Raw genomic sequence first — 109591 nt, 5'->3', positions numbered from 1 at the left:
CTGCTGGTTGCAGTGCTCAGGCCGGTCGAGGTGGACGTCGACAGGCTACCGATGTTGCTCGTCGCCGTGCTCAGGCCAGTAGACGTCGAAGTCGAGAGGCTACTGATCCCAGTGGAGGCCGAGGTCGACAGGCTGCTAACGCTGCTGGTCGCGGTGCTCAGACCCGTCGAGGTGGACGTGGACAAGCTGGCGACGCTGCTATTCGTCGTGCTCAGACCGGTGGACGTCGAAGTCGAGAGGCTGCTGATCCCAGTGGAGGCCGAGGTCGACAAGCTGCTGATGCTGCTCGTGGCGGTGCTCAAACCAGTCGAGGTAGACGTGGACAGACTGCCGACACTGCTGGTCGCTGTGCTCAGGCCGGTAGACGTCGAAGTCGACAGACTGCTGATCCCGGTGGAGGTCGACGTCGACAGGCTGCTGACGCTGCTCGTCGCGGTGCTCAGCCCGGTCGAAGTGGAAGTCGACAAGCTGCCGATGCTGCTGGTTGCCGTGCTCAGACCAGTGGACGTCGAGCTCGACAGGCTGGCAACGCTGCTGTTTGTCGTGCTCAACCCTGTGGAAAGGCTGCTGATGCCGCTCGCCGACGTGCTCAAGCCCGTCGAAAGGCTGCTGACAGTGCTGTTGGTCGTGCTCAACCCTGTCGAAAGGCTGCTGATGCTGCTCGTTGCAGTGCTCAGGCCAGTGGACGTGGAGGTTGAGAGGCTGCCGATGCTGCTTGTCGCGGTGCTCAGGCCCGTCGAGGTCGACGTCGACAGGCTACCGATACCGGTGGAAGTCGAGGTCGACAGGCTGCTGATGCTGCTGGTTGCAGTGCTCAGACCGGTCGAGGTGGACGTCGACAAGCTGCCGATGCTGCTCGTCGCGGTGCTCAAGCCAGTAGACGTCGAAGTCGACAGGCTGCTGATGCCGGTGGAAGTCGAGGTCGACAAGCTGCTGATGCTGCTGGTTGCGGTGCTCAGACCAGTCGAGGTCGAGGTGGACAGGCTACCGATGCTGCTCGTCGCCGTGCTCAGGCCGGTGGACGTCGAAGTCGACAGGCTACCGATCCCGGTGGAGGTCGAAGTCGACAGACTGCTGATGCTGCTGGTTGCAGTGCTCAGACCCGTCGAGGTGGACGTGGACAAGCTGCCGATACTGCTCGTCGCCGTGCTCAGGCCAGTGGACGTCGATGTCGACAAGCTACCGATCCCGGTGGAGGTCGAAGTCGACAGACTGCTGATGCTGCTGGTTGCAGTGCTCAGACCCGTCGAGGTGGACGTGGACAAGCTGCCGATACTGCTCGTCGCCGTGCTCAGGCCAGTGGACGTCGATGTCGACAAGCTACCGATCCCGGTGGAGGTCGAAGTCGACAGACTGCTGATGCTGCTCGTCGCCGTGCTCAGGCCGCTCGAGGTCGACGTCGACAAGCTCCTGATGCTGCTGGTCGCGGTGCTCAGGCCCGTAGACGTCGAAGTCGACAGGCTGCTGATTCCGGTGGAAGTCGAAGTCGACAGGCTGCCGATGCTGCTCGTCGCCGTGCTCAAACCGGTCGACGTCGAAGTCGACAGGCTGGTCAGATTGCTGTTCGTCGTGCTCAGGCCGGTGGACGTCGAGGTCGACAGGCTGCTGAGGCTGCTCGTCGTCGTGCTCGCCACGGAATACAGCTGACTGCCATTGATGGCGTCGGTGCTGGTGGCATTGACCTGGCCGGCCGCGACGTTCTGAATGCGGCGCTCCGCACCCGGGCCGCCCACGCTCACCACCCCTGCGGACGAACTGGCGCCTGCAAAGCCGCCGAACGTCGTGCCGCCAATGGTTGCGCTGCTGACAGACGTGGTGCCGCCAGTGGCAGCCGTGGCGGCGCCGGTGGTTGTCGCGCCCTGCCCAAGGGCAACCGATCCGGCGACGCTGGCGTTGGACCCGAGACCGATCGCGACACCCGAAGTGGCACCCGACGTGACCACGGATTGCCCGCCAATCGCGATCGCGTCGCTTGCGGCGGCCGAAGCGCCACCACTGCTGTTCGTACCGATCGCCGTAGCGCCATTGCCGGTGGCGGTTGCCGTCCGGCCCAGAGCAGAAGAAAAATCGCCGGCCGCGGTAGCTCCGGAGCCGATGGCCACCGAGCGATTTCCGTTCGCGACTGCGGCGGTCCCGAGTGCCAGGGCATTCTCTGCGCCAGCCTGCGCAGCGTAGCCAAATGCCGCGGAAGTTTTTCCTGCGGCATTGGAGAGGGTGCCGAATGCCGTAGAACCACCACCGCTGGCATTTGCAAGGTTGCCGAAGGCCGTTGAAGGCGCCAAGCCACTCGGGTCGCCAACCGCCTTTGCGTTGGTGCCAAAGGCCATGTCATTGCCGAAGGCAGCGTTGGCGTTATTGCCAAACGCTGTCGCGCCACCTCCGTTTGCACGGGCACCCGTCCCGATGGCGACGGTGTTGTCCGATGCGGCATTGGCCGCACTGCCGAGCGCTAACGCGCCATTTCCGCCACTGACCGCATTGGCGCCCAACGCCATCGCTGCATCGATCACGCTCCCGGTGCTCGACTTGACCAGTGCGCCGTTGCCGATTGCGATGGCGCGAGTCGTTGCATCGTCCGTTCTGGCGTTGCCACCGATCGCGATGGCGGCGTTCGGAGCCGCGACCCCGATCTGATCCGCGGACGCGCCGGTGCCCAGCGCAATGCTCCCCCCCCAACTGTTCGCATTGGTTCCGATCGCAACCGAGTTGACATCCGAGCTGGATCCGATGGCGGCGTTCTTGCCGATGGCAATCGAACCGTCGGCCAGAGCACGAGAGTTATTGCCCAGCGCGACCGCACTGTTGCCCGCAGCTGACGTGCTGGTTCCGATGGCGACTGCATCGTCGCCCCCCGCCGAAGCGCCCGCCGCCCCTGCGCCAATCGCTACCGCGCGCATACCGGAGCTGTAGCCCAACGTGGCCGTACTGCCGATGCGCAGGCCGCCGGAGGTCGTACCGCCCCCCAGGCCAAGACTGCCCGAGTTGACGAAAAGCTCACCGCCCAACGTCAGTGATGTGGCGCCAGCACTGTTCGACGGACCGTAAAAAAGCACGCGACCAGTCTGGGTGGCCTTGTCGGTTGGTTGGCACAGGGGGGATGTGATCGAAGTAATGCCACTGATGCCACCCGGGTCTGTAATGGCTTGGCACCCGCTGTCGGTCCCGTCATTGAAGTAACCGGCGTTCCCTGCAATAGCCGGTCCCGATAACCCGAACGCCAAGGCGATGAACGCGCTGATTACCCCCAGAGGAAACGCCGACGCGACGACCGACCCTGCCGAACGGCCACCCTTTCTCTTTGCCTTCGTCAGCTCGGATGCCGCCACCCAGGCACCCAGCGATTCGTTCCATATGGTTCTGTAAGACTTATTCATTTATTCAACTCAGTTCACGGTAGAGAACAGCCAGGTACAGACCGATAGGAAACGCGACTTCCCTGGCTCAGAATCCGTCGCGAAGGGCGCCCGCGTACGACGCCCATTTACAAGAACGGTGAAATGTACGGGGTGTTTACATTTATGGCGCAATGCAACATCTGCTGAAAATGCAGCGGATGATTTAGTTCACAGAAACGAAATAAGAGTGGGGAAACCGTCGCCGATGAGTTGCCGCCGAGCCACGAAAGAGCACCGCCACGTAGAATTCCGACGGCTTTGAAAGCGGACATTTATCACACAAATTTACCGGTAAATCTGTCTTTTCCTGCGATCTGCACCTCTTCCTCGGCGATTGGCCACGCTGGATATTGCATGCCCGATCCAATCGAAAGCACTCAAAACCGGGAAATTTCTCACAGGACTGGCGATTAACTTCTTACCCAAAGAGCTGTCGCTATTGCCTTTGTCAGAAATTAACAAATTGGAAACAAATTAAGAATGACCGCCTCCACCAAGCTCCGTATTGGCATCACCATCGGCCTGCATCACGAGGCTGAAACGTTATGGAACAACGGCATCAAGCAGAACGCCGTGTTCCTGGCGGAGGCGCTGAAGCACTGCCCGAACGTGGCGTCGGTCGTGCTGGTGAACACCACGGCCGTGCCCATCACCGCCGCCCTGCCCTGGGACCAGGCACGCTGGCCCACAGTGAACTTCGAAGCGGCCAAGGACAACGTGGACGTGCTGATCGAGCTCGGCGGCCAGATCGATCCGGTGCAGACCGACTACCTGAAGCGCCGCGGCGCGCGGCTGGTGTCGTACTGCTGCGGCTTCGAATATGTGCACGCCATGGAGTCGATGCTGTTCAGCAGGCCGCTCTGGGGGCAGAACCTGTTCATCAACCAGCGCTACGACGACATCTGGATGGTTCCGCAGGTGGCTCACATCAGCCAAGCCTATTTCGAGGTGCTGCGCCGCGCCGAAGCACGCGCCGTGCCTTTCGTGTGGAGCCCGGTGTTCCTCGACGAGCGCACCCGCGCGCTGCCCGATGCCGGCGTTTACCAGCCGCGCAGCGGGCCGCGCCGGCTCAGCGTGATGGAGCCGAACATCAACGTCGTGAAGTTCTGCCTCTATCCGATCCTGATTGCCGAGCTGTCTTACCGCGCCCGGCCCGACGCCATCGCCCTGCTGCAAGTCACCAACGCCGAGCGGCTGGCCAAGGAGAACATGGAGTTCATCACGCTGATGAACCAGCTCGACCTGATCCGCCAGCACAAGGCGGTGTTCCTGGGCCGGCACGAAACGCCGGTGTTCCTGGCGCAGAACACCGACATCGTGGTCTCGCACCAGTGGGAGAACCCGCTCAACTACTTCTACCTGGAGACCTGCTGGCAGGGCTACCCGCTGGTGCACAACGCGCACCTGTGCGCCGATCTCGGCTACTACTACCAGGACAACGACGTGGCAGCAGGCAGTGCCCGCGTGCTCGAAGCCATCGACACACACGATGCACAGGCGCTCGCCTACCGCGAGCGGCAACGCGGCCTGATCGACCGCTACCTGCCCGGCAACGCGGCCGCCACCGAGGTGTACAACACGCTGCTGCTCGGCCTGATGCAGCGACCCGCCAAATGAAACGAGCAACGCCCCATGCTTGACCCCTCCGAACTCCGCCAATTCTTTCCCGTCGTCGTCTCGCCCAGCCACGACGGCAAGTTCTTCCAGAACTACGTCCTGTCGATGCTGAACCTCACCATCGAAGCCGAGCGGGCAGGCATGCGGCTGCAGGTGCTGTTCCACCAGGGCGAGAGCCTGGTCACGCGCGCGCGAAACAACTGCGTGGCCCAGTTCCTGGCCAATCCGCACTGGACGCACCTGTTCTGGATCGACGCGGACATCGGCTTTTCTGCGCAGGCGGCCTTCCGGCTGCTGCTGTCGGGCTACGACATTGCCGCCGGCGTCTACCCGCTCAAGCGCGAGAACTGGCCCGCCGAGGGCGTGGCCGCAGGCACGACGCAGCAGCAGTTCGAAGCCACGTTCACGCGCTACACCGTCAACGCCAAGGCCTCGGAAGTCACCTCGCAGGTGGAACTCGACGTTCAGCCCGACGGCTTCATGAAGATGGACGAGGCGCCGACCGGCTTCATGGTGATCAAGCGCGCGGTGTTCGAGCGGCTGATGGCCAGCTACCCCGACCTGAGCTACGTGCCAGACAGCATCGGCGAAGCGAACCTCGGGCTGCACTACCGCTTCTTCGACGTGATGGTCGATCCGGTGACGCGCCGGTACTTGTCGGAAGACTATGGCTTCTGCCGCCTGTGGTCGGGGCTGGGCGAGTCGATCTACATCGATGCCAACTCCAACCTCTCGCACCAGGGCGCCAAGCTGTATCGCGGCGACTTCGCCAATTCGTTGTTGACCGCGTTGCCCTATGCGGTCGGCGGCCCCGCTGGTGCTGCGATGGTGCTCACGGGCCGGGAGCACCTGAAGCCGAACGCTCCACCTCCTTGAGCGCCGCGAGCCTCTTGGGGCCGCGCCCACAAAAAAGCCCCGCCGAAGCGGGGCTTTTTGATTGGGGCGATCTGAAGAAGATCAGGCCGCGACCGTGTCCGCCACACCCTTGTAGTCGTCGATCTTGTCGAAGTTCAGGTACTGGTAGATCTGCGTGCTGGCTGCATCGAGCACGCCCGATGCGGCCATGTACTCCTCGCGGGTCGGGATGCGACCGAGGCGCGAGCAGATCGCGGCCAGCTCTGCCGAGCCGAGGTACACGTTCGTGTTCTTGCCCAAGCGGTTCGGGAAGTTGCGGGTGCTGGTCGACATCACCGTGGCGCCTTCGCGCACCTGTGCCTGGTTGCCCATGCACAGCGAACAGCCTGGCATTTCGGTGCGGGCACCGGCATTGCCGAACACGCCGTAGTGGCCTTCTTCGGTCAGTTGTTGCGCATCCATCTTGGTCGGCGGCGCGATCCACAGCTTGACCGGAATGTCGCGCTTGCCTTCGAGCAGCTTCGAAGCCGCACGGAAGTGACCGATGTTGGTCATGCACGAGCCGATGAACACTTCGTCGATCGCAGCACCGGCCACGTCGCTCAGCGTCTTCACGTCGTCCGGATCGTTCGGGCAGGCCACGATGGGTTCGTGGATTTCGGCCAGGTCGATCTCGATGACGGCGGCGTAGTCGGCGTCGGCATCGCCCTTGAGCAATTGCGGGTCCTTGAGCCAGGCTTCCTGCGCGGCGATGCGGCGTGCCAGCGTGCGGGCATCTGCATAGCCTTCGGCAATCATCCACTTCATCAGCGTGATGTTGCTGTTGATGTATTCGATGATCGGTTCCTTGTTCAGGTGCACCGTGCAGCCGGCGGCCGAACGCTCGGCCGAAGCGTCGCTCAGTTCGAAGGCTTGTTCGACCTTCAGGTCGGGCAGGCCTTCGATTTCGAGGATGCGGCCCGAGAAGATGTTCTTCTTGCCTTGCTTGGCCACCGTCAGCAGACCCGACTTGATGGCGTACAGCGGAATCGCGTTGACCAGGTCACGCAACGTGACGCCAGGCTGCATCTTGCCCTTGAAGCGCACGAGCACCGATTCAGGCATGTCCAGCGGCATCACGCCAGTGGCAGCGGCGAAGGCCACGAGGCCCGAGCCTGCCGGGAAGCTGATGCCGATGGGGAAGCGGGTGTGGCTGTCGCCGCCGGTACCGACGGTGTCGGGCGTCAGCAGGCGGTTGAGCCACGAGTGGATCACGCCGTCGCCCGGACGCAGCGAAACGCCGCCGCGGTTGGCCATGAACTCGGGGAGTTCGTGGTGCATCTTGACGTCGACCTTCTTCGGGTACGCCGCCGTGTGGCAGAACGACTGCATCACGAGGTCGGCCGAGAAGCCCAGGCAAGCCAGGTCCTTCAGCTCGTCGCGGGTCATCGGGCCGGTGGTGTCCTGCGAGCCGACCGACGTCATCTTGGGTTCGCAGTACGTGCCCGGGCGAACGCCCTGGCCTTCGGGCAGGCCACAGGCGCGGCCGACCATCTTCTGCGCGAGCGAGAAGCCCTTCTTGGTGTCGACCGGGCTTTGCGGCAGGCGGAACAGCGTCGAGACGGGCAGGCCCAGCGCTTCACGCGCCTTGGCCGTCAGGCCACGGCCGATGATCAGCGGAATGCGGCCGCCGGCACGCACTTCGTCGAACAGCACGTCGCTCTTGACCTGGAACTCGGCGATGACCTTGCCGTCTTTCAGGGCCTTGCCTTCATAAGGACGCAGCTCGACCACGTCGCCCATGTTCATCTGCGTCACGTCGAGCTCGATGGGCAGTGCGCCCGAGTCTTCCATCGTGTTGTAGAAGATCGGTGCGATCTTGCCGCCGAGGCAGACGCCGCCGAAACGCTTGTTCGGCACGAAGGGAATGTCTTCACCGGTGAACCACAGCACCGAGTTGGTGGCGCTCTTGCGCGACGAACCCGTGCCGACCACATCGCCAGCGTAGGCCACGAGGTGGCCGCGCGCGCGCAGGTCTTCGATGAACTTCACCGGGCCGCGCTTGCCGTCTTCTTCGGGAACGATGCCGGGGCGTGCGTTCTTGTGCATCGCGAGCGCGTGCATCGGGATATCGGGACGCGTCGTTGCATCGGGTGCGGGCGACAGGTCGTCGGTGTTGATTTCGCCAGCCACCTTGAAGATGCTGACGGTGATGCTTGGCGGCACTTCGGGACGGCTGGTGAACCACTCGGCATCGGCCCAGCTTTGCAGCACGCCCTTGGCGTGGACGTTGCCCTTGTCGGCCTTTTCCTTGACGTCGTGGAACTGGTCGAACATCAAGAGGGTTTTCTTCAGGCCCTCGGCCGCCACGGTGCCGACTTCGGCGTCATCGAGCAGGTCGATCATGGGGCTGATGTTGTAGCCGCCGAGCATGGTGCCGAGCAGTTCGGTCGCGCGGGCACGCGAGATGAACTCGCTCTTTTCGGTGCCGTGGGCTACGGCCGCGAGATAGCTCGCCTTGACCTTGGCGGCATCGTCGACGCCGGCGGGCACGCGATAGGTGAGCAGATCGAGCAGGAAGGCGCCGTCCTTGGCATTCGCGCTCTTGAGGAGCTCGATCGCTTCGGCGGTTTGCTTCGCGCTCAAAGGCAGCGGCGGGATACCGAGCGCGGCGCGTTCGGCAACATGGTCAACGTAGGCTTGCAACATCTTCTTTTCTCCGGAAACTGGGCTGGCGGGCGTGCGGAGCGCTCATGCAAGAGCCGCGCCGCACCCCGTTTCGGTACGCTTACTTCTTGGCCGCGTCGGCACCTTCGAACAAGGCCTTTGGCGGGTTCTTCTTCATTTCTTCGGCAAATGCGACCTGGGCCGCGGTCTGGCATTCGTCAGCGATGCGCAGGCCGGCCTTCTGGTTCATCAGCATCGACTTGTTGCCGAGCTGGAGCCACATGGCGCCGGCACGCGGGTCTTCGAGGCGAATGGCGCCGGTGCGGCTTTCGACCGGGTGCATGCGGTACTTCAGACCCTTGGTGGTCACGGTGAAGAAGCCGGGCTTCTTCTCGTCGGGCGTGACGGTCACATCGGCGCCGAGTTCGCACTGGGCCTTGCCGACGGACACGCGCTGGGCCACGGCCAGGTCGGCCTCGGAGAGCGTCACGTCGGTGTCGGTGTTGATGGGCGTGACTTCTTCGACGGCCTTGGCGGCCTTGCGCGTGACCTGGTGCTTCTTGGCAGGTGCCTTGGCCGTGGTGGTCTTGGCGGCGGGCTTGGCCGCCGGCTTGGCTGCGTCCTGGGCCATTGCGGCCAGCGGGAGCGCCAGGGCAACAGCGGCGATCAGGGCAATTTTCTTCATGTGTGGGTTTCCTTGAGGCTGGGTTCAGTGAGTTTCAGGAGGCCGCGAATGCAAACCAGGCTTTCGCCTCGGGGGGCAACGCGCGCCCTGTTGCGTGGGCACGCGTCAGAACCTGCCAGAAATGGCGGTAGCTCGCGCGGTCGTGCAATGTGCCATCAATTTGTGTCGGAGCCCAATCCGCATCTGCGGCTTTTGCAATGATTTGTGTGGCAATTTGAATCTGCGCTTCGTCGGGCGCGAAGGCCTCGAGGATCGGGCGGATCTGATTCGGGTGGATGCTCCACATGCGCGTGTAGCCGAATTCGGTGGCCGCCTTGCGGGCCGCGATGCGCATGGCATCGGTGTTGTTGAATTCGGTCACCACGCAATGCGAAGGCACCTTGCCATAGGCATGCGCCGCCGAGGCGATGGCCAGCTTGGCGCGCACCACCAGCGGATGGGTGAACTGCCCGGCCGCACCCATGCCGTCGGCGGGGATGGCACCGGCGTGCGCCGACACGAAATCCATCAGGCCGAAGCTCAGCGATTGCACGCGCGGATGCGCGGCGATCTCGAAGGCGTTGTGTACCGCCAGGGGCGATTCGATCAGCACGTGCAGGGGCAGTACACCGGCGTCCGCGGCTTCAAGCGCCGCAACAGCCTGCAACACATCGGCCACCGACTCGACCTTGGGCACCATCAGGTGGCTCAGGCGCTGACCGGCACGGCCGGCAATGGTGATCACGTCGCCAGCGAAGGCCGGATGGTCGACCGGATGCACGCGCACGCCGACGCGCATGCCGGGCTTGGCGGCCAGCGCCAGCTCGGTGACGAGGGCCGCATGCTCGGCCTCGCCGCCAACCGGGGCACCGTCTTCGCAATCGAGGGTGACGTCGAACACGCAGGCGCCGAACTCTTCGGCCATTTCGGCTTGCAGCACCAGGCTTTTCTTCATGCGGGCTTCAACGCCGCTGTAGTGGTCGCACACGGGCAGGGTCACGGCCCCGGCCTGCGCGCCGAGCAGCACTTCAGCAGGGTGGACTGCGTTCGTCATGCTTTCTTCTGCGCCACGATGAACATGCGTGGAAAAGCGAGCAGGCGCTTGCCATCGGCACGGGCCGGATAGGCCGCGTCGACACGGCGCTCGTACTCGGCCAGGTAGCTTGCCTGCAGGTCCGGCGGGAGCCGATCGACGAAAGGCTTCAGCCCGGTGCCACGCACCCATTCGACGATGGCCGCGGCATTCGCCATCGGGTGCTGGTAGATCGTGTGCCAGACATCGACATGCGCGGCGCGCGGCGCCAGCAGGTCGTAGTAACCGCCCAGGCCGAACAACTGCGTGCGCAGCTTGTCGGCATCGCCGACGGGCTCGGCCCAGGGCGCTTCGGCCGCCACCGCGCGCATCAGGCGGTGGGTAGGCTCCTGGCGGTTGTCGGGCATCTGGACGGCGAGCACGCCGCCCGGGGCCAGCGCATCGAACAGGCGCGGGATCAGCGTGTCGTGATCCGGCACCCATTGCAGGGACGCGTTGGCATAAATGAGGTCGGGCGCTTCTTGCGGCGCCCAGGTCGCGATGTCGCTCAACTCGAAGCCCGCCTGCGGCAGGCGCTCGCGCGCGCTGACCAGCATGGCTTCGGAGTTGTCGGTCCCGATGACGTGCGCCTTCGGGAACCGCTGCACCAGCAGCTCGGTGGAATTGCCCGGACCGCAGCCGAGATCGACCACACGGGCCGCCTCGGTCAGCGGCACCCGCGCCAGGAGCTCCTGCGCGGGGCGGGTGCGCTCGTCCTCGTAGCGACGGTAGAGCGCGGGGTTCCAGTCGAGCATGCCAGTGGGTCTTGCTTGGCTTAGATCAGGTGAGCGACGCCGGCTTGTTCGCCTTGCAGCTCTTCCAGGGTCTTGTTGATGCGTTCCTGGCTGAATGCGTCGATCTCGAGGCCTTCGACCAGCTTGTACTCGCCGTTCTCGCAGGTGACCGGGAAGCCGAACATCACATCCTTCGGGATGCCGTACTGGCCGTCCGACGGGATGCCCATCGTGACCCACTTGCCGTTGGTGCCCAGGGCCCAGTCGCGCATGTGGTCGATGGCAGCATTGGCGGCCGAGGCGGCCGACGACAGGCCGCGGGCCTCGATGATGGCGGCGCCGCGCTTGCCGACGGTCGGCAGGAAGGTGTTGGCGTTCCATTCCTGGTCGTTGATCATCTTGGCGACGCTCTCGCCGTTGATGGTGGCGAAGCGGTAGTCGGCGTACATCGTGGGCGAGTGGTTGCCCCAGACCGTGAGCTTCTCGATGTCGGCCACGGGCTTGCCGGTCTTGGCAGCGATCTGGCTGGCAGCGCGGTTGTGGTCCAGGCGCAGCATGGCGGTGAAGTTCTTGCGCGGCAGGTCGGGCGCGCTCTTCATGGCGATGTAGGCGTTGGTGTTGGCGGGGTTGCCGACCACCAGCACCTTGACGTTGCGGCTGGCGACGGCGTTGAGGGCCTTGCCTTGTGCCGTGAAGATGGCGCCGTTGACGGCCAGCAGTTCGGCACGTTCCATGCCCGGGCCGCGGGGACGCGAGCCAACCAGCAGTGCGTAGTCGGCGTCCTTGAAGGCGGTCATCGGGTCGCCATGCGCTTCCATGCCGACCAGCAGCGGGAAGGCGCAGTCGTCGAGTTCCATCATCACGCCCTTGAGCGCCTTCTGGGCCTTCTCGTCGGGGATTTCGAGCAGTTGCAAGATGACCGGCTGGTCTTTGCCGAGCATTTCGCCAGATGCGATACGGAACAACAGGGCGTAACCGATTTGACCGGCGGCACCGGTGACGGCAACGCGGACGGGCTTTTTGCTCATGGGAAGACTCCAGAAGGTGATGAAAACGGTGTCGGCGCGCTCGTGGTGCGCCAATGGTCCAACGGGGGGATTACCTTCCCGCGGCGCGGGACCGGCCCGCATTTTAAGCCGATTCAATGAGCCTCGTCTTATGTCTTATATAAGATATCCTCTGGGGGTCCGCCAAGGCGCACCCCACCGCTGCCATGAACACCCCCACCGCCCTCGACGAGCCCGCGACGCCGTCCTTCAGTCCGCTCTACCAGCAGATCAAGACATTGATCCTGCAGAGCCTGCAGGCGGGCGAGTGGAAGCCGGGCGAACCCATCCCGAGCGAGATGGACCTGGCCGTGCGCTATCGCGTGAGCCAGGGCACGGTGCGCAAGGCCATCGACGAGCTTTCCGCCGAAAACCTCGTGGTGCGGCGCCAGGGCAAGGGCACCTTCGTCGCGACGCATGCCGAGCAGCATGTGCAGTACCGCTTTCTCAAGCTCGTGCCCGATGCGGGCAGCCCGAGCACCGAAGGACCGGCTGTGCGCACCATCGTCGACTGCAAGCGCCAGCGTGCTTCGGCCGACGTGGCACGCGCCCTCGGCCTGCGCACCGGCGACGCGGTGCTGCAGGTGCGCCGCGTACTTGCCTATGCGGGCGTACCGACCATCCTCGAAGACCTCTGGTTGCCCGGCACGCCCTTCAAGGGCCTCACGGCCGAACGCCTGCGCGCATGGCCCGGCCCGATGTACGCGCTGTTCGAAACCGAATTCGGCGTGCGCATGGTGCGCGCCGAAGAAAAAATCCGCGCCGTACTGCCCGATGCGGAGCAGGCCGGACTGCTCGACGTGACGCAGCAGATGCCCCTGTTGAGCGTGGAACGTGTCGCGCACACCTACCATGACATGCCGATGGAGTTGCGCCGCGGGCTGTACCGCACCGACACGCACCACTACAGGAATCAGTTGGGCTGAACCCGATGCGGACAGAAATCGAATTCCGGTGCGCCAACGTGCGCACACAACAGGCGCGATGCGCTACGAAGTCAATAGCATCCGACTGCAGCGGTGCGTTGACGCGAGCGTGTCCGCAGCACGATGGTGCATTGCAATAGAATTTTGCGTTGTTTGCATTTCCGCATAAGAAACAAAAGCGTTCGCTCTCAGAACAAGCCACCAAGCCACGAAAGCCCTCCCCCATGACAGAGCTTGCAACTCCCCCCCGGCCGCCACGTCGCGAATTTCGCAACATCAATGCGATCACCGATCTCACGACCTACCGGTTTCCGCCGGCCGCCCTCGTGTCGATCCTGCACCGCATCAGCGGCGTGCTGATGTTCCTGCTGCTGCCGTTCATCATCTGGATGTTCGACACGTCGCTGTCATCTGACTACTCGTTCGCCAAATTCAAGGCCGCCTTCAACAGCGGCCTTGGCTTCGTTCCGGGCTGGTTCTTCAAGCTCGTCGCACTGGCCCTGATCTGGGCCTACCTGCACCACTTCATCGCCGGCCTGCGCCATCTCTGGATGGACGTGAGCCATGCCGCGGTCACCAAGGAATTCGGACACAACTCGGCCATGGCCACGTTGGTCCTGAGCATCGTGCTCACCCTGGTGCTCGGCGCCAAGCTGTTCGGCCTGTACTGAGAAGGAGCCACCCCATGTCTGTGAATTACGGCTCCAAGCGCATCGTCGTCGGTGCACATTACGGTTTGCGCGACTGGCTCAGCCAGCGCATCACGGGCGGTCTGATGGCGCTCTTCACGATCATCCTGCTCGCACAGCTGATCTTCTCGCGCGGCCCCATCGGCTACGACCTCTGGGCGGGCATCTTCGCCGCGCAGTGGATGAAGGTGCTGACCTTCTCCGTGATCGTCGGCCTGCTCTATCACGTGTGGGTCGGCATGCGCGACGTGTGGATGGACTACGTCCAGCCCGTTGCCATTCGCCTCGCCCTGCAAATTTTCACCATCGTCTGGCTTGTCGGTTGTGCGGGTTGGGCCATTCAAGTGCTTTGGAAGATCTGAGCCCACCATGACCTACACAAAAGAAAAAATCACCAAGCGCAAGTTCGACGTCGTGATCGTCGGTGCCGGCGGCTCCGGCATGCGCGCCTCGCTGCAACTCGCACGTGCCGGCCTCAACGTGGCCGTGCTCTCCAAGGTGTTCCCGACCCGCTCGCACACCGTCGCTGCGCAAGGCGGCGTGGGTGCATCGCTCGGCAACATGAGCGAGGACAACTGGCACTACCACTTCTACGACACGATCAAGGGCTCCGACTGGCTCGGCGACCAGGACGCGATCGAGTTCATGTGCCGCGAAGCACCGAAGGTCGTGTACGAGCTCGAACACTTCGGCATGCCCTTCGACCGCAACCCCGACGGCACGATCTACCAGCGTCCGTTCGGCGGCCACACGGCCAACTACGGCGAGAAGCCCGTGCAGCGCGCCTGCGCCGCGGCCGACCGTACCGGCCACGCGATGCTGCACACGCTCTATCAGAAGAACGTCGAAGCCCGCACCCAGTTCTTCGTCGAATGGATGGCGCTCGACCTCATCCGTGACGAAGAAGGCGACGTGGTCGGCGTGACCGCACTCGAGATGGAAACCGGCGACCTGCACATCCTGCAGGCCAAGACCGTGCTGCTGGCCACCGGCGGCGCGGGCCGCATCTTCCAGGCCTCGACCAACGCCTTCATCAACACCGGCGACGGCCTCGGCATGGCCGCCCGCTCGGGCATTCCGCTGCAGGACATGGAGTTCTGGCAGTTCCACCCGACCGGCGTGGCCGGCGCGGGCGTGCTGCTCACCGAAGGCTGCCGCGGCGAAGGCGCCATCCTGCTGAACAGCAACGGCGAACGCTTCATGGAGCGCTATGCGCCCACGCTGAAGGACCTGGCACCACGCGACTTCGTCTCGCGCTCGATGGACCAGGAAATCAAGGAAGGCCGAGGCTGCGGTCCCAACAAGGACTACGTGCTGCTCAAGCTCGACCACCTGGGCGCCGAGACCATCCACAAGCGCCTGCCCTCGGTGTACGAAATCGGCGTCAACTTCGCCAACGTCGACATCACCAAGGAACCGATCCCCGTCGTGCCGACCATCCACTACCAGATGGGCGGCATCCCGACCAACATCAACGGCCAGGTCGTCATCCAGAAGGGTGAAGACAACAGCGCCGTGGTGAACGGCCTCTACGCCGTGGGCGAATGCTCCTGCGTGAGCGTGCACGGCGCCAACCGCCTGGGCACCAACTCGCTGCTCGACCTGCTGGTGTTCGGCCGTGCGGCCGGCAACCACATCGTCGAGTTCAACGACAAGCTCAAGGAACACAAGCCCCTGCCCAAGGATGCGGCCGACCGCACGCTGGAGCGCCTGAACCGCCTCGAAGCCACCACCGGCGGCGAATACGCCCAGGACGTGGCCGGCGAGATCCGCGCCGTCATGCAGCAGCACGCGGCCGTGTTCCGCAAGCAGGCCTCGATGGACGAAGGTGTGGTCAAGATCGCCGCCGTGCGCGAGCGCGTCAATTCGATCGGCCTGAAGGACAAGTCCAAGGTGTTCAACACCGCCCGCATCGAAGCACTGGAAGTCGACAACCTGATCGAAGTGGCGCAGGCCACGATGGTCTCGGCCGCCGCCCGCAAGGAATGCCGCGGTGCCCACACGGTCGAAGACTACGAACGTCCGGCGGACGACCCGGTCGCACCGCTCGGCCGCGACGACGCCAACTGGATGAAGCACACGCTCTGGTACAGCCAGGACAACCGCCTCTCGTACAAGCCGGTCAAGCTGCAGCCGCTCACCGTGGCCTCGGTTCCGCCCAAGGTCCGCACGTTCTAAGCGAACGGTCAAACGGCTCACAGTCAGCTCATACAAAGCATTCACAAGGTCACTACGATGAAGCGCACATTCCAGATCTACCGCTACGACCCGGACAAGGACGCCAAGCCCTACATGCAGACGGTCGAGATCGAACTCGACGGCCACGAACGCATGCTGCTCGACGCCCTGATGAAGCTCAAGGCACAAGACCCGACGCTGTCGTTCCGCCGCTCGTGCCGCGAAGGCGTCTGCGGCTCCGACGCCATGAACATCAACGGCAAGAACGGCCTCGCCTGCCTGACCAACATGCTCACGCTCAAGGGCACGATCGTGTTGAAGCCGCTGCCCGGCCTGCCGGTCATTCGCGACCTGATCGTCGACATGACGCAGTTCTTCAAGCAGTACAACTCGATCAAGCCGTACCTGCAGAACGACAGCGTACCGCCCGAGAAGGAGCGCCTGCAGTCGCCCGAAGAGCGTGAAGAGCTCAACGGCCTGTACGAGTGCATCCTGTGCGCCAGCTGCTCCACGAGTTGCCCGAGCTTCTGGTGGAACCCCGACAAGTTCGTCGGCCCCGCCGGCCTGCTGCAGGCCTACCGCTTCATCGCCGACAGCCGCGACGAAGCCACCGGCGAGCGCCTGGACAACCTGGAAGACCCGTACCGCCTGTTCCGCTGCCACACGATCATGAACTGCGTGGACGTGTGCCCGAAGAGCCTGAACCCCACCAAGGCCATCGGCAAGATCAAGGAACTGATGGTGCGCCGCGCCATCTGAACCTTTTCATCAAGAAGCCACCATGCAATCCGCCGCCGACTTCGACCAGCCGCTCAGCGAACGTGCGCTGAGCAAGCTGAAATGGCGCTGCCGGCGCGGCCTGCTCGAGAACGACCTGTTCATCGCCCGCTTCTTCGAGCGGCACGAATCCCGCATGACCGTGGGTCAAGCGGGAGCGATGGAGACATTGATGGACCTGTCGGACAACGACCTCCTCGACCTTTTGCTACGCAGAAAGGAGCCCGAGCCCGCATGGGCCGGGGCCGAGGTGGTCGAACTGCTGCAGTTGATGCGCACCGACGGCGCAGCACGTCAATGAAAGCGCCCTGCCACACGCAGCGCCCCGCCATCTCTCCTTCGTCCCGAATCCTCCTCTGAAAGAAAACCGAAATGAAAGCATCCGATACCAAGGCCACGCTGTCGTTCAGCAACGGCGGCGACAGCGTTGAACTGCCGATCTACAAGGGCACCGTCGGCCCCGACGTGATCGACATCCGCAAGCTGTACGCACAGACCGGCATGTTCACCTATGACCCGGGCTTCATGTCGACCGCCGCCTGCCAGTCGGCCATCACGTACATCGATGGCGACAAGGGCGAGCTGCTGTATCGCGGCTACCCCATCGAGCAACTCGCGACCAACTGCGACTTCCTCGAGACCTGCCACCTGCTGCTGTACGGAGAGCTGCCGGACACGGCCAAGAAGGCCAACTTCACCAAGCTCGTGACCAACCACACGATGGTGAACGAGCAGATGCAGTTCTTCCTGCGCGGCTTCCGCCGCGACGCGCATCCGATGGCCATCATGACCGGCCTGGTGGGCGCCCTGTCGGCCTTCTATCACGACAGCACGGACATCAACAATCCCGAGCACCGCGAGATCGCCGCGATCCGCCTGATCGCGAAGATGCCCACGCTCGTGGCCATGGCCTACAAGTACACGATCGGCCAGCCGTACATGTACCCGAAGAACGACCTGAGCTATGCGGGCAACTTCCTGCACATGATGTTCGCCACGCCGTGCGAAGAGTACAAGGTGAACCCGGTGCTCGAGCGCGCGCTCGACCGCATCTTCATCCTGCACGCAGACCACGAGCAGAACGCCTCGACCTCGACGGTGCGCCTGTGCGGCTCGTCGGGCACGAACCCCTTCGCAGCCATCGCAGCTGGTGTGGCCTGCCTCTGGGGCCCTGCCCACGGCGGCGCCAACGAAGCAGCCCTGAACATGCTGTACGACATCCAGAAGGAAGGCGGCGTCGAGAAGATCGGCGAGTTCATCAAGAAGGTCAAGGACAAGAACTCGAACGTCAAGCTCATGGGCTTCGGCCACCGCGTGTACAAGAACTACGACCCGCGCGCCAAGCTGATGCAGGAAACCTGCAACGAAGTGCTGACCGAGCTGGGCCTGGAAAACGACCCGCTGTTCAAGCTCGCCAAGGAACTGGAAAAGATCGCACTGGAAGACGAGTACTTCGTGTCGCGCAAGCTGTACCCGAACGTCGACTTCTACTCGGGCATCGTGCAGCGCGCCATCGGCATCCCGGTGCCGCTGTTCACCGCGATCTTCGCGCTGGCCCGCACGGTCGGCTGGATCGCCCAGCTGAACGAAATGATCGGCGACCCCGAGTACAAGATCGGCCGCCCGCGCCAGCTGTTCGAAGGCTCGCCCAAGCGCGACGTCAAGCCGATCACGGCCCGCTGATCGCTGCGAGAGCTTCGGCTCTCGTTGCCATCCCCTCAAAAAAGCTGCCCTCGGGCAGCTTTTTTCGTTGGAAGGCACCAAAGAAAGCGCTCTTCGCCGCCGGGCAGGAAGGCCATCGCATATCGCGATGGCCTTACACCGAAAACAAGAAGAAAATAGCCAACTCATCGCCAGACGCGATGCCCCGAGCCCCATGAGCACATCCGAACGCAACTTTGCACGCCGCATCGACCTCACGTCGTTGCAGCTGTTCGTGGCCGTGTGCGAGCTGGGCAGCATCGGCCGCGCGGCGGAGCGCGAATTCATCGCGGCATCGGCCATCAGCAAGCGGCTGTCCGACCTCGAAGCCACGCTCGGCACCACCCTGCTCTATCGCCATGCACGCGGCGTCGACCTCACGCCGGCCGGCGAAAGCCTTTTGCATCACGCGCGCTCGGTGCTCTACAGCCTGGAGAAGATGCAGGGCGAACTCAGCGAATACGCCGACGGCGTGCGCGGCCACGTGCGGGTGCACGCGAATATTTCGGCCATCGTGCAGTTCCTGCCCGAAGACCTGGGCGTGTTCACGCGGGCGCACGAAGCCATCAAGATCGACCTCGAAGAGCACCTGAGCAGCGAAGTGATCCGCGCGGTGCAGGAAGGCGCGGCCGACCTCGGCGTGTGCCATGTGGCCGGCGGCGCAGGCGAATTGCAAAGCCTGTCGTACCGACACGACCGGCTGGCGCTGATCGTTCCGACAGGCCATGCGCTGGCGCCGCAGGGCGCCATCGACTTCATCGATTCACTCGACTTCGACCACGTCGGCCTGCACACCAACAGCTCGATCTACGTGGCGATGCACGAGGCGGCGCTGAACGCCGGCCGCAGCATCAAGCTGCGCATCCACGTCACGGGCCTGGACGCCATGTGCCGGATGATCGAGAACGGCCTGGGCATCGGCGTGATGCCGCAGCGCGCCTTCGAGCTGATGCAGAACGGCATCGGCCGCGGCCTCGTGAGCGTGGCGCTCAACGACGCTTGGGCGGCTCGCGAGATTCGGCTGGTGGCACGCGACTTTTCCACGTTGCCGGTGGCGGCGCGCTCGCTGGTGAATCACCTGCACGCAGCGGCCGACACCGCCGAGCAGCTCGCCGCCTGAACCGCACGAACCGACAAGCAAACCGTCAGTCAGACAAACAGACAATCCATTTCCCCACGAAAGAAGAGACCGACATGGCACGCACGCTCTACGACAAGATCTGGGACGAACACGTCGTCCACACCGAGGAAGACGGCACCGCGATCCTCTACATCGACCGTCACCTGGTGCACGAAGTGACCAGCCCGCAAGCCTTCGAGGGCCTGCGCGAAGCCGGCCGCAAGCTGTGGCGCATCAGCTCGGTGGTGGCCACGGCCGACCACAACACGCCGACCACCGGCTGGGAACGCGGCTACGCGGGCATCGCCGATCCGACCAGCAAGGAACAGGTCACCACGCTGGACAACAACATCGCGGAATTCGGTGCTGCCGCGTTCTTTCCGTTCCTGAGCAAGCGCCAGGGCATCGTGCACGTGATCGGGCCCGAGTCGGGCGCCACGCTGCCGGGCATGACCGTGGTGTGCGGCGACTCGCACACCTCCACGCACGGCGCCTTCGGTGCACTGGCGCACGGCATCGGCACCAGCGAAGTCGAGCACGTGATGGCCACGCAGACGCTGCTGGGCAAGAAGGCCAGGAACATGCTCGTGAAGGTCGAGGGCAAGCTGCCGCTGGGCTGCACGGCCAAGGACATCGTGCTGGCGATCATCGGCAAGATCGGCACGGCCGGCGGCACGGGCTACACGATCGAATTCGCGGGCTCGGCCATTCGCGACCTGAGCATGGAAGGCCGCATGACGGTCTGCAACATGGCCATCGAAGCCGGTGCGCGCGCCGGGCTGGTGGCGGTCGACGAAAAGACCATCAGCTACGTCAAGGGCCGCCCGCTCGCGCCCACCGGCGTGGAGTGGGAGCAGGCCGTGACCTACTGGCGCACGCTGCAATCGGACCCGGGCGCGAAGTTCGACGCCGTGGTCGAGCTCGACGCCACGCAGATCCAGCCGCAGGTGACCTGGGGCACTTCACCCGAGATGGTGGTCGAGATCAACGGCCGCGTGCCCGATCCCGACAAGGAAAAAGACGCGAACAAGCGCGGCGCCATCGAGCGTGCGCTGGTCTACATGGGCCTGGAGCCCAACAAGGCCATGAACGACATCTTCATCGACAAGGTGTTCATCGGCTCGTGCACCAACAGCCGCATCGAGGACATGCGCGAAGCCGCCGCCGTGGTGAAGAAGCTCGGCCAGAAGGTAGCCAAGAACGTGAAGCTCGCGATGGTCGTGCCCGGCTCGGGCGTGGTGAAGGAACAGGCCGAGCGCGAAGGGCTCGACGTGATCTTCAAGGCCGCTGGCTTCGAATGGCGCGAACCCGGTTGCTCGATGTGCCTGGCGATGAACGCCGACCGCCTCGAACCCGGCGAGCGCTGCGCATCCACCAGCAACCGCAACTTCGAAGGCCGCCAGGGCGCCGGTGGCCGCACCCACCTCGTGAGCCCGGCCATGGCCGCCGCTGCCGCGGTGCACGGCCACTTTGTCGACGTCCGTACGTTCGCCTGATCCAAAGAGAGATTCACCATGCAGAAATTCACCGTGCACAAGGGCCTCGTGGCGCCCATGGACCGCGAGAACGTCGACACCGACGCGATCATTCCCAAGCAGTTCCTCAAGTCGATCAAGAAGACCGGCTTCGGCGTGAACCTGTTCGACGAGTGGCGCTACCTGGACGCCGGCTTTCCGGGCCAGGACCCGAAGAGCCGCAAGCCCAACCCCGACTTCGTGCTGAACCAGCCGCGCTATGCAGGCGCCTCGGTGCTGCTGGCCCGCAAGAACTTCGGCTGCGGCTCGTCGCGCGAGCACGCGCCGTGGGCACTCGACCAGTTCGGCTTTCGCGCGATCATTGCGCCGAGCTACGCCGACATCTTCTTCAACAACAGCTTCAAGAACGGCCTGCTGCCGATCGTGCTGACCGAAGCGCAGGTGGCGCAGCTGTTCGACGAGACCTTCGCCTTTCCCGGCTACACGCTGACCATCGACCTGGAGCGCCAGGTGGTGGTGAAGCCGGACGGTGGCGAGTTCGCCTTCGACGTGCAGGCCTTCCGCAAGTACTGCCTGATCAACGGGCTGGACGACATCGGCCTGACGCTGCGCCACAAGGACAAGATCAAGGCTTTCGAAGCCGAGCGCCTGGCGCAGAAGCCGTGGCTGGCGCATACGATGCTGGCCAACGCCTGAGCGCGTCCCTGATTTTTCTCTTCAACACACGACAAAAATGAAAATCGCAGTTCTCCCGGGTGACGGCATCGGCACCGAAATCGTGGCGGAAGCCGTCAAGGTGCTCAACGTGCTCGACCTGAAGTTCGAGATGGAATCGGCACTGGTCGGCGGTGCCGCCTACGAGGCCCACGGCCATCCGCTGCCCGAATCGACGCTCAAGCTGGCGAAGGAATCGGACGCGGTGCTGTTCGGTGCGGTCGGCGACTGGAAGTACGACAAGCTCGACCGGCCGCTGCGCCCCGAGCAGGCCATCCTGGGGCTGCGCAAGAACCTCGGGCTGTTCGCGAACTTCCGTCCGGCCATCTGCTACGAGCAGCTGGTGGACGCGTCGAGCCTGAAGCCCGAGCTGATCGCGGGCCTGGACATCCTCATCATTCGCGAGCTGACCGGCGACATCTACTTCGGCCAGCCGCGCGGCCGCCGCATCGCGACGGACGGGCACTTTCCGGGCGCCGAAGAGGCCTTCGACACGATGCGCTACTCGCGCCCCGAGATCGAGCGCATCGCGCGCGTGGCCTTCGAGGCCGCCCGCAAGCGCAGCAAGCGCGTGACCAGCGTGGACAAGAACAACGTGCTGGAAACCTCGCAGCTGTGGAAAGACGTGATGCTCGACGTCGCGAAGGAATATCCGGACGTCGAACTCGACCACATGCTGGTCGACAATGCGGCCATGCAGCTCGTGAAGGCGCCCAAGAAATTCGACGTGGTGGTCACCGGCAACATGTTCGGCGACATCCTCTCGGACGAGGCCGCGATGCTCACCGGCTCCATCGGCATGCTGCCCTCGGCGTCGCTCAATTCGAACAACCAGGGCCTGTACGAGCCCAGCCATGGCAGCGCCCCAGACATTGCCGGCAAAGGGGTTGCCAATCCTTTGGCTACAATCCTGTCCGCTGCCATGATGCTCCGCTTTTCACTCAACCAAGCCGAAGCTGCCGACCGTATCGAGTCGGCGGTGAAGGACGTGCTCGCCTCCGGGCTGCGCACGGGTGACATCTGGTCAGAAGGTACGAAGCGCGTCGGCACCCGCGAAATGGGCGACGCGGTCGTTGCAGCAATCACCAAAAAGACGATTACCGGCTAACCGCAGCCCGCTTCGTCACGCCCCTCCCCGGCTCGACGAGTCGGGGGCAAAAAAAGACAACTTCTTTCTTTTTTCACAAGGGCAAACTGAAATGGCGAACGCATCCCAACAACCCCTGGTCGGCCTCGTAGGCTGGCGCGGCATGGTCGGCTCGGTCCTGATGGACCGCATGCAGGCCGAAGGCGACTTCGGTCTCATCGAGCCGCTGTTCTTCTCGACCTCCAACGCCGGCGGCAAGGCCCCGGCGATGGCCAAGAACGAGACCGCGCTGAAGGATGCGAACGACATCGACGCACTGAAGAAGTGCGACATCATCATCACTTGCCAGGGCGGCGACTACACCAGCGAGGTGTTCCCCAAGCTGCGCGCCGCCGGCTGGAGCGGCCACTGGATCGATGCCGCCTCCACCCTGCGCATGCAGGACGACGCGGTCATCGTGCTGGACCCGGTCAATCTGCCGGTGATCCAGAACGCGCTCACCAATGGCGGCAAGAACTGGATCGGCGGCAACTGCACCGTGAGCTGCATGCTCATGGGCGTGGGCGCCCTCTACAAGGCCGGCCTGGTCGAGTGGATGACCAGCATGACCTACCAGGCAGCCTCGGGCGGCGGCGCGCAGCACATGCGCGAGCTGTTGACCCAGTTCGGCACGATCAACGCTGAAGTGCGTGCGCTGCTGGACGACCCGAAGTCGGCCATCCTGGAAATCGATCGCAAGGTGCTGCACAAGCAGCAGAACCTGAGCGCCGCGGAAACGGCCAACTTCGGTGCACCGCTGGGCGGTTCGCTGATCCCCTGGATCGACAAGGACCTGGGCGATGGCATGTCCAAGGAAGAGTGGAAGGCCGGCGCCGAAACCAACAAGATCCTCGGCCAGGGCGCGGGCTTCGGCACCGCCGCCGTGCCGGTCGACGGTTTCTGCGTGCGCATCGGCGCCATGCGATGCCACAGTCAGGCCCTGACCTTCAAGCTCAAGAAGGACGTGCCGCTGGCCGACATCGAAGCGATGATCGCCGCCGACAATCCCTGGTCGAGCGTGGTGCCGAACACCCGTGAAGCCACCCTCAAGGACCTGACGCCAGTCGCCGTGACGGGCACGATGAACATCCCGGTCGGCCGCATCCGCAAGCTGGCGATGGGCCCCGAATACGTCGGCGCCTTCACCATTGGCGACCAGCTGCTGTGGGGTGCCGCCGAACCGCTGCGCCGCATGCTGCGCATCTTGCTCGAAGCCTGATGCGGGCTGCTCAGGCCCATTTGAAACACAATTTGTTGCCACTGGGCAACATAAGATGTGATCGTAAGTATGCGCGCACTGGGTAGAACAGGCGCATTGCCTTGTCAGTGCCCGGTGATGATGCTAACGTCCTCTTACAAATTCTGGGCCTGAGCCGCCCCTATCAGCATGACAAGACATCTGTTGCCTGCGGCCAGCCCATCGGCCGCTCGCCCGCTTCTGCCATCGAACGGTTGGCGCCTTTCCATTCTGGGCGCGGCCGCCGCCGTGGCCCTGGGCCTTGCCAGCACCGATGCCAGCGCTTTCGCGCTGGGTCAGTTGAAGGTGCAATCGGCCCTGGGCGAACCGTTGCGTGCCGAGATCGAGGTGACCGAAATCGCCGCGACCGAAGCGGACGGCCTGAAGATCAACATCGCCACGGCCGAAGCCTTCAAGAACGCGGGTGTTCCGTACAACACGGCCCTGAGCGACGTCAAGGCGACGCTTCAGCGCCGTGCGGGCGGCCAGTACGTGGTGCGCCTGAGCGGCAATCGCCCGCTCAACGACCCGTTCATCGACCTGCTGCTGGAAGCCAACGGCGCGTCGGGTCGCATCGTGCGCGACTACACCGTGCTGCTCGATCCGCCGGCCACGCGCCAGGCGGCAGCGAGCACGCCGGCAACGCCGATTGCCCCGCAGATCAGCACGCCGGTCGAACGCCCTGCCCCTGTGGCACGCACGCCGCGCCGCGAGCGGACACCTGCAGCGGCCGCTCCTTCGGCACCTGTCGCCGCCGCACCAGCGGCAGCAGCTCCTGCACCTGCCCCCGTCGCAGCATCCGCTCCGGCACGTACCGGCGGTGGCAGTGGCGAACAGGTCACGGTGCAGCGCGGCGACACCGCCAGCAAGATCGCTGGCGCCCACAAGCCGGCCGACGTGTCCCTCGACCAGATGCTCGTGGCGCTGTTGCTCGCCAATCCGGATGCGTTCGTTGGCGGCAACGTCAATCGCATGCGGGCTGGCGCGGTCCTCGACCTGCCGAGCGCTGCCGAAGCTTCCGCCGTCACTCCGGCGGAAGCGCGTCGCACTGTCACGGCGCAAAGCCGCGACTTCGGCGCGTACCGCCAGCGTCTGGCTGAAAACGCGCCGACCCAGAACGTGGCCGCCGCGAGCCGCAAGGCCTCGGGCAAGCTGCAAGCCAACGTGGAAGACCGCAATGCGGCGGCCAGCGCTCCCGACAAGCTCACCATCTCCCAAGGCGGCGCATCGACCCGCGCAGCCGATGAAAAGCTCGCGCAGGCACGCCAGGCGCAAGACAGCAGCAACCGCGTGGCGGAGCTGTCGAAAAACATCAATGAGCTGAACAAGCTCAAGGCCGGCACGGGTGCCAGTTCGTCGGCCCCCGCGGCGGCAGCGCCTGCCGCTGCGGCTCCGGCTGCGCCGGGCATCCCCATTCCGACACCGGCAACCAGCGCCACGACGACGCCGGCCGCCGCAAGTCCCGCACCCGCACCGACGCCTGCGCCGGCACCCGCTGCTGCCGCAGTCGCACCGGCGGTGGCGCCGAGCCCGGCCGCCCCGACGCCCGAAGCAACCGCAGCAGCCCCCGCGGCCGCTGCTGCGCCTGTCGCAGCCGCCTCCGCCGCCGCTCCGGGTACGGCAGCACCGTCGGCCACCGATGCGGCCGCCCCACCCGTGGCTGCAGCAGCCAGTGCCGCGGCTGCGGCAGCACCGGCACCCGCTCCCAAGCCGGTGGTCAAGGCAGCACCTCCGCCGCCGCCCCCGCCGGAACGCAGCTTCTTCGAAGAACTGCTCGACAACCCGTTGATGCTCGCCGGCGCTGCGCTGATCGCACTACTGGTCGGCTTCCTGCTGTATCGCGTGCTGGGTCGTCGGCGCGAGGAAATGAGCGAAAGCGTGTTCCTCGAAAGCCGCATCCCCAAGGATTCGTTCTTCGGCGCTAGCGGCGGCGAATCGGTCGACACCAAGCACCGTGGCGACTCCACTGTCTCTTCGCTGTCGTACTCGCCGAGCCAGCTCGACGCGGGCGATGTCGACCCCGTGGCCGAAGCGGACGTCTACCTGGCCTATGGCCGCGACCTGCAAGCCGAGGAAATCCTGCGCGAAGCATTGCGCCTGAACCCGGATCGCACCGCCATCCACCTCAAGCTGCTCGAGATCCACGCCAAGCGCCGTGATGTGCGGGCCTACGAAAGCCTCGCCACCGAAGTGCACAAGCTGACCGGCGGCCTCGGTTCCGACTGGACCCGCGTGGTCGACATGGGCAAGGACCTCGACCCGGGCAATCCGCTGTACGAATCGGGTGCACCGCGCAGCGCGAGCGCCGCCGAAACGGCCGCTTTCGCCGGCGCGCTGGCAGCCGCCGCCAAACCGACGGCACCACCTCCCGCAGCGCCGCCAGTCGCCGCCGCACCGCCCGCGTTCGTCCCCTCGGTGGCACCGCTGGACTTCGACCTCGATCTGAGCCAACCGCCAGCCCCCGCGCCGGCACCTGTCCAGAACCACGCACCGGTCGGCGCCAGCCTGCCGAAGTCGGCCTATGCACCTGCCCCGACGGCTGCACGCCCCGCCGCGCCCCTGTCCAACGGCCATGCTGCAACGCCGGTCGATCTCGAAAACGACTTCGACACGGCCCCTGGCGCACTGACGCCCGACACGCGTCCCACCACGCTCAACCTGGGCGACGCGGAGCACAACACCCGCCCGGCCATGCTGCGCAACGCGCTGCCGGCCGACTCGGGCTTCATCGAATTCGACATGAGCGCACTGGCAGGCCTGCCTGCCCGTACCGCTGAAACCGCGGCAAGGCCGGCAGCGGCGGCGCATGCAGACGAAGGCGATGACAGCCCTCACGCCGTCAAGCTGTCGCTCGCACGCGAGCTGCAAGCCATTGGCGACGTCGAAGGCGCCCGCTCGCTGGTCGAGGAAGTCGAAGCCGAAAGCGCCGGCGACCTCAAGTCGCAAGCCCGGCAGCTGCTCGCCGAACTGCGCTGAGCGGCTTGTTTCGTTCCCTGAATTCGTGAGGCTGGCGCTCGGCATCCGGTACAACGGCCAGGCATACGAGGGCTGGCAAAGCCAGCGCTCGGGCCGCACGGTGCAGGACAAGCTGGAAGCCGCCCTCACGAAGTTCGCTGCACAGCCCATCGGAACGCTGTGCGCCGGCCGCACCGATGCCGGCGTGCACGCGCTGATGCAGGTGGTGCACTTCGACACCACCGTCGAGCGCGAACCCTTCTCCTGGATGCGCGGCACCAACCGCTTCCTGCCCGACGACATCGCGGTGCAGTGGGCACAGCCGGTGCCCGATGCCTTCCATTGCCGCGCCAGTGCCCTCGCGCGCCGCTATCTCTACGTGCTGTCGCAATCGCCCGTGCGGCCCAGCCTCGACACGGGCCGGGTCGGCTGGTCGATGCATCCACTGGATGGCGACGCGATGCGCGCCGCCGCCGCGCTGCTGGTCGGCACCCACGACTTCAGCTCGTTCCGTGCCTCGGCCTGCCAGGCGCGCTCGCCGGTCAAGAACCTGCGGCGCATCGAGATCACGCGAGTCGGCGAAGGCGAACGCTGCCGCTGGCATTTCGAATTCGAGGCCGATGCTTTCCTGCATCACATGATCCGCAACCTCATGGGTTGCCTCGTGCGCGTCGGCCGGGGCGATGAGCGCCCCGAATGGATTTCCGAAGTGCTGGAAGCGCGCAGCCGCAAGGTGGCGGCCCCGACCTTCTCGGCCGACGGCCTGTACTTTCTTGGCCCGTTGTACGACGCGCAGTGGGGTCTGCCGGCCGAAGCCACGCTGCAGGCCGGTGGCGCTCCTTATGATGGCCCGCCATGACAGTCGCTCCCCGCACCCGCATCAAGATCTGTGGCCTGACACGTGAGGCCGATGTGGATGCGGCGGTCGAGGCCGGCGCCGATGCCATCGGCTTCGTGCTTTACGCCAAAAGCCCTCGTGCGGTAACGGCCGAGCGGGCCGCCGAACTGGCCTCGCGCCTGCCCCCCTTCATCACGCCCGTGCTGCTGTTCGTGAACGAGGATGCTCCGAAAGTCATAGCATCGCTCGAACGCGTGAAGGGCGCCATCGCGCAATTCCACGGCGAAGAAACACCAGAGCAATGCGAAGAGGCCACCGGTCCAGGCCGCTTTCGCTACATGCGTGCCGCACGCATTCCGCTGGGGGCTGCCGGAGCGGGCTTCGACCTCGTAAAATACGCGTCCGATTACTCCCACGCCCAAGCCATCCTGCTCGACGCTCATGTCGAAGGTTATGGCGGAGGCGGCAAGGCATTCGATTGGTCACTTCTTCCACCCGCCGTCGACGCTCACCTCGTCTTGAGTGGTGGGCTCACACCTGCAAACGTGAGCGATGGCATTCGCATCCTGCGGACGCGCTGCAAAACGCTGTCCGTTGATGTGAGCTCGGGCGTCGAAATCGACGGCCCGGGGAACAAGGGCCTGAAGGACGCCGAAAAGATCCGGCAATTCGTCGCCGCAGTCAGAGCGGCAGACGCCTCGTCCTTCTCCAGTTAGCTGCCGCACCCGATCGCCATTCGGGCTGCGGCCCAACGATCGAGAACCATGCAAAGCAATTTCCAGGATTACCAGCAACCCGACGCCACCGGCCACTTCGGCAACTACGGCGGCACCTTCGCGAGCGAAACGCTCACCCACGCGATCAACGAGCTGCGCGACGCGTACGCCAAGTTCAAGGAAGACCCGGCCTTCCTCGCCGAATTTCACTACGAGCTCAAGCACTTCGTGGGCCGGCCCTCGCCGATCTATCACGCCGCGCGCACCAGCCGTGAAATGGGCGGCGCGCAGATCTACCTGAAGCGCGAAGACCTGAACCACACCGGCGCGCACAAGATCAACAACGTGATCGGCCAGGCGATGCTCGCGCGCCGCATGGGCAAGCCCCGCATCATTGCCGAGACCGGCGCTGGCCAGCACGGCGTGGCCACCGCCACCATCTGCGCGCGCTACGGCCTCGAATGCGTGGTCTACATGGGCAGCCAGGACGTGAAGCGCCAGAGCCCCAACGTCTACCGCATGAACCTGCTCGGCGCGACCGTGGTGCCCGTCGAATCGGGCAGCAAGACGCTGAAGGACGCGCTCAACGAGGCGATGCGCGACTGGGTCACCAATGTGGAAAACACCTTCTACATCATCGGCACCGTGGCCGGCCCGCACCCCTACCCTACGATGGTGCGCGACTTCCAGAGCGTGATCGGCACCGAGTGCATCGAGCAGATGCCTGCGATGCTCGCGGCGGACGGCATCACCGGCGAAGCGGAAGGCAAGCAGCCCGACGTGGTGGTCGCCTGCGTGGGCGGCGGCAGCAATGCGATGGGCATCTTCCACCCCTACATTCCGTTCGCCGGCACCCGGCTGATCGGCGTGGAAGCGGCCGGCGAAGGGCTCGACAGCGGCAAGCACTCGGCCTCGATCCTGCGCGGCAGCCCCGGCGTCTTGCACGGCAACCGCACCTACCTGCTGCAGAACGAAGACGGCCAGATCACCGAGACCCACAGCATCAGCGCCGGCCTCGACTACCCCGGCGTGGGCCCCGAGCACGCGTACCTGGCGGACATCGGCCGCGCCGAATACGTGGGCATCACCGACGCCGAGGCGCTCGACGCCTTTCACTATTTGTGTCGAACGGAGGGCATCATTCCCGCGCTCGAATCCAGCCACGCCGTGGCCCATGCGATGAAGCTCGCGAAGACCATGCGCCCCGACCAGTCGATCCTGGTCAACCTCTCGGGCCGTGGCGACAAGGACATCGGCACCGTCGCCGACCTGTCGGGCGTCGATTTCTACGACCGCCCCTCGATGCGCGGTCTGAGCGTGAAGGGAGGCAAGTGATGAGCCGCATTGCCACCACTTTCGACGCGCTGAAAAAAGACGGCCGCCGGGCCCTGATTCCCTACGTCACCGCAGGCTTCCCCTTTGCCGACATCACGCCCGAGCTGATGCACGGCATGGTCGAGGCCGGCGCCGATGTGATCGAACTCGGCGTGCCCTTCTCCGACCCGATGGCCGACGGCCCGGTGATCCAAAAGGCCGGCGAAGCCGCGCTGGCGCTGGGTATCGGCATGAAGCAGGTGCTCGCCATCGTGGCCACGTTCCGCCAGAAGGACGTGAACACGCCCGTAGTGCTGATGGGCTATGCGAATCCGGTCGAGCGCTACGACCTCGTGCATGGCAAGAAGGCCTTCATCCGCGACGCGGCAGCTGCCGGCGTCGACGGCCTGCTGGTGGTCGACTACCCGCCCGAAGAATGCGAGGACTTCGCTGCCGACCTGAAGGCAGCGAACATCGACCTGATCTTCCTGCTCGCCCCGACCAGCACCAGCGAGCGCATGGCGCAGGTCGCGCGCATCGCCAGCGGCTACGTCTACTACGTCTCGCTCAAGGGCGTGACCGGCGCGGGCCACCTCGACACCGAAGCCGTCGGCCAGATGATCCCGCGCATTCGCCAGCACGTGAGCATTCCGGTCGGCGTGGGCTTTGGCATCCGCGATGCACGTACAGCGCAGGCTGTGGGCTCCGCCGCCGATGCGGTCGTGATCGGCACGAAGATCATTCAGCTGATCGAAGACCAGCCGCGCGACAAGGTGGTGCCGGCGGTGCGTGAATTCCTCGCCGGCATCCGCCAGGCGCTGGACGCCCTGCCCGCGGCTACCCCCAAGAATGCAGCTGGCCGATAATCGGGGTTGCCCTCACCTCAAGCCCCTTCGCTGCTTGCGGCGAAGGGGAGCTAATCATCACGAAGGATCGCCCTTCGAGAGAACCCAGGATTGCCTATGAGCTGGCTTGAAAAACTGCTACCCGCCAAGATCGCACAAACCGACCCCAGCGAGCGCCGCCAGGTGCCCGAGGGCCTGTGGATCAAATGCCCTGCCTGCGAGACGGTGCTCTACAAGACCGACCTCGAGCACAACCAGAACGTCTGCCCGAGCTGCGGCCATCACCACCGCATCGGCGCCCGCGCGCGGCTCGACGCCTTCCTCGATGCCGAGGGACGCTACGAAATCGGCCAGGAAGTGCTGCCGGTCGATGCCCTCAAGTTCAAGGACAGCCGCAAGTACCCCGAGCGGCTCAAGGAAGCGCTCGAGAACACCGGCGAGACCGATGCGCTGGTCGTGCTGGGTGGCTCGGTCCACAGCATCAGCGTGGTCGTGGCCTGTTTCGAGTTCGAGTTCATGGGCGGCAGCATGGGCAGCGTGGTCGGCGAGCGCTTCGTGCGCGGCGTCGAAACCGCCATCGAGCAGAAGGTGCCCTTCATCTGCTTCACCGCCACCGGCGGCGCGCGCATGCAGGAAGGCCTGCTCTCGCTGATGCAGATGGCCAAGACCAACGCCGCGCTCACGCGCCTCGCGAAGAAGGGCCTGCCCTACATCAGCGTGCTGACCGATCCGACCATGGGTGGCGTGTCGGCGGGCTTCGCATTCGTGGGCGACGTGGTGATTGCCGAGCCCAAGGCGCTGATCGGCTTCGCCGGCCCGCGCGTGATCGAATCGACCGTGCGCGTGACCCTGCCCGAAGGCTTCCAGCGCGCCGAATTCCTGCAGACCAAGGGCGCGATCGACTTCATCAGCGACCGCCGCGAACTGCGCAAGACGATCGCCAGCACGCTGGCGATGCTGCTGCGTCAGCCGGCCGACGCGGTCAGCTGAGCCGGGCGCGACGACAAGTCGACGCAAAACAAAAAGGGCCCGGGTGCATCGCACCCGGGCCCTTTTTGTTTGTCTTGTGTCGGCTCGACTCAGAAAGCCAGTTGGTAGGCAAACACCAGCAAGTTGTTCAGCACGATCGCCAGCACCTGCAGCACGACGATCGCAGCCAGCGGCGAAAGGTCGATGCCGCCGATCAATGGAATGAAACGGCGAAACGGCCGTACCAGCGGTTCGGCCAGGCGCGAGATCAGGTCGAGCAACATCGGCGACGCGCCCGGCACCCACGACAGCACCGCATAGACCACCAGCAGCGCCGTCAGCCCCGACACCGCGAGCTGAAGCAGGCCCACCAGCGACACCAGCGGCAAGGTCGCGATGCGCCCCAGGTTGCCGATCAGCAGCCACAGCAGCAGGAACTTCACGAGCACCAGCAGCCAGGCCGCGATCAGGCTCGCCAGGTCCCAACGCTTGACCGATGGCACGATGCGGCGCAATGGCAGCACGATCCAGTCGGTGATCGCGAACACGAAGCGCCCGAGCGGATTGCCGAACGGCACCCGGTGGTACTGCATGTAAAGGCGCAGCAGGCATGCGCCGCCGAGCAGGCCGACGATCACGTCGAGAAGGAACGAGGGAATCTGATAGAGCATGGGGGCGCAGCCGTGAGCGGAATGCGATGATAGCCACGCAAGGTTCTTCGATGACGACACAACCCCTTTTGCATTCACTGCCATTGTTCCCGCTCGGTACGGTCCTGTTTCCGGGCGGGCTGTTGCCACTGCGCATCTTCGAGGTCCGCTACCTCGACATGATCGGCAAATGCCGCAAGGCCAACGCCCCCTTCGGCGTGGTCAGCCTCACCAGCGGCAGCGAGGTCCGCAAGGCCGGCGCCGACGCGGAGAGCTTCGCCGCCATCGGCACGCTCGCCACGATCCGCGAGTTCGACTCGCCCCAGAGCGGCCTGCTTCAGATCGAATGCGTCGGCACGCAGCGCTTTCGTGTTCGCGATGTCGAGTTGCAGAAGCACGGCCTGTGGGTCGCCGAAGTCGAGGCCGTGATCGATGACGTTGCGCTGGAGATTCCTGACGATCTGCAGCACACGGCCAGCGCGCTGCGGCGCCTGGTCGACACCCTCGAAGAGCGGCGCGCCGAACAAGGCGAGTCGGTGCGGCTGCCGATCGGTGCGCCCTACCGGTTCAACGATTGCGGCTGGGTGGCCAATCGATGGTGCGAGCTGGTGCCGATGCAGCTTGAACTACGGCAAAGGCTGATGGAGCTCGACAGCCCGTTGATGCGCCTCGAGTTGGTCAGCGATCTGTTGGCGCGGACGGGGATTTCGGGCTGATCTGCAACCGCGCAGTTGGCCACTTTTTCAAGAAATCGTCTGCAGGAACGATGAACCGCTACGGCAAGTTGGCTGGCAGTGCAGTTCATGCCACTCTTTGGCGCGCCCCTAGGTCCGTCGCTCCCAGTTCTGGCACTTCGTCATACCTCAAGAACTTCGAAGCGAGGCTAGCCGAACCATACCAACATTCAGCTATCGCGAACGCTCTTTGCGGCCAATTGCGAGCGCGTTCCAGACAAGAATTCAAGGCTGGATCAGACCCTGCTGGACCAGAAAAACAAACAGCGGCAACCCAAGCCGACACGGCTGCCTTGCAGCCGGAAATCCGCTTGCCTGAACTCAGATTGGCGAAGATTCAACAGGATCTGTGCATCAGGGCACCTAGAAAATTGGGATTTTTGCGCATCCGGCCCGCTAACTAGAGCGCCCTGCCCCACGTTAAGCTCGCACTCGGGTGCACGATACGCGGTTCAACAAATCGATACAACCAACACTCACCATGCCCGGGCCCGATTACTTTTTTTGCGTCGCCCACGAGCCACCCTGGTTTGAATTGCCTGACCATGTGGAGGTCATCGCCACAGGGACGTATCAAGTCGAAGGCCGCCTGAACATCCGTGACTCGCGCCACACCGTGGGCTCAGGTTGTCTGAATATCAGCAATTTCTATCCGTACCTGACCGGCACCGCAGGTTCGCTGTACATCAGCGAACTGCTTCAAAAACGCCCAACGGAGGGGCGATCGGTCTGCATTTTCCAGTACCGCAAGCTCATCTCGCTGGAGCCCATCGGCGCTGCAGCAGCCAACTACCCGTACATGCGCATATTGGGCCTGCATCTCGGCAAGGATCAGGTTGCCGAAATTCTCGCAAGCTACGCCACGGACCTTCTGATATCTCATCCCTTTCTCATGCCTGAAGGGATGCTTGCCCAATACGCCAACTACCACCACGTCGCAGACTTCCTGGTTCTGACGCGTATCGCCGTCGATCTGAAGGTACTGCAGGAAACCGAGGTCCCCACTTTCTTTGAAACACGCCTCTTCGTTCCCGGAGGAGTCGAGTTCGGCATCATTCCCTGCGACCTTTTCATCGACATCATGGAGCGCCTGCGCCCCATCCTTGGCGAGTTTCTGAGCCGGCACGTGCCGTTCGCCCCCCACAACGCGTATCAAAGGCGAGCCCTTTCCTTCTTTGCCGAGCGCCTGGGCAGCTACCTGCTGATCAAACACCTTGGCTGGCCTACGACGGGAGCCAACCCGGACGGCAGCCTCTTGCTGCTACCTGCGCAAAATGTGGGTTACATGTGCACCTTGAGTGAGAGCGGCGAGTACCGCACGTTCGGCCATGCTGGAGAGGCACCCTGATCATGAAAGCAGTCATCCTTGCAGGCGGTCTGGGTACGCGCATTTCGGAAGAAACGCACCTGAAGCCGAAGCCCATGATCGAGATCGGAGCCAAGCCGGTGCTCTGGCACATCATGAAGCTCTACTCCGCCCATGGCATCAACGACTTCGTCATTTGCTGTGGCTACAAGGGCTATGTGATCAAGGAGTACTTCGCCAACTACTTCCTTCACATGTCCGATGTGACGTTCGACATGCGCAGCAACGAGATGCACGTTCACCAACGCAAGGCAGAGCCCTGGAAAGTCACGCTTGTCGACACGGGTGAAGACACGCTGACGGGCGGCCGGCTCAAGCGCGTGGAGGAGCATCTGCAGGATGAAGAAGCGTTCTGCTTCACCTACGGCGATGGCGTGGCGGACATCGACATCGGCAAGCTGATTGCGTTTCACCGTACGCACGGCCGGCTGGCCACCGTCACGGCCGTTCAGCCCGCGGGGCGCTACGGAGCGCTGGAGCGCGACGGCGATGCCGTCCGCGGGTTCATCGAAAAACCGCGTGGCGACGGCGGCTGGGTCAACGGTGGCTTCTTCGTGCTGTCGCCCAAATGCATCGACTACATCGATGGGGATCAGGCCAGTTGGGAAGGCGAACCGCTAGCAAAGATCGCGAGCGATGATCAACTGCGCGCCTTCGAGCACGCAGGGTTCTGGCAGCCAATGGACACGCTGCGCGACAAGATGCACCTGGAGCAACTGTGGGCCACCCAGACCGCGCCCTGGAAGGTATGGCCATGAACCAAGCGTTCTGGCGAGGCAAGCGCGTCCTGCTCACCGGCCATACGGGCTTCAAGGGAAGCTGGCTGGCGCTCTGGCTGCGAAGCGCCGGCGCTGAAGTTCACGGCTATGCCCTGCCCCCTCCGACACAGACCAACCTCTTCACCGAAGCCCGCGTGGCCGATGCGTTGGCCGGACACACGCTGGGCGACCTGAGCGACTTTGCCATGCTGCAAGAGACGCTCGCAAAGGCCGCCCCGGACATCGTGCTTCACCTCGCGGCGCAATCGCTCGTGCGCGAGTCCTACCGCCAGCCGGTGCAAAGCTATGCAACCAACGTCATGGGCACAGTCCACCTGCTGGAAGCGGTGCGCGCCTGTCCCAGCGTGCGCGCGCTGGTCAGCGTGACAACCGACAAGGTCTACGAGAACCGTGAGTGGGCCTGGGGCTATCGCGAGAACGAGCCACTCGGCGGACTGGACCCTTACGCCAGCAGCAAGGCCTGCGCCGAACTGGTGACTGCCGCCTACCGGGCCTCATTTCTCGCACAAGCCGGCGTGGCGGTGGCTACGGCGCGCGCCGGCAACGTGATCGGTGGTGGCGACTGGGCCGCCGACCGCCTGGTGCCGGACTTCTTTCGCGCAGCCGATGCGGCCCAACCACTGGAGGTCCGACATGCCGGGGCGACACGCCCCTGGCAGCACGTGCTCGAACCGCTCGGCGGCTACCTGCTGCTGGCCGAACGCTTGGCCAGCGGCGACCCCGCGTTCGCGCAGGCCTGGAATTTCGGCCCCACCGACGACGACGCGGTATCGGTCCGCCAATTGCTCGATGCGCTTGTTCACAAACTGCCGGAAAGCCGCTGGCGCGAAGCGCCAGACCATGCGGTCCACGAGGCCAACTTTCTCAAGCTCGACAGCAGCAAAGCGCGCGCCGCGCTAGGCTGGCAACCACGCTGGAATCTCGATACGGCCCTCGACAAGACCGTTGAATGGCACCAAGCTTGGCGTGCAGGCAAGGACATGCGGCAAGTGTGCGAAGCACAGATACAAACCTACCAGGACGCCGGTCATGGCCAGATTCGGCATTGACGGCACGCCCTTGGCGGGCCTGCTTCGCGTCCAGCGTCAGAAGCTCGAAGATTCGCGAGGTTTTTTCAGCCGCTTCTTCTGCGCCGAAGAACTCGCCGCAACTGGCTTCGACAAGCCCATCGCGCAAATCAACCATACGCTGACCCGTCGACGCGGCTCGGTGCGGGGCCTGCACTTTCAACACCCGCCCCATGCCGAAGACAAATTGGTGAGTTGCCTGCAGGGCGAGATCTTCGACGTCGCCATTGACCTGCGCCAGGGCTCCCCAACCTTTCTTCATTGGCATGGCGAAGTGCTGAGCGCGGAGAACGCACGCAGCCTGCTCATCCCCAAGGGTTTTGCGCACGGCTTTCAGACACTCAGCGACGACGCCGAATTGCTCTACCTGCATTCCGTGCCCTACGTCGCAGCCGCCGAGGGCGCGTTGAACGCGCGCGACCCGGCGCTCGCCATCGAGTGGCCACTCGCATTCGCCGACATATCCGAACGGGATGCTCTTCATCCCTTCGTCTCCCCCGATTTCACAGGTCTTGCTGCATGAAGTGCCGCCATTGCCACGCCGAATTGAATCTGCCGTTCATCGACCTCGGCACGGCACCGCCTTCCAATGCCTACGTGCATGCCGAGCAGTTGGCGGCACCTGAAAAGTGGTACCCGCTGCGGGTCTTCACATGCACCAACTGTTGGCTGGTCCAGACCGAGGACTATGCGCATCACGCCGACCTGTTCTCGGGCGAATATGCGTACTTCAGCTCCTTCTCCACCAGTTGGCTCGCGCATTCGAGGAGCTACGTGAGCGAGATGGCACACCGCTTCGCTCTCGGGCCCGCATCGCACGTGGTCGAGATTGCGGCCAATGACGGCTACCTGCTGCAATACGTCAAGGAGGCGGATATTCCCTGCCTCGGCATCGAGCCGACCGCCAGCACCGCAAGCGCAGCGCGCGAAAAAGGGATAGAGATCGTCGAGGAATTCTTCGGTGTGGCGCTGGCTCGACAACTCGTGGCTGCCGGCAAGAGTGCCGATCTGACAGTCGCCAACAACGTACTGGCCCATGTGCCCGACATCAACGATTTCGTTGCGGGCTTTGCACAGTTGCTCAAGCCCACAGGTGTCGCGACCTTTGAATTTCCGCATCTGATGCGGATGGTGGCCGAGTGCCAGTTCGACACCATCTACCACGAGCATTTCTCCTACCTGTCGCTCACATCGGTGGTTCGACTGTTCGAAGCGAACGGGTTGCGCGTGTTCGACGTCCAGCAACTCGAAACCCACGGCGGAAGCCTGCGAGTCTTCGCGCAGCGGCAAGACACCGGCATGCACCCGGTCGAAGCAACCGTGTCACGTGTACTGGCCGCGGAAGTTGTCGCGGGTGTTGCCACCGCTGCCTACTACGAAGGCTTCCAGCAACGCGCGGACGACGTTCGCGACGGTCTGATGGCCTTCCTGATCGACGCCCGGCGAAACGGCAAGCGCGTCGGTGCTTATGGAGCCGCGGCCAAGGGCAACACGCTGCTCAACTACGCGGGCGTACGAAGCGGCCTGTTGCCCTGGGTGGTGGATCGCAATCCCGCCAAGCAGAGTCTCTTCATGCCCGGGAGCCGGATCCCCATTGTTGACGAGGCGCACCTGAGGCGCGAGCGGCCCGACTACGTGCTGGTGTTGCCCTGGAATCTCCGGACGGAGGTGATGGAGCAGCTCTCCGAGATCAGGGAATGGGGGGGGAATTTTGTCACCGCCGTACCGTCGATTGAGGTTCTATGAAAGTCGCAGTCACCGGCGCCAGCGGGTTCATCGGACGCCATGTCCTGCATGCCCTCGCGCAGGCCAAAGATGTCGAAGTGATCGCGGCAACCCGCCGGCCCGCCCGCGACGGGTTGTCCGAGGGAATACGGCACGTGGTGCTCGACCTCACCGCCCCGTCATCAGACGATTTTTTGAAACTGGGCGAGCCCGACGTTGTCATCCATCTCGCATGGCACGGACTGCCGAACTACCTGGCACGGCACCATTTCGAATCCGAGCTCGGCGTGCAGTACCGGTTCTTGCGCGGCTTGGTCGATGCAGGCCTCTCGTCGCTGCTGTGCACGGGCACCTGCTTCGAATACGGAATGCAATCCGGCGAGCTGCACGAGTCGCTGCCAACGAACCCGAGCAACCCTTACGGCTTCGCCAAGGACGCCTTGAGGCGCGAGCTTGAATTCCTGCGCGATGGCAACCGCTTCCAGCTGACCTGGGCACGGCTCTTCTACATGCATGGCGAAGGGCAGGCGCCCTCGTCGCTCTACAGCCAGTTCGTTGCGGCGGGCAGTCGCGGCGACAAGGTCTTCAAGATGTCTGGCGGCGAACAATTGCGGGACTACCTGCATGTTTCACAGGTCGCCCAGGCACTGGTGGCATTGGCTTGCAAACAGGTCGACACAGGCATCGTCAATGTCTGCGCGGGGCACCCGACATCGGTACGCGCGCTGGTGGAAGGATGGCTCGCCACCCACCCCTGGCCGATGACGCTGGCACTCGGGCACTATCCCTACCCCACGTATGAGCCTATGGCGTTCTGGGGAAGCAACGCCAGACTCACGCAACTGCTTCGGTGAAATCGCCACACCGCCCCATCATCAATTCCATCCCGTCAAGGTAGACCCACATGACTTTTGAAGCCGAAGTAGCACAACGCATCTCGAACAACGGAACAAATTCGGCGTTGAACCGGGACGCGCAGAGCCTGATGACATCGTCCATGAAGGCCGGGTACTCCTACAACTTCTCCTGGATGGGGCGCCCCATCATCCAGTACCCGCAGGACATGATTGCGATGCAGGAGATCATCTGGCGGGTGCAGCCCGACCTGATCCTTGAAACCGGCATCGCCCACGGCGGGTCGCTGATCTTCTCGGCGGCCATGCTGGAACTGAATGCCGCCTGTGGCGGGCCGGCCGATGCCATGGTGCTCGGGCTCGACATCGATATTCGCGCGCACAACCGGAAGGCCATCGAGGCGCACCCCATGTACAAGCGCATCACGATGATCGAGGGCTCCAGCGTCTCGGCCGAAGTCATCGCACAGGTGCAACAGATAGCCGCCGGAAAAAAGAGCGTTCTCGTCTGCCTCGACAGCAACCACACCCATGCCCACGTGCTGGCGGAACTGCAAGCCTATGCACCGCTCGCGACCGTGGGAAGCTATTGCGTGGTGTTCGACACCATCGTGGAACACCTGCCCAAGGAAATGTTCCCGGACCGCCCCTGGGGCCCCGGCGACAACCCCAAGACGGCTGTCCATGAATACCTCAAGACGCATCCCGAGTTTGAAATCGATCACACCATCGACAACAAGCTGTTGGTCAGTGTCGCGCCAGACGGTTACCTCCGACGTGTGAAGTGAAGTACTGCGACGTGCCGAACGCAGCAATCGCCACTTGATAGCTCGCTCTTTTTTTCATAGCACATTGCACAGAATCGGCGGGTGTTGGGCTCGGTTTCATCTGAGCTCGATCGGCTAAAATGCCGGGCCGCGCACGCTCCTGTTGCGCCTCATCTGCTCTTCATGTCCGATCAACTGCCCCCTCCCCCGCCTCCTGTCGACGACAACAAGCTCATCGCCGAACGCCGCGAAAAGCTCAAGCTGCTGCGCACCGCGCAGGCCGAGGGCAAAGGCGTTGCATTCCCCAATGACTTCAAGCCGGCCCATCGTGCCGTGGCGCTGACCGAAGCGCACGGCGCCACCGAAGCCGAAGCCCTCGAAGCGCAAGCCGTGGCCGTGAGCGTGGCTGGGCGGATGATGCTCAAGCGCGTGATGGGCAAGGCCAGCTTCGCGACATTGCAAGACGCCACCAGCCGCATCCAGCTCTACGTCACGCGCGATGCAGTCGGCGAGGAAGCCTATGCCGAATTCAAGCGCTGGGACCTGGGCGACATCCTCGGTGCCGAAGGCACGCTGATGAAAACCAAGACCGGCGAACTGTCGGTCAAGGTCACGAAGCTGCGCCTGCTCACCAAGAGCCTGCGTCCCCTGCCCGGTGACTTCTATGGCATGGCCGACCAGGAGCAGAAGTACCGCCAGCGCTATGTCGACCTGATCACCGATGAGTCGGCCCGCACGCGCTTCACCGCACGCAGCAAGGCCGTGAGCGCGCTGCGCGAGTTCATGGTTGCCAACGACTTCCTCGAAGTCGAGACGCCGATGCTGCACCCCATTCCGGGCGGTGCCAACGCCAAGCCGTTCAAGACGCACCACAACGCGCTCGACCAGGAGATGTTCCTGCGCATCGCGCCCGAGCTGTACCTCAAGCGCCTGATCGTCGGCGGCTTCGAGCGTGTGTTCGAGATCAACCGGAGCTACCGCAACGAGGGCATCTCGGTGCGGCACAACCCCGAGTTCACGATGATGGAGTTCTACGCGGCCTACTGGAACTACCGCGACCTGATGGACTTCACCGAGACGCTGATCCGCACCATCGCCGACAAGGCCGTGGGTACGCAGCAGCTCAGCTACCAGGGCAAGCCGGTCGACCTGACCCAGCCCTTCGAGCGCCTGACGATCCGCGAAGCGATCCTGAAGTACACCGAGGCCGGTGCAGGGGTGGACGACACGACCTGGCTCATCAACGCCCTGCGCAAGCTCGGCCTGAGCGAAGAAAAGGACAAGCTCTCGCAGCGCAGCCTGGCCAGCCTGCAGGTGATGTACTTCGAAGAGACCGTCGAAGAGAAGCTCTGGCAGCCGACCTTCATCATGGAGCACCCGACCGAGATCTCGCCGCTGGCGCGCGCCAACGACGAACGCCCCGAGGTCACCGAGCGCTTCGAGCTCTATATCACGGGCCGCGAATTCGGCAATGGCTTCAGCGAGCTGAACGACGCCGAGGACCAAGCTGCGCGCTTCAACGCGCAAGTAGCCGCCAAGGACAGCGGCGACGACGAGGCCATGTTCTACGACCACGACTTCGTGCGCGCGCTCGAATACGGCATGCCGCCCACCGGCGGCTGCGGCATCGGCATCGACCGGCTGATGATGCTGCTGACGGATTCGCCAAGCATTCGCGACGTGATCCTGTTCCCTGCGCTGCGCAGGGAGCTTTGACTGCGCGAGGTCCGAAGCTCACGAACACCGCGCAGGTGATTCGGGGGCTTCCGCACCAGCCTCAGCGAATCCGCTGGGACATGGCATCCATGTCCGCCATGTAGACCGAGCGGTAAGGCTCGCCGAGGCTCATGAAATGGACCAGCAGGCTGTCGCTGGTGGCCAGGCTCGGTGGCGTATTGAGGCTCAGGCAGTCGAGGATGTTGTTCTCGCTGGCCAAGCCCTCCTCGCCGATCACTTCGTTCGTATGGAACTGGTCGCCCTGGCTGCTGTACACGCTCGATTTGTCTTCGACCCCCGTGATGCGCGCCCAGATGCGCGCGAGCAGTTCTGCATTGCGCGCAGTGTTCCTGAACCCCATGACGCCGGAGTTGAAGAGCCACCCGCCAACATCCTTGGCGAAGAGAAGGTCGCGCCCCTCGAGCAGTGGCTCGAAGCGTTTTGCCTGGTTCACGAAAAGGATGTCGGCATCGACCCAGACCACCCACTGGTGCTGCGCCAGATGCCGCGCAAGCAGCCAGGCCTTGACCCACGCGCCATTGATCTCCGGGTCCAGTTCGCCCGGAATGCCCCTGTACACGTGATAGCCGTACCCGTGGCGCTCGCAGTAGCGGCGCACGTTGTGCTCGGAAACGCGCGCGTAGGTGCTGATGTGGTGCGTGTAGAGCGTCACGAAGGCGATTTGCGCATGGCCGTTGACACTCGACATGGCCTCCTCCGAAAGCGCCGGGTATGCCGGCTGCTGCAGCATCGGCAGCCCTTCCATCAACGCCGCGTTCACCTGCCGCACCAGCAGGCGCTGCAGGTTGAGGTCATGGAGCATGTCGTCGTGCACCTGCCCGTCCTGTTCCAGCTTCGGCAGGGAAGCGAGGCTCACGACGAAGACGGGCGCATTGAACCATTCGGAGATGCGCCAGCTCACGTTGACATGGCGATCGGCCACGAAGGCATTGAATCCGAGCATGCCGGCGGGACGAAACAACGCCGCTTCGTCGAGCCGCGACGTCAAGCCTCTTTGCCGGTCCGCCTCGCTGAGTCCCGACACCGAGCGGGCCACTGCCGCGCCCGCCGCCACCAGCATCTGGCTCAGCAGGGTGCGGTTGGCCTGGGTGTTGCGCAGGATCATCATGTTCGTGAGCGCCAGGCCGCTGGGGCCATCCACCACGAGCAAATCTCGCCCCTGCATCAACGGCTCCACGGCCACAGGACGGAAAACTACGGAGTCTCCGTCGAGGAACAGCAGCCAATCGCCTTCTGCCAGCGTTCGCAGGTGGCGCAGGATCTCCGAGTACTTGACCCCGTTGCGCAGGGATGCGTCCGCGACATGCGAGGACTCGACCCATTGGTGCGGGTAGCCGTAGAGCCGGCAATAGTGCGCATGGTTGCGCAGGACCTGCTCGTCGACCCGCTCGAAAAACGTCATGCACAACGGCATCGGAAACTCCCGCTATATCCACAAATCGGGGCCGCAGTCTATCTCGCACCGCGCCGACCTTTACACTCGACGCCCCCCGCTTCGGATGCAGTCGCCGCGCCGGACAGGCTCCTTCGCCCCCACCAGAACATGAAAGGCCGCGCACTTAGTCAGGCGCGCAACGCATTGATTGCATGAAGCAACGCCCCATCTCGACACTCGGCATTGACTTCGGAACCTCGAATTCAGCCATCGCCTGCGCCCCCAACGGCGAAGCCGCCCGGCTGCTGCCGGTCGAAGGCAGCGCCACCACCCTGCCGACCGCGATCTTCTTCAACGCCGAAGACCGCACGACCCATTTCGGCCGCGAGGCCATCGCCCAGTACCTGTCGGGCACCGAAGGGCGCCTGATGCGCTCGCTCAAGAGTCTGCTCGGCAGTGCGCTGATGCAGGAAAAAACAGCGATCTACGACGGCCTCGTGAGCTTCGAGGACATCATCGCGCGCTTCCTGCGCGAGTTGGCCGTGCGGGCCAGCCGCGAGCTCGGCCAGATCCCCGAGCGGGTCGTGATCGGACGCCCCGTGCACTTCGTGGACGACGATCCGAAGCGCGATGAGCGCGCCGAAGAGAGCCTGCGGCATGCGGCCCGCGCGGCCGGCTTTCGCGACATCGCGTTCGAGCTCGAACCGATCGCCGCGGCCTTCGACTACGAGCAGCGCGTCACCAAGGAATCGATCGTGCTGATCGTCGACATCGGCGGCGGCACCTCCGACTTCACCGTCGTGCGCGTCGGGCCCGACCGCGCCACACGCGATGACCGCAGCGACGACGTGCTGGCCACCAGCGGCGTGCACATCGGCGGCACCGACTTCGACCAGCGCCTGAACCTCGAACGCGTGATGCCGCAATTCGGCTTCCGCCACACCGGCCCGCAGGGGCGCGAAGTGCCGAGCAAGGTGTTCTTCGAGCTGTCGTCCTGGCACCTGATCAACTGGCTCTACGCCCCCAAGGCGGTTCGGCAGGCCAAGGAATTGCGCACGAGCTACAGCAACACCCGCCTGCACGACCGGCTGATGAACGTGCTCGAAGAGCGGCACGGCCACCGCATCGCCAGCGCTGTCGAGGCCGCCAAGATCGATGCCTCGGTGCGAGACGCGGAAACCGAGATCGACCTCTCCTGCGCCGAAGCAGGGCTGATGGCCTCGCTCTCGCCAGAGGACATGGCGCAGCAGCTCGCGACACCACTGGAGAACGTGATCGCCTGCGCCCACACCTGCGTCAAACGGGCCGGGCTGCGCAGCAACGACCTCGATGCGATCTATCTCACCGGCGGCTCTTCGGCGTTGCGGCCGTTCCAGCATGCGCTGCGCAAGAGTTTTGCCGGCGCCACCCTGGTCGAAGGCGACCTGTTCGGCGGCGTGGCGACCGGCCTGGCCTGCGTCACGCGGCCGGGGCGCGCGGCATGAAGTACCTGGCGGGCTATCCGGCACCCCTGCTGGACCAGGTCCGCCAGCTGATGGCCGAAAACAAGCTCGGGGCGCTCCTGGCCCAGCGCTACCCCGAGGGCTCGCATGGCGTCCAGACTGACCGGGCGCTCTACGACTACGTGAGTGGACTCAAGAGCGAGTTCATGCGCAAGGCCGAGCCGCTGTCCAAGGTGATGTACGACAGCAAGCTGCACGTGATCCGCAATGCGCTGGGTACCCACACCACGGTCTCGCGCGTGCAGGGCGGCAAGCTCAAGGCCAAGCGCGAGATCCGGGTGGCCAGCCTGTTCAAGGAAGTGCCGCTCGATTGGCTGCGCATGATTGTTGTGCATGAGTTGGCACACATGAAGGAGCGGGACCACGACAAGGCGTTTTACGCACTGTGCATGCACATGGAGCCGGGCTATCATCGATTCGAGTTCGACCTTCGGCTGTACCTTGAGCACCTGAACATGGGTGGAAAGCGCCTCTGGTCCGGCACGGCGGAGACACCCGTGCCGGGCGGCGACTAGCCCTCCTCCTTTACGCCAGTCACCCCACATGCCCGCGCCGTTACCCCCATGACGACGACGCTACCTCGCCTCAACTTCACATCGCTGTCTCCGCCGGAGATTTGCGGCGACATCGTCGAAGCCTTCAGGCTGGCGGCAGAACGCCTCGGCTATCCGACCCGTTTCGTCCAGAGCCACATCGAGCCGGGCGAGATCAACATCCTGTTTTTCTTCTGGGATGTGCCGTGGGAGCACATCGAACAGCACCATCCCGATTGCATCATCGTCAACTTCGAGCCGATGGTGCAAGGCACCCATGCCTGGAACGAACGCTACCTTGACGTTCTCAAGCATTGCTACCTCTGGGAATACAGCAAGTCGAATTTCCAGCGGCACCAGCAGCTGGAATACAGGAACGCGGACTACGTCGCGCTCGGATGGGAACCCGGCGCGGCCGAGATCCTTCCTCTGAGCGACATCCTGCCCGACGAGCAGCAGGACATCGACGTCGTCTTCTTCGGCTCGCTGACGCGCCGGCGCATCGACATTCTCGAAGGCCTGATGGCGCGCGGCCTGCGGGTCGAGGTCAATCGCGGGCGCTCGTGGTCGCTGGAAGAGCGCAACGGGTTCATGCGCCGCGCGAAGATCGTGCTCAACCTCCACAACTGGGAAGAGTCGCGCATCGTCGAAGTGCCGCGCCTGTCGATCCTGCTGCGCCATCGCAAGGCGGTGGTCTGCGAGCTCTATCCCGACAGCGAGATCGAGGCCTCGGCGCGCGATGCGGTGGTCGGCGCCCCGTACGAAAAGCTCATCGAGACGGTCGAGCAACTGCTCGCCGATGCACCCCGGCGCGCGATGCTCGAGCGCGAGGGCCTTGACCTGTTCAGCCGTGCATTTGCCCCTCCATTGGTCGGGCCTGCCATCCAACGCTTCCTGAGCTGGCGCGCGCAGCAGCCCGACCGGTTCGTGGAAACGCACATGCCGCGCGTGACGGTCTGCCTCACGGCCGGCGACTCGCTCGATACGCTGTCGCAAAGCCTCCACGCATGGGCCGCGCAGCGCGATGTGACACTGCACGTGGTGCTCGTCGCACAGGCAGGGGCGCCCGGCCTTGGCGCGCTGCTCTCCCAGGCGGGCATCGCCAATGCACAGCTGATTTCGCTGCCGGTCGCATGCGATCGCGCCACCGCCCGCAATCTTGCATTGGCGCAGGCGCAAGGTGACTACGTCGTCTTTTCCGATGCCGGCGACATTCCTGCACCCGAGCGCCTGCAACGCCAGGCCGCACTGCTCGAGACCTGCCCCGACATCGATATCGCAGGATGCTGGTGCGAAACGCACGAAGGGTCGTTGGAGTTCGCCGAGCGGCACCAGGACATCCTCGTGGAATACCTCGGCCCGCGTCCGTTGCTGCTGTCGGCCTGCATGGTGCGGCGCGGCTTCCTGGAACGCAGCGGCGTGCGTCACGACCCGGGCTTCACCACGCACGACGACCTGCACATGCTGTGCAAGAGCGTGGCCGCAGGCGCGCACTTTGCCGTGATCCCTCAGTTGCTGCACCGGCCCGCTACATCGCCCGCGCCCACCGATGCGACCAGGGCCACCGCGCAGGCCTTGCAAGCGCGCGCACTGGTGCTGGCGTACCTGTTGCCGAAGTCCAGCGGCGACGACGTGCGCGAGATCGCAGAGCTCTATGCGCTGTATTGGCCGTCGACACTGGACTTTGCACAGCGCCTGCTGCACACCCTGGCACGCGCCTGCTTCAGGCCGGCCGCGGCGCCGGAGCAACAGCGGGTCGAGCATGAAACGCTGACGCGCGCGCTACGGCATGAAACCTTGCGGCTGCTGCAGATCTTCTTCAACGCCGGCCTTGCCGACAAGGCATGGCTGGAAAGCCAGTTCGCGTCCCCCGAGATCGCGCAGTTCCTGGCCCCGGCGGCCAATCAGTTGCCGGTGCGGGTCTTCAGGTTGGAGCCCGATCTTGCGGCAGGCGACACGCCCCCATCGACGGGCAGCTAGCTATCGCAAGCGCTGGGAGGCAGCGTCCATCGACGCCATGTACGCCGACCGGTACGGTTCGTCCAGATTGATGAAGTGCACAAGCAGCGTTTCATCCGAGGCCAGGTGCGGTGGCGTGTTGATGCTCAGGTTGTCGACGATGGTCCGGTCATCGATCAGCCCCTCTTCGGACAGCACTTGGTTGGTGTAGTACTGGTCGCCCTGGCTGCTGTAGACCGCCGACTTGTCATTCACCTCGCCGATGCGCTGCCAGATGCGCGCGAGCAACTCGGCGTTGCGCGCCGTGTTCAAGAAACCCATCACGCCCGAATTGAAGGACCAGCCGCCCACGTCCTTCGCCAGCAGCAGCTCGCGCCCTTCGAGCATGTCGTCGATGCGGCGGCCCTGGTTGAAGAAGATGACGTCGGCGTCGACCCAGATCACCCACTTGTGATGCGCAATGTGCTGCTGCAGCAGCCAACTGCGGACCCACGACCCGCCGATGCCGGGATCGATCGCCTCGGGCACCGCGCGGTACACGTGATAGGCATAGCCGTGCCTGTCGCAGTAGCGCTTCACATTGTGTTCAGAAACCCGCGCGTAGCTGGCGACGTGGTGCGTGTAGAGCGTGACGAAGGCGATGTCCGCGCCAGTGTTGTAGCTCGACACCGCATCGTCCGACAGCGCCGGATAGGCGGCCGGCTGCAGCATGGGCTGGCTGTGGATCAGCGCGTTGTTGACCTGCCCCACCAGGAAGTCCTGCAGGTTGATGTCGTGCAGCAGCGCTTCGCGCCATTCGCCCTCGGGTGCGGCAAGGGACAGCGGCGCCAGGTTGACGACGAAGATGCGCGCCAGAAACCACTGCGGAATGCGCCACGAGACATTGACATAGATGTCGCCGACCACGGCGTTGCACCCCAGCATGCCGATCGGACGCAGCCGTGCCGCTTCATCGGTCGAACGGTTCACCAGCGCAATGACATGCCCCGCATCGCCCATCAACTCGTGCAGCGCGGCACGGTTCGCGGCGGTGTTGCGCAGCACCATCATGTTGGTCATCGCGGGGCCTGGCCTGTCGCCACTGGGTGGCCCTTCCACGACCAGCGAATCCCGCCCTTGCATCAGGGTGTCGATGGCGACGGGATGGAACACCACCGAATCGCCATCGAGGAACAGGAGCCAGTCGTTCTCGGGCAGTGCGCGCAGGTGCCGCAGGATGTGGCTGTACCGGGCACTGTCGCGCAATGCCGGATGGCGGATGCGGTCCGCTTCGATCCACTGATGCGGGTAGCCGAACAGGCGACAGTAGTGCGCATGGTTGCGCAGCGTGGCCTCGTCCTTGCGTGGAAAAAAACTGAGGCACAGGGGCATGCGCTACTCCACCAGATCGCCTTGCGAGAGGAGGCGCATGGCCCCCTGGTATGGACTCGAATCAGCGAGCGCGGACCACGACGGCGATGCCGAGCGCGGCAGCAATGCCCGGCGGCGGGCTTCGCTCGCAGCGCTGCCCGCCCACCGGCCCGCGCCCCGGGCCGCACCGAAGTCTTCGAGCAATTCGTCGAGCGGCGCACCATCGCCGATGCTCTGGTTGCACAGCAGCGCCAGGTCGCAACCTGCATCGATGGCCGCCAGTGCGGCATCGGCGTAGCTGAGCAACTGGCCGTCGATGTAGCGCCCGGCTTCCATGCTGAGGTCGTCGCTGAAGATCACGCCGTCGAACGCCAGCCGCTGCCGCAGGATGTCGTGGAGCCATCTGGCTGAAAACCCCGCCGGACGCTTGTCGACCTTCGGATAGATCACGTGTGCCGGCATCACCGCGGTGAGCGTGCCTGCCAGCCAGTCGTAGGGCCGTGCGTCGTCGGCCAGGATGGCCTTGAGGCCCCGCTTGTCGACCGGGATCTCGACATGCGAGTCGCCCGCGACGAAACCATGCCCCGGAAAATGCTTGCCGCAGTTGCGCATGTCCGCCTGCAGCATGCCGTGCATCACGCTCTTGGCGAGCAGCGCGACCACGCGTGGATCGCGATGAAAGCTGCGGCTGCCGATGACGCTGCTCCCGCCGTAGTCCAGGTCGAGCACCGGTGCAAAGCTGAAGTCGACGCCGCAAGCACGCAGCTCGGCGGCCAGCACATACCCGACGGCCGTGGCGGCCTGCGTGGCACGCATGGCGTCGCTCATCCACAGCTCGCCCAGAGCACGCATCGAGGGCAGCCGGGTGAAGCCATCGGTGCGAAAGCGCTGCACGCGCCCGCCTTCGTGGTCGACGCAGATCAGCAGGTCGGGCCGGATCGCCTTGATCTCGGCATTGAGCGCGGTCATCTGCGCGCGGTCTTGCCAGTTGCGCGCGAAATGAATCACGCCGCCCACCAGCGGATTGGCAAGGCGCCGTCGGTCGGCGTCGTTGAGTTCGGTGGCCGCGATGTCGATGATCAGCGGCGCGTGGATGCTTGTTGTTGTCGTTGTCATGCGTCGTGGGTGCCCTGGCGTTCGACCACCACGAAGCTCGCGGCGTATTCTGTTTCGTCCGTCACGGTCACGTGAGCCGTGAGACCCTTGGCCTCGAACCACGCCTTGAGTTCGCCGTGCAGCACGATCACCGGCTTGCCGCTGCGCAGGTTGGCGATCTCGCACAGCCGCCAGGTCATGGGCATGCGCATGCCCAGGCCGATCGCCTTGCTGAGAGCCTCCTTGGCCGAAAAGCGCGTCGCGAGATAGCTGATGCCGCGCTTGGGCCAGCGCGCGCTGCGGGCTTGCCAGACCGCGAACTCGGCGTCGCACAGCACCTTGCGGGCAAAGCGCTCGCCCTGGCGCTCGAAAGTCGCCGCGATGCGACGCAGGTCGCAGATGTCGGTGCCGATGCCGTAGATCATGCTGCGCAGGCGTTCACCGTGCCTCGTCGATGCAACGCAGGTAATCGCGCGTGGTGGCCGCATAGCCGAGTTCGAGCGCATCGGCGACGAAGGCATGGCCGATGGAAACCTCCTGCACACCCGGCACGGCGCGCAGGAAGGCGGTCAGGTTGTCACGGCTCAGGTCGTGGCCGGCGTTGACGCCAAGGCCTGCGGCCAGTGCGGCGCGCGCGGTCTCGGCATAGCGCGCGAGCACGGCCTGTTCGTCCGGCCGGCCCCGCGAGGCCGCATAGCCTTCGGTGTACAGCTCGACACGGTCGGCGCCCACGGCCTTGACCGCCGCCATCATCTCGGGGATCGGGTCCATGAACAGGCTGACGCGCACGCCCAGCGCCTTGGCTTCGGCGATCAGCGGGCGCAGGCGCTCGGCGTCGTCGGGGAAGGTCCAGCCGTGGTCGCTGGTCGACTGGGTTTCGCTGTCGGGCACGAAGGTGGCCTGATGCGGCTTCAGCGTGCGCACGAAGTCCATCAGGTTCTGGAAGGGGTTGCCCTCGATGTTGAACTCGATGCCGGGCCAGTCCTTGGCGAGCAACGCGGACAGGTCGCTCACGTCATGCGCGCGGATGTGGCGCGCATCGGGCCGTGGGTGCACGGTAATGCCCTGCGCGCCGGCGGCCAGGCAAGCCTGGGCGGCCTTCACCACGCTCGGAATGCCAAGGTGGCGCGTGTTGCGCACCAGGGCGACCTTGTTGAGGTTGACGGACAGCGAGGTGGTGCCGGCGTGGCCTGAAGTGCTCATAGTGCTTGCAGATCTCTCATCATTTGCCGCGTGCGCAGCGTGGACACGCCGCAATGGTAGTTGAGCAAGGCGCGCAGCTGGTTTCGCAGGGCGCTGTTGCTGCCGGTGTTCATGGTGGCGATCTCGCGCAGCGTGGCGGTGAAGGGGGCGCGATCGTCCAGCACGCCTTGCAGGGATTGCCAGTCGGCGCCAGTCAGTGCGGCTTCTTCCTTGGTGGCCTGCCGCAATCCGGCTTCCGGCACGAGGGTGTAGCGCGTTCTGGCCGCGAGCGGCTCCAGCGTGAGGGTCTGCGCATCGAGCGAAGGCAGCAGGCCCACCCCGCGCAGCAGCAGCAACTCGAAGGCGCGCAGGGCGGCCGCCTGGGTGGCAGCCTGGGCGCCGGCATGGTCGCTCGCCAGCACCTGCACCACGCCGGCATAGGCGTCGAACAGGGCTTCGTGGGCGTCGTCCCGCGCGAGCAGGCGCAGCAGCAGCTCGTTGACGTAGTAGCCCGACATCAGGGCTTCGCCGGTCGGCATCACGTGGCCGCCCATCCATTCGGCGCCCTTGAGCGTGCGGATCTCGGCGTCGCCGCCGTAGTTGAGCTGCAGGGGCTGCAGCGGCAGCAGCACCGGGCGGAAATTGGAGCTCGGGCGCTTCGCCCCCTTGGCCACGAGCGCGATGCGGCCGTGGTGGCGCGTGAAGACCTCGAGGATCAGGCTCGACTCGCTCCAGTCGTAGCGGTGGAGCACATACGCCGGTTCGTGCGAAACGCGGTGGGTAGCCATGTCAGTACGCGCTGTCGAGGAGCATCGAGGCTTGATGAAGCCGGCAGGCGCCGCGCAACCGGCCTGGCCGGGCTGCTGGCGTTACCGCCTGCAAGGGAATTGGCGGCTGCACAAAGCGAGCAAGCCCAAAGATTTGCCCGTGCTTATTCGTAGCCGAAGGAGCGCACACGCGCCTCGTCGTCGGCCCAGCCCGAGCGGACCTTGACCCAGAGCTCGAGGAACACCTTGGCGTCGGCCAGCTTTTCGAGCTCGACGCGGGTTTCCATGCCGATGCGCTTGATGCGCTCGCCCTTGTCGCCGATCACCATGGCCTTGTGGCCGTCGCGCTCGACCACGATGGTGGCGGCAATGCGCAGCAGGCGCTTCTGGCCTTTTTTCTGGGGCGGCTCTTCCTCGAACTTGTCGATGATGACGGTCGAGGTGTAGGGCAGCTCGTCGCCCGTGAGGCGGAACAGCTTCTCGCGCACCAGTTCGCCGGCCAGGAACTTCTCGCTGCGGTCGGTGAGTTCGTCCTCGTCGTAGAACCAGGGCTGCTCGGGCAGGTACTTTTCGCAGATGCCGAACAGGCGCTCGACGTCCTTGGCGTTCTTGGCCGACATCGGCACGTACTCGGCAAAGCTGTGCTTGCCCTGCATGGTCTGCAGCCAGGGCGCGATGTCGCCACGGCGGTGCACGTTGTCGAGCTTGTTCGCCAGCAGCACGGTCGGAATGCCTTTGCCGAGCAGCTTGAGCACGCGCTCGTCGGCTGGCGTGAAGCTGCCGGCCTCGACCACGAACAGGATCAGGTCCACATCGCCGACGGCGCCCTGCACGGTCTTGTTGAGCGACTTGTTCAGTGCGTTGGCGTGCAAGGTCTGGAAGCCCGGCGTATCGACGAAGACGAACTGCGTCGCGCCCAGCGTGCGCATGCCGGTGATGCGGTGCCGCGTGGTCTGCGCCTTGCGCGAGGTGATGCTGATCTTCTGGCCGACCAGCGCATTGAGCAGCGTCGACTTGCCCACATTGGGCTTGCCGACGATGGCGATAAGGCCGCAGTGCTGCGGGCCGGTAGCGCTCGAACCGCCAGCGGTGTCTTCGGGTTCCGCTACGGGATTGATAGCATCGTTCATTGTGATTTCACGCGGCGCCGCGTGCCTTGAGCCGGATCAACATGGCGGCCGCGGCAGCCTGCTCGCCGGCGCGGCGCGAGCCGCCGATGCCGCGTTCGCGAAGGCCCAACTCGGGCACCTCGCACTCGACATCGAAAGTCTGCTTGTGCGCGGCGCCCAGCGTCGCTGCCACGCGGTACACCGGCAGCTTCATTTTGTGACCCTGCAGCCATTCCTGCAATTCGGTCTTGGGGTCCTTGGCCGCCGCTTCCATGCGCGGCGTGATTTCGACCGACTCGTACAGCCGGTGCACCAGCGCCTGCGCGGCAGCAAAGCCGGCATCGAGATAGACGGCGCCAATCAGTGCCTCGAGCGCGTCAGCCAGGATCGACGGCCGGTTGGGGCCGCCCGAGCGGGCCTCGCCTTCACCGAGCCGCAGCAGCGGCGACAGTGCCAGCTCGAGCGCCAGCCGGTGCAGGGTGTCCTGCTTGACCAGGTTAGCACGCACGCGCGACAAGTCGCCCTCGGGCAGTGCCGAAAGGCGGATGTAGAGCAGATGGGAAACCGCGAGGTTCAGCACCGAGTCGCCGAGAAACTCGAGGCGCTCGTTGTGATCGGCCGAAAAACTGCGGTGCGTCAGCGCGAGCTGAAGCAGCCGGGTGTCGGAGAACTTGTGCTGGAGACGCGCCTGCAGCGCGACAAGGCTGCCGTCCACCTTTTTAAGCGCCGCGTTCAGCGGGTCTCGCCTTTGTACTTGAGCGTCAGGTAGGCTGGCCCGAACAATGGGATCTCGCGCTCGTATGCGTACGACACGACCACCTTGTCGCCGACCTTCTTGATGTCGAGGTCCTTGCCACTGACCGACTTGAAGTCGTCGATGGCCTGCGCACGATCGAAGATCGCGCGCACTTCGGGCACCGTCGTGCCTTCCTTGGCCTTGTTGGCGGCCTTGTCGATCGCCTGCCATTCGATCAGCGTCGGAATGACCTGCGCGACGACCACGCCCAGGCAGCCGAGCACCACCGCGACGAACACCAAGCCGATGAACGAGATGCCGCGCTGTTGCGCGGCCCTGCTGCGGATAGACCGGTTTGTTCTCATGCCCTCTTACCCCTCGAACAGTTTTGACTGCTTATTGAAACGGACCGATGCGCCCCAGATCGCTGAAATTCATCCAAACGAAGAAAGCCCTGCCCACGATGTTCTGGTCAGGCACGAAGCCCCAGTAGCGTGAATCCGCCGAATTATCGCGGTTGTCGCCCATCATGAAATATTGGCCGGCGGGCACCTTGCAGACCACGCCTTCGACGGAATAGCGGCAGTTTTCACGGAACGGGAAGTCACTGGCGCCGGGCACGAAAGACGGGGCCGCGTCGTCGTTGAGGATCTTGTGCTGCTTGCCGCCCAGGTTCTCGTCGAACTGCTTGAGCAGGCGCATCGATTCGCCGTCAAGGTAGTCGGCAGCCGGTTCCTTGGAAACCGGCTTGCCGTTGATCGTGAGCTTCTTGTTCAGGTACGCCACCTCGTCGCCCGGGATGCCGACCACGCGCTTGATGTAGTCCATGCTCGGCTTGGGCGGGTAGCGGAACACCACCACGTCGCCACGCGCCAGCGGCGTGCCGTCGGTGATCTTGGTGTTGATGACCGGCAGGCGCAGGCCGTAGGTGAACTTATTGACCAGGATCAGGTCGCCGGTCAGCAGCGTGGGCATCATCGAGCCCGAGGGAATCTTGAAGGGCTCGTACAGGAACGAGCGCAGCAGGAACACCACCAGGATCACGGGGAACAGGCCGGCGGTCCAGTCGAGCCACCAGGGCTGCATCAGCAGCCGGTCGCTCGCCTTGGCATCGACCGTGTCGACCTGTGTAATGCCCTGCCCGGCCAGCCGCGCGTTGCGCTCGGCCATCGAGGCCTCGAGCTTGGCGGCGGCCTGCTCGCGCTTCGGCAGGAAATAGAAGCGTTCCGCCAGCCAGTAAAGGCCGGTGACCACCGTGGCCAGGAACAGCAGCAGTGCGAAGTTGCCTTCGATCACGCCGAAATACCAGGCGCCGACATAGCCGGCAAATGCCGCGAGAACCAGGGAGGTGATGAATGCCATTTTTTGATCAGTCTTCGACTTGCAGAATCGCGAGGAAGGCCTCTTGCGGGACCTCGACAGAGCCGATCTGCTTCATTCTTTTCTTGCCCGCCTTCTGCTTCTCGAGCAGCTTCTTCTTGCGGGAAATGTCGCCGCCATAGCACTTGGCCAGCACGTTCTTGCGAAGCGCCTTGATTGTCTCACGCGCAATGATGGTGACCCCGATGGCGGCCTGGATCGCCACGTCGTACATCTGGCGCGAAATGATCTCGCGCATCTTCGACACCACCGCCCGGCCGCGGAACTGCGACTGGCTGCGGTGCACGATGATCGAGAGCGCGTCGACCTTGTCGCCGTTCAACAGGATGTCGACCTTCACCACGTCCGATGCACGGTATTCCTTGAACTCGTAGTCCATCGAGGCATAGCCCCGGCTGACCGACTTCAGCTTGTCGAAGAAGTCGAGCACGATTTCGCCGAGCGGCATCTCGTAGGTCAGCATGACCTGACGGCCGTGGTAGGCCATGTTGATCTGCACGCCACGCTTCTGGTTGGCCAGCGTCATGACCGAGCCGACGTACTCCTGAGGCATGTAGAGGTGCACGGTCACGATCGGCTCGCGGATCTCGCTCATGCGGCCGACGTCGGGCATCTTGGACGGGTTCTCGACCATGATCACTTCGCCGTCGTTCTTGACCACCTGGTAGACCACGCTGGGCGCGGTCGTGATCAGGTCCTGGTCGAACTCGCGCTCCAGCCGCTCCTGCACGATTTCCATGTGCAGCAGGCCCAGGAAGCCGCAGCGGAAGCCGAAGCCCAGCGCCTGGCTCACCTCAGGTTCGTAGCGCAGCGACGAATCGTTGAGCTTGAGCTTTTCGAGCGCATCGCGCAGCGAGTCGTACTCGCTGGCTTCGGTCGGATAGAGACCCGCAAACACCTGCGGCTGGATTTCCTTGAAGCCCGGCAGCGCTTCGGTGGCCGTGGCCGCCGCACCGCCGGTGCCCGGCTTGATCAGCGTGACGGTGTCGCCGACCTTGGCCGCCTGCAGCTCCTTGATGCCCGCGATGATGTAGCCCACCTCGCCCGCTTCGAGCGAAGGGCGCGGTTCGTTGGCGGGCGTGAACACGCCCACGCTGTCGGCGTTGTACATCGCGCCCGACGCCATCATCTTGATGCGCTCGCCCTTCACGAGCCGGCCGTCGACCACGCGCACCAGCATGACGACGCCGACGTACGGGTCGAACCAGCTGTCGACGATCATCGCGCGCAGCGGACCGTCGGGATTGCCGCGCGGTGCAGGCATCTTGTGGACGATGGCTTCGAGAATCTCGTCGATGCCCAGGCCGGTTTTGGCGGAACATGGAATCGCATCGGTCGCGTCGATGCCGATCACGTCTTCGATTTCGGTGCGTGCGTTGTCGGGATCCGCGTTCGGCAAATCCATCTTGTTGAGCACCGGCACCACTTCGACGCCGAGGTCGAGCGCGGTGTAGCAGTTGGCCACGGTCTGCGCTTCAACGCCCTGCGATGCATCGACGACGAGCAACGCGCCTTCGCATGCCGACAGCGAGCGGCTCACTTCATAAGAGAAGTCGACGTGGCCCGGCGTGTCGATCAGATTGAGGTTGTAGACCTGTCCGTCGCGTGCCTTGTAGTGCAGCGCAGCGGTCTGCGCCTTGATGGTTATCCCACGCTCTTTTTCGATGTCCATCGAGTCGAGCACCTGCGCTTCCATCTCGCGTTCTGCGAGACCACCGCAACGCTGGATCAAACGGTCTGCGAGCGTCGACTTGCCGTGATCGATGTGCGCAATGATCGAAAAATTTCTGATGTGATTCATCAACGGGAACGCTTAAGTACTTGAATTGGCTCGGCCGCAGAGTGCGACGGGCAAGAAAAAAGGGCGCGTCTTCTGGAGACGCGCCCTGAACCAACAAGCAATGGCAACTGCAGTAGTTGGAACTTCATTGTAGGCAAAAAGGGAAGCACGTACATCCGGGAACAGGGTCCAAAGGGGTCGTTGCAGGTCCACAACATCAAAGATATAAACAGCTTATCAACAGGATCGGTGGAGCACTCACTGAACAACTTGTGGGCGATCTGTGGAGCACCGGTGGACTGCTGTCTGACATCTCGCATCGTGAAGGTCATTGCACTCCTTATGCGCTGACCACCCGCCGAGGGAGCCCTATTCTACCGAAAACCGTCCTTAGCCCCGCTGTAAGTTAGTAAACACAAACAAAAATCATCGCTTTCCGGCACCCAGATTTTTTTCAAGCCCGGCGCCGGAACGTCGTAAACACCTCAAAAAAACGGCCCCAAACCCGACTGCCGGGTGGGGCCACTTGACGCCAGCGTCAGATCAGCGTGCGGGACGGATCAGGGCGTATTGGGCCCAGTCCCCCCGGCGGAACAGCACGCTGAGCGCCTTGCTCTTGTCGGCCTTCCCAATGGCAGACTCGAATTCCCGTGCGTTGGCGACCTCGATATTGCCAACGGCCAGGATGATGTCGCCCTCGCGCAGACCAGCGCGCGCAGCGGCGTCGCTGGCGGTATCGACCTTCACGCCACCCTTGAGCTTGAGCTCCTTTTTCTGTGCATCGCTGAGATCGCTCACCGCAAGGCCCAGCGACTTGGCGGCAGCGGAAGCCGACGGCTTCGGCGCCGGCTCATCCTTGTCGGCCCCACGCTTGGCAGGCTTGTCGGGCTCGATCTCGGCGATGGTCACGCTCAGGTCGCGCGAGGCACCGCGACGGAACACGGTGAGCGTGCTCTTGGTGCCCGGCTTGGTATTGCCCACGAGGCGCGGCAGATCGCTCGGCTTTTCGATGGGCTTGCCGTCGAACTTGGTGATGACGTCACCCGGCTCGACACCCGCCTTCTCGCCCGGCGATCCGGCTTCGACGCCACGCACCAGCGCGCCTTGCGCCTTGCCCAGTCCGATGGCCTCGGCCACGTCCTTGGTGACCTGATCGATCTGCACGCCGATACGGCCGCGCGAGACGCGACCCGAGGTGCGCAACTGGTCGCTGACACGGATCGCCTCATCGATCGGGATCGAGAACGAGATGCCCATGAAGCCGCCCGAGCGCGAGTAGATCTGGCTGTTGATGCCCACCACTTCGCCGCGCATGTTGATCAGCGGGCCGCCCGAGTTGCCGGGGTTGATGGCCACGTCGGTCTGGATGAACGGCAGGTATTCGCCGGTGTCGCGCTGCTTGGCGCTGACGATGCCCGCGGTGACGGTGTTCTCGAGGCCGAAGGGCGAGCCGATGGCCATCACCCATTCGCCCACGCGCAGCTTGGAGATGTCGCCCACCTTCACGGCGGGCAGGCCCGTGGCCTCGATCTTGACGACCGCGACGTCGGTGCGCTTGTCGGCGCCGACGATCTTGGCCTTGAATTCGCGCTTGTCGGGCAGCGTGACCATGACCTCCGAGGCGTCTTCCACCACGTGCGCGTTGGTCATGACATAGCCGTCGGGCGTCAGGATGAAACCAGACCCTACGCCGCGCGGGCGCTCTTCTTCCTGCGGCTGCTGCTGAGGCTTGTTCGAACGCGGCCCCTGGCGCGGCACGCCCGGAAGCGGCTGGCCGAAGAAGCGGCGGAAGAACTCCTGCATCTCCTCGTCCATCTCGCCGTTGCCACCACCGCGCTGCGCAACCTTCTCGACGGTGCGGATGTTGACCACGGAAGGGCCGACCTGATCGACCAGATCGGTGAAGTCGGGCAGCGTGCGCGTCTGCGCATGGACCGACTCGACCGGCAGGAAGGTGGCACCCGCAGTCACCGCAAGTGCAAACGCCAGCAGGCCGGAACGAAGCTTGTGTCCCTCGACTTTGAAGATCATCGGTTTTCTTTCAAAAGAACAGAGCGGCTAAAACAACAAATGCTGTGAGTCTGCGGCGCGTGCTTGGTTCAGCGCAAGGGGAGCAGCTTTCGCGTTCGCGGCCCGTCAGCGCGTGCGCGCAAGACTTTGAGCAAATGCGTTGAGTGTCTGCTGTGGCACTTCGCCGACGGCGGTCAACCACCAGTCGCTGGCCGGCTCAGGCAGGCGACGACGGATTGCGTTGGTCGCGCCGATGGTCAGCACGCCATCGCGGGGTGCGCGCACCGCGTCGTAGCGCTCGATGAAAAGCGACACCGAGGCAAGGCCATCAGAGAAGGTCCATTGAACCGTCGTAGCGTCCGGCTTGGACGACTTGCCATCGCTGGCCGGACGCCGGAAGAAGCTTCGGGGCTTGAATCCGGCCACGGGTGTACTGAGAGCCCAGCCTTCGTCCTGCGCCGTGGTGCGCTCGAGCTCCAGCTTCTCGATGCGATAACCGGACGTGTTGGCCATCATCTGCGCCAGGGCCTGCGCCTTGATAGGCACATCGAGCTGCAGCTCGGAGAACGCCGACTGCTCCACCACGCGGGATTCGCTGTCGATGGTCTGAAGCTTCACCACGAGACCCGAGCGGCGCTCGCTCCAGATGCGATAGCCGAAGCGCAGTCCGTCGTGCGGCACCAGTTGCACCACATCGGCATCGAAGCCGGCCACGCGGTCCTTGCCGATGGCCCGCACGTCGTAGAAATCGCTGATCGACGAGTCGGGCTTTTCAGGGAGATTCGGGAAGAGATCGAGGTTCTCGCGCTTCTCGACCTTGACGACCTTCACTTCGGGCAGGAAGGTCATGACGTTGCGATTGCGCCGGAAGGTCGAACGCTGCGGCCCCGACAGCGCCTCGATGCGCTCGATCTGGTGATCGCCATCGCGCACGTGCCAGATGCGTGCACTCGACAGATCACCACCCGGTGCCGACACCACGAAAGTCCCCACATAGTTGCGCTGCCGAGCACCCGCGTGCATGCGCTGCAGCCACTCGGTCACGCTCATCGCCGGCGGCTCGTCCGTCTGCGCGGTTGCCGCACTCTTCGCATTCGTCGAGCCCGAGCGGGTCTGCGCGGTGGCAGCCTGCGCCAGGCAAAAAGCTGCAAACACAAGCACGCAGGCGCGTGCGGAGATCGGCATCTGAACGGTCATTACGGGCAGCTAAGGGCGCGCACTCAGCGCGTGGGCCCCTCGAAGGTGGCGTTGCGCAGGAATCCGGAAGGCATTTGCGAAGCACCGCCAGCTTGCTGATGTGCCTCGAGCAGTTGATCGAGTCGCGGATCGCGCAGCATGACCTGCGGCGCGCCGTTACCGACGATCACCCGGGTCGGGGTCAATGTAGCACCGGCTGGCTGCTGGCCATTCGTGGTTGCGACGGCGAGAACCGAATTCACCGCCGGTTGTTGCTGCTGGGCCGACGCGATCTGCGCGCCGGTTTGCGGGATCGCTGCGCCGTTGCCGACGAGCGTCCAGCTGACGGCCACCACCGCGACCAGCGAGGCCGCGCCAGCCACTAGCTTCCAGCGGAACACCGGCTCGTTGGCCGCCTCGACCCTGCGCTGTGCAGGCACGGCTGTCGCCACCGCGACGGGCGTCAACACAGGCGCGACAGCAACCGGCTCGGCCGCCAGCCGCTGTTGAAAGCGCGCCAGAAATGCGGACGTGTCGCTGCACGGCGCATGAGAACCCGAACGCAGGACATCGCCCACCATGTGGTAGGCCTGCCAGGCGGCACGCGAGTCGCCCTCGTTGCAGACCGCATCGATCGCCTGTGCGAACGCCTCGCCCTGCAAATGACCATCCGCAAGTGCGGACACCTGTTCCCGAACCGTCATCGTCTGATTCATTTCATTCACCTGCTTGCTTACCAACGCTTGCCGGACTGGTTGTCCAGCAGCGGTTTGACCTTGGCCGAAATGGCCTCTCGCGCCCGAAAAATACGCGAACGCACCGTGCCGATAGGGCAATCCATGACCTCGGCAATCTCTTCGTAACTCATGCCCTCGATCTCGCGCAGCGTGACCGCCTGGCGCAACTCGGCCGGAAGTGCGTCCATGGCCGTCTCGACCACATTGGCGATTTCCTTCGCCGCCATGACTGATTCGGGGGTTTCGTCGCTGATTGGTTCGTTTCCAGGACGGTAAGTTTCATCGTCGTCGTCAGAAGAGGGCCGCAAGGCGCTTTCGGAGACGGTCGGATCGCGCTTCATGTCCACCAGCGCCTTCTTGGCGGTGTTGACGGCGATCCGGTAGAGCCAGGTGTAGAACTGCGCCTCGCCACGGAACTGGTGCAGCGCGCGGTAGGCCCGGATGAAGGTCTCCTGCGCGATGTCCTCGATCAGGTCGACATCGCGCACCATCCGGCCGATCAGGCGCTCGATGCGGCGCTGGTACTTGACGACCAGCAGCTCGAAGGCCTTCTGGTCGCCCGCCACCGTGCGCTGGACCAGCTGGAAATCGACCTCGCCCGGACGCGGTGCCTCGGCGGACGCGTCGGTCAGGCCGGAGTCCGGTGGCACAGGCGGCGGAGAAGTTGTCATCGAGGGAGGTTCAGGTCACGTCGGCGGGAGCCGTCGCGCGCCAGGGGTCGGCAGCAGGCGCTGCGGATGGAGCGCGCGAATATACCGCGCGACGCACATCGCGCCAGCGCTCCGGCATCGCCCTCTGCTCGATCCAGAGCCAGCGCCGGGCGCGGCCAGGCTCGGCGAGCCGGACCAGCATCAGCGACTGGAAATCGAGCGCGACTGTCGCTTGCGCCTCGTGAACGGAACGGCTCGCGTCGGCCCCCGTCAGGGACCAGCGGAGCCCGTCGAAATGCAGGACGGCCGCACCGTCGCGCCGCAAGCCGAAACCGGCAGCGACGCCCGAAAACACGACACTGAAAACCAGCAGCAGCTGCCGCCATCCAACGCTATCGAACAGATAGCAGGATGCGCCGGCGCAGATGGCACCCAGGGCCCAGAGGGCAATCAGAATCCGGGTCGCGCCACGCGAGCGCCCCACCGGATAGGTCACCGACGGTGCGCTGTGCATGAAAGAGCAATGCTCAAGCGCGCTTGAACACCAGCGTGCCGTTGGTGCCGCCGAAGCCGAAGTTGTTCTTGACCGCGACATCGATCTTCAGATCGCGCGCCTCGTTGGCGCAATAGTCGAGATCGCACTCCGGATCCTGGTTGAAGATGTTGATCGTCGGCGGACTCTTCTGGTGATGCAGCGCAAGCACGGTGAACACCGATTCGATGCCGCCCGCGCCGCCCAGCAAGTGGCCGGTCATGGACTTGGTCGAATTGACGACGAGCTTCTTCGCGTGATCGCCAAAGGCGAGCTTGACCGCGTTGGTCTCGTTGACGTCGCCGATCTGCGTCGAGGTGCCGTGCGCATTGAGGTACTGGACTTCGTCGGCATTGACGCCGGCATTGGCCAGTGCCATGGCCATCGAGCGGCGTGGGCCGTCGACGTCGGGCGCGGTCATGTGGTACGCGTCACCGGTCAGGCCGAAGCCCGAGACTTCCGCGTAGATCTTGGCGCCGCGCGCCTTGGCATGTTCGTACTCTTCGAGCACCAGCACGCCGGCGCCCTCGCCCAGCACGAAACCGTCGCGGTCCTTGTCCCACGGGCGCGAAGCCGTGGTGGGGTCGTCATTGCGGGTGCTCAGCGCGCGGGGCGCCGTGAAGCCGCCAATGCCGAGCGGCGAAATGGTCGACTCGGCACCGCCCGCGATCATCACGTCGGCATCGCCGTACTCGATCATGCGAGCCGACGTTCCGATGGCATGCAAGCCGGTGGTGCAGGCGGTGACAACAGCGATGTTCGGGCCCTTGAAGCCGTACTTGATCGACACGTGGCCCGAGATCATGTTGATGATCGATGCCGGCACGAAGAATGGCGAAATGCGGCGCGGGCCGCGGCTCGCGTATTCGCCGTGCGTCTCTTCGATCATCGGCAGGCCGCCGATGCCGGAGCCGATGTTGCAGCCGATGCGCACGGCCTCTTCATAGGACAGCGCGTCGCCGGTCGGCAGTCCGCTGTCCTGCACCGCCTGGATGGCGGCGGCGAGTCCCAGATGAATGAAGCGGTCCATGTGACGCGCTTCCTTCTCCGAGATGTATTGGGTGATGTCGAAACCCTTGACCTCACCGGCGAACTTGCAGGCGAAGGCGCTTGCATCGAACGCGGTGATGTTCGCAATGCCCGACTTCCCGGCCAACAGGTTGGCCCAGGATTCGGTTGCGGTGTTTCCGACAGGAGCGATGCAACCGAGTCCGGTCACGACGACGCGGCGTTTGGTCATGCCGGCAAACCTTTCTGGAAGCGCTGTACAACGGCCTGTCGGCGCATGCGGTTCAAAGAAAAACCGCCGGCCGCAGACGCAATGTTGTCAGCTGGCCGATCAGGCCTTTTGATTCTTGGTGGCGTAGTCGACGGCGTTTTGCACCGTGGTGATCTTCTCGGCGTCTTCGTCGGGAATCTCGATGCCGAACTCGTCTTCGAGTGCCATCACGAGTTCGACCGTGTCGAGCGAGTCGGCGCCGAGGTCGGCCACGAAGGCCTTTTCATTCGTCACTTGGGACTCTTCCACGCCGAGTTGCTCGGCGATGATTTTCTTGACACGTGCTTCGATATCGCTCATTTGGTTCCCTCTGAGGGTTTGTAAGTAATCGGTGGATTTTAGCCGGGCGCATTGTGGCATTTGCCGTGCGTCCGGTGCGGGAAAAGATTGCGCCTTGCGGCTACATGTGCATGCCGCCGTTGACGTGCAGTTCTTGCCCTGTCACGTAGGAAGCCTGGGGCGATGCGAGGTAAGCCACTGCATGCGCGATGTCTGCCGGCTTGCCCAGATGGCCGAGCGGGATCTGCTGGAGCAGCGCCTGTTGCTGGGCTTCCGGGAGGCTGGCCGTCATGTCGGTTTCGATGAAACCGGGCGCGACACAGTTGACGGTGATGTTACGGCTGCCGAGTTCACGGGCCAGCGCACGGGTCATGCCCGACACGCCGGCCTTGGCAGCCGCGTAGTTGGCCTGGCCGGCATTGCCGGAGGCGCCCACCACGCTGGTGATGCTGATGATCCGGCCATAGCGCTGCTTCATCATGGGTCGGATCACCGCGCGCGACAGGCGAAAGACGGCCTTCAGATTGGTGTCGAGCACCGCATCCCAGTCGTCGTCCTTCATGCGCATGGCGAGCGTGTCGCGCGTGATGCCGGCGTTGTTGACCAGCACGTGGATAGCGCCGTAAGCCTTCACGATCTCGTCGATCAGGGCTTCGACGGCAGCGCCGTCGTTCACGTCGAGTGCACGGCCGCGGCCGTCAAAGGCACTCAGGGCCGAGGTGATCTTTGCCGCACCTTCGTCGGTGGTGCCGGTGCCCACGACCTTCAGGCCGCGCTGGGCAAGCTCCAGGGCGATCGCCGCGCCGATGCCGCGCGATGCACCGGTGACCAGGGCGACTTGCCCTTCGAATTTGGGAATACTCATAAGAGAAAAAGTATCGGGGCCTTGCGCCGGTCAGCCGGCGAGCGATTGTCGGGTTTCCGCGAGCGTGACCGGGTCGTACACCGACGCGGCTTCGAGATCGGGGGCGATGCGCTTCACCATGCCAGCCAGCACCTTGCCAGGGCCGCACTCGATGATGGCGGCTACGCCGCGCAGTTTCAAGGCCTGGATGCTTTCGACCCAACGGACCGGGCCCGCGGCCTGACGCACCAGCGCGTCGCGGATGCGGTCCGCATCGGTTTCGATCGCCACGTCGATGTTGTTCAACACCGGGATCTGCGGTGCCGCCAGCGTCAGGCTGGCCAGCTTTTCGCGCAGCGCCTCGGCGGCCGGCTTCATCAGGCTCGAATGGAACGGCGCCGACACGGGCAGCAACAGTGCACGCTTGGCGCCGTTGGCCTTCAGCAGCTCGCAAGCCTTGTCGACCGCAGCCTTGCTGCCGGCAATCACCGTCTGCATCGGGTCATTGAAATTCACGGCCTCGACGATCTCGGCACTGCCTGGGCCGAACGTAGCCGTTGCCTCCGCACAGCCCGCCACGACCTTGCCGGACTCCATGCCGAGAACAGCCGCCATCGCGCCCACGCCCACCGGCACTGCCTGCTGCATGGCTTGCGCGCGAAAACGCACGAGCGGCGCCGCTTGAGCCAACGTCAAAACGCCGGAGGCCACCAGCGCCGAGTACTCACCCAGCGAATGCCCCGCCACCACCGAAGGCGTTGCGCCGCCTTCGGCCAGCCAGGCACGCCATGCGGCAACGCCTGCGACCAGCATCACGGGCTGGGTGTTGGTGGTAAGCGCCAAGTCTTCCTTGGGACCACTCTTGATCAGCGCGCCGACGTCTTCGCCCAGCGCATCAGAGGCTTCGCGCAGGGTTTCGACCACGGCCGGGTGATCGCCCCAGGCGTCGAGCATGCCGACAGCCTGCGAACCCTGACCCGGGAAGACAAAAGCAAAGGATTTCATTGTTTTACACGTCATATCGCATGGCGGCCCTCATCGAGGTACCGCAGCATGCTACAGATTCAATAGCACCGCACCCCAGGTGAAGCCACCGCCCACGCCTTCGAGCATGAGGGTCTCGCCCTTTTTCACCTTGCCGGAGCGCACAGCCTCGTCGAGCGCCAGCGGAATCGAGGCAGCCGACGTGTTGCCGTGCTCGTTGACCGTGACGATCAGCTTCTCGCGCGGAAGCTTCAGCTTTTTCGCCGTGCCTTCCATGATGCGGATGTTGTCCTGGTGCGTAATCAGCCAGTCGATATCGGCCTCGGTCTTGCCCGCCTTGGTCAACGTGGCGCGCGCCGCTTCTTCGAGCACGCGAACCGCAAGCTTGAACACGGCCTGGCCGTCCATGTGCAGGAGCGGCGTGCCCAGCACGTTGCCACCCGAGACATGGCCCGGCACGCAAAGAATGCCGACGTGCTTGCCGTCGGCATGCAGATCGCTGGCCAGGATGCCTGGTTCTTCGCTGGCCTCGAGCACCACGGCGCCGGCGCCATCGCCAAACAACACGCAAGTGGTGCGGTCATTGAAGTCGAGGATGCGGGAGAACACCTCGGCACCGATCACCAGTGCGCAGCGCGCCGTGCCGGTGCGGATCATCGCGTCGGCAACGGTCAGCGCGTAGACAAACCCGCTGCAGACCGCCTGGACGTCGAACGCCGGGCAGCCGGCAATGCCGAGCTTGTGCTGGAGGATGGCGGCCGACGACGGAAACACCATGTCGGGCGTCGAAGTCGCGACGATGATCAGGTCGACGTCGCTGGCCTTGCGACCGGCAGCCTCCAGGGCATGCCTGGCGGCTTCGAAACCCAGATCGCTGCTGGTGACGTCTGGTGCGGCGAAGTGGCGTGCATGGATGCCGGTGCGCTCGACGATCCATTGGTCGGAAGTCTCGATGCCGCGTGCCGCCAGATCCTTGGCGAGGTCGTCATTGGTCACGCGGCGTGGGGGCAGGTAGCTGCCGGTGCCGGTAATGCGTGAGTAAGGGGTCATCAAACGTGAAGGGCCGTCGCGTCGACCGGCGCCGCCGGTTCCTGCCGCGCGAGCAATGGCGCGGCGTGGGCGATGCGGGCCCGCACGCGATCGAGCAGGTTGTTGCGAGCGGCATCATAAGCGCGATCCAGCGCATGGCCGAAAGCCACTTCGTCAGCCGAACCATGGCTTTTGAAAACCAGGCCACGCAGCCCCAGAAGTGCCGCGCCGTTGTAGCGGCGGTGATCCACCCGGCCTTTTAAAGCTTTTAAGACCGGGTAAGCAACAATTGCCGCCAGTTTGGTAAAGATGTTTCGAGAGAACTCAGCCCGAATGAATTCCTGAATCATCGAAGCCACGCCTTCGCTGGCCTTCAGTGCCACGTTTCCAACAAAACCGTCGCAAACGATGATGTCGGTCGTGCCCTTGAAGATGTCGTTGCCTTCAACGTTACCGTAGAAATTCAAATCTTTGGAGTTGGCGGCCGTACGCAGCAATTGACTTGCTTTTTTGATCGTTTCGCTGCCCTTGATGGCCTCTTCGCCAATATTGAGCAGGCCCACCGATGGCGCCTCGTTGCCGGTCAAGGCTGAAACGAGGGCAGAGCCGAGCACGGCAAACTGAAGCAGATCTTCGGCATCGCAATCGACGTTCGCGCCAAGGTCCAGCACGGTTGTCGCCCCGCCCTTGGCGTTAGGCAGTTGCGGCGCAATGGCCGGACGATCGATGCCGTCGAGCGTCTTGAGCAGATAGCGCGCAATGGCCATCAGCGCGCCGGTGTTCCCGGCCGAGATGGCCGCCTGTGCGGCGCCATCCTTCACCTGCTGGATCGCGACACGCATCGAAGAATCCTTCTTCTTACGCAATGCGATCTCGACAGGGTCGTCCATGCCCACCACCTCGCTGGCAGCGACGATGCGGGCACGTGGATGTGCGGCGAAGCCCGCCAGCGCAGCCGGCGCACCGACCAGCAACAGCGAAGCCTCGCTGTGCCGCTCGAGAAACGCGCGGCAGGCCGCCAGCGTGACGCGCGGCCCATGGTCACCTCCCATGCAATCCACGGCGAGCGTGATTGCAGAAGGCGCAACAGCGGATTCGAAAGAAGAAGACGTAGCCATCAAAACAAAGGCCCGACGCTACGAAAGAAGTAGCTTCGGGCCTCGGCCTTGGGATGCGAGATCAGGCTTCAGACTTGTTCTTGAGCACCTGGCGGCCACGGTAGAAACCGTTGGGGCTGATGTGGTGACGCAGGTGCGTTTCACCGGTGGTCGGCTCCACGGCGATGCCGGGCACGACCAGCGCATTGTGGGAACGGTGCATGCCGCGCTTGGAAGGCGACTTCTTGTTTTGCTGGACGGCCATGATGGCTCCTGGACTGTTAGGTGAGTGATTGGATGCGGGCTCAAGCGGTGGCAATACAAAAAAACCAAAAAGGCTGGCGGCATGTATGGAATGCCTTTTTCTGTATTGCTGCTCACGGCGGCGCGCGCGAAGCCCATGATTATAGCCCAGCCTGCGGCAAAGGGCTACTTGCCCTCTTCCGGCTTGCGCGAACGCAACGCTCCGAGCACCGCAAAGGGGTTCGGCTTGGCCTCTTCGGCCGCCTGGAAGTCGTCGTCGCTGGACGAAAGCTGGATAGGGGTCGGGCACACATCGTGGACGGGTGTGACCGGAATTTCCATCAGAAGCTCGTCCTCGATCAAGGCATGGAGGTCGAAATCCCGGCTGATGACCAGCAGGTCTTCTTCGGATTCCTCGTCTTCGGCTTCGGCCGTAGCCTCGTCCGCCACGAAACGGAACCAGCGGTCGACCGACAGCAAGGTGTCGACGGGCGACAGGCAGCGTTGGCAAACCAGCGGCACCGCCGCTTCGGCGTCCAGATGCAGCCAGGCTGTCGGCTTGCCGTCCGCACCGGGGCGCTCTTCGGCGGTAGCCTCCCAATGGACCACGGCATCGGGCGCCGGCGCCGCCAGCTCGGCGACCAGGCGCGGGTAATTGGAAACCGGGTCCGCAGCCTGGATGGATGCGGTGGCCGCTGCAAAAGCGGGCACGTTGAGCCGTTCGGGGGCAAATTCTCTGTTCATCCACACCAGTCTATCGCGCCGGCCGGCTTCCCCACACCGGGCATGCGAGAGGGTTTTGGACTGCTCACGCACAATCGTCCCCATGCAACGCACTGTGATCCTCGCCTCGACCTCGCGCTACCGCCGCGAGCTGATGAACCGCCTGCGACTGCCCTTCGACGTGCAGTCGCCCGAAGTCGACGAAACACCCCTGGCCGGTGAAGCGCCGCGCGACCTGGCCATCCGTCTGGCGCTCGAAAAAGCCAATGCCGTGGCCGCCCGCTTCCCCGAAGCGGTGGTCATCGGCTCCGACCAGGTGGCCGACCTGGCCGGTGAAGCCCTCGGCAAGCCCGGCGACCACACCCGCGCGACCGCTCAATTGCGCCGCATGCGCGGCCAGACGCTGATATTCCAGACCGCCGTGGCCGTCGTCTGCCACGCGACGGGCTTCGCCCAGCGCGACATCGCGCCAGTTCGCGTGGTGTTCCGCGACCTCAGCGATGCAGCCATCGAGCAGTACCTTCTGGCCGAACAACCCTACGACTGTGCAGGCAGCGCCAAGAGCGAAGGCCTGGGCATCGCGCTGCTGAACGCCATCGACAGCGACGACCCGACCGCATTGGTCGGCCTGCCGCTGATCCGCACCTGCCTGATGCTGCGCGCCGCGGGGGTCGAACTCCTGTGACGCACGGCAAGCTCTACCTCGTCCCCGCGCCGCTCGATTTCGGCTGCGACATCCAAGCCCCGCTGCAAGACGCCCTGCCGTTAGGCACGCTGCAGGCCGCCGCGGGCATCACGCACTGGATCTGCGAGAACGCCAAGTCCGCGCGCGCCTATCTGAAACGCATCGATGCCGTCGCTCCGCTGGCCGCGCCACTGCAGGCGCAGAACATCCAGGAACTGCCGCGCGAAGTGCACAAGAAAGGCGATCACGCAGGCCAGTTCGATGCCCGCCCCTTGCTGGCCGCCGCACTCGAAGGCCACGACATCGGCCTGCTCAGCGAAGCAGGCATGCCGGCAGTGGCCGACCCGGGCTCTTCGGTGGCGCGCGCCGCGCACGACCTCGGCATCACCGTGGTTCCACTGACTGGCCCGGTCTCGCTGCTGCTGGCGCTGGCGGCCAGCGGCCTCAACGGCCAGAACTTCGCCTTCGTCGGCTACCTGCCGCAGGATGCCGGCGAGCGTCAGACCCGCATTCGCGAGCTCGAGGCGCTCGCACTCAAGAGCGGCCAGACACAGCTGTTCATCGAAACACCCTACCGCAACGCGGCGCTGCAGCAGGCCCTCGTGCAGACGCTGCAGCACAACACCCGTCTCGCCGTGGCACGCGGCCTCACGCTGGCCACCGCCCACGTGCGCAGTGAAACCGTGAAGAGCTGGCGCGCCAAGCCGCAAGCCGGCACGGACGAACGCCTGCCCGCCGTGTTCGCGATCGGTCGCTGACGATGGTGGCCGTGACCGCAGGCACGCGCTGGGCCTCGCGCGCGCAATTCTTTTCCGCCGGCTTCATCTTCGCGACCTGGGGCGTGCACGTGCCCACGGTGAAGGCGCACTACGGCATCGACGAAGCCGAGCTTGGGCTGGCCATGCTCGCAGCCGGCGCCGGTGCGATGTTCGGGCTGACCAGCGCGGGGCGCTGGATCGGGCACCACGGCCCACGCCGCATGGCCGGCATCTGCGGCTGCATCTATGCGCTGCTGCTGACCGGCCTGATCGCTGTGCCGAACTATGCAGCGCTGCTGGTGTTGCTGGCGGCCTTCGGCCTGGTCACCAGTGTGTTCGACGTGTCGATCAACACCGAGGCGGCACAGCTCGAACAGCTCGGCGGCACGCCGTTGATGAGCGGCATGCATGGCATGTTCAGCCTTGGCGGCATGGCCGGCGCTGCCAGTGGCAGCGCGGCGCTTGCCGCAGGGCTCGGCGCACAGGCGCACCTGCTGCTGGTGGCCGGCGCCATGGTGCTGGTCGTTGCCGCGGCTTCGGCATACATGCTGCCGAAACCCGCCTCCGCAGGCGACGGGGCTGCCGCCGATCACAGCTTTCGCCTGCCGCGCGGCACGCTGGCAGTGCTGGGCGTGCTTGCCGCACTGGGCCTGATCGCCGAGGGCGCGATCTACGACTGGAGCGTTCTCTATATGCAGCAGGAGATCGGTGCACCACAGCAGCAAGCGGCACTGGCTTATGCAAGTTTCTCGGCGGCCATGGCGGCGGCGCGTTTCGGGGGCGATGCGATGCGCGCCCGCTTCCAGCCGACGGCACTGCTGCTGGGCAGCGGCCTGCTTGCTGCGGCAGCCATGACGCTGGTGTTGCTCACCGACCTGCCCTGGCTGGCCCTCGTCGGCTTTGCAGGTGTGGGGGTTGGCTTTGCCAATGTGGTGCCGATCCTGTTCTCCGCCTCGGCGAAGGTGCCGGGCATCGAGCCGGCACGCGGCATTGCGTCGGTGTCCGCGGTGGCCTACCTGGGATTCATGGCAGGCCCCGCGGTGATCGGCCTGCTGGCGCGGGCGACCTCGCTGACCGCCGCGCTCTATGTGGTCGTGGTTTTCGCCATCGCGCTGGCGGCTTCGGCGCGCTACACAGCCGGCGACGAAAACCGGCCGTAGCGAAGAATCAGCGCAGCGCCGGCGTATAGCTCTGCATCAGGCGCACCGTGGTCTCAGCCATGGAGGCGCCAAACTTCTTCGCCAGCTTCTCGGCCACGTTGTCGCGGCGCGTGTAGTCGATCACCTCGTCGGCCTTGATCACTTCGCGTGCCACGTAGTCGACATTACCCAGTTGGTCGGCCAGGCCGTACTCGACGGCTTGCTCGCCGCTCCAGAACAGGCCGCTGAAGAGGCCCGGGGTGTCGAGCTTCAGGCGGTCGCCGCGGCCGGTCTTCACCACATTGATGAACTGCGCGTGGATCTGGTTCAGCATCGTCTGGGCATGGGCGCGTTGCGCATCGCTCATCGGGCTGAACGGATCGAGAAAGCCCTTGTTCTCGCCTGCGGTCAAGAGGCGGCGCTCGACGCCGACCTTTTCCATCACGCCCGTAAAGCCGAAGCCGTCCATCAGCACGCCGATGCTGCCGACGATGCTGGCCTTGTCGACATAGATCTTGTCGGTGGCGGCGGCGATGTAGTAAGCCGCCGAGGCGCAGGTCTCTTCGACCACGGCGTAGATCGGCTTCTTGTACTTGGCCTTCAGCCGCTTGATCTCGTCGTTGATGATGCCGGCCTGCACCGGGCTGCCGCCGGGTGAGTTGATCAGCAAGACCACGCCCTTGGCACCATCGTCCTCGAAGGCCGTCTTCATGGCGGCGACGACGAACTCCGCGCTCGCGTCCCCACCGGCGGCGATTTCGCCCTTGATCTCGACGACGGCCGTGTGCGCCGTGGTCTTGGCGGTGCTCGGCGTGCTGCGCGAGAGCGCGAACCACGCCAGGAAGATGAAGAAGGCAAGCCAGGACAGACGCACGAAAGTCTTCCAGCGGCGCGTGGCCTTCTGCTCGCTCAGTGCGGCGAAGGCAAGTTTCTCGAGCGTCGCGCGCTCCCAGCCGGGACGTTGGGTGGGATCTTTGGCCATGTTCTTGGGGGTGGCCGGCTCAAATGGTTCGAACCCTTCGGGTTCAGTTCGGTTCGGGTCGGTCATGTCAGAAAGTCAGGGGGTGGAGGTTCCAGTCAGTATGCCAGTGCACCACGCCGTCATGCTCGCTCAGTGCGATCTTCACGAGGCCGCCACGGCAGGGGCCGCCCGCGCATTCGCCGGTGTCGGGCTTGTAGACCGCGCCGTGCGTCGCGCACAGCAGCCACTGGCCGGAGTCGTCGAAGAAGCGGTCGGGCTGAAAATCCATCTCCATCGCGACGTGGCTGCAGCGGTTGAGATACGCATGGGGCAGCCCCTCGAAACGCACCGCGAAGGCGCGGCAGCTTTCCCCGCCGTGGACCACGTCGAAAGGCACGGCGCGGCCGCCTTCGACAAGGTCCGAGGCATTGCACAGCGGGATGCGTTCTTCGCTCATGAAGAAACTCTCAGGCGTTGTCGAGGAGCCACGCTTCCAGGCTGGCGATCGAATGGGCGACGAACAGGGGCTTGAATTGATCGAAGCTGGCGGGCTCGTGCGCGCCGTAGCTCACACCCACGCTGGGGCAGCCGGCGTTTTGCGCCAGCTGCAGGTCGTGCGTGGTGTCGCCGATCATCAGGGTGCGCTCCGGCGCCACTTCGAGCTCTTCCATCAGTTCCAGCAGCATGCGCGGATGCGGCTTGCCGAAGGTCTCGTCGGCGGTGCGCGAGGCATCGAAGCGGTCGCGCAGGGCGACCGACTTCAGCGCCTCGTTCAGCCCGCGGCGCGACTTGCCCGTGGCCACCGCCAGCTTGTGGCCGCGCGCGCGCAGCGCATCGAGCATCGGCAGCACACCGTCGAACAGCACGATGTCGTCCTGGTGCTGCAGGTAGTGGTAACGGTAGCGGGCACCGAGCTCGGCGTATTTCTCCTTGGGCACATCGGGGGCCGCGCGGGCCAATGCCTCGGCAAGGCCCAGGCCGATCACCCAGGCAGCGTCGTTCTCGCTGGGCTTGGCGCCGCCGACATCGACCACCGCGGCCTGGATGCAGCGCACGATCAGCTTGGTGGAGTCATAGAGCGTGCCGTCCCAGTCGAAGGCGATGAGGTCGAAGCGTGGAGGTCTGGCGGAATCAGTCATGGGACGTGGGAGTGGGGTGTTGGGCCATCGCGTCGAGCGCGGCGGGGGGCATCAGCGCGAGCAGCTCGGGCGGCAGGTCGGCCTGCAGCGCCACGCGTTCGCCGCTGGCCGGGTGGTTGAACTGGAGCCGCCAGGCATGCAGGAACATGCGCTTGAGACCGAGCTTCTGCAACGCACGCTGGCGCTCGAAGTCACCGTATTTGTCGTCGCCCGCAATCGCATGGCCGGCCGACGCCAGGTGAACGCGGATCTGGTGGGTTCGGCCTGTCTTGATGGTCACCGCCAGCAAGGACAGCGGCGTGGCGTCGCCCGGCAACGTGAGCCGCGCCAGCACGCGCACCAGCGTGACGGCGCGCATCGCGTCCGGATGGTCTTTTGCGACCACGCGCACGCGGCGCTCGCCGGCACCCGCTACGCCGTCAGGGCCTGGCAGCAGGTATTTGGCGAGCGGCGCGTCGAGCACCTTCTTGTTGGCAGGCCAGCTGCCCTCCACCAGCGCCAGATAGGTCTTACCGGTCTCGCGCTCGCGGAATTGGTCTTGCAGCGCGACCAGCGCGCTGCGCTTCTTGGCCACCAGCAGGATGCCCGAGGTTTCGCGGTCAAGCCGGTGGACCAGCTCCAGGAACTTGGCGCCCGGCCGTGCCGTGCGCAACTGCTCGATCACCCCGAAGCTGACGCCGCTCCCACCATGCACCGCCACGCCGGCGGGCTTGTCGATGGCCAGCACGGCGTCGTCTTCCAGCAGTACAGGGAACTCGCGTGCCGGCGCTGGCGGGGTGGCGCCCTCTTCCGCGCGCGGCGAAATCCGCACCGGCGGCAGCCGCAGCACGTCGCCGACCTCGATGCGGGTCTCGGCCTGGGCCCGCCCTTTATTAATGCGCACCTCGCCCGACCGGATGATCCGGTAGACGTGCGTCTTGGGGACACCTTTCAGATGGCGGAACAGGAAATTGTCCAGCCGCTGCCCGGCGGATTCGGCGTCGACCGTGAGGAATTTGATGGCCGAATGAGGCGCCCCGGTTTCGCCTGAGGCTTTTTGGCCTGCGGGATTTGGAGCGGTCTCGGGGCTTGGCTTCGCACCTATAATGTTTTTCACCAGCGCGGTCGTGTAAGTGCTTGATTAGACAGAAGTTTAGAGCACTGACGATCACGCTGTGAGGTCGATGCCGCTTTGGCGCCGAGCTGCAAACCCCGCGCAATTGCGCAAAGTGGCAGGCCCGGCACCCGAGTCAAGCCGACACCCACGAAACACCGATACGGAATACCCAGCCTGCAGCTTCCAAGCTGCCGGCGGATCGAAGCGAGTCCCTTGTTGTGTTGATGCTGCTGATTCAAATGTGCTTGCGCTGGCTGATGCCAGTGGCCTCAGGCATTGAATCGTCCGTAGCGCGCGCCACCCTTGCGCAACCGGCTATCAAAAAGATAGCTACTCAACACCGAATCTGGCTCGCGCCCATCCACGCGCCCCCACCCCGGCTGTCTTCTTGAGCTGACGCTCGAGAGGCCTGTTCGCGCCTGGCGCGGCAGTCACAGCATCCGGGGCCAAGCGGCAATTCCCTGGTTTCGCGGGCGTCGTCCGTGCATCGTTGGCCCTTCATGGGCCGCAGAACGATACATATAAGGACAACGCATCATGAAGCGGATGCTGATCAATGCCACGCAGGCCGAAGAACGCCGCCTGGCCATCGTCGACGGGCAAAAGCTCCTCGACTACGAAATCGAGATCGAAGGGCGCGAACAGCGCAAGGGCAACATCTACAAAGCGGTCGTGACCCGCGTCGAGCCTTCGCTCGAAGCCTGTTTCGTCGACTACGGCGAAGACCGCCACGGCTTCCTGCCGTTCAAGGAAATCTCCAAGCAGTACTTCGCCGAAGGCGTGTCGGCCAGCCAGGCCCGCATCCAGGACGCGATCCGCGAAGGCCAGGAACTCACCGTCCAGGTCGAAAAAGAAGAACGCGGCAACAAGGGCGCAGCCCTCACCACCTTCATCTCGCTGGCCGGCCGCTATGTCGTGCTGATGCCCAACAACCCCCGTGGCGGTGGCGTTTCGCGCCGCATCGAGGGCGACGACCGCGCCGAACTCAAGGAGGCGATGGACCAGCTCGAGTACCCGAAGGGCATGAGCATCATCGCGCGCACTGCCGGCATCGGCCGCTCGGCACCCGAACTCCAGTGGGACCTGAACTACCTGCTCAAGCTCTGGAGCGCCATCGACGGCGCGGCCAAGGGCGGCAAGGGCGCCTTCCTGATCTACCAGGAATCGTCGCTCGTGATCCGTGCGATCCGTGATTACTTCAATCACGACATCGGCGACATCCTGATCGACACCGACGACATCTACGACCAGGCGCAGCAGTTCATGGCGCACGTCATGCCCGAGCATGCCGCCCGCGTGAAGCGCTACCGCGACGACGCGGCCCTGTTCAGCCGCTTCCAGATCGAGCACCAGATCGAGTCGGCCTACGCCCGCACCGTGCAACTGCCTTCGGGCGGCGCCATCGTGATCGACCACACCGAAGCGCTGGTTTCGGTCGACGTCAACTCGGCCCGCGCCATCAAGGGCGGCGACATCGAAGAAACCGCCACCCGCACCAACCTCGAAGCCGCCGACGAAGTGGCCCGCCAGATGCGCCTGCGCGACCTGGGCGGCCTGATCGTCATCGACTTCATCGACATGGACGAGTCGAAGAACCGCCGCGAAGTCGAAAGCCGCCTGCGCGACGCGCTCCGGCAAGACCGCGCCCGCGTGCAGTTCGGCTCGATCAGCAAGTTCGGCCTGATGGAAATGAGCCGCCAGCGCCTGAAGCCCGCGCTGTCGGAAGGCTCCTCGATCCCCTGCCCCCGTTGCGGCGGCTCGGGCCACATCCGCGACACCGAATCGAGCGCGCTGCAGATCCTGCGCATCATTCAAGAGGAATGCCTGAAGGACAACACGGCCGCCGTGCACGTCCAGGTGCCGGTCGAAGTGGCCTCGTTCCTGCTGAACGAAAAGCGCCCCGAAATCGCCAAGATCGAGCTCAAGCAGCGCGTCACCGTGCTGATGGTGCCCAACAAGACGCTCGAAACGCCGAACTACAAGCTCGAACGCCTCAAGCACGACGATCCGCGCCTCGACCACATCGAGGCCAGCTACAAGATGGCTGACGAGATCGAAGATCCAACGGCCGTCACGCGCCGTTCGCAAGAGCCCACCAACAAGCAGACGCCCGTCATCAAAGGCGTGCTGCCCGACGCGCCCGCACCCGTGGTGCCGCCCAAGCCCGAAGCCGTGCGCGCGCCAGTCGCCGCACCCGCACCGGTCGCACCGCCCGTGGTGAGCGCGCCCGTTCCGGCGCAAAGCGGCTTCTTCGGCTGGATCAAGAACCTGTTCGGCGGCACGCCGGCCCCCGCTCCGGCGCCTGCACCCGCACCGGCCGCGAACCCGGTCGACGCACCGAAGCCCCGTCGCGATGGCCGTCCTGGCCGCGATGGCGAAGCACGCGGCGGCGCACGTGACGGTGAACAACGCCGTGGCGGCCGTGGTGGTGAAGCGCGCGGCGAGGGCCGTGGCGAAGGTGGACGCTCCGGCGGCCGCGACGGCGAACGCCGTGGTGGCCGTGGCGGCGAGCGCCGTGAAGGACGCGAAGGCCGTGAAGGTCGCAGCAGCGAACTTCGCAACGACGCCACCAATGCACCGCGTGAACAACGCGAACCGCGCGAGCAGCGTGAACCCCGCGAGCCCCGCGAAGCACGCGCGCCGCGCGACGGCGAACAACGCCGCAACGGTCGCGGCGAGCGCCGCGAAGGCGAAGGCCGCAACGCACCGGCCGAAGCACTCGAAGGCAACGTCAACCTCGAAGCCCAGCAACTGGCACAAGGCGCCGTTGCAGGCGACGAAGGCAACGCAGCAGAACGCGCACCGCGCGCCCGCGGCGAACGCCGTGAACGTGGTGAGCGCGGCGAACGTGGTGGTGACCGCAACGAGCGCGGCGAGCGCAACGGCGACGCCAACACCGCACGCGGTGACCGCAATGGCGACACGCAGTCCCGTGGCGAAGCCGCCGCCGGCGACGATGCCGCCCAAGGCGAACGCCAGCCCCGTAACGGCCGCGACGAGCAGCGCGCACCGCGCGGCGATCGCAATAATGACCGCAACGACGGCCGCCGCGAGCGCCGCAACGACGCCCCGCAAGCGGCCGGCGATGCCGACGTCCGCGTGGCCGAAGCAGCAGCAACCACCGACGCCGACCAGGGCAACGACGCCGCCGGCAACAACGAGCAGGCACCGCGCCGCGATGGCGAAGAACGCCGTGGTCGTTCGCGTGACCGCTACGGCCGCGACCGCCGCGAGCGCGGCCCGCGCGACGACAGCGAAGCCGGCACGGCCGGTGCGCGGGTTGCCGAAGGCGCCGTGGCAGCGGAAGCCATCGCAGTCGGCGACGTGCAAGAAGCCCCGGTGTCCCGCTCGCAGCAGCAACTGCCGCTGGTGTCGGAACGCGCTGAAGCCACTGTTGCCGTCGCCACGGAAGTTCGCGAGCCCGCACCCCAGCAAGCCCGCGCCGAGCAGCGCCCCGCACCAGCACCGGCCGTTGCGGAAAGCAGCAACGGCAAGGCCGCGGCACCCGCAGCCGCCAATGGCCGCACGCTGCCCAAGGTGCAAGCCTTCGAACTGCCGCTGAACGAACTCACGCAGATCGCCGCAAGCTCGGGCCTGCAGTGGGTCAACTCGGATGCGGATCGCATCGCACAAGCACGCGCCGCCATCGCCGCGGAGCCGAAGCCGGTCCACGTGCCGCGCGAACGCCCACCGGTGATCGTGCTCGACGAAGGCCCGCTGGTGCTGGTCGAAACCCGCCGCGACCTCGCCTCGATGTCGCTGCCCTTCGAGCAAGCAGCTGCCGGCGACGCGCAGCAGCAGCAACAGCACCCGCTCTGAGCCCCTTCGCTCAGCGGTAAATAAAAACGGCGCCTCTGGCGCCGTTTTTTCATGGGGCCGACGTTCTTCTCACGCTGACGCAGGCATTGCGCCAGGCACGGGCGGCTCTGGCATTTCCAGGATCAGTTGGCCGAAGCGACAGGCGCAAGGCGTCTTGCCGCCTTCGCTCCAGATCAGCGAGAAGTCGACGCTCGGCAATGCCGGCAGGCCGTAGCGCCCGTCGACGATCTTCATGCCCGGCTCCACTTCTTCCCGCGTGAGCACCGTCACCGCAAGCCCCGCGAGCACCGCCGCGCGAATGCCCTGCGTGCTCGCCGACGTGAAGACCACGTGCCAGTCGACCGCCGCAAGATCGAGCGCCGACCCCGCCACCTCCCGGTTGACGCAGGGCTTGGGAAAGAAGGCCAGCGGCAGCGATGCGCCCTTGGGTGCCTCGAACGTTTCAGCTGCGGCCCAGACCAGTTGCGTGCGGCGCAGACGCGTGCCCTCGACGGCATGAGGCGGCGACATCACCACCGCAAGGTCGAGCTCGCCGGCGCGGATCATTGCGCGCAGGTCGAGATGCATGCTCACGCTCACCTCCAGTCGCACCGCCGGAAAGCCGCGCGCGAACTGCGAGAGCAGCGGCGGCAGCCGGTCACCCATGAAGTTGTCCGGCACGCCGAAGCGCACCGCGCCCGAAATCGGCGACGGCTGAAAACGCCGGGTCATGGCGTCGAGCGTGTCGAGAATCTGCTGCGCGTAGCGAAGGAAGTCTTCGCCGTCTTCCGTCACCGTGAGGCGACGCGTCGTGCGGCGCAGCAACGGCCGGCCCACCTGCTCTTCGAGCTTGCGGATCTGGTGGCTGATGGCCGATTGGGTCAGGTGCAGGCGTTCTGCCGCGCGTGTGAAGCCACCGGTTTCCTTCACGGCCACGAAGGCGCGCAACAGCGTGGGGTCGAAATCCATGGCGACAAATAAATGATGTTTTCTAATGAATTCTAGGAAATTAAATCATTTCCATCATGAAGAGGGTTTCAACAGAATCGCCCGAACCTCTTTCGGAAAGCTGCTCGATGCCTCTCTCACACACCGGCAAGAACCGGATCGCCTTGTCCGCGGTCTGCCTGATCGCCTTGATGTTCGGCCTGGAAATCTCCAGCGTGCCGGTCATTCTTCCCACCCTCGAAAAAGCACTGCACGGCGACTTCAGCGACATGCAGTGGATCATGAACGCCTACACCATCGCCTGCACCACGGTATTGATGGCCGCCGGCACGCTGGCCGACCGCTACGGCCGCAAGCGCGTGCTGATCGTCGGCGTGCTGCTGTTCGGCATCACTTCGCTGGTGTGCGGCATCGCGCAAAGCGCATCGGTGCTGATCGTCAGCCGCTTCCTTCAGGGCCTCGCCGGCGGCGCGATGCTGATCTGCCAGCTCGCGGTGCTGTCGCATCAGTTCCAGGAAGGCAAGGAGCGCAGCAAGGCCTTCGCCATCTGGGGCGTGGTCTTCGGCATGGGCCTGGGTTTCGGACCGATCATCGGCGGCGCGATCGTGGCGCTGTCGAGCTGGCAATGGGTTTTTCTGGTCCACGTGCCGCTGGCCGTCGTGGCGCTGGCGCTTGTGCTGGGCAGCGTGGAAGAGTCGAGCGACCCCGATGCGAAGAAGCTGGACCTGGCGGGCATCGTCACGCTGTCGCTCGCGGTGTTCGGCCTGGCGTACTTCATCACGCAGGGGCCGGGCCTGGGTTTCGCAAGCCCCGTGGCCGTCGGCATCCTGGTCGCGACGGTGGTCAGCTTCGCTGCCTTCCTGTGGGTCGAGAAGATCAACCCGCACCCGATGTTCGACTTCTCGGTGTTCCGCATCCGCAATTTCTCGGGCTCGATCATCGGCTCCATCGGCATGAACTTCAGCTTCTGGCCGTTCATGATCTACCTGCCGATCTACTTCCAGAGCGGGCTGGGCTACGACGCCGTCACCGCCGGCTCGGCCCTGCTGGCCTACACCTTGCCCACGCTCGTCATGCCGCCGCTGGCCGAGCGGCTGTCGCTGCGCTACCGGCCCGGCGTGGTGATTCCCTCGGGCCTGTTCGTGATCGGGCTGGGCTTCCTGGCGATGCGCTATGGCAGCAGCGCCGAACACGCGAGCTGGCTCACGCTGCTGCCCGGCTGCCTGCTGGCCGGCATCGGACTGGGCCTGACCAACACACCGGTGACCAACACCACCACCGGTTCGGTGTCGAGCGCCCGCGCGGGCATGGCGTCGGGCATGGACATGAGCGCGCGGCTGATCACGCTCGCCATCAACATCGCGCTGATGGGGTTCATCCTGCTCGAAGGCATTCACTCGCATCTGAAGCGCACCTTGTCCGCATCGCTCGATGCGCTGCAGTTGCGCGCCGTGGCGGAGAAGATCGCGGCCGGCAGCTTCGGCACGCTCACGCAAGACTTTCCGGCCCTGTCGCAAGCCGACCCGTCGGGCACGGCCGTTCATGCGGCGCTCGTGCAGAGCTTCGGGCTGGTGATGCTCTACGGCGGCATCGGTGTGTGGGTGCTGGCAGGCATCAGCCTGCTGATCTTCGGCAACGGCAAGCCGGTTGTGCAGGCATCGGGCCTGAAGGCCGAAGAGTCCGTGTGCTCCTGAAGCCAGGGGGCACCCGGACAGAAAACGCTCAGGTGTTCTCGATCTGCGCCGCGCGCTTCCACGCCTCGGCGGCCTGCTCCGCGTCTTCGCGGGCTTCGGCCAACTGCGCCAGCGCAGACCACGCGCGCCGATAAAGATCGGTGTCCTGCAGCCCCAGCCCGGCCTGCGTAAGCAACTGCTGGGCCTTGCCCCACAACTGCCGCTTCATGCAGGCCATGCCCGCGAGGTACTGCAGGTTCGGATCGCGCGGGTTGTTGCGTTGCGCGCTTTCGATGCGGGCCAGCCAGTCGGCATCGACCGAGTCGAGCCCCGCTTCGAGCGCGCGCGTCAGCTTGACGCGCAGCGCATCGCCCAGGCCGCGCGGGTTGGCGACCATGCGCTCCCATGCCGGCAACAGCCAGCCGCGCGCCAATGCCAGGTCGCCACGCAGCGCGACCATGCGCTGCGCCGCGTGGATCGCCACTTCGGGCATGCCGCGTTCGTTGGCATCGAGCTCGGACCAGGCACGCAGCAGTTGCGCCGGATCGTGCGCGCCCGACAGCAGCTCGGTGGCCAGCCCGCGCAAGATGCTCTGCGCGGCAGCTTCGGAGAATGCGCGGTGCTTGGCCAGCAGGCGCGCGGTTTCGAGGGCTTCGACGGTGCGCCGGTCCAGGCGGGCCGCCTTGAGATGCAGGCGCAGGGCCAGCGTTCGCCGTTGCACGCCCTGCGGCAGTTCTTCGAGCCGTGCGAGTGCAGCGGGCGCATCGCGGTCTTCGAGCGCCCAGCGCGCGGCGCGCAGTTGCACGCCTTCGCGCGTCTCGGGGCTCGACAGCACGGTGCGGTCGGCGCTTTCGTTCAGGGCCTGCTGCAGATGCGCGTCACGCGCCGGCTTGTCTTGCAAGGCCTGCGCGCTTTCGGCTGCCAGCAGATGCGCCAGCACGCGCACCTGCTGCGCCTGCGGCAGGCTCGCGCCGAGCGCGGACAGCGTCTTCTCTTGCGTGAGCGCGGCCTGTGCCGCCTTGCGTGCCCGCGAGAAGCGGCCAGCGATCAGTTGCACCATCGCGTCGAGCAAGGCCGCATGCAGCGTGCGTTCCTTCTGTTGCAGCCGCCATTGGCGCGCCTGCGTTGGCAGAGAGAACAGCGCGGCCAGGGCGCGTAGCGCGACGTGCAGCAACACGAAGGTCGCCAGCAGGATCACGAGGACGAGGTTCAGCGACAGGTCGACGCGCCAGGGCGGCCAGAACACGGTGATCGTGCCCTGGTTGTTGCCCGCGAACAGGGCCACGGCCGCCGCGACGGCGAAGAGCGCAAGGAGCCAGATTGCAGCGCGCATGAGTGGATCAGCGTCCTGCGGCGGCTGTCGCCAGGGCAGCGAGCGTGTCGTCGATACGCACGGGCTCGGTGGTCTTCACCTGTTGCTGCAACTGCTGCAGCAGCGTGGCGGCGGCTTGCGTGCGGCGCGACGCGGGATCGAAATAGCGGTTCAGCGACGCGGCCACCTGGGCCAGCTCGGTGCGCGTGGCGTCCACCTGGCGCGACAGCAGCGACAGGCGCGCATTGAGCAGCTTGAGCTTGAGGTTCTCGCGCAGGAAGTAAGACTGTTCGGGCACCAGCAGCACGGCTTCGGGGCTCTGGATGCGGCCGACGCGAACCAGCGAGCGGGCCTCGCCGCGCACCGTCAGCAGCACGCGGCGCCACCACGGCGCATCGGCGGGAATCGGTTCGACCTGCCAGGCATTGGCGCCGGTGCCGCGCACGGCCACGGCATTGAGCGTCGGCAGGTCGTCCACGCTGCGCATCAGTTCGTCGAGCCTTTGCAGGGCTTCGGCGTTGTCGGTGCTGGCGCTGCTGCGCAGCCGGTCGGCGTCGCGCTGCATGGCGCGCTGCAGAGGCGCGAGCCGCGGCTGTGCGGCGCGCGAGATGCGCAGGTCGCCGCCCTTCAGTGCCGCGAGCAAGGGCTCGACGCTGCCCGTCACCTGCGCCTGCTGCAGGGCCAGGCGCACGGCCGATTCGATATCGATGACGAGGTTTTCGTCGCGCGAGCGCGAAAGGCTCTGGATCAGTTCTTCGAGCTGCGAACGCTGCAGCGCGACTTCAGCCACGCGAGTTTCGATCAGGGCCACGCGGGCGGCGGAATCGCGCACGGTGTCGCTGGCCTGGCGTGCCAGCGCACGCGCTTCCATCGATTGCGCGATGGCGTCGGCGCTTTGCCGGGCCAACTGCTCCTTCATGCCGCTGACCTTCTGCCACAGCGCGATGGTCGCGATCAGCGTGAAGACGGTCACGAGGGCCAGCAGGCCGAATCCGATGCGCGACAGGATCAACGCGCCCGCGGCTTGCGCGGCAGGCGTCTGGTGCGGCGCCAACGCGGCGGGCACCGGTGCCGAGACGGCGGAGGGGGGAGAAAGGTCGTCGGACGGGGACGCGGCACTCATGCCAAGGATTCTATCGACGCGATCAGCGCTTCCCGCAAGGGTGTGCATACACGCAACGCCCCGAAACCCGCGGCCCGCGCGGCTTCGCCGATGCGTGCATGGGTGACCACCGCGCTTGCCGCGTGCCATGTCGCATCGGGCATCGCGCGCTGGAGATTGCCGATCGCCTCCGAGCTGCTGAAGAGCCAGATCGCGCGGCCCTCGACGCCGTCGATGGCGAGCTGCCGCGCGCTGTTGTCGAACAACGGTGGCAGGCGGCGGTAGGCCACCACGGTGTCGCGCAGGCCACCGGCGGTGTCGATTTCATTGGCGAGCCAATCGCGGCCGGCCGGGCGCCCCGCCTCATCGCCGCCGCGCACGATCAGCACGCGCGTGCCTGCCGACACCTGGGTCCGCACCCGCTCCCACAGCGCCTCAGAGTCGAAGCGCGTGGCTTCGGGGGGCGGTGCGTCGATGGCTTGCTGCGGCACGCCAGCGCGCAACAAGGCGCGCGTGGTGCCAGGGCCCGTGGCCCAGAAGCGGCGGCCCGCAATGGCGTCGGTCGCCGCATCCGGCCCTTGGTGCAGGAAGAAATTCTCGACGGCCGTGGCGCTCACGAACATCAATGCCGCATAGCTTGCGAGCCGGCGCCAGGCCGCGTGCAGGGGTTCGACGTCGGCCACCGGCGCAATCACGATCAGCGGCAACGCCACCGCATCGATGCCGGCGGCACGCAATTCATCGACCCATTGCACCGCCTCGCGCGCCGGTCGCGTGACGATGACGGGGCGCGCGGTCATACGATGACCACGGATTTCAGTGGGCGCCCGCGTCGCGCAGCATGGCAGCAGCGCGGCCACCGAGCGCGTCGGCCTGGGCGAAGTCGTCGGCCGGCGCATGCACGTGGATCTTCACCAGCGGCGCCTGGCCTTCCGGGTCGCCCCACGCCGCGTCGATGCGCAGCGCGCCATCAGCCTGCCAGCGGGCATGCGCCGCCAGCGGCATCGAGCAACTGCCGCCCATCGCACGGCTCACGGCGCGTTCGGCGGCGGTCGAGAGCCAGTCGCCCCGGTGCGTGAGCGAACCCAATAGCTCGATCAGTTCGGCGCGGTCCGCGCGCACCTCGATGCCGAGCGCGCCCTGCCCTGCGGCGGGCAGCATGGCGTCGGGATCGAAGGCCACGCGGATGCGGCTTTCGAGGCCCAAGCGCTTGAGCCCGGCTGCAGCCAGCACGATCGCGTCGTACTGCCCGTCGTCGAGCTTGCGCAGGCGCGTGTCGAGATTGCCGCGCAGCGGTTCGATGCGCAGGTCGGGCCGCAGCGCACGCAGCAGCACCACGCGGCGCAGGCTGGACGTGCCGACCACCGCGCCCTGCGGCAGTTCGTCGAGCGAGGCATAGCGAGGCGACACCAGGGCGTCGCGCGGGTCTTCGCGTTCCAGCACGCAGGCCAGCGTGAAGCCTTCGGGCAGGTCCATCGGCACGTCCTTGAGCGAGTGGACCGCGATGTCGGCGCGCCCCTCTTCCAGCGCGAGTTCGAGTTCCTTGACGAAGAGGCCTTTGCCGCCGACCTTGCTGAGCGAGCGGTCGAGGATCTGGTCGCCGGTGGTCGTGAGGCCCAGCAGGCTGACCGTGTGGCCCCGTTCTTGCAGAAGTGCCTGCACGTGTTCGGCCTGCCACAAGGCCAGGCGACTTTCGCGCGTGGCGATGACGATATTGCTCAAGACCGTTCCCAAAAAGTACATGTTTTCAGACCCTCGGAATGCTAGCATGTTGCGCCGCAGCAACGCAGTCGGCGCGTCCATTCAAGTCCCCAGGAACAACATCGAATGAAAGCCAGCAAGACCCCTGCTCCCCCCAAGCGCCGCCAGGCCGAAGACCAGCCACTGATCGACGACATCCGGCTGTTGGGCCGGATCCTCGGCGATGTGATCCGGGAACAGGAGGGCGACGAGACCTATGCGTTGGTGGAAAAGATCCGGACCCTGTCCGTGGCGTTCCGGCGCGATGCCGACCACGCGGCCGACCGTGCCCTGAAGAACCTGCTCAAGGGCCTGAGCGCGGCCGAAACGGTGCGCGTGATCCGCGCCTTCACTTATTTCAGCCACCTGGCCAACCTCGCGGAAGACCGCCACCAGATCCGCCGCCGCACCGAGGCCGAGCGTGCCGGCGAAACCGCCGACGGCGACCTGCAGACCGCGCTGGCCCGCATCCGCAAGGCCGGCGTCAAGCCCGACGAGATCGTGGCCTCGCTGGCCCACAGCTATGTGTCGCCCGTGCTCACCGCGCACCCGACCGAAGTGCAGCGCAAGAGCATCCTCGATGCCGAGCGCGCCATCGCGCTGCTGCTGACCACGCGCGACGAGATCCGGCTGCGCCAGAGCGCCTACGCAGGCGGCAAGGACGCGCTCACGCCCATCGAGTTCGCCGACAACGAAACGCAGATGCGCATCCGCGTCACGCAGATCTGGCAGACGCGCCTGTTGCGCTTCTCCAAGCTCACGGTGGCCGACGAGATCGAGAACGCGCTGAGCTACTACGAAGCCACCTTCCTGCGCGAGATTCCGCGCGTCTATGCCGACCTCGAAGGTGCGCTGGCCCAGGGCGGCGTCGCGCCGTCGGTCGCGCCCTTCTTGCGCATGGGCCAGTGGATCGGCGGCGACCGCGACGGCAACCCCAACGTGACCGCCGAGACGCTCGAATACGCGCTCAGCCGCCAGTCCGAACTCGCGCTGCGCCACTACCTCACCGAAGTGCACTACCTGGGCGGCGAGCTGTCGCTCTCGGCCACGCTGGTCGATGTGTCGGTCGAGATGCAGGCACTGGCCGAACGCTCGCCCGACACCAGCGAACACCGCAAGGACGAGCCTTACCGCCGCGCGCTCACCGGCGTGTACGCGCGCCTTGCGGCCACGCTGCGCGAACTCACCGGTGGCGAAGCGGCGCGCCATGCCGTCGCACCGCAGAACCCGTATGCCAGCGCCGAAGAGTTCCTTGTCGACCTGCGCACGCTCGAAGAGTCGCTCGACGAAAAGCACGGCAGCGTGCTCGCGGCGCCGCGCCTTCGGCCGCTGATCCGCGCGGTGGAAGTGTTCGGCTTTCACCTGGCCACGGTCGACCTGCGCCAGAGTTCCGACAAGCACGAAGCCGTGATCGCCGAGCTGCTCGCCACCGCACGCATCGAGCCTTCGTATGCCTCGCTGGCCGAAGAGGCCAAGCAGACACTGCTGCTGAAGCTGCTCGACGACGCCCGCCCGCTGCGCGTGCCCGATGCCGACTACTCGCCGCTGGCCAAGAGCGAGCTTGCGATCTTCGCGGCCGCCCGCGCCTCGCGTGCCCGCTACGGCGCGGCCGCCATCCGCCACTACATCATCAGCCACACCGAAACGGTGAGCGACCTGCTCGAAGCCCTGCTGCTGCAAAAAGAAGTGGGCCTGCTGCGCGGCGCGATGAACAGCAACGCGACCTGCGACCTGATCGTGGTGCCGCTCTTCGAAACCATCGAAGACCTGCGCAACGCCGCGCCCATCGTGCGTGCCTTCTATGCGCTGCCGAACATCCAGGCGCTGATCGAACGCTCCGGCGCCGAACAGGACGTGATGCTCGGCTACAGCGACAGCAACAAGGACGGCGGCATCTTCACCAGCAACTGGGAGCTGTACCGCGCCGGCATCGCGCTGGTGTCGCTGTTCGACGAACTCAACAAGAAGAAGGCCAACCCGATTCGCCTGCGCATGTTCCATGGCCGTGGCGGCACGGTGGGGCGCGGCGGCGGTCCGAGCTACCAGGCGATCCTGGCGCAGCCACCCGGCACGGTGCGCGGACAGATCCGCCTGACCGAACAGGGCGAGGTGATCGGCTCCAAGTACGCCAACCGCGAGATCGGCCGGCGCAACCTCGAAACGCTGGTGGCCGCCACGCTCGAAGCCACGCTGCTGCCGCAGGGCAAGCCGGCGCCCGCCACCTTCCTGTCGGCCGCGAGCGAACTTTCGGCCGCCAGCATGGCCACCTACCGCAAGCTGGTCTACGAGACACCGGGCTTCGGCGAGTACTTCTTCAGCGCCACGCCGATCCGTGAGATCGCCGAACTCAACATCGGCTCGCGCCCCGCCTCGCGCAACCCAAGCCACAAGATCGACGACCTGCGCGCGGTGCCGTGGAGCTTCAGCTGGGGCCAGTGCCGCCTCACCATTCCGGGCTGGTTCGGCTTCGGCTCGGGCGTGGAGCAGTTCCTTGCCGCTGCGGGCAATGCCGCGGGCAAGAAGGAACGCCAGACGCTGCTGCAGCGCATGTACGCGCAGTGGCCTTTCTTTCGCACGCTGCTGTCGAACATGGACATGGTGCTTGCCAAGAGCGACCTCGCGCTGGCCTCGCGCTATGCCGAACTGGTGAGCGACCGCAAGCTGCGGCAGAAAGTCTTCTCGATGATCGAGGCCGAATGGCATCGCACCTCGGACGCGCTCACGCTCATCACCGGCGCGAAGCAGCGGCTCGAAGGCAACGCCGAGATGCAGCGCTCGGTGCGGCATCGCTTTCCGTACATCGACCCGCTGCATCACCTGCAGGTGGAGCTGATGCGGCGCTATCGCGCGGGCGATGGCGGCGAGCGGCTGCAGCGCGGCATTCACATTTCGATCAACGGCGTGGCTGCGGGCTTGCGCAACACCGGCTGACGCGTGCCGCCGAGCCGGTGCGCAAGGATGCGATGCCGGCTCCATGCCAGGGTGTCTTTTCAGAACAGGCCCGAGTGCCAAGGGGGTATGAAATGAGCCATCGTCTGCGCACCACGCTGAGCTCCAGCGTTCCGGCATGTCGCCCATCGGATCCGGGGAGCCGTTCATGCTGAACAGTTCCCCGAGGCTTTTTCTCCCCCACAAGACGCGGGCTCGCCTCAGGCAGGCCTGTGGATTGCTGCTCCTTGCCACCGCGGCCGGTCACGCCGCGGCCCAGCAACCGAGCGTGGCCAAGGCCTACGAACCGGGCTTCAGTTTCTTGCGCAACGACATGAGCTATGACGTGCGCTCCGACGGCACCTACACCTTCGAGCGCTCGGAAAGCATTCGCCTCAACAACGATCAGGGCGTCAGACAGAACAGCCAGATCCCCCTGAGCTACAGCACTTCACTGCAGGAGCTGGAGGTGCTGGAGGCCTACACGACCACCAAGGACGGCAGGCGGATCGATGTCTCATCGGACAAGATCCTGCTTCAACAGAGCCCGCAGAGCGCAGGCGCACCGATGTTCGATGACGCCAAGGTCAAGACGGTCGTGTTCCCCGCGACGGAAGTTGGTGCGGTACTGACCCTGCGCTGGCGCACGACACAGAGGACGCCCCTTTTTCCAGGCGCCTTCTCGATGTCGCAGACGTTCTCGCGGACTTCGGACATCCAGTCTTCGAAGGTCACGCTACGGGCACCTGAATCGCTCGACCTCCATACCGATGCCGTTGGACTGGAAGGCGGCAAGGTCGCCTCCGATCAGCCTGGCATCCAGATGTGGCGCTGGACCCTGAACAACGCCCCGGCCCACGCGCCGGAGGCCGGGGCGGTCAGCACCTACGATTTCAGCCCGCACGTTTCGGCCACGACCTTCGCCGACTATGGAGCAGCCGGGAAGGCCTACCTCGAACGCGCCAGGCCCAAGGCCGAGGTCACGCCAGCCATCCGCAAACTGGCCGACGAACTCACCAAGGGAATCGAGGACCGGCGCACACAGGCACAAGCCCTGTACCAATGGGTCAGCAAGGACGTGCGTTACGTCGCGATCTTTCTCGGCGCGGGTGGCGTGGTTCCACACGAGGCCGAAACAATTGCACAGATCAAGTACGGTGACTGCAAGGATCACGTGACCCTGCTGGAAGCGTTGCTCGCGGCCAAAGGCATCAAGAGCAGCCCTGTGCTGGTCAATCTCGGCGCGGTGTACGCCTTGCCCAAGGTCGCGGTCACGCCAGGAGCCTTCAACCATGCGATCACCTATCTTCCCGAATTCGATCTCTTCGTGGATTCGACCGCGCGCATCGCTCCTTTTGGTGTCTTGCCGCTTGTGGAACGCGGCAAGCCGGCACTGATCACGGACGACGGCCATGGTGTCGCAAAGGTGGTCACGCTTCCGCCGAGCAGCGTCGCGCATGACACCGTGCGCGTCGACACGGAACTCTCGATCGATGCCGAAGGAGGGATGGAAGGCAAGAGCAAGGTCGTGGCCACTGGCCTCTTCGAGTTGCTCAACCGCCAGGTCGCGGCCCTGATGCCGAAAGGGACCGAGCCCCAGGTGGCCAGTCGCATGCTGCTTCTTACGGGGCAGAGCGGGACGGGCACCTACGTTCTTGGTGACACACGCGACTTGTCGTCCGCGTTCTCGTATTCGACGCAGTTCACGCTGGCGAACCAGATTCAACAACCGGGACCTGGCGCGTTGACTATTCCCGCGGGCCTGGGAAGCTTCAGCAGCATTCGCTCGACCGTTGACGAACTCGCTGCGCAACCCCGACGCGATTTCCCCGCCGTCGTGGCAAGCGGCCGGCACGAAGAGATCACGGTACTGACCCTTCCTGAAGCCATCAAGGTCAAGACGCTCCCCAAGCCCTTGTCCCTGGAGAGCCCAGTGGGCCACTACGAATCGAGCTACGCGCAAGACGGGAACACGCTGACGGTCCGGCGTGTTCTGGAAGTCAACCTGCCGGCGCCGGTTGCCGACCCGGACACCTATCAGAAGTTGCGCGCGCTGGGCACGACGGTTTCACGCGACCTGCGGACTCAGCTCTTCTACTGACGAGCACTTCGGCCCGCGTGGGCGCTGCCGGCCGATGCGATGGTGCGGGTGGGTTAAGGTCCGGGGCCGCTTCTACCCCCGCTCACCCCCGCGCCTTCATGACCACCATCCAGTTCCGCCGGCGACTCATCGTCATCATTCTTCTGTGCGTGGCCGTGGGTGGCGCCTTCCTGCGGCACTACGCGGAACGGGGATCGACCGCGCGCGACATCGGCACGCTGCTGATGGTGCTGTGGGTGCCGATCATCGGCAACGTCATTGCGTGGCTCGTCAGCAAGCGGCCGCGCCGGGCACCGCCGGCCGCGCCGCCGAGCTTCGATGCGCTGGGCGCTTTCACGCCGCACCTGCTGGTCGAGCTGAAATTCCGCAAGCCGGCGCTGCCTTCGCAGGACGTGCCGATCGGTGCTGGCGAATACCGCTGCGCGCTGGTGATCGACAACGAGGGCTTTTCGGCGCGCTGGCTCGTGCCACGGGGCGAGGTGCTCGAGCGCGGGCTGCCCCACGCGCTGGAGATCGAATTTCTCTCCCCGGCCATGGCACAGCCGAAGTTTCCCCATGGCGCGGAGTTCCGCGTGCTGATCGGCGATTCGTTCATCGCCGATGGCCGGGCGCTGCAGTCGCGCCCCGTCATCACCTGAGCCGCAGCGCGCAAGCCCGCAGCCCGCACACGGCCTGATGGCGATGGCCACCCTTGCAGTGGTCCGGGGATGCGCGGCAACACCAAAGGGGTCGATTGTTAACCGTCAGGAAACTGACTACTGCTGCCCGGCCCCTTTGTCGCGCAGGCGTCAGCTCGCACACTCCAATGCCCTTCACAAAGCATTGGCGCCTGTGCCGCCGATGCCCTTCACGAAAGCATCTCCATGATGAATTCACCCAGCAGCAATCCATGCATCGACGACGTGACGGCGGCTGCACCGGCCCCCACCTCGCGCTCCGCATGGCTTGCCGTCAGCTCCATCGCCGTCGGTACCTTCGCCATGGTCTCGACCGAGTTCATGCCCATCGGCCTTCTGACCGACATCGCCCGCGGGCTCAACGTGTCCGACGGCACGGCCGGCCTGATGGTCACCATGCCCGGCGTGCTGGCCGCCTTCGCCGGCCCGGCATTGATCGTGGCTTCGGGCAAGCTCGACCGGCGCACGGTGCTGATCACGCTCACCACCTTGCTGATTGCCTCGAACCTGCTCGCGGCCTTTGCGCCGAACTTCGGCACGATGCTGGTCGCGCGCCTGCTGCTCGGCCTGGCCGTCGGCGGTTTCTGGACTTTCGCGCCGGCCGCGGCCACCCAGCTGGTGCCGCGTGCCTCGCAGGCCCGCGCCATGTCGCTGGTGCTGGCGGGCGTGTCGGCCGCCACGGTGCTCGGCGTGCCGGCCGGATCGCTCCTTGGCACGCTGTTCGGCTGGCGCGCGTCGTTCGCGGTGACGGGCGCGCTCGCGACCATCGTGCTGCTGGTGCAGCTGTGGCTGCTGCCCGCCATACCGCCACTGCGCGCGATCGGTGCGCGTGACCTGCTGACGCCGCTCACGCGCCGCATGGCGCAGGTCGGCCTGCTCGCGGTGCTGTTCTTCATCGCCGGCCACTTCGCGGCCTACACCTACCTGAAGCCGCTGCTGCAGCAGGTGTTCGGCCTGCCGGCCAACGCGGTCTCGACGCTGCTGCTGGTGTATGGCGCGGTTGGCTTCATCGGCACCTTCCTGGGCGGCAGCCTGGTGGCGCGCAGCGTGCGCGGCACCACCCTGCTGGCGGCGCTGATGCTCGCGACGGCCCTGCTGCTGTCGACCCTGGTCGGCCCCGGCATGGTGTCCGGCGCCGTCGTGGTCGTGATCTGGGGCGTGGCCTTCGGTCTCATTCCGGTGGCGCTCACCGGCTGGATGATGGAAGCGGTGCCCGACGCGCAGGAAGCCGGCCAGGCCCTGCTGGTGACCGGCTTCCAGGTGGCGATTGCCTCCGGCGCGCTGATCGGCGGCCTGACGGTCGACAGCTACGGCATCTCCAGCACGATGGTGCTCAGCGGTGTGCTGGTGCTGATCGCGGCGCTGATCGTCGGCACGCTGGGCCGTGCACGCGGCGGTGCACCGCTGGCGGCCATTCCGGAATAACGACGGGTGGCGGCCCAGCCGCTGCCGATCTCGCCAGTCAATCAGTCAATCAATCAGTGGCGGCCGGTCTTCCCGGCCGCCACGATCGCATCGAGCACCACGCGCAAGGCCTTGCTGACGGGCTTGTCCCGCCGGATCACGATGGCCAGCGTGCGATGCATGCGAGGGTTCAGGCGGCTGGTCTTCAGCTCGGGGTGTGCACCGCGCCCCACCATCGACATCGCGGGCACGATGCCGTAGCCCAGCCCCGCAGCCACCATCTCCTTCATGGCCTCCACGCTGCCCAGCTCCATCACGGGCCGCGGCTGCAGGCCCTCGGCGGCAAACCATCGGTCGACCAGCTTGCGCGTGTTGGCCGCGGGCTCGAAGAGCACGAGCGGCAAGGCGCCCAGGTCCGCCGGCGCCACACGCGCCTTCAGGGGCGCAAGGTCGTGGCGGCCGATGGCGACGAACGCATCGTCGAGCACCTGCATCACCGTCAATGAACGCCCCGGCGCCGGCAGCGTGACCAGCGCGAGGTCGAGGCTGTTTTCTTCCACCTTGCGCACGTGGTCGTCGGTGTTGCCGGTGCTGACCACGACGCTCAGTGCCGGAAACGCCTCGCGCAATGCGCGCAGCACGCCGGGCAGAAAGTACAGGCAGGCCGTCGCGCCCGTGCCCAGCCGCACGCGGCCCGTGACGCCACTCGCGTGGTCGGCCAGCGCGTCGATGGCGTTGTCCACCGCGGTCTCGATGTGATGGGCGTGGCGCAGCAGCTCCATGCCGGCGGGCGTGGCCCTGGCGCGTTTGCCGACCCGTTCGACCAGCCGCACACCGAGCCGGCGCTCCAGTTGGCGGATCTGCAGGCTCACCGCCGGCTGGGACACGCCGAGCCGGTCGGCGGCGGCCGAGAAGCTGCCCGTTTCGATCACCAGTCCGAAGGACTTGAGCTGATCGAGGTTCAGTGTCTTTTCCAAAGTATTCCTTATGCCCTGCATAGGTTGCCCAAGCTTCACTTATCGACAGGGCCTCGTCAAGATAGGGGCATGTCATCGCCAACTCTCGCCGTCACACCCGTCGCCACCGTTGAAATCCTCGATGCCGGGGCGCATCACATGCCTGCGGTGCAGGCCATCTACAGCCACTATGTGCTGCACGACCTGTGCTCCTTCGAGGAAGAAGTGCCCACCGTCGAGCAGATGCAGTCGCGCCGCAACGACGCGCTGCGCAACGGGATGCCCTACCTCGTCGCGCTGAAGAACGGCGAGGTGGCCGGCTACGCCTATGCGAGCGCCTACCGCGCCCGCTCCGCCTACCGCCACACGGTCGAAGACTCGATCTACGTCGCGCAGGGCATGCACGGCCACGGCATCGGCACGGCGCTGCTCGCCGAAGTGATCCGGCGCTGCACCGACAGCGGCTTCACGCAGATGGTGGCGGTGGTCGGCAACAGCGCCAACGCCGGCTCGCAGCGCCTGCACGAGAGCCTGGGCTTCGAGCGGGTGGGCGTGCTGCGCGACGTCGGCTTCAAGTTCGGGCAGTGGGTCGACACGGTGCTGATGCAGCGCGCGCTGCGCTGAGCCCCGCCATGTCGAGCGACAACGCCACCGCGCCCCTGCGCGGATGGCTCGCGCTGCTGTGCGCGAGCCGGCTGCTGCAGGCCATGATCGTCACGGCCTACTCCGGCGTGCTGCCTTTCATGATGGCCGACTGGCAGATGTCGGCCGCGCAAGCCGGCTCGATCCAGAGCGCATGGCATGTGGGCTACATGACCTCGCTGTTCGCCGTGGGCCTGCTGGCCGACCGCTACGGGCCGCACCGCATCTTCTTCGGCGGCAGCTTCGTCAGCGCGATGGCGGCGCTGGCCTTCGCGCTCTTCGCGCACGACCACCGTTCCGCGATGCTGCTGTATGGATTGGCGGGGTTGTGCGCAGGAGCTTCGTACACGCCGGGCCTGCAACTGCTGGCGCGCAATGCCGAGCCTGCGGTGCGCGGCCGCGCGATGGGGCTTTTCATCGGTGCATCGTCGATGGGCTATGCGGTGTCGCTCGCGGTGGTCGCGGCCTTCAGCCACGCGCAACACTGGCGGCACGGCCTGCTGGTGGCCGCCGCCTGTTCGGTGGCGGGTGCCTTGCTGACGGTACAGGCCATGCGGCGCATGCGCCCGCCTTCACGCCCCACGCAAGCGGCCCGCGAAGGCACCTGGAGCGCACTGGCGGCCACGGTGCGCGACAAGCCCGCGATGGCCGGCAACTGGGCCTATGCCTTCCACTGCTGGGAGCTGATGGCGCTGTGGGCCTGGCTGCCGGCCTATCTGGTCGCCTCGTCGGGCGGCACCGCCGCGTGGCAGGGCGCGGGCATCGCGCTCGCGGCCTTCGCGCACCTGGTGAGCGTGCTCGGCAGCATCGCGGGCGGCGCGGCGTCGGACCGGCTGGGTCGCGCGCGGGTCATGATGATCGCGACCGTCACCAGCCTCTGCATGTCTTTCACGTTCGGCTGGATGTGGACCTGGCCGCTGTGGCTGCTGGCCGCGGCGGCGGCCATCTACAACCTGCTGGCCATCGCCGATTCGTCGGTCTACTCGACCGCGCTGGCCGACGTGGTGGCGCCGCATCGCCTGGGCGTTGCGTATTCGGTGCGCTCGGTGATGGGCTTCGGCGCGGGCGCGCTCAGCCCCTGGGTGTTCGGCCTGGCGCTGGACTGGGGCCAGACGCGCTTCGGCCTGGGCAGCACGCACAGCTGGGCGGCGGCGTGGAGTTCGGTCGGGCTGGGCGCGCTGATGGGGCCGTGGATGATCGCGCGCTTCTCACGGCTGCACCGCGCGCGCCCGGCTCACTGAGCTTCGCCTTCCGACCACTCGGGGCTGTAGCCGCCGAGCGTCGGGTGGTACATCTCGTCGCCGGTGTGCTGGGTGAACTCGACGTTGAGCCGGTCTTCGCGCAGGCCCAGGATGTCGATGCAGTCGCTGCACAGCGCCTTGGCCACTTCGAGCCGCAGCTCGGCGGAGCGGCCGCGCCGGATGTCGCACATCAGCACCGACACCGGGACGGGCTCGCCGTCCACCATGCGCCAGACGCCGCCCTCGCCCAGTTCGCGGATGGCGATGCTGATGCGGCGGATGTCGACGCTCATCATCTGCGCGTAGGTTTCGCTAAGTTTCTTCGCGAGGCGCTTCTTGTCGGCCACAGGGTGCGGGCCGTTCACGTCGAGCTGCAGGTAGGGCATGTCGGGGCTTTCTTCGAGGGTCGGTGCGGGCTGGATGAATCCATCGGGCCCGGGCTTCGGATCAGCGGATCAGCGGATCAGGCCAAAAAGATCGTGGTCATTCTGGTTTTATTTTGCGACCCCGTCGCCATTGCGGTCTAATCCTGCAACCAGTTGGCATGCGTGCCTTGCAAGGAAGAAAGAACGAGGATGGCCCGGAGAAAAAGTCTGAAAGACGACGCCTGCCCGATGGCGCGGTCGCTGGAGATCGTGGGCGACCAGTGGTCGCTGCTCATCATCCGCGACGCCTTCGACGGCATGAAGCGCTTTGGCGAATTCCAGCAAAGCCTGGGCGTGGCCAAGAACATCCTGGCAGACCGGCTCAAGACCTTGGTGCAGGAAGGCGTGCTCGACCTCGTGCCCGCATCGGACGGCACGCTCTACCAGGAATACGTGCTCACGCCGAAGGGCAAAGGCCTCTTCCCCGTGGTGGTCGGCCTGCGCCATTGGGGCGAGGCGCACCTCTATGCCAAGGGCGAGCCGCACTCCGTGCTGCTCGAGCGCGAAAGCGGCAAGCCGGTGCAGAAGATCGACCTGCGCACACGCGACGGCCAGCCGCTGGACGCGGCCGATACCTTCGTGAAGAAGCTGCCCGCGAAAGCGGCGGCATCGCGCACCAAGGCGAAGCCGCCCGCCGCCAAGCCAAGCCCTCGCTGACGGAACGGAGCCTCAGGCGCGACGCGGCCTACCCGCCCGCGGCTGCAGCGGCCTTCGCCTTGGCGGCCAGCGCGGCGAACTCTTCCTTGCCGAAGGCCGTGCCGAACATGCCCCAGCCGCCTTCAGCCGCCTCGGTCAGGATCACCCAGGTCCGCGCAGCCTGGCTCGGGTCGCCCGACAGCTTCGTGACGATCTCGGTGGCTTCCTTCGTGATCTGCTTTTGCCCCTCGCGGCTCAGCGAGCCCGGCGGCGTGATGATCTGCACACGCACCGTGCGGGCCTGCGCAGTGGTGGCGGTCTGCACCGCCGATGCCGGCATGCGATGGATGTACGCAGCCGTGTTGTCCAGGTGGAAGGGGCCGGGCTTGGCCACGCCTTCGGCGCGAAGCACCGCCAGCGTGAGTGCTTCGCCGAGTTGGCGGTCGGTTTCGGCACCGGCCGGAAACAGGTCTGCGGCAGCATAGACATCGATCATGGGCATGGGAAGCTTCTGCAAGAGATTGTTGATTCTGAATGACGACCATCATCCACATCAGGGATGATGATGAACATAATCCTGATCGTCAAGCACACGACCGAGGACTTTTCACGCCCATGGGCCATTCAAAAGCGAACAAGGAAGAAAGCCACGCGCGCATCGTGCAAACGGCGGCTGCGCGTTTCCGCGAGGCTGGCGTCGATGGCGTGGGCGTGGCCGAACTCATGAAGGACGCGGGCCTGACGCATGGCGGCTTCTACCGTCACTTCGCCTCGCGCGACGAACTGGTGGCCGAAGCGGTCGAACGCGCCTTGAGCGACGGTGGCCGCGCCGTCGAGGCCGTGGCCGCGTCCAAGGCGAGCCGCCCTGTCGTGGCGGCCCGGCTGGTCGACGCCTACCTGAGCACCGCGCACCGGGACGCGCTGGCCTCAAGCTGCGCCGTGACCACGCTGGCAGGCGACGTGGCCCGCGGCAACGAGCGCACGCGCACGGCCTACACGCAGGAGGTGAACACGTACCTCGACCTGCTGGCCAGCCTGGCGGCGGCGGAAAAATCGAAGGAAAAGCGCGCGAAGGCCATCGCGGCGCTGTCTTCACTGGTCGGAGCGGTGTCGCTGTCGCGCGCGGTGAACGACGAAGCGCTCTCGCGGGAAATCCTCAAGGCCGCCGCCGACGAACTGAAGGCGCTGCTCGGCTGAGCCTTATTCCCCCAGCAGCTCGCCGATGGGCTGCAGGTCTTCCACCCGATCGCAGATCGACTTGATCACCATCGTGATCGGGATGCCCAGCAGCAGGCCCCAGATGCCCCAGAGCCAGCCCCAGAAGATCACGCCCACGAACACCGCCACCGGGTTCATGCGGCTGGTGCGGCTGGTGAGCCAGGGCATCAGCAGGTTGCCGATGAGGGTATGGATGGCCAGCGACACGCCGGCGACCACGATGCCCATCTGCAGGCTGTTGAACTGCAGGAAGGCCACGAGCCCCGCCGCCACCAGCACGATCACCGAGCCGATGTAGGGAATGAGGTTGGTCACGCCCGCGATGATTCCCCACACGGCCGCGTTCTCGACCCCGATGATCCAGAACGCCAGCCCGGTCGCCACGCCCACCAATGCGCTCACGAGGATCTGCACCAGCAGGTAGCGCTCGATGTTGCGCGTGATGTCGTCCAGCACGTGCACGGTGACCTTCTTTCGTTGCAGGCTCGACCCTGTGATCTTGATGAGCTTGCGGCGGAAGGTGTCGCCCGAGCACAGCGCGAAGTAGGTCAGGAAGGCCACCAGCGTGAGTTGCCCCAACGCGTTCAGCAGGCCGACGGTGCCGCTGAGCAGGTAGTCGCGCACGTTGAAGCCCGGCCGCTCGATGACGACGCGGGCCACGCCCTTGCGCGCCGCGACGCGCGCGGAGTTTTCCTCGGCGGCCTTCTCGAGCTGCGCGGCCGCCTGCTGCACGCTTTCGAGCGGCGTGGCGCTCGCGCTCTTGTCGCGGCGCATCGCCTGCCCCAGCTTCTGCGCGGCCACCGGCAACGAATCGAGCAACTGCGAGGCGTTGCCCGACAGCGAATAGCCCGTCCATCCCAGGCCGCCGAACAGGCCCAGCAGGATCACCGCCGCGGCAATCCAGCGCGGCAGCTTCCAGCGATGCAGCATGTCGACCAGCGGCGACAGCGCATAGGTGAGCAGCAGGCTCAGCATCAGCGGAATGAAGACGGCCTGCCCCCACTGCAAGGCGAAGACGGTGGCCAGCACGGCGAGCACCACCAGCGAGGCGCTGCGCACGTCGACTGGCATGTGCAGCAGCAGGCGCTCGCGTGCCCGTGCGCGCGGCTTCGCTGCGGGCGTGTCCTCGGGTTCGGATTCGGGGTCAGGCGCGGAAGCAGGCTCGCCAGCGGTTGGCTGCGGAGGCTCGGCGGACGGTGACTCGGACGGTGACTCGGACGGTGACTCGGACGGTGACTCGGACGGTGATTCGGACGGTGATTCGGGAGGCGGCTCGGGCGTGGGTTGCGGCGCATCCGCAACCGGCGGCTTGCCGGAAGGTGCGTGGGTTTCTTCGGTCATCGCGCTTCCTTCAGCACTTCGCGCACGGCGGCCAGTTGGCGCCGCGACACCGCCACGGGTTCGGGAATCGCATCGAGCCGCAGGGCCCAGCCTTCGGCGTCCTCGCCGTCGTCGTATTTCTCCAATGCGCGGATCGCCGAACGCGCCACCAGTGCGTTGCGGTGCACCCGCAGGAAGCGGTTCGGATAGCGCTCCTCGAACTCGTTGAGCGAGCCGTCGAGGATGTGGCTGCGCGTGGCGGTGCGCACGGTGAGGTACTTGTATTCGGACTTCAGGTAGAGCACTTCGGACAGCGGCACGCGCTCGGCCCGGCCCCGGTCCTGGATCAGCACGCTCTCGGGCGCGGCCTCGGCCTGCATCGCGCGGCGCTCCTTGAGAAAGCGCTCGGCTTTCTGCAAGGCCTGCTGCAGGCGCTCGGCCCGCACCGGCTTGGTCAGGTAGTCGACCGCGTCGAGCTCGAAGGCCGTCACCGCGTGGGCGGCATGCGCGGTGACGAACACCACGGCCGGCGCATCGGCCCGACTGCGCAGCGCACGCGCCACCTCGATGCCATCGACGCCCGGCATGTGCACGTCGAGCAGCACGAGGTCGAGCGCCATCGTGGCCAGGTGCTGCTGCGCCTCCGCGCCTTGCGAAGCCTCGGCCACCACTTCGGCGGCGGGCGAGGTGCAGTCGCGCAGCAGCGTGCGCATGCGCGAGCGCGCCAGGGCTTCGTCGTCAACGATCAGGGTCTTGAGGCTCATGATGATTCGGCGGGGATGGCAATGCGCACCCGGTAGTTCTTCTGGTCCATGCCGGCGCTGAACTGCATCTGCATGTCGTGCAACAGGCGCAGACGGTCTCGCACATTGGCCAGCGCGATGCCGTGGCCGCGCGGCAGCGGCTCGTCGGCCCAGCGCAGCGGCGGCAGGCTGTTGACCACCTCGATCTCCACCATGGAACCGCGCCGCTCGGTGCGGATGCGCAGCTTGGCGCCCTCGGGGCTGGGTTCCACGCCGTGCTTGATGGCGTTCTCGACCAGCGGCTGCAGCAGCAGCGGCGGCAGGCGCGCGTTGCTGGCGGCGGCATCGAGGTCCCAGCGGATGCGCAGGCGGTCGCCGAAGCGCACCTGCTCGATGGCCAGGTAGCGCTCGGCCAACGCGATCTCGTCGGCCAGCGTGCCCGATTCGCCCGGGTCGGCCAGCGCCTGGCGAAACAGCTCGGCCAGGTCTTCGAGCATGGTCTCGGCCTTGGCCGGTTCCTCGCGCACCAGCGCAATGGCGCTGTTGAGCGTGTTGAACAGAAAGTGCGGGCGGATGCGCGATTGCAGTTCTTCGAGCCGGGCCGTGGTCGCGGCGGGCGTCTGCCCGCGCGCGCGCAGCACCATCGCCGCCATCACCAGCCCCGCAAAAAGAGCGCCGGCCAGCGCGCTGGCGAGCCACGGCGCATCGGACAGCACGCCTGTCAGCCGCAGCAGGCCGCAGCCATAAAGAGAGGCGACCGCACCCAGCGTGGCGCCGGCCGCGTATTGCCACTGGCGCGGCAGGCGCCGCAGCGGCTTCTTGAGGCCGCAGGTCGCGACCAGCCACAGCAGCGTCGCCGGCAAGGCGCCGCCGGTGACGGTGGCCGTCTGCACCAGCCATTCGGAGGGCGTGGCCACCACGAACAGCGTCGCGATGGCCACCACCGCCTCGACGAACACCACGGTGCGCAGCACCACGCCGATCCGGCAGGCGTCGAACAGCGAGGGCTCGCCGCGCGCGGCCGAACGGGCCCTTTCCGACGATGCCGGGGACGTGGTTGTAGAGCTGGCCGATAAAATCGCCGGGTTGCGCATCACAGACATCAGTTACATCGGGTGACCAACCCATTATTGCCTCCTGGACGGCTCCCATGACCCAAAACCAACTCGACAAGAAATCCGAAGCCTGGTCGGCCCTGTTCTCCGAACCAATGAGCGACCTGGTGAAGCGCTACACCTCCAGCGTCTTCTTCGACAAGCGCCTCTGGCAGGCCGACATCCAGGGCTCGCTGGCGCACGCCGGCATGCTCGCCGCGCAAGGGATCATCAGCGTGCAGGACCACGCCGCGATCGAACGCGGGATGGCGCAGATCCGTACCGAAATCGAATCCGGCGCCTTCGAGTGGAAGCTCGACCTCGAAGACGTGCACCTGAACATCGAGGCCCGCCTGACCCAGCTGGTCGGCGACGCCGGCAAGCGCCTGCACACCGGCCGCAGCCGCAACGACCAGGTGGCCACCGACGTGCGCCTGTGGCTGCGCGGCGAGATCGACCTGATCGGCGACCTGCTGGTCGAGCTGCAGAAAGAGCTGGTGAGCATCGCCGAGAAGAACGTCGACGTGATCCTGCCCGGCTTCACCCACCTGCAGGTGGCGCAGCCGGTGAGCTTCGGCCACCACATGCTGGCGTACGTGGAAATGTTCAGCCGCGACGCCGAACGCATGGGCGAGGTGCGCCGCCGCGTCAACCGCCTGCCGCTGGGTGCCGCTGCCCTCGCCGGCACCAGCTACCCGCTCGACCGCGAGCTGGTCGCCAAGACTCTGAGCATGGACGGCGTGTGCCAGAACAGCCTGGATGCCGTGAGCGACCGCGACTTCGCGATCGAATTCACCGCCGCCGCCAGCCTGTGCATGGTGCACATCAGCCGCATGAGCGAAGAGCTGATCCTGTGGATGAGCCAGAACTTCGGCTTCATCCAGATCGCCGACCGCTTCACCACGGGCTCGTCGATCATGCCGCAGAAGAAAAACCCCGACGTGCCCGAGTTGGCCCGCGGCAAGACCGGCCGCGTGGTCGGCCACCTGATGGCGCTCATCACGCTCATGAAGGGCCAGCCGCTGGCCTACAACAAGGACAACCAGGAAGACAAGGAGCCGCTGTTCGACACCGTCGACACGCTCAAGGACACCCTGCGCATCTTTGCCGAGATGATCGGCGGCATCACCGTCAAGCCCGAGGCGATGGAGGCCGCGGCCCTGCGCGGCTACGCCACCGCCACCGACCTGGCCGACTACCTCGTGAAGAAGGGCCTGCCCTTCCGCGACGCGCACGAAACCGTGGCGCACGCCGTGAAGGCCGCCACCTCGCACAAGGTCGACCTGGCGGAGCTGCCGCTGGCGGTGCTGCAGCAGTTCAACCCGAGCATCGAGAAGGACGTGTACGACGTGCTGAGCCTGCGCGGCTCGCTCAATGCACGCAACATCCTGGGCGGCACCGCGCCGGCGCAGGTGAAGGCGCAAGTGGCGCGCCACCGGGCACGCCTGGGCTGAGCGTCTCAGCGACAGCCGCACCGTGTTCTACGCCATCCCGCTCGAAAACAAACCGAGCTGGCGCAACCCACCGTGGATGACGGTGCTGCTGATCCTCTTGAACATGCTCGTGTTCTGGGGGCCGCAGCGCAGCGAAGAGAACGGGCGCGAACGCGCCGCCCGCTACTACACGACGAGCGCGCTGCCCCAGCTGGAGCTGCCGCCGTTCGTGGAATGGCTCGAAAAGACGGACCCCAAGCGCGGCAAGATGGCCCGCCGCATGCTGGCGGATGAGGACACCTATCCGCAGCTGCTCGAAGGCCTTCAGCACGAGAAGAAATTCCTGCAGAAGCTGCAGGCCGACGAAGTCATCACGCCGGCGAATCCGCAGTACACCGAGTGGAAGCGCGACCGCCAGCACTACGAGACGATGCTGCCCGCGCCCTTCACCGAGCGCTGGGCACAGGACTACGGCAAGGACGCCGAGTTCAAGCCCTGGACCTGGATCACCGCCGCCTTCCTGCATGGCAGCACGGGGCATCTGCTGGGCAACATGCTCTTCTTGTTCCTGTTCGGCTTCTCGGTCGAGCTGGCGCTGGGCCGCGGCACCTACCTCACGTTCTATCTGCTCGGCGCCGTCGGCGCCTCCGCGCTGGCCGGCTGGGCCTATGCGGGCAAGGGCAGCTACGGCCTGGGCGCCTCGGGCGCGATCTCGGCGCTGATGGGCATGTACGCGGTGATGTACCGGCTGCGGCGCATCCGCTTTTTCTACCAGCTGTTCTTCTATTTCAACTACGTGACCGCGCCGGCCCTTCTGCTGCTGCCGGCATGGATCATCAACGAGCTGATGCAGCACTGGCTCGGCGGCCAGGGCATCGCCTACATGGCGCACCTCGGCGGCCTGCTCACCGGTGCCGCGCTGATGGCCGGCGCCACGCTGCTGCACCGCGTGAAGACGCCCGAAACCGTCAAGTCGGAAATGGTGAACGACGACGACCGCTTCGACCAGCACGTGGCCGCCGCCCGCAAGCTGGCCGCCGCGATGAAGTTCGAGAGCGCCTGCACCGAATGGCGCGCCGCAGCCGCCCTGCGCCCCGGCGACATCGACACGCTACGCGCCTGGTTCAACACCGCGCGCCTGCAACCCGCGAGCGACGACTTCCACCGCGCCGCGCGCAGCATCTTCCGCCTGCCCGCCACCGACGCCGACACGCTGGCCCTGCAGCACGCGAGCTTCACGACCTACCTCGAGCAGGCCCGCCCCGGCGTGCGCCTGAAGCCCGAAGACATCGCCCGCCTGGCGCGCCGCTTCGTGCGCATCCGCCAGTTCGAGGACGCAGACAGGCTGTGCCGCATCCTGCTGAAGACCGCGCCCGAGCATCCCGAGCTGGCCAACACCCTCTCGGTGTGCGCCAACGGCTTGCTGCATGCGGGCGAACGCGACAAGGCCATCGGCCTGCTGCCGCATCTGCTGCGGCTTGCGCCCAACGACATGGTGACGCGCGCACTGCAGCGCGCCTGACGGCGAAGGCCCGGGCCGCCGAAGCACCGGGCCCCAAAAACCCGCAAGCAGCCTTTTGACAGCGCACACAATAGGGGCGTGACCTCGAAGTCGCGAATCCTGGTGTAAACCAGTCACAAGAAACAAGCCGGCCACTGCCGGCAGGAGGATCGCCTCATGCGGGAAGAAGAGGAAGACAACAAGCGCGCGCAGACGCCGGAGCCAGGGAGCGAAATGAGCACGAAGGACGTGGCGCTCGACCTGTTCATGCGGGTGCTGGCCGCGCTGGCGCTGTCAATCTTCGTGTACCGGGTGGTCCGGGTCGAGCTGCGGCATCCGAGCATCGTCCTGACCACGCTGCTGATCTCGGAGACCCTGATCGTCGCGCTCGTGATCTTCTCCAAGATGACGAAGACACGCGTGTTCTCTTTCTCGACGGTGATCTCGACCACCGTCGCCACCTTCTACTTCCTGTTCATCCAGCTCGATGCTGGCGACAAGCTGGTGCCGGTGTGGATCTCCGAGACGGTGATGGTCGCGGGGATGCTGCTGCAGATCAGCGCCAAGATCTACCTGGGACGCAACTTCGGCTTGCTGCCGGCCATCCGCGGCGTGGTGACCAAGGGGCCTTACGGGCTCGTGCGGCACCCGATCTATTTGGGCTATCTGATCACGCACCTCGGATTCCTGCTCAACGTCTTTTCGCTGTGGAATCTGCTGCTGCTGACGGTGCTCTACCTCTTCCAGTTCGCACGGATGGTGAACGAGGAAAAGGTGCTGATGCAGTCCGCCGAATACCGCGCCTACATGAGCCGGGTGCCCAAGCGGCTGATTCCCTTCGTGGTCTAGGCAGGGCCTCCGCGCCCCCGCCCGAGGCACCGCGCGTACGGTAACGCGCGTGTAAAGCCGGCCGCGTCATTCGCGCAGCGTTGAACTTGAAGGCACGCGTTCGCTCCATCTGGGGCTTTCGCTACTTCAATTTCCTGTCTGATGCCTGACCAAACCACCTCCCGCTTCGCCTTGCTCCTCACGGCCCTGGCCATCGCCGCGCTTGCAGGTTGTTCACGCACCAGCGTGGAAACGCCAGGCACCGCAAAGGCCACCGCCGCACCAGAAAAGGAAGTTGGCGCCGTCACCCTGAAACACGAAGCGCTGGCCCTGAGCACCGAGCTGCCCGGCCGCACCGCGGCGCCGGTCATCGCCGAGATCCGCCCGCAGGTCGGCGGCATCCTCAAGGCACGGCTCTTTACCGAAGGCTCGCAGGTCAAGGCCGGCCAGGTGCTCTACCAGCTCGATCCGGCCTCGCTGCAGGCGGCGCACGCCAGCGCGCAAGCCAGCGTGCGCAAGGCCGAGTCGGCCCTGGCGACGGCGCGCACCGTGGCAAAGCGCAACGCCGAGCTGGTGAAGATCGACGCCATCAGCCGCCAGGTGTTCGACGAAACCCAGGCCACCGAGCAGCAGGCCGAAGCCGACCTGGGCGTGGCGCGCGCGGCCGAGCAGACCGCGCGCATCCAGCTTGGCTACACGCGCATCACCTCGCCGATCACCGGCTGGGCCGAGCTGTCGAGCGTGACGCCCGGCGCGCTAGTCACCGCCAACCAGGCCGCCGCGCTCACCACCGTGCAGCAGCTCGACCCGATCCACGTGCACGTCACCCAGTCGAGCAGCGAGCTGCTTCGCCTGAAGCGCGAGCTGGCCAGCGGCCGGCTGCAGCGCGCGAGCGATGCCGAAGCCCGCATCCGGCTGTTGTTGGAAGACGGCAGCGAGTATCCGCACGCGGGCCGCCTCACCTTCAGCGGCGTGACGGTCGATGCCGGCACCGGCAGCGTCACCCTGCGCGCGGTGGTGCCCAACCCCGACAAGCTGCTGATGCCCGGCATGTACGTGCGCGCCGTGCTGCAGGAAGGCACGAACGCCGCCGCCCTGCTGGTGCCGCAACAGGCCGTGACGCGCGCGCCCGACGGCAGCGCCTCGGCCCTGGTGATCGATGCCGACAACAAGGTCGCGAAGCGCCCGGTCAACATCGGCCGCGCGGTCGGCACGCGCTGGCAGGTGCTCGACGGGCTGGCCGCCGGCGACCGCGTGATGATGGAAGGCTCGCAGCGCGTGAAGGTCGGCGAGAAGGTGAAGGTGGTCGACCTCGGGGCCACGGCCGCCGCCAGCCCCGTGGCCAGCGCCCAACCCGATGCGGCCGATGCCGCCAGCAACCCCGTGGCGCGCTGAGGCCCCGCCATGGCCCAGTTCTTCATCGACCGCCCCATCTTCGCGTGGGTGCTCTCCATCGTCGTCATGCTCGCCGGGCTGATGGCCATCCGCACGCTGCCGCTGGAGCAATACCCCGACATCGCGCCGCCGCGCGTGTCCATCAACGCCACCTACACCGGCGCCTCGGCCAAGACGGTCGAAGACTCGGTCACGCAGGTCATCGAGCAGCAGATGAAGGGGCTGGACAACCTCCTGTACATGCAGTCGACCAGCAACTCGTCGGGCGTTGCGCGCCTGTCGCTCACCTTCAACGCGGGCACCAACATCGACGTGGCCCAGATGCAGGTGCAGAACAAGCTGCAGCAGGCCATGTCGCGCCTGCCGCAGCAGGTGCAAAGCCGCGGCGTCACCGTCACCAAGGGTGGCAACGACTTCCTGATGATCGTCTCGATGTACTCGGGCGACGGCAGTGCGTCGGCCGTGGACGTGGGCGACTACATCAGCAGCAACCTGGTCGACGTCATCAGCCGCATCGACGGCGTGGGCGAAGTGCAGACGCTGGGCACCGGCTACGCCATGCGCCTGTGGCTCGACCCCGACAAGCTGCGCAAGTACGCGCTGATGCCTTCGGACGTGGGCAACGCCATCACCGCGCAGAACGCACAGGTGTCGGCCGGCCAGCTCGGCGCGCTGCCGGCCACCGCACAGCAACAGCTCAACGCCACCATCACCGCGCGCAGCAAGCTGCAGACGGCCGAGCAGTTCGAGAACGTGGTGCTGCGCGCCACGCCCGACGGCGCCGTGGTGCGCCTGAAGGACGTGGCCCGTGTCGAACTCGGCGCCGAGAACCTCACCGTGCGCTCGCAACTCGGCGGCCGCCCCGGCGCCGGCTTGGGCGTTGTGCTGGCCGACGGCGCCAATGCGGTGCAGGTGGCCGAAGCCGTCAAGGCCAAGGTCGCAGAGCTGCAGCCGCTCTTTCCGAACCAGTTGCAGACCTTCGTGAGCTACGACACCACGCCCTTCGTCAGCGCGTCCATCGACGAAGTGGTGAAGGCGCTGGCCGAGGCCATGCTGCTGGTCGTGCTGGTGATGTATGTCTTTCTGCAGAACTTCCGCGCCACGCTGATCCCGGCCATTGCCGTGCCGGTGGTGCTGCTGGGTACCTTCGGCGTGCTGTCGATCGCGGGCTACTCGATCAACACGCTCACCATGTTCGGCATGGTGCTAGCCATCGGCCTGCTGGTGGACGACGCCATCGTGGTGGTGGAGAACGTCGAGCGTGTGATGCACGAGGAAGGCCTCTCGCCCAAGGAGGCTACGCGCAAATCGATGGCCGAGATCACGCCGGCGCTGGTCGGCATTGCGCTGGTGCTGTCGGCGGTGTTCATCCCGATGGCCTTCTTCGGCGGCTCGACCGGTGTGATCTACCGGCAGTTCTCGATCACCATCGTCTCGGCCATGGCGCTGTCGGTGTTCGTGGCGCTCACGCTCACGCCGGCGCTGTGCGCGACGCTGCTCAAGCCTGTCGCCAAGGGCCAGCATGCGGTGGCCCGCCGCGGCGTACTGGGTGCGGTCGACCGCTTCTTCGCGGGCTTCAACCGCAACTTCGACAAGGGCGCCGACCGCTACCAGGGCGTGGTGGGCGGCATCATCCGGCGCGGCAAGCGCAGCCTCGTGGTGTACCTGCTGATCGCGGCGGTGATGGCGCTGCTGTTCATGCGGCTGCCCACCTCCTTCCTGCCCGATGAAGACCAGGCCTTCCTGCAGGTGCAGGTGACGCTGCCGCCGGGCGCATCGGACGCGCGGCTGCAGCCGGTGGTCACGCAGATGCAGGACTACTTCACCAAGCAGCCCGAAGTGCTGAGCGTGAACGTCATCACCGGGCAGAACGGCGACCAGAGTTCGGCGCGTGCCTTCGTCAAGCTCAGGGACTGGGCCGAGCGCGAAGGCGACGGCCAGTCGGCCGCGGCGCTGGCGCGGCGCGCCAACAAGGAGCTGTCGGCCATTCGCGACGCGCGCATCTTCGTGCTGCTGCCGCCGGCAGTGCGCGGGCTCGGCGCCAACGCGGGCTTCAACTTTCACCTGAAGGACATCAACGGCCTGGGCCACGATGCATTGGTGAAGGCACGCGACCAGCTCATCGACCTGCTGTCGAAGCGCCCCGAGGTGGCGAACGTGCGCAGCAACAACCTGGACGACACGCCGCAGTTCGCGGTGGACATCGACGACGCCCGCGCCGGCGCGGCAAGCCTGGCCACCGCCGACATCGACAGCACGCTCTCCAGCGCGATGGGCGGCACCTACATCAACGACTTCCTCGACAACGGCCGCGTCAAGCGCGTGTACATGCAGGGCGACACCGCCTTTCGCATGCTGCCCGCCGACATCGACCGCTGGAGCGTGCGCAACAGCCTCGGCCAGATGGTGCCTTTTCCGGCCTTCTCCAGCTCACGCTGGACCTATGGCTCACCGCAACTGCAGCGCTACAACGGCAGCCCAAGCTACGAGTTCGTGGGCGATGCCGCGCCGGGCGTGAGTTCGGGCGACGCCATGGCCGCGGTGGACGAAGTGATGAAGCAGATGCCCTCCGGCATCGGCTACGAATGGACCGGCGCATCGTTCCAGGAACGGTTGTCGGGCGCGCAGGCACCGATGCTCTACGCCATCTCGATCCTGTTCGTGTTCCTCTGCCTCGCGGCCTTGTACGAAAGCTGGTCGGTGCCGTTCTCGGTGATCCTGGTGGTGCCGCTGGGCATCGTCGGCGCGCTGATGTTCACCAGCTTCCGGGGCCTGAGCAACGACGTGTACTTCCAGGTCGGCTTGCTCACCACCGTGGGGCTGTCGTCGAAGAACGCCATCCTGATCGTCGAGTTCGCCAAGCAGTTGCAGGAGCAAGGCAAGAGCGTGATCGAGGCCACGCTGATGGCGGTGCGGCTGCGCCTGCGGCCGATCTTGATGACCTCGCTGGCCTTCGGCTTCGGCGTGCTGCCGCTGGCCATCGGCACCGGTGCCGGCGCGGGTGGCCGTCAGTCGATCGGCACCGCGGTGCTGGGCGGCATGGTGGTCGGAACGGCGCTGGGCATCTTCTTCGTGCCGCTGTTCTTCGCGTTGATTCGCGGATGGCTGCAGGGGCGGCGCAAGCCTGCCGTGCCCGACGAGGCAGTGGGACCGCTGCCCACTCCGGCCGCCGAGCAGGGAGGCCACTGATGGTGCGCGCTGCCCTGCCCCGCTTTCCCCTGCGCGCATTGGCCTGCGCGGCCATGACCTCCGTCGTGCTCGCGGGTTGCGTGAATCTCGCGCCCGCTTACGAAAAGCCGGCCGCCCCCGTCCCACAAACTCTGCCCTCCGCTGGCGTCGAGACAGCCACGCCGCTCGACGTCGCCTGGCGCGACTTCTTCGTCGACCCGCGCCTGCGGGGCGTGGTCGAACTCGCGCTTGCCAACAACCGCGACCTGCGCGTGGCCGCGCTCAACATCGAACGCGCGCGGGCCCAGTACGGCATCGCGCGCGCCGGCCTGCTCCCGACCGTCGAGGCCGGCGCGGGCGGCAGCCGCTCACGCACGCCGGGCAGCCTGTCGACCAACGGCGAGGCGCGTTATGCCTCGCAGTACACCGCCGACCTCGGCCTGACGAGCTACGAACTCGACCTGTTCGGGCGCGTACGCAACCTGAGCGAATCCGCGCTGCAGAGCTACTTCCAGACCGAGGAGACCCGGCACAGCACGCAGATCAGCCTGGTCGCCGCCGTGGCCACCGCATGGCTGCAACTCGCCGCCGACGAGCAGCGTCTGCAACTCGCGCGCAGCACGCTCGACAGCCAGCGCAAATCCTTCGAGCTGATCCAGCGCAGCCACGCGCTGGGTTCGCAATCGGGCCTGGCGCTGGCGCAATCTCAGAGCACCGTCGATGCCGCGCGCGCGGATGCCGCGGCATTCGACAGCCAGGTCGAGCAGGCCCGCAACGCGCTGGCCTTGCTGGTCGGGACCACACCGCCGGCCGAACTGCTGCCGGTGCCGGCCGCCTCGGCAACGGCCACCGATACGGCTGCAGCCGCGCAACTGCTGGTGCCACCGGCCGGCCTGTCGTCGGACGTGCTCCAGCAGCGCCCCGACGTTCGCGCCGCCGAACACGCACTGCGCGCCAGCAACGCCGACATCGGCGCAGCGCGCGCTGCGTTCTTCCCGCGCATCGCGCTCACCGCATCGGCCGGCACGGCCAGCAGCAATCTCTCGGGTTTGTTCGCGGGCGGCAGCAAGGCATGGAGCTTCGCGCCCTCGATCAGCGTGCCGATCTTCGACGGCGGCGCCAACCGCGCGAACCTGCGCGTGGCCGAGACGCAGCAGAAGATCCAGCTCGCGACCTACGAGAAGACCGTGCAGACCGCGTTCCGCGAAGTGGCCGATGCGCTCGCCGAACGCCGCACGCTGGCCGAACGGCTCGATGCGCAACGCTCGCTGCTGGACGCCACCTCGCGAAGCTTCGAGCTGTCGCAGTCGCTGTTCAAGAGCGGCGCGAGCAGTTATCTCGATGTGCTCGATGCGCAACGCGCGTACTACGCGGCGCAGCAGACGTTGATTGGCTTGCAGCTCACGGAGCAGACCAATCGGTTGACGATCTACAAGGCGTTGGGTGGGGGGTGGAAGGACGGGTGAGGCGCCGTCGTTCTTGCGCGAGCTCGCTGTGCTGCGCGCTCCTCCTGAATTCCCCCTGCGCTGGCATTGCAGCCAGGAAGGAGTCCGAGGAGAGTTTCAGAAGCTCGCGTTGAGGTTGAAACCCAACGTGACCTTCGCCGTGCGATAGCCCTCGGGCTTGCTGATAGGCGCGCCGACGAAGAAGTCGTAGCTCAGCTTGGTCCACTGCCCCCGCACACCGATGACAGCACCCGCCAGGCTTCGCCCCAGAAGATTGACGGTGGAGCGACCGCCCACGCGGCCATAGTCCATGCCTACATAAAGCTCCGCGCCGCTCTGGCCCATCGCCCAGCCGATGTCATTGCGCAGCAGCCAGCCACGCTCACCCAACAGGCTCGTCTCGCCATCGAAGCCACGCACCGTGTAGCGCCCGCCGATGGCAAAGC

The 109591-nt window shown here is 65.6% G+C and carries 98 protein-coding genes and 2 pseudogenes; 52 read left to right on the top strand and 48 right to left on the bottom strand.

Features of this window, described 5'->3' with window-relative positions; genetic code table 11:
* Both BLQ28_RS32450 and BLQ28_RS33475 read right to left on the bottom strand, forming a co-directional pair.
* Nucleotides 1-2897, bottom strand: a pseudogene (locus tag BLQ28_RS32450) (hemagglutinin); the annotation flags it as partial.
* A 408-nt stretch (nucleotides 2898-3305) separates the two neighbouring features.
* A pseudogene (locus BLQ28_RS33475) lies at nucleotides 3306-3374 on the bottom strand (ESPR domain-containing protein); the annotation flags it as partial.
* 501 nt (nucleotides 3375-3875) lie between these two features.
* On the opposite strand from BLQ28_RS33475, the gene BLQ28_RS00485 reads away from it, so the two are divergent.
* Nucleotides 3876-5012, top strand: a complete 1137-nt coding sequence (locus tag BLQ28_RS00485) for a DUF2827 domain-containing protein (protein WP_093236615.1) — start codon at nucleotides 3876-3878, stop codon at nucleotides 5010-5012.
* A gap of 15 nt (nucleotides 5013-5027) precedes the next feature.
* The gene (locus tag BLQ28_RS00480; protein WP_093236614.1) at nucleotides 5028-5888 is read left to right on the top strand and encodes a hypothetical protein; all 861 of its coding nucleotides are present in this window, start codon (nucleotides 5028-5030) and stop codon (nucleotides 5886-5888) included.
* Between the two features lie 81 nt (nucleotides 5889-5969).
* Here BLQ28_RS00480 and BLQ28_RS00475 read toward each other — a convergent pair whose 3' ends face one another.
* The 5 genes from BLQ28_RS00475 to BLQ28_RS00455 form a co-directional block, all read right to left on the bottom strand.
* A complete protein-coding gene (locus BLQ28_RS00475) occupies nucleotides 5970-8555 on the bottom strand; it encodes a bifunctional aconitate hydratase 2/2-methylisocitrate dehydratase (protein ID WP_093236613.1) in 2586 nt (861 codons plus the stop codon).
* 79 nt (nucleotides 8556-8634) lie between these two features.
* Nucleotides 8635-9198: a hypothetical protein gene (locus tag BLQ28_RS00470; RefSeq protein ID WP_093236612.1), complete on the bottom strand. Its 564-nt coding sequence runs from the start codon at nucleotides 9196-9198 to the stop codon at nucleotides 8635-8637.
* A 34-nt stretch (nucleotides 9199-9232) separates the two neighbouring features.
* Nucleotides 9233-10231, bottom strand: a complete 999-nt coding sequence (locus BLQ28_RS00465) for an HpcH/HpaI aldolase/citrate lyase family protein (RefSeq protein ID WP_093236611.1) — start codon at nucleotides 10229-10231, stop codon at nucleotides 9233-9235.
* Entirely contained in the window at nucleotides 10228-11004 is a 777-nt protein-coding gene (tam, locus tag BLQ28_RS00460; RefSeq protein ID WP_093236610.1) for a trans-aconitate 2-methyltransferase, read from the bottom strand. The genes BLQ28_RS00465 and tam overlap by 4 nt, the downstream gene beginning before the upstream one ends.
* A 20-nt stretch (nucleotides 11005-11024) precedes the next feature.
* On the bottom strand, nucleotides 11025-12011 hold the full coding sequence (locus BLQ28_RS00455) for a malate dehydrogenase (RefSeq protein WP_093237628.1): 987 nt from the start codon (nucleotides 12009-12011) through the stop codon (nucleotides 11025-11027).
* Nucleotides 12012-12196: 185 nt separating this feature from the next.
* Here BLQ28_RS00455 and BLQ28_RS00450 point away from each other — a divergent pair, with 185 nt between their 5' ends.
* The 18 genes from BLQ28_RS00450 (at nucleotide 12197) to accD (ending at nucleotide 31630) form a co-directional block, all read left to right on the top strand.
* Nucleotides 12197-12955 carry a GntR family transcriptional regulator gene (locus tag BLQ28_RS00450; protein WP_093236609.1) on the top strand — a complete coding sequence of 253 codons (759 nt, stop codon included), beginning with the start codon at nucleotides 12197-12199 and terminating at the stop codon, nucleotides 12953-12955.
* 224 nt (nucleotides 12956-13179) lie between these two features.
* On the top strand, nucleotides 13180-13626 hold the full coding sequence (gene sdhC, locus BLQ28_RS00445) for a succinate dehydrogenase, cytochrome b556 subunit (protein WP_093236608.1): 447 nt from the start codon (nucleotides 13180-13182) through the stop codon (nucleotides 13624-13626).
* Nucleotides 13627-13640: 14 nt separating this feature from the next.
* Entirely contained in the window at nucleotides 13641-14006 is a 366-nt protein-coding gene (sdhD, locus tag BLQ28_RS00440) for a succinate dehydrogenase, hydrophobic membrane anchor protein (protein WP_093236607.1), read from the top strand.
* 7 nt (nucleotides 14007-14013) lie between these two features.
* On the top strand, nucleotides 14014-15822 hold the full coding sequence (gene sdhA, locus BLQ28_RS00435; RefSeq protein WP_093236606.1) for a succinate dehydrogenase flavoprotein subunit: 1809 nt from the start codon (nucleotides 14014-14016) through the stop codon (nucleotides 15820-15822).
* Nucleotides 15823-15879: 57 nt separating this feature from the next.
* Nucleotides 15880-16581: a succinate dehydrogenase iron-sulfur subunit gene (locus tag BLQ28_RS00430; protein WP_093236605.1), complete on the top strand. Its 702-nt coding sequence runs from the start codon at nucleotides 15880-15882 to the stop codon at nucleotides 16579-16581.
* 22 nt (nucleotides 16582-16603) lie between these two features.
* Nucleotides 16604-16900: an FAD assembly factor SdhE gene (locus BLQ28_RS00425; RefSeq protein ID WP_093236604.1), complete on the top strand. Its 297-nt coding sequence runs from the start codon at nucleotides 16604-16606 to the stop codon at nucleotides 16898-16900.
* Between the two features lie 71 nt (nucleotides 16901-16971).
* Nucleotides 16972-18282, top strand: a complete 1311-nt coding sequence (gene gltA / locus BLQ28_RS00420) for a citrate synthase (RefSeq protein ID WP_093236603.1) — start codon at nucleotides 16972-16974, stop codon at nucleotides 18280-18282.
* 193 nt (nucleotides 18283-18475) lie between these two features.
* Nucleotides 18476-19420 carry a LysR substrate-binding domain-containing protein gene (locus BLQ28_RS00415; RefSeq protein ID WP_093236602.1) on the top strand — a complete coding sequence of 315 codons (945 nt, stop codon included), beginning with the start codon at nucleotides 18476-18478 and terminating at the stop codon, nucleotides 19418-19420.
* Nucleotides 19421-19494: 74 nt separating this feature from the next.
* The gene (leuC, locus tag BLQ28_RS00410; protein WP_093236601.1) at nucleotides 19495-20916 is read left to right on the top strand and encodes a 3-isopropylmalate dehydratase large subunit; all 1422 of its coding nucleotides are present in this window, start codon (nucleotides 19495-19497) and stop codon (nucleotides 20914-20916) included.
* Between the two features lie 18 nt (nucleotides 20917-20934).
* Nucleotides 20935-21591 carry a 3-isopropylmalate dehydratase small subunit gene (gene leuD / locus BLQ28_RS00405; RefSeq protein WP_093236600.1) on the top strand — a complete coding sequence of 219 codons (657 nt, stop codon included), beginning with the start codon at nucleotides 20935-20937 and terminating at the stop codon, nucleotides 21589-21591.
* 37 nt (nucleotides 21592-21628) lie between these two features.
* Nucleotides 21629-22717: a 3-isopropylmalate dehydrogenase gene (gene leuB / locus BLQ28_RS00400; RefSeq protein ID WP_093236599.1), complete on the top strand. Its 1089-nt coding sequence runs from the start codon at nucleotides 21629-21631 to the stop codon at nucleotides 22715-22717.
* A 91-nt stretch (nucleotides 22718-22808) separates the two neighbouring features.
* Nucleotides 22809-23954 (top strand): aspartate-semialdehyde dehydrogenase, encoded by a 1146-nt coding sequence (gene asd, locus BLQ28_RS00395; protein ID WP_093236598.1) that lies wholly within the window; start codon nucleotides 22809-22811, stop codon nucleotides 23952-23954.
* A 168-nt stretch (nucleotides 23955-24122) separates the two neighbouring features.
* Nucleotides 24123-26948, top strand: a complete 2826-nt coding sequence (locus BLQ28_RS00390; protein WP_093236597.1) for a FimV/HubP family polar landmark protein — start codon at nucleotides 24123-24125, stop codon at nucleotides 26946-26948.
* Nucleotides 26949-26973: 25 nt separating this feature from the next.
* Entirely contained in the window at nucleotides 26974-27786 is an 813-nt protein-coding gene (gene truA / locus BLQ28_RS00385; protein ID WP_093236596.1) for a tRNA pseudouridine(38-40) synthase TruA, read from the top strand.
* Nucleotides 27783-28481 (top strand): phosphoribosylanthranilate isomerase, encoded by a 699-nt coding sequence (locus BLQ28_RS00380; protein WP_093236595.1) that lies wholly within the window; start codon nucleotides 27783-27785, stop codon nucleotides 28479-28481. Before truA ends, BLQ28_RS00380 begins: the two co-directional genes overlap by 4 nt.
* Nucleotides 28482-28529: 48 nt before the next feature.
* Entirely contained in the window at nucleotides 28530-29816 is a 1287-nt protein-coding gene (gene trpB / locus BLQ28_RS00375; protein ID WP_093236594.1) for a tryptophan synthase subunit beta, read from the top strand.
* Complete coding sequence (gene trpA / locus BLQ28_RS00370) at nucleotides 29816-30661, top strand: tryptophan synthase subunit alpha (RefSeq protein ID WP_093236593.1); 846 nt, start codon at nucleotides 29816-29818, stop codon at nucleotides 30659-30661. The genes trpB and trpA overlap by 1 nt, the downstream gene beginning before the upstream one ends.
* Before the next feature lie 96 nt (nucleotides 30662-30757).
* Nucleotides 30758-31630, top strand: coding sequence for an acetyl-CoA carboxylase, carboxyltransferase subunit beta (accD, locus tag BLQ28_RS00365; protein WP_093236592.1), 873 nt, complete (start codon nucleotides 30758-30760; stop codon nucleotides 31628-31630).
* Between the two features lie 89 nt (nucleotides 31631-31719).
* Here accD and BLQ28_RS00360 read toward each other — a convergent pair whose 3' ends face one another.
* Nucleotides 31720-32280 carry a YggT family protein gene (locus BLQ28_RS00360; protein WP_093236591.1) on the bottom strand — a complete coding sequence of 187 codons (561 nt, stop codon included), beginning with the start codon at nucleotides 32278-32280 and terminating at the stop codon, nucleotides 31720-31722.
* A gap of 50 nt (nucleotides 32281-32330) precedes the next feature.
* Here BLQ28_RS00360 and BLQ28_RS00355 point away from each other — a divergent pair, with 50 nt between their 5' ends.
* The 9 genes from BLQ28_RS00355 (at nucleotide 32331) to lysS (ending at nucleotide 41267) form a co-directional block, all read left to right on the top strand.
* Nucleotides 32331-32975 (top strand): LON peptidase substrate-binding domain-containing protein, encoded by a 645-nt coding sequence (locus BLQ28_RS00355; protein ID WP_256327126.1) that lies wholly within the window; start codon nucleotides 32331-32333, stop codon nucleotides 32973-32975.
* A gap of 499 nt (nucleotides 32976-33474) precedes the next feature.
* The gene (locus BLQ28_RS00350) at nucleotides 33475-34341 is read left to right on the top strand and encodes a hypothetical protein (protein ID WP_093236589.1); all 867 of its coding nucleotides are present in this window, start codon (nucleotides 33475-33477) and stop codon (nucleotides 34339-34341) included.
* A 2-nt stretch (nucleotides 34342-34343) separates the two neighbouring features.
* Nucleotides 34344-35117 carry a glucose-1-phosphate cytidylyltransferase gene (gene rfbF / locus BLQ28_RS00345; protein ID WP_093236588.1) on the top strand — a complete coding sequence of 258 codons (774 nt, stop codon included), beginning with the start codon at nucleotides 34344-34346 and terminating at the stop codon, nucleotides 35115-35117.
* Nucleotides 35114-36187 (top strand): CDP-glucose 4,6-dehydratase, encoded by a 1074-nt coding sequence (gene rfbG / locus BLQ28_RS00340; RefSeq protein ID WP_093237626.1) that lies wholly within the window; start codon nucleotides 35114-35116, stop codon nucleotides 36185-36187. Before rfbF ends, rfbG begins: the two co-directional genes overlap by 4 nt.
* Nucleotides 36168-36728, top strand: a complete 561-nt coding sequence (locus BLQ28_RS00335; protein ID WP_093236587.1) for a dTDP-4-dehydrorhamnose 3,5-epimerase family protein — start codon at nucleotides 36168-36170, stop codon at nucleotides 36726-36728. The genes rfbG and BLQ28_RS00335 overlap by 20 nt, the downstream gene beginning before the upstream one ends.
* Nucleotides 36725-37951 (top strand): class I SAM-dependent methyltransferase, encoded by a 1227-nt coding sequence (locus tag BLQ28_RS00330; RefSeq protein WP_093236586.1) that lies wholly within the window; start codon nucleotides 36725-36727, stop codon nucleotides 37949-37951. Before BLQ28_RS00335 ends, BLQ28_RS00330 begins: the two co-directional genes overlap by 4 nt.
* Nucleotides 37948-38784, top strand: a complete 837-nt coding sequence (locus BLQ28_RS00325; protein ID WP_093236585.1) for an NAD-dependent epimerase/dehydratase family protein — start codon at nucleotides 37948-37950, stop codon at nucleotides 38782-38784. Before BLQ28_RS00330 ends, BLQ28_RS00325 begins: the two co-directional genes overlap by 4 nt.
* Before the next feature lie 50 nt (nucleotides 38785-38834).
* Nucleotides 38835-39572 (top strand): cephalosporin hydroxylase family protein, encoded by a 738-nt coding sequence (locus BLQ28_RS00320; protein WP_093236584.1) that lies wholly within the window; start codon nucleotides 38835-38837, stop codon nucleotides 39570-39572.
* Nucleotides 39573-39734: 162 nt separating this feature from the next.
* Nucleotides 39735-41267, top strand: a complete 1533-nt coding sequence (lysS, locus tag BLQ28_RS00315; RefSeq protein ID WP_093236583.1) for a lysine--tRNA ligase — start codon at nucleotides 39735-39737, stop codon at nucleotides 41265-41267.
* 61 nt (nucleotides 41268-41328) lie between these two features.
* On the opposite strand, the gene BLQ28_RS00310 is transcribed toward lysS, so the two are convergent.
* Nucleotides 41329-42690 (bottom strand): glycosyltransferase family protein, encoded by a 1362-nt coding sequence (locus BLQ28_RS00310; RefSeq protein ID WP_256327125.1) that lies wholly within the window; start codon nucleotides 42688-42690, stop codon nucleotides 41329-41331.
* Nucleotides 42691-42875: 185 nt separating this feature from the next.
* Here BLQ28_RS00310 and BLQ28_RS00305 point away from each other — a divergent pair, with 185 nt between their 5' ends.
* From BLQ28_RS00305 to BLQ28_RS00295, 3 genes are read left to right on the top strand one after another with little or no spacing between them, the layout of a single operon-like run.
* Nucleotides 42876-44147, top strand: coding sequence for an Hsp70 family protein (locus tag BLQ28_RS00305; protein ID WP_093236581.1), 1272 nt, complete (start codon nucleotides 42876-42878; stop codon nucleotides 44145-44147).
* Nucleotides 44144-44680, top strand: coding sequence for a YgjP-like metallopeptidase domain-containing protein (locus tag BLQ28_RS00300; RefSeq protein ID WP_093236580.1), 537 nt, complete (start codon nucleotides 44144-44146; stop codon nucleotides 44678-44680). Before BLQ28_RS00305 ends, BLQ28_RS00300 begins: the two co-directional genes overlap by 4 nt.
* Before the next feature lie 48 nt (nucleotides 44681-44728).
* Nucleotides 44729-46678, top strand: a complete 1950-nt coding sequence (locus tag BLQ28_RS00295; protein WP_093236579.1) for a glycosyltransferase family 2 protein — start codon at nucleotides 44729-44731, stop codon at nucleotides 46676-46678.
* Here the strand turns inward: BLQ28_RS00295 and BLQ28_RS00290 are convergent, their stop codons facing one another.
* The 23 genes from BLQ28_RS00290 to BLQ28_RS00180 form a co-directional block, all read right to left on the bottom strand.
* Complete coding sequence (locus BLQ28_RS00290) at nucleotides 46679-48028, bottom strand: glycosyltransferase family protein (protein WP_093236578.1); 1350 nt, start codon at nucleotides 48026-48028, stop codon at nucleotides 46679-46681.
* 3 nt (nucleotides 48029-48031) lie between these two features.
* A complete protein-coding gene (nagZ, locus tag BLQ28_RS00285; protein WP_093236577.1) occupies nucleotides 48032-49123 on the bottom strand; it encodes a beta-N-acetylhexosaminidase in 1092 nt (363 codons plus the stop codon).
* Nucleotides 49120-49527, bottom strand: coding sequence for a holo-ACP synthase (acpS, locus tag BLQ28_RS00280; RefSeq protein ID WP_093236576.1), 408 nt, complete (start codon nucleotides 49525-49527; stop codon nucleotides 49120-49122). The genes nagZ and acpS overlap by 4 nt, the downstream gene beginning before the upstream one ends.
* Before the next feature lie 13 nt (nucleotides 49528-49540).
* Nucleotides 49541-50305, bottom strand: coding sequence for a pyridoxine 5'-phosphate synthase (locus BLQ28_RS00275; RefSeq protein ID WP_093236575.1), 765 nt, complete (start codon nucleotides 50303-50305; stop codon nucleotides 49541-49543).
* On the bottom strand, nucleotides 50302-51072 hold the full coding sequence (recO, locus tag BLQ28_RS00270; RefSeq protein WP_093236574.1) for a DNA repair protein RecO: 771 nt from the start codon (nucleotides 51070-51072) through the stop codon (nucleotides 50302-50304). Before recO ends, BLQ28_RS00275 begins: the two co-directional genes overlap by 4 nt.
* 143 nt (nucleotides 51073-51215) lie before the next feature.
* Nucleotides 51216-52181 (bottom strand): GTPase Era, encoded by a 966-nt coding sequence (gene era / locus BLQ28_RS00265; protein ID WP_093236573.1) that lies wholly within the window; start codon nucleotides 52179-52181, stop codon nucleotides 51216-51218.
* A 7-nt stretch (nucleotides 52182-52188) separates the two neighbouring features.
* Entirely contained in the window at nucleotides 52189-52875 is a 687-nt protein-coding gene (gene rnc / locus BLQ28_RS00260; RefSeq protein ID WP_093236572.1) for a ribonuclease III, read from the bottom strand.
* Between the two features lie 17 nt (nucleotides 52876-52892).
* Nucleotides 52893-53261 (bottom strand): DUF4845 domain-containing protein, encoded by a 369-nt coding sequence (locus BLQ28_RS00255; protein WP_093236571.1) that lies wholly within the window; start codon nucleotides 53259-53261, stop codon nucleotides 52893-52895.
* A gap of 31 nt (nucleotides 53262-53292) precedes the next feature.
* Nucleotides 53293-54258, bottom strand: a complete 966-nt coding sequence (lepB, locus tag BLQ28_RS00250; protein ID WP_093236570.1) for a signal peptidase I — start codon at nucleotides 54256-54258, stop codon at nucleotides 53293-53295.
* A 7-nt stretch (nucleotides 54259-54265) separates the two neighbouring features.
* A complete protein-coding gene (gene lepA / locus BLQ28_RS00245) occupies nucleotides 54266-56077 on the bottom strand; it encodes a translation elongation factor 4 (RefSeq protein ID WP_093236569.1) in 1812 nt (603 codons plus the stop codon).
* A 522-nt stretch (nucleotides 56078-56599) separates the two neighbouring features.
* Complete coding sequence (locus BLQ28_RS00240) at nucleotides 56600-58087, bottom strand: DegQ family serine endoprotease (protein WP_093236568.1); 1488 nt, start codon at nucleotides 58085-58087, stop codon at nucleotides 56600-56602.
* A gap of 105 nt (nucleotides 58088-58192) precedes the next feature.
* Nucleotides 58193-59263: a MucB/RseB C-terminal domain-containing protein gene (locus BLQ28_RS00235; RefSeq protein WP_093236567.1), complete on the bottom strand. Its 1071-nt coding sequence runs from the start codon at nucleotides 59261-59263 to the stop codon at nucleotides 58193-58195.
* A 23-nt stretch (nucleotides 59264-59286) separates the two neighbouring features.
* Nucleotides 59287-59958 carry a sigma-E factor negative regulatory protein gene (locus tag BLQ28_RS00230; RefSeq protein ID WP_093236566.1) on the bottom strand — a complete coding sequence of 224 codons (672 nt, stop codon included), beginning with the start codon at nucleotides 59956-59958 and terminating at the stop codon, nucleotides 59287-59289.
* A gap of 17 nt (nucleotides 59959-59975) precedes the next feature.
* Nucleotides 59976-60650 carry an RNA polymerase sigma factor RpoE gene (rpoE, locus tag BLQ28_RS00225; RefSeq protein ID WP_093236565.1) on the bottom strand — a complete coding sequence of 225 codons (675 nt, stop codon included), beginning with the start codon at nucleotides 60648-60650 and terminating at the stop codon, nucleotides 59976-59978.
* Between the two features lie 10 nt (nucleotides 60651-60660).
* A complete protein-coding gene (locus BLQ28_RS00220; RefSeq protein WP_093236564.1) occupies nucleotides 60661-61143 on the bottom strand; it encodes a hypothetical protein in 483 nt (160 codons plus the stop codon).
* 13 nt (nucleotides 61144-61156) lie between these two features.
* Nucleotides 61157-62401, bottom strand: a complete 1245-nt coding sequence (gene fabF / locus BLQ28_RS00215) for a beta-ketoacyl-ACP synthase II (RefSeq protein WP_093236563.1) — start codon at nucleotides 62399-62401, stop codon at nucleotides 61157-61159.
* A gap of 99 nt (nucleotides 62402-62500) precedes the next feature.
* Nucleotides 62501-62740, bottom strand: coding sequence for an acyl carrier protein (gene acpP, locus BLQ28_RS00210; RefSeq protein ID WP_007830471.1), 240 nt, complete (start codon nucleotides 62738-62740; stop codon nucleotides 62501-62503).
* Nucleotides 62741-62840: 100 nt separating this feature from the next.
* On the bottom strand, nucleotides 62841-63584 hold the full coding sequence (fabG, locus tag BLQ28_RS00205) for a 3-oxoacyl-ACP reductase FabG (RefSeq protein WP_093236562.1): 744 nt from the start codon (nucleotides 63582-63584) through the stop codon (nucleotides 62841-62843).
* 30 nt (nucleotides 63585-63614) lie between these two features.
* Nucleotides 63615-64568: an ACP S-malonyltransferase gene (fabD, locus tag BLQ28_RS00200; RefSeq protein ID WP_093236561.1), complete on the bottom strand. Its 954-nt coding sequence runs from the start codon at nucleotides 64566-64568 to the stop codon at nucleotides 63615-63617.
* Nucleotides 64569-64619: 51 nt separating this feature from the next.
* Nucleotides 64620-65597 (bottom strand): beta-ketoacyl-ACP synthase III, encoded by a 978-nt coding sequence (locus BLQ28_RS00195; RefSeq protein WP_093236560.1) that lies wholly within the window; start codon nucleotides 65595-65597, stop codon nucleotides 64620-64622.
* Complete coding sequence (gene plsX / locus BLQ28_RS00190) at nucleotides 65597-66694, bottom strand: phosphate acyltransferase PlsX (protein WP_093236559.1); 1098 nt, start codon at nucleotides 66692-66694, stop codon at nucleotides 65597-65599. Before plsX ends, BLQ28_RS00195 begins: the two co-directional genes overlap by 1 nt.
* Nucleotides 66695-66755: 61 nt before the next feature.
* A complete protein-coding gene (rpmF, locus tag BLQ28_RS00185) occupies nucleotides 66756-66938 on the bottom strand; it encodes a 50S ribosomal protein L32 (RefSeq protein WP_007830466.1) in 183 nt (60 codons plus the stop codon).
* A 164-nt stretch (nucleotides 66939-67102) separates the two neighbouring features.
* Nucleotides 67103-67660 (bottom strand): YceD family protein, encoded by a 558-nt coding sequence (locus tag BLQ28_RS00180; RefSeq protein ID WP_093236558.1) that lies wholly within the window; start codon nucleotides 67658-67660, stop codon nucleotides 67103-67105.
* An 82-nt stretch (nucleotides 67661-67742) separates the two neighbouring features.
* Here BLQ28_RS00180 and BLQ28_RS00175 point away from each other — a divergent pair, with 82 nt between their 5' ends.
* From BLQ28_RS00175 to BLQ28_RS00165, 3 genes are read left to right on the top strand one after another with little or no spacing between them, the layout of a single operon-like run.
* Nucleotides 67743-68324 carry a Maf family nucleotide pyrophosphatase gene (locus tag BLQ28_RS00175; RefSeq protein ID WP_093236557.1) on the top strand — a complete coding sequence of 194 codons (582 nt, stop codon included), beginning with the start codon at nucleotides 67743-67745 and terminating at the stop codon, nucleotides 68322-68324.
* Nucleotides 68321-69082: an SAM-dependent methyltransferase gene (locus BLQ28_RS00170; protein WP_093236556.1), complete on the top strand. Its 762-nt coding sequence runs from the start codon at nucleotides 68321-68323 to the stop codon at nucleotides 69080-69082. The genes BLQ28_RS00175 and BLQ28_RS00170 overlap by 4 nt, the downstream gene beginning before the upstream one ends.
* Nucleotides 69083-69084: 2 nt before the next feature.
* Nucleotides 69085-70242, top strand: a complete 1158-nt coding sequence (locus BLQ28_RS00165; RefSeq protein ID WP_093236555.1) for an MFS transporter — start codon at nucleotides 69085-69087, stop codon at nucleotides 70240-70242.
* A gap of 7 nt (nucleotides 70243-70249) precedes the next feature.
* Here BLQ28_RS00165 and BLQ28_RS00160 read toward each other — a convergent pair whose 3' ends face one another.
* Genes BLQ28_RS00160 through BLQ28_RS00145 form a run of 4 tightly spaced genes read right to left on the bottom strand, consistent with a single transcriptional unit; the run spans nucleotide 70250 to nucleotide 73417 of the window.
* Nucleotides 70250-71269 (bottom strand): S49 family peptidase, encoded by a 1020-nt coding sequence (locus BLQ28_RS00160; RefSeq protein WP_093236554.1) that lies wholly within the window; start codon nucleotides 71267-71269, stop codon nucleotides 70250-70252.
* Between the two features lies 1 nt (nucleotide 71270).
* A complete protein-coding gene (locus tag BLQ28_RS00155; protein WP_093236553.1) occupies nucleotides 71271-71639 on the bottom strand; it encodes a Rieske (2Fe-2S) protein in 369 nt (122 codons plus the stop codon).
* 10 nt (nucleotides 71640-71649) lie between these two features.
* Nucleotides 71650-72321, bottom strand: coding sequence for an HAD family hydrolase (locus tag BLQ28_RS00150; protein ID WP_093236552.1), 672 nt, complete (start codon nucleotides 72319-72321; stop codon nucleotides 71650-71652).
* Nucleotides 72314-73417, bottom strand: coding sequence for an RluA family pseudouridine synthase (locus tag BLQ28_RS00145; RefSeq protein WP_093236551.1), 1104 nt, complete (start codon nucleotides 73415-73417; stop codon nucleotides 72314-72316). Before BLQ28_RS00145 ends, BLQ28_RS00150 begins: the two co-directional genes overlap by 8 nt.
* A gap of 537 nt (nucleotides 73418-73954) precedes the next feature.
* Here BLQ28_RS00145 and BLQ28_RS00140 point away from each other — a divergent pair.
* Nucleotides 73955-77236: an Rne/Rng family ribonuclease gene (locus tag BLQ28_RS00140; protein ID WP_093236550.1), complete on the top strand. Its 3282-nt coding sequence runs from the start codon at nucleotides 73955-73957 to the stop codon at nucleotides 77234-77236.
* Between the two features lie 69 nt (nucleotides 77237-77305).
* Here BLQ28_RS00140 and BLQ28_RS00135 read toward each other — a convergent pair whose 3' ends face one another.
* Nucleotides 77306-78184, bottom strand: coding sequence for a LysR substrate-binding domain-containing protein (locus BLQ28_RS00135; RefSeq protein ID WP_093236549.1), 879 nt, complete (start codon nucleotides 78182-78184; stop codon nucleotides 77306-77308).
* Between the two features lie 107 nt (nucleotides 78185-78291).
* On the opposite strand from BLQ28_RS00135, the gene BLQ28_RS00130 reads away from it, so the two are divergent.
* A complete protein-coding gene (locus BLQ28_RS00130; protein WP_093236548.1) occupies nucleotides 78292-79857 on the top strand; it encodes an MFS transporter in 1566 nt (521 codons plus the stop codon).
* A gap of 28 nt (nucleotides 79858-79885) precedes the next feature.
* On the opposite strand, the gene BLQ28_RS00125 is transcribed toward BLQ28_RS00130, so the two are convergent.
* From BLQ28_RS00125 to hemC, 4 genes are read right to left on the bottom strand one after another with little or no spacing between them, the layout of a single operon-like run.
* Nucleotides 79886-81169, bottom strand: a complete 1284-nt coding sequence (locus BLQ28_RS00125) for a heme biosynthesis protein HemY (RefSeq protein ID WP_093236547.1) — start codon at nucleotides 81167-81169, stop codon at nucleotides 79886-79888.
* A 7-nt stretch (nucleotides 81170-81176) separates the two neighbouring features.
* Nucleotides 81177-82271: a uroporphyrinogen-III C-methyltransferase gene (locus BLQ28_RS00120; protein WP_093236546.1), complete on the bottom strand. Its 1095-nt coding sequence runs from the start codon at nucleotides 82269-82271 to the stop codon at nucleotides 81177-81179.
* Entirely contained in the window at nucleotides 82268-83050 is a 783-nt protein-coding gene (locus tag BLQ28_RS00115) for a uroporphyrinogen-III synthase (protein ID WP_093236545.1), read from the bottom strand. Before BLQ28_RS00115 ends, BLQ28_RS00120 begins: the two co-directional genes overlap by 4 nt.
* A 16-nt stretch (nucleotides 83051-83066) precedes the next feature.
* Nucleotides 83067-83993 carry a hydroxymethylbilane synthase gene (gene hemC, locus BLQ28_RS00110; RefSeq protein ID WP_093236544.1) on the bottom strand — a complete coding sequence of 309 codons (927 nt, stop codon included), beginning with the start codon at nucleotides 83991-83993 and terminating at the stop codon, nucleotides 83067-83069.
* Nucleotides 83994-84077: 84 nt separating this feature from the next.
* Here hemC and ppc point away from each other — a divergent pair, with 84 nt between their 5' ends.
* The 4 genes from ppc to BLQ28_RS00090 all read left to right on the top strand — a co-directional run bounded on the left by ppc (nucleotide 84078) and on the right by BLQ28_RS00090 (nucleotide 91121).
* A complete protein-coding gene (gene ppc / locus BLQ28_RS00105; RefSeq protein ID WP_093236543.1) occupies nucleotides 84078-86921 on the top strand; it encodes a phosphoenolpyruvate carboxylase in 2844 nt (947 codons plus the stop codon).
* Nucleotides 86922-87087: 166 nt separating this feature from the next.
* Complete coding sequence (locus BLQ28_RS00100) at nucleotides 87088-89019, top strand: DUF3857 domain-containing protein (protein ID WP_176800971.1); 1932 nt, start codon at nucleotides 87088-87090, stop codon at nucleotides 89017-89019.
* Between the two features lie 98 nt (nucleotides 89020-89117).
* Nucleotides 89118-89657 (top strand): hypothetical protein, encoded by a 540-nt coding sequence (locus BLQ28_RS00095; protein ID WP_093236541.1) that lies wholly within the window; start codon nucleotides 89118-89120, stop codon nucleotides 89655-89657.
* A gap of 225 nt (nucleotides 89658-89882) precedes the next feature.
* A complete protein-coding gene (locus BLQ28_RS00090; protein WP_093236540.1) occupies nucleotides 89883-91121 on the top strand; it encodes an MFS transporter in 1239 nt (412 codons plus the stop codon).
* A 53-nt stretch (nucleotides 91122-91174) separates the two neighbouring features.
* Here BLQ28_RS00090 and BLQ28_RS00085 read toward each other — a convergent pair whose 3' ends face one another.
* Nucleotides 91175-92098, bottom strand: a complete 924-nt coding sequence (locus tag BLQ28_RS00085; RefSeq protein ID WP_093236539.1) for a LysR family transcriptional regulator — start codon at nucleotides 92096-92098, stop codon at nucleotides 91175-91177.
* A 48-nt stretch (nucleotides 92099-92146) separates the two neighbouring features.
* Between BLQ28_RS00085 and BLQ28_RS00080 the strand changes: the two genes are divergently transcribed.
* Both BLQ28_RS00080 and BLQ28_RS00075 read left to right on the top strand, forming a co-directional pair.
* Nucleotides 92147-92680, top strand: a complete 534-nt coding sequence (locus tag BLQ28_RS00080; RefSeq protein WP_093236538.1) for a GNAT family N-acetyltransferase — start codon at nucleotides 92147-92149, stop codon at nucleotides 92678-92680.
* An 8-nt stretch (nucleotides 92681-92688) separates the two neighbouring features.
* Nucleotides 92689-93939, top strand: coding sequence for an MFS transporter (locus BLQ28_RS00075; RefSeq protein WP_093236537.1), 1251 nt, complete (start codon nucleotides 92689-92691; stop codon nucleotides 93937-93939).
* Here BLQ28_RS00075 and BLQ28_RS00070 read toward each other — a convergent pair.
* Nucleotides 93933-94325: a tautomerase family protein gene (locus BLQ28_RS00070; RefSeq protein ID WP_093236536.1), complete on the bottom strand. Its 393-nt coding sequence runs from the start codon at nucleotides 94323-94325 to the stop codon at nucleotides 93933-93935. The two genes, BLQ28_RS00075 and BLQ28_RS00070, sit on opposite strands and share 7 nt — an antisense overlap.
* A gap of 189 nt (nucleotides 94326-94514) precedes the next feature.
* Between BLQ28_RS00070 and BLQ28_RS00065 the strand changes: the two genes are divergently transcribed.
* Nucleotides 94515-95021 carry a winged helix-turn-helix transcriptional regulator gene (locus BLQ28_RS00065; RefSeq protein ID WP_093236535.1) on the top strand — a complete coding sequence of 169 codons (507 nt, stop codon included), beginning with the start codon at nucleotides 94515-94517 and terminating at the stop codon, nucleotides 95019-95021.
* 28 nt (nucleotides 95022-95049) lie between these two features.
* Here BLQ28_RS00065 and BLQ28_RS00060 read toward each other — a convergent pair whose 3' ends face one another.
* Nucleotides 95050-95502 (bottom strand): tautomerase family protein, encoded by a 453-nt coding sequence (locus tag BLQ28_RS00060; protein ID WP_143012393.1) that lies wholly within the window; start codon nucleotides 95500-95502, stop codon nucleotides 95050-95052.
* Nucleotides 95503-95615: 113 nt separating this feature from the next.
* On the opposite strand from BLQ28_RS00060, the gene BLQ28_RS00055 reads away from it, so the two are divergent.
* Complete coding sequence (locus BLQ28_RS00055) at nucleotides 95616-96197, top strand: TetR/AcrR family transcriptional regulator (protein WP_093236533.1); 582 nt, start codon at nucleotides 95616-95618, stop codon at nucleotides 96195-96197.
* A 3-nt stretch (nucleotides 96198-96200) separates the two neighbouring features.
* Here BLQ28_RS00055 and BLQ28_RS00050 read toward each other — a convergent pair whose 3' ends face one another.
* The 3 genes from BLQ28_RS00050 to BLQ28_RS00040 are packed head-to-tail and all read right to left on the bottom strand — an operon-like array spanning nucleotide 96201 to nucleotide 99240.
* Entirely contained in the window at nucleotides 96201-97559 is a 1359-nt protein-coding gene (locus BLQ28_RS00050; RefSeq protein ID WP_093236532.1) for an AI-2E family transporter, read from the bottom strand.
* Nucleotides 97556-98302, bottom strand: a complete 747-nt coding sequence (locus tag BLQ28_RS00045; protein ID WP_093236531.1) for a LytR/AlgR family response regulator transcription factor — start codon at nucleotides 98300-98302, stop codon at nucleotides 97556-97558. Before BLQ28_RS00045 ends, BLQ28_RS00050 begins: the two co-directional genes overlap by 4 nt.
* Nucleotides 98299-99240: a sensor histidine kinase gene (locus BLQ28_RS00040; protein WP_371126572.1), complete on the bottom strand. Its 942-nt coding sequence runs from the start codon at nucleotides 99238-99240 to the stop codon at nucleotides 98299-98301. Before BLQ28_RS00040 ends, BLQ28_RS00045 begins: the two co-directional genes overlap by 4 nt.
* Here BLQ28_RS00040 and BLQ28_RS33180 point away from each other — a divergent pair.
* The 7 genes from BLQ28_RS33180 to BLQ28_RS00010 all read left to right on the top strand — a co-directional run bounded on the left by BLQ28_RS33180 (nucleotide 99215) and on the right by BLQ28_RS00010 (nucleotide 109166).
* Nucleotides 99215-99400 carry a hypothetical protein gene (locus BLQ28_RS33180; protein ID WP_256327191.1) on the top strand — a complete coding sequence of 62 codons (186 nt, stop codon included), beginning with the start codon at nucleotides 99215-99217 and terminating at the stop codon, nucleotides 99398-99400. The two genes, BLQ28_RS00040 and BLQ28_RS33180, sit on opposite strands and share 26 nt — an antisense overlap.
* A gap of 31 nt (nucleotides 99401-99431) precedes the next feature.
* Nucleotides 99432-100829 carry an argininosuccinate lyase gene (argH, locus tag BLQ28_RS00035; RefSeq protein WP_093236530.1) on the top strand — a complete coding sequence of 466 codons (1398 nt, stop codon included), beginning with the start codon at nucleotides 99432-99434 and terminating at the stop codon, nucleotides 100827-100829.
* Nucleotides 100830-100851: 22 nt separating this feature from the next.
* Nucleotides 100852-102330, top strand: coding sequence for a rhomboid family protein (locus BLQ28_RS00030; protein ID WP_093236529.1), 1479 nt, complete (start codon nucleotides 100852-100854; stop codon nucleotides 102328-102330).
* Nucleotides 102331-102486: 156 nt separating this feature from the next.
* Complete coding sequence (locus tag BLQ28_RS00025) at nucleotides 102487-103158, top strand: methyltransferase family protein (RefSeq protein WP_093236528.1); 672 nt, start codon at nucleotides 102487-102489, stop codon at nucleotides 103156-103158.
* Nucleotides 103159-103299: 141 nt separating this feature from the next.
* Nucleotides 103300-104532 (top strand): efflux RND transporter periplasmic adaptor subunit, encoded by a 1233-nt coding sequence (locus tag BLQ28_RS00020; protein WP_093236527.1) that lies wholly within the window; start codon nucleotides 103300-103302, stop codon nucleotides 104530-104532.
* A gap of 9 nt (nucleotides 104533-104541) precedes the next feature.
* The gene (locus BLQ28_RS00015) at nucleotides 104542-107721 is read left to right on the top strand and encodes an efflux RND transporter permease subunit (protein ID WP_093236526.1); all 3180 of its coding nucleotides are present in this window, start codon (nucleotides 104542-104544) and stop codon (nucleotides 107719-107721) included.
* Nucleotides 107721-109166 carry an efflux transporter outer membrane subunit gene (locus tag BLQ28_RS00010; protein ID WP_093236525.1) on the top strand — a complete coding sequence of 482 codons (1446 nt, stop codon included), beginning with the start codon at nucleotides 107721-107723 and terminating at the stop codon, nucleotides 109164-109166. Before BLQ28_RS00015 ends, BLQ28_RS00010 begins: the two co-directional genes overlap by 1 nt.
* A 96-nt stretch (nucleotides 109167-109262) precedes the next feature.
* Here BLQ28_RS00010 and BLQ28_RS00005 read toward each other — a convergent pair.
* The coding region (locus BLQ28_RS00005; protein WP_143012392.1) for a ShlB/FhaC/HecB family hemolysin secretion/activation protein at nucleotides 109263-109591 on the bottom strand (329 nt) is incomplete at its 5' end.

This window comes from Variovorax sp. EL159, assembly GCF_900100965.1.
Lineage (GTDB): Bacteria > Pseudomonadota > Gammaproteobacteria > Burkholderiales > Burkholderiaceae_C > Variovorax.
Note: the sequence above shows the minus strand (reverse complement) of the source record. Positions and strands in the feature narration are given on the sequence as shown.

Coding starts and splice junctions, on each gene's coding strand:
- BLQ28_RS00140 (WP_093236550.1), top strand. CDS start 73,955: ATGAAGCGGATGCTGATCAATGCCACGCAGGCCGAAGAACGCCGCCTG.
- fabD (WP_093236561.1), bottom strand. CDS start 64,568: ATGAAATCCTTTGCTTTTGTCTTCCCGGGTCAGGGTTCGCAGGCTGTC.
- BLQ28_RS00165 (WP_093236555.1), top strand. CDS start 69,085: ATGGTGGCCGTGACCGCAGGCACGCGCTGGGCCTCGCGCGCGCAATTC.
- ppc (WP_093236543.1), top strand. CDS start 84,078: ATGAAAGCCAGCAAGACCCCTGCTCCCCCCAAGCGCCGCCAGGCCGAA.
- BLQ28_RS00235 (WP_093236567.1), bottom strand. CDS start 59,263: ATGACCGTTCAGATGCCGATCTCCGCACGCGCCTGCGTGCTTGTGTTT.
- BLQ28_RS00355 (WP_256327126.1), top strand. CDS start 32,331: ATGACGACACAACCCCTTTTGCATTCACTGCCATTGTTCCCGCTCGGT.
- BLQ28_RS00100 (WP_176800971.1), top strand. CDS start 87,088: ATGCTGAACAGTTCCCCGAGGCTTTTTCTCCCCCACAAGACGCGGGCT.
- BLQ28_RS00430 (WP_093236605.1), top strand. CDS start 15,880: ATGAAGCGCACATTCCAGATCTACCGCTACGACCCGGACAAGGACGCC.
- BLQ28_RS00295 (WP_093236579.1), top strand. CDS start 44,729: ATGACGACGACGCTACCTCGCCTCAACTTCACATCGCTGTCTCCGCCG.
- BLQ28_RS00085 (WP_093236539.1), bottom strand. CDS start 92,098: ATGCAGGGCATAAGGAATACTTTGGAAAAGACACTGAACCTCGATCAG.
- BLQ28_RS00380 (WP_093236595.1), top strand. CDS start 27,783: ATGACAGTCGCTCCCCGCACCCGCATCAAGATCTGTGGCCTGACACGT.
- BLQ28_RS00195 (WP_093236560.1), bottom strand. CDS start 65,597: ATGACCCCTTACTCACGCATTACCGGCACCGGCAGCTACCTGCCCCCA.
- acpS (WP_093236576.1), bottom strand. CDS start 49,527: ATGATCTACGGCATCGGCACCGACATCTGCGACCTGCGTCGCATCGCG.
- BLQ28_RS00155 (WP_093236553.1), bottom strand. CDS start 71,639: ATGAGCGAAGAACGCATCCCGCTGTGCAATGCCTCGGACCTTGTCGAA.
- plsX (WP_093236559.1), bottom strand. CDS start 66,694: ATGGCTACGTCTTCTTCTTTCGAATCCGCTGTTGCGCCTTCTGCAATC.
- leuC (WP_093236601.1), top strand. CDS start 19,495: ATGGCACGCACGCTCTACGACAAGATCTGGGACGAACACGTCGTCCAC.
- BLQ28_RS00255 (WP_093236571.1), bottom strand. CDS start 53,261: ATGAGAACAAACCGGTCTATCCGCAGCAGGGCCGCGCAACAGCGCGGC.
- BLQ28_RS00330 (WP_093236586.1), top strand. CDS start 36,725: ATGAAGTGCCGCCATTGCCACGCCGAATTGAATCTGCCGTTCATCGAC.
- BLQ28_RS00305 (WP_093236581.1), top strand. CDS start 42,876: ATGAAGCAACGCCCCATCTCGACACTCGGCATTGACTTCGGAACCTCG.
- recO (WP_093236574.1), bottom strand. CDS start 51,072: ATGGCTACCCACCGCGTTTCGCACGAACCGGCGTATGTGCTCCACCGC.
- accD (WP_093236592.1), top strand. CDS start 30,758: ATGAGCTGGCTTGAAAAACTGCTACCCGCCAAGATCGCACAAACCGAC.
- leuB (WP_093236599.1), top strand. CDS start 21,629: ATGAAAATCGCAGTTCTCCCGGGTGACGGCATCGGCACCGAAATCGTG.
- BLQ28_RS00485 (WP_093236615.1), top strand. CDS start 3,876: ATGACCGCCTCCACCAAGCTCCGTATTGGCATCACCATCGGCCTGCAT.
- BLQ28_RS00130 (WP_093236548.1), top strand. CDS start 78,292: ATGCCTCTCTCACACACCGGCAAGAACCGGATCGCCTTGTCCGCGGTC.
- BLQ28_RS00175 (WP_093236557.1), top strand. CDS start 67,743: ATGCAACGCACTGTGATCCTCGCCTCGACCTCGCGCTACCGCCGCGAG.
- BLQ28_RS00075 (WP_093236537.1), top strand. CDS start 92,689: ATGTCGAGCGACAACGCCACCGCGCCCCTGCGCGGATGGCTCGCGCTG.
- BLQ28_RS00480 (WP_093236614.1), top strand. CDS start 5,028: ATGCTTGACCCCTCCGAACTCCGCCAATTCTTTCCCGTCGTCGTCTCG.
- BLQ28_RS00455 (WP_093237628.1), bottom strand. CDS start 12,011: ATGAGCAAAAAGCCCGTCCGCGTTGCCGTCACCGGTGCCGCCGGTCAA.
- sdhD (WP_093236607.1), top strand. CDS start 13,641: ATGTCTGTGAATTACGGCTCCAAGCGCATCGTCGTCGGTGCACATTAC.
- asd (WP_093236598.1), top strand. CDS start 22,809: ATGGCGAACGCATCCCAACAACCCCTGGTCGGCCTCGTAGGCTGGCGC.
- BLQ28_RS00080 (WP_093236538.1), top strand. CDS start 92,147: ATGTCATCGCCAACTCTCGCCGTCACACCCGTCGCCACCGTTGAAATC.
- BLQ28_RS00415 (WP_093236602.1), top strand. CDS start 18,476: ATGAGCACATCCGAACGCAACTTTGCACGCCGCATCGACCTCACGTCG.
- rfbG (WP_093237626.1), top strand. CDS start 35,114: ATGAACCAAGCGTTCTGGCGAGGCAAGCGCGTCCTGCTCACCGGCCAT.
- fabF (WP_093236563.1), bottom strand. CDS start 62,401: ATGACCAAACGCCGCGTCGTCGTGACCGGACTCGGTTGCATCGCTCCT.
- BLQ28_RS00025 (WP_093236528.1), top strand. CDS start 102,487: ATGCGGGAAGAAGAGGAAGACAACAAGCGCGCGCAGACGCCGGAGCCA.
- fabG (WP_093236562.1), bottom strand. CDS start 63,584: ATGAGTATTCCCAAATTCGAAGGGCAAGTCGCCCTGGTCACCGGTGCA.
- tam (WP_093236610.1), bottom strand. CDS start 11,004: ATGCTCGACTGGAACCCCGCGCTCTACCGTCGCTACGAGGACGAGCGC.
- BLQ28_RS00015 (WP_093236526.1), top strand. CDS start 104,542: ATGGCCCAGTTCTTCATCGACCGCCCCATCTTCGCGTGGGTGCTCTCC.
- leuD (WP_093236600.1), top strand. CDS start 20,935: ATGCAGAAATTCACCGTGCACAAGGGCCTCGTGGCGCCCATGGACCGC.
- BLQ28_RS00060 (WP_143012393.1), bottom strand. CDS start 95,502: ATGCCCATGATCGATGTCTATGCTGCCGCAGACCTGTTTCCGGCCGGT.
- lepB (WP_093236570.1), bottom strand. CDS start 54,258: ATGGCATTCATCACCTCCCTGGTTCTCGCGGCATTTGCCGGCTATGTC.
- BLQ28_RS00020 (WP_093236527.1), top strand. CDS start 103,300: ATGCCTGACCAAACCACCTCCCGCTTCGCCTTGCTCCTCACGGCCCTG.
- BLQ28_RS00470 (WP_093236612.1), bottom strand. CDS start 9,198: ATGAAGAAAATTGCCCTGATCGCCGCTGTTGCCCTGGCGCTCCCGCTG.
- lepA (WP_093236569.1), bottom strand. CDS start 56,077: ATGAATCACATCAGAAATTTTTCGATCATTGCGCACATCGATCACGGC.
- trpA (WP_093236593.1), top strand. CDS start 29,816: ATGAGCCGCATTGCCACCACTTTCGACGCGCTGAAAAAAGACGGCCGC.
- BLQ28_RS00160 (WP_093236554.1), bottom strand. CDS start 71,269: ATGACCGACCCGAACCGAACTGAACCCGAAGGGTTCGAACCATTTGAG.
- BLQ28_RS00475 (WP_093236613.1), bottom strand. CDS start 8,555: ATGTTGCAAGCCTACGTTGACCATGTTGCCGAACGCGCCGCGCTCGGT.
- BLQ28_RS00425 (WP_093236604.1), top strand. CDS start 16,604: ATGCAATCCGCCGCCGACTTCGACCAGCCGCTCAGCGAACGTGCGCTG.
- BLQ28_RS00300 (WP_093236580.1), top strand. CDS start 44,144: ATGAAGTACCTGGCGGGCTATCCGGCACCCCTGCTGGACCAGGTCCGC.
- BLQ28_RS00360 (WP_093236591.1), bottom strand. CDS start 32,280: ATGCTCTATCAGATTCCCTCGTTCCTTCTCGACGTGATCGTCGGCCTG.
- BLQ28_RS00290 (WP_093236578.1), bottom strand. CDS start 48,028: ATGCCCCTGTGCCTCAGTTTTTTTCCACGCAAGGACGAGGCCACGCTG.
- BLQ28_RS00220 (WP_093236564.1), bottom strand. CDS start 61,143: ATGCACAGCGCACCGTCGGTGACCTATCCGGTGGGGCGCTCGCGTGGC.
- rpoE (WP_093236565.1), bottom strand. CDS start 60,650: ATGACAACTTCTCCGCCGCCTGTGCCACCGGACTCCGGCCTGACCGAC.
- BLQ28_RS00465 (WP_093236611.1), bottom strand. CDS start 10,231: ATGACGAACGCAGTCCACCCTGCTGAAGTGCTGCTCGGCGCGCAGGCC.
- trpB (WP_093236594.1), top strand. CDS start 28,530: ATGCAAAGCAATTTCCAGGATTACCAGCAACCCGACGCCACCGGCCAC.
- lysS (WP_093236583.1), top strand. CDS start 39,735: ATGTCCGATCAACTGCCCCCTCCCCCGCCTCCTGTCGACGACAACAAG.
- BLQ28_RS00180 (WP_093236558.1), bottom strand. CDS start 67,660: ATGAACAGAGAATTTGCCCCCGAACGGCTCAACGTGCCCGCTTTTGCA.
- BLQ28_RS00055 (WP_093236533.1), top strand. CDS start 95,616: ATGGGCCATTCAAAAGCGAACAAGGAAGAAAGCCACGCGCGCATCGTG.
- BLQ28_RS00050 (WP_093236532.1), bottom strand. CDS start 97,559: ATGACCGAAGAAACCCACGCACCTTCCGGCAAGCCGCCGGTTGCGGAT.
- nagZ (WP_093236577.1), bottom strand. CDS start 49,123: ATGACAACGACAACAACAAGCATCCACGCGCCGCTGATCATCGACATC.
- BLQ28_RS00310 (WP_256327125.1), bottom strand. CDS start 42,690: ATGACGTTTTTCGAGCGGGTCGACGAGCAGGTCCTGCGCAACCATGCG.
- rfbF (WP_093236588.1), top strand. CDS start 34,344: ATGAAAGCAGTCATCCTTGCAGGCGGTCTGGGTACGCGCATTTCGGAA.
- rpmF (WP_007830466.1), bottom strand. CDS start 66,938: ATGGCCGTCCAGCAAAACAAGAAGTCGCCTTCCAAGCGCGGCATGCAC.
- BLQ28_RS00240 (WP_093236568.1), bottom strand. CDS start 58,087: ATGATCTTCAAAGTCGAGGGACACAAGCTTCGTTCCGGCCTGCTGGCG.
- BLQ28_RS00070 (WP_093236536.1), bottom strand. CDS start 94,325: ATGCCCTACCTGCAGCTCGACGTGAACGGCCCGCACCCTGTGGCCGAC.
- era (WP_093236573.1), bottom strand. CDS start 52,181: ATGAACGATGCTATCAATCCCGTAGCGGAACCCGAAGACACCGCTGGC.
- BLQ28_RS00390 (WP_093236597.1), top strand. CDS start 24,123: ATGACAAGACATCTGTTGCCTGCGGCCAGCCCATCGGCCGCTCGCCCG.
- BLQ28_RS00045 (WP_093236531.1), bottom strand. CDS start 98,302: ATGAGCCTCAAGACCCTGATCGTTGACGACGAAGCCCTGGCGCGCTCG.
- BLQ28_RS00150 (WP_093236552.1), bottom strand. CDS start 72,321: ATGACTGATTCCGCCAGACCTCCACGCTTCGACCTCATCGCCTTCGAC.
- BLQ28_RS00450 (WP_093236609.1), top strand. CDS start 12,197: ATGAACACCCCCACCGCCCTCGACGAGCCCGCGACGCCGTCCTTCAGT.
- BLQ28_RS00095 (WP_093236541.1), top strand. CDS start 89,118: ATGACCACCATCCAGTTCCGCCGGCGACTCATCGTCATCATTCTTCTG.
- sdhA (WP_093236606.1), top strand. CDS start 14,014: ATGACCTACACAAAAGAAAAAATCACCAAGCGCAAGTTCGACGTCGTG.
- argH (WP_093236530.1), top strand. CDS start 99,432: ATGACCCAAAACCAACTCGACAAGAAATCCGAAGCCTGGTCGGCCCTG.
- BLQ28_RS00115 (WP_093236545.1), bottom strand. CDS start 83,050: ATGACCGCGCGCCCCGTCATCGTCACGCGACCGGCGCGCGAGGCGGTG.
- sdhC (WP_093236608.1), top strand. CDS start 13,180: ATGACAGAGCTTGCAACTCCCCCCCGGCCGCCACGTCGCGAATTTCGC.
- BLQ28_RS00230 (WP_093236566.1), bottom strand. CDS start 59,958: ATGAATCAGACGATGACGGTTCGGGAACAGGTGTCCGCACTTGCGGAT.
- BLQ28_RS00325 (WP_093236585.1), top strand. CDS start 37,948: ATGAAAGTCGCAGTCACCGGCGCCAGCGGGTTCATCGGACGCCATGTC.
- BLQ28_RS00275 (WP_093236575.1), bottom strand. CDS start 50,305: ATGAGCACTTCAGGCCACGCCGGCACCACCTCGCTGTCCGTCAACCTC.
- BLQ28_RS00065 (WP_093236535.1), top strand. CDS start 94,515: ATGGCCCGGAGAAAAAGTCTGAAAGACGACGCCTGCCCGATGGCGCGG.
- BLQ28_RS00320 (WP_093236584.1), top strand. CDS start 38,835: ATGACTTTTGAAGCCGAAGTAGCACAACGCATCTCGAACAACGGAACA.
- BLQ28_RS00335 (WP_093236587.1), top strand. CDS start 36,168: ATGGCCAGATTCGGCATTGACGGCACGCCCTTGGCGGGCCTGCTTCGC.
- acpP (WP_007830471.1), bottom strand. CDS start 62,740: ATGAGCGATATCGAAGCACGTGTCAAGAAAATCATCGCCGAGCAACTC.
- BLQ28_RS33180 (WP_256327191.1), top strand. CDS start 99,215: ATGGCCACCACCGCCTCGACGAACACCACGGTGCGCAGCACCACGCCG.
- BLQ28_RS00350 (WP_093236589.1), top strand. CDS start 33,475: ATGCCCGGGCCCGATTACTTTTTTTGCGTCGCCCACGAGCCACCCTGG.
- BLQ28_RS00090 (WP_093236540.1), top strand. CDS start 89,883: ATGATGAATTCACCCAGCAGCAATCCATGCATCGACGACGTGACGGCG.
- hemC (WP_093236544.1), bottom strand. CDS start 83,993: ATGTACTTTTTGGGAACGGTCTTGAGCAATATCGTCATCGCCACGCGC.
- BLQ28_RS00120 (WP_093236546.1), bottom strand. CDS start 82,271: ATGAGTGCCGCGTCCCCGTCCGACGACCTTTCTCCCCCCTCCGCCGTC.
- BLQ28_RS00135 (WP_093236549.1), bottom strand. CDS start 78,184: ATGGATTTCGACCCCACGCTGTTGCGCGCCTTCGTGGCCGTGAAGGAA.
- BLQ28_RS00010 (WP_093236525.1), top strand. CDS start 107,721: ATGGTGCGCGCTGCCCTGCCCCGCTTTCCCCTGCGCGCATTGGCCTGC.
- gltA (WP_093236603.1), top strand. CDS start 16,972: ATGAAAGCATCCGATACCAAGGCCACGCTGTCGTTCAGCAACGGCGGC.
- BLQ28_RS00125 (WP_093236547.1), bottom strand. CDS start 81,169: ATGCGCGCTGCAATCTGGCTCCTTGCGCTCTTCGCCGTCGCGGCGGCC.